This window comes from Stenotrophomonas sp. YJH_SMC_79, from assembly GCF_059367995.1.
Window position 1 is genome coordinate 1 of sequence record NZ_JCAFRK010000002.1, and the last position, 115343, is coordinate 115343.

The 115343-nt window shown below is 66.8% G+C and carries 94 protein-coding genes and 1 tRNA gene (1 of these 95 running past the window's edge); 63 read left to right on the forward strand and 32 right to left on the reverse strand.

Annotation, left to right across the window (positions count from 1 at the left end; genetic code table 11):
• The 3 genes from AC5P57_RS06905 to AC5P57_RS06915 form a co-directional block, all read left to right on the forward strand.
• Positions 1 to 2996: YadA-like family protein (locus AC5P57_RS06905; RefSeq protein WP_495219517.1), on the forward strand; the 2996-nt coding region annotated here is incomplete at its 5' end.
• 69 nt (positions 2997 to 3065) lie between these two features.
• Positions 3066 to 3815, forward strand: coding sequence for a hypothetical protein (locus tag AC5P57_RS06910; RefSeq protein WP_099552980.1), 750 nt, complete (start codon positions 3066 to 3068; stop codon positions 3813 to 3815).
• A gap of 197 nt (positions 3816 to 4012) precedes the next feature.
• Entirely contained in the window at positions 4013 to 7210 is a 3198-nt protein-coding gene (locus AC5P57_RS06915; protein WP_262235306.1) for an autotransporter outer membrane beta-barrel domain-containing protein, read from the forward strand.
• A 14-nt stretch (positions 7211 to 7224) separates the two neighbouring features.
• Here AC5P57_RS06915 and AC5P57_RS06920 read toward each other — a convergent pair whose 3' ends face one another.
• Positions 7225 to 7869: a hypothetical protein gene (locus AC5P57_RS06920; protein ID WP_262235305.1), complete on the reverse strand. Its 645-nt coding sequence runs from the start codon at positions 7867 to 7869 to the stop codon at positions 7225 to 7227.
• A gap of 307 nt (positions 7870 to 8176) precedes the next feature.
• Positions 8177 to 10600 (reverse strand): penicillin-binding protein 1A, encoded by a 2424-nt coding sequence (locus AC5P57_RS06925; protein ID WP_315974204.1) that lies wholly within the window; start codon positions 10598 to 10600, stop codon positions 8177 to 8179.
• Between the two features lie 219 nt (positions 10601 to 10819).
• Here AC5P57_RS06925 and AC5P57_RS06930 point away from each other — a divergent pair, with 219 nt between their 5' ends.
• The 13 genes from AC5P57_RS06930 to tkt all read left to right on the forward strand — a co-directional run bounded on the left by AC5P57_RS06930 (position 10820) and on the right by tkt (position 26686).
• Complete coding sequence (locus AC5P57_RS06930; RefSeq protein ID WP_099552984.1) at positions 10820 to 11878, forward strand: pilus assembly protein PilM; 1059 nt, start codon at positions 10820 to 10822, stop codon at positions 11876 to 11878.
• Complete coding sequence (locus tag AC5P57_RS06935; RefSeq protein ID WP_262235304.1) at positions 11878 to 12768, forward strand: PilN domain-containing protein; 891 nt, start codon at positions 11878 to 11880, stop codon at positions 12766 to 12768. The genes AC5P57_RS06930 and AC5P57_RS06935 overlap by 1 nt, the downstream gene beginning before the upstream one ends.
• Positions 12765 to 13421, forward strand: coding sequence for a type IV pilus inner membrane component PilO (locus AC5P57_RS06940; RefSeq protein WP_005410857.1), 657 nt, complete (start codon positions 12765 to 12767; stop codon positions 13419 to 13421). Before AC5P57_RS06935 ends, AC5P57_RS06940 begins: the two co-directional genes overlap by 4 nt.
• Positions 13422 to 13447: 26 nt before the next feature.
• Positions 13448 to 13951: a pilus assembly protein PilP gene (locus tag AC5P57_RS06945; protein ID WP_043035665.1), complete on the forward strand. Its 504-nt coding sequence runs from the start codon at positions 13448 to 13450 to the stop codon at positions 13949 to 13951.
• A gap of 21 nt (positions 13952 to 13972) precedes the next feature.
• Positions 13973 to 15940 (forward strand): type IV pilus secretin PilQ, encoded by a 1968-nt coding sequence (locus tag AC5P57_RS06950; protein WP_262235303.1) that lies wholly within the window; start codon positions 13973 to 13975, stop codon positions 15938 to 15940.
• A 198-nt stretch (positions 15941 to 16138) separates the two neighbouring features.
• Positions 16139 to 17164, forward strand: coding sequence for an AAA family ATPase (locus AC5P57_RS06955; protein WP_049432649.1), 1026 nt, complete (start codon positions 16139 to 16141; stop codon positions 17162 to 17164).
• A gap of 8 nt (positions 17165 to 17172) precedes the next feature.
• A complete protein-coding gene (locus AC5P57_RS06960) occupies positions 17173 to 18102 on the forward strand; it encodes a DUF58 domain-containing protein (RefSeq protein ID WP_262235302.1) in 930 nt (309 codons plus the stop codon).
• Positions 18099 to 18548 (forward strand): DUF4381 family protein, encoded by a 450-nt coding sequence (locus AC5P57_RS06965; protein ID WP_049432655.1) that lies wholly within the window; start codon positions 18099 to 18101, stop codon positions 18546 to 18548. Before AC5P57_RS06960 ends, AC5P57_RS06965 begins: the two co-directional genes overlap by 4 nt.
• Positions 18545 to 19549 (forward strand): vWA domain-containing protein, encoded by a 1005-nt coding sequence (locus AC5P57_RS06970; RefSeq protein ID WP_262235301.1) that lies wholly within the window; start codon positions 18545 to 18547, stop codon positions 19547 to 19549. Before AC5P57_RS06965 ends, AC5P57_RS06970 begins: the two co-directional genes overlap by 4 nt.
• Positions 19546 to 21384 carry a VWA domain-containing protein gene (locus AC5P57_RS06975; protein WP_099555160.1) on the forward strand — a complete coding sequence of 613 codons (1839 nt, stop codon included), beginning with the start codon at positions 19546 to 19548 and terminating at the stop codon, positions 21382 to 21384. The genes AC5P57_RS06970 and AC5P57_RS06975 overlap by 4 nt, the downstream gene beginning before the upstream one ends.
• The gene (locus AC5P57_RS06980; protein WP_495219518.1) at positions 21381 to 23096 is read left to right on the forward strand and encodes a BatD family protein; all 1716 of its coding nucleotides are present in this window, start codon (positions 21381 to 21383) and stop codon (positions 23094 to 23096) included. The genes AC5P57_RS06975 and AC5P57_RS06980 overlap by 4 nt, the downstream gene beginning before the upstream one ends.
• A gap of 57 nt (positions 23097 to 23153) precedes the next feature.
• Entirely contained in the window at positions 23154 to 24473 is a 1320-nt protein-coding gene (locus AC5P57_RS06985) for a dicarboxylate/amino acid:cation symporter (RefSeq protein ID WP_099555164.1), read from the forward strand.
• Positions 24474 to 24688: 215 nt separating this feature from the next.
• Entirely contained in the window at positions 24689 to 26686 is a 1998-nt protein-coding gene (tkt, locus tag AC5P57_RS06990) for a transketolase (RefSeq protein ID WP_099555166.1), read from the forward strand.
• A gap of 126 nt (positions 26687 to 26812) precedes the next feature.
• Here the strand turns inward: tkt and AC5P57_RS06995 are convergent, their stop codons facing one another.
• On the reverse strand, positions 26813 to 28765 hold the full coding sequence (locus tag AC5P57_RS06995; RefSeq protein ID WP_262235300.1) for an acetyl-CoA hydrolase/transferase C-terminal domain-containing protein: 1953 nt from the start codon (positions 28763 to 28765) through the stop codon (positions 26813 to 26815).
• A 33-nt stretch (positions 28766 to 28798) separates the two neighbouring features.
• A complete protein-coding gene (locus AC5P57_RS07000) occupies positions 28799 to 29263 on the reverse strand; it encodes a flavin reductase family protein (protein ID WP_495219519.1) in 465 nt (154 codons plus the stop codon).
• A 118-nt stretch (positions 29264 to 29381) separates the two neighbouring features.
• On the opposite strand from AC5P57_RS07000, the gene AC5P57_RS07005 reads away from it, so the two are divergent.
• From AC5P57_RS07005 to AC5P57_RS07025, 5 genes are all read left to right on the forward strand, one after another.
• Positions 29382 to 29747, forward strand: coding sequence for a BlaI/MecI/CopY family transcriptional regulator (locus tag AC5P57_RS07005; protein ID WP_010484077.1), 366 nt, complete (start codon positions 29382 to 29384; stop codon positions 29745 to 29747).
• A complete protein-coding gene (locus AC5P57_RS07010; RefSeq protein ID WP_262235298.1) occupies positions 29740 to 30981 on the forward strand; it encodes a M56 family metallopeptidase in 1242 nt (413 codons plus the stop codon). Before AC5P57_RS07005 ends, AC5P57_RS07010 begins: the two co-directional genes overlap by 8 nt.
• Positions 30978 to 31541 carry a hypothetical protein gene (locus AC5P57_RS07015; RefSeq protein WP_099555173.1) on the forward strand — a complete coding sequence of 188 codons (564 nt, stop codon included), beginning with the start codon at positions 30978 to 30980 and terminating at the stop codon, positions 31539 to 31541. The genes AC5P57_RS07010 and AC5P57_RS07015 overlap by 4 nt, the downstream gene beginning before the upstream one ends.
• Positions 31542 to 31621: 80 nt before the next feature.
• Positions 31622 to 32500, forward strand: coding sequence for a hypothetical protein (locus AC5P57_RS07020; RefSeq protein ID WP_262235297.1), 879 nt, complete (start codon positions 31622 to 31624; stop codon positions 32498 to 32500).
• Between the two features lie 43 nt (positions 32501 to 32543).
• The gene (locus AC5P57_RS07025) at positions 32544 to 32948 is read left to right on the forward strand and encodes a hypothetical protein (protein ID WP_262235296.1); all 405 of its coding nucleotides are present in this window, start codon (positions 32544 to 32546) and stop codon (positions 32946 to 32948) included.
• A gap of 22 nt (positions 32949 to 32970) precedes the next feature.
• Here AC5P57_RS07025 and AC5P57_RS07030 read toward each other — a convergent pair whose 3' ends face one another.
• The 3 genes from AC5P57_RS07030 to AC5P57_RS07040 form a co-directional block, all read right to left on the reverse strand.
• Positions 32971 to 33771: an MBL fold metallo-hydrolase gene (locus AC5P57_RS07030; protein ID WP_262235295.1), complete on the reverse strand. Its 801-nt coding sequence runs from the start codon at positions 33769 to 33771 to the stop codon at positions 32971 to 32973.
• An 11-nt stretch (positions 33772 to 33782) separates the two neighbouring features.
• Positions 33783 to 34589, reverse strand: a complete 807-nt coding sequence (locus tag AC5P57_RS07035; RefSeq protein ID WP_262235294.1) for a S1/P1 nuclease — start codon at positions 34587 to 34589, stop codon at positions 33783 to 33785.
• 550 nt (positions 34590 to 35139) lie between these two features.
• Positions 35140 to 35769, reverse strand: coding sequence for an OmpW/AlkL family protein (locus AC5P57_RS07040; protein WP_099555183.1), 630 nt, complete (start codon positions 35767 to 35769; stop codon positions 35140 to 35142).
• A 192-nt stretch (positions 35770 to 35961) separates the two neighbouring features.
• Here AC5P57_RS07040 and gap point away from each other — a divergent pair, with 192 nt between their 5' ends.
• The 8 genes from gap to AC5P57_RS07080 all read left to right on the forward strand — a co-directional run bounded on the left by gap (position 35962) and on the right by AC5P57_RS07080 (position 47775).
• Positions 35962 to 36966, forward strand: a complete 1005-nt coding sequence (gene gap / locus AC5P57_RS07045) for a type I glyceraldehyde-3-phosphate dehydrogenase (RefSeq protein ID WP_099555186.1) — start codon at positions 35962 to 35964, stop codon at positions 36964 to 36966.
• Between the two features lie 125 nt (positions 36967 to 37091).
• Positions 37092 to 39761 carry a DUF2339 domain-containing protein gene (locus AC5P57_RS07050; RefSeq protein WP_262235293.1) on the forward strand — a complete coding sequence of 890 codons (2670 nt, stop codon included), beginning with the start codon at positions 37092 to 37094 and terminating at the stop codon, positions 39759 to 39761.
• Positions 39758 to 41134, forward strand: coding sequence for a DUF3999 domain-containing protein (locus AC5P57_RS07055; RefSeq protein ID WP_262235292.1), 1377 nt, complete (start codon positions 39758 to 39760; stop codon positions 41132 to 41134). The genes AC5P57_RS07050 and AC5P57_RS07055 overlap by 4 nt, the downstream gene beginning before the upstream one ends.
• A 626-nt stretch (positions 41135 to 41760) precedes the next feature.
• Positions 41761 to 42936, forward strand: coding sequence for a phosphoglycerate kinase (locus tag AC5P57_RS07060; protein ID WP_099555135.1), 1176 nt, complete (start codon positions 41761 to 41763; stop codon positions 42934 to 42936).
• Positions 42933 to 43586, forward strand: a complete 654-nt coding sequence (locus AC5P57_RS07065; protein WP_262235291.1) for an HAD hydrolase-like protein — start codon at positions 42933 to 42935, stop codon at positions 43584 to 43586. The genes AC5P57_RS07060 and AC5P57_RS07065 overlap by 4 nt, the downstream gene beginning before the upstream one ends.
• Positions 43587 to 43801: 215 nt before the next feature.
• Positions 43802 to 45268, forward strand: coding sequence for a pyruvate kinase (gene pyk, locus AC5P57_RS07070; protein WP_049427416.1), 1467 nt, complete (start codon positions 43802 to 43804; stop codon positions 45266 to 45268).
• Between the two features lie 227 nt (positions 45269 to 45495).
• Positions 45496 to 46500 (forward strand): class I fructose-bisphosphate aldolase, encoded by a 1005-nt coding sequence (locus AC5P57_RS07075; RefSeq protein WP_005410832.1) that lies wholly within the window; start codon positions 45496 to 45498, stop codon positions 46498 to 46500.
• Between the two features lie 129 nt (positions 46501 to 46629).
• Positions 46630 to 47775, forward strand: a complete 1146-nt coding sequence (locus AC5P57_RS07080; RefSeq protein ID WP_099555129.1) for an iron-sulfur cluster assembly protein — start codon at positions 46630 to 46632, stop codon at positions 47773 to 47775.
• A gap of 92 nt (positions 47776 to 47867) precedes the next feature.
• On the opposite strand, the gene AC5P57_RS07085 is transcribed toward AC5P57_RS07080, so the two are convergent.
• Positions 47868 to 48467 carry an O-acetyl-ADP-ribose deacetylase gene (locus AC5P57_RS07085; RefSeq protein ID WP_262235290.1) on the reverse strand — a complete coding sequence of 200 codons (600 nt, stop codon included), beginning with the start codon at positions 48465 to 48467 and terminating at the stop codon, positions 47868 to 47870.
• Positions 48468 to 48678: 211 nt separating this feature from the next.
• Entirely contained in the window at positions 48679 to 49638 is a 960-nt protein-coding gene (gene cysK, locus AC5P57_RS07090) for a cysteine synthase A (protein WP_049427425.1), read from the reverse strand.
• Between the two features lie 207 nt (positions 49639 to 49845).
• On the opposite strand from cysK, the gene AC5P57_RS07095 reads away from it, so the two are divergent.
• The 8 genes from AC5P57_RS07095 to AC5P57_RS07130 all read left to right on the forward strand — a co-directional run bounded on the left by AC5P57_RS07095 (position 49846) and on the right by AC5P57_RS07130 (position 61630).
• Positions 49846 to 50829 (forward strand): LysR family transcriptional regulator, encoded by a 984-nt coding sequence (locus tag AC5P57_RS07095; RefSeq protein ID WP_010481448.1) that lies wholly within the window; start codon positions 49846 to 49848, stop codon positions 50827 to 50829.
• 592 nt (positions 50830 to 51421) lie between these two features.
• Positions 51422 to 51853 (forward strand): DUF2946 domain-containing protein, encoded by a 432-nt coding sequence (locus AC5P57_RS07100; RefSeq protein ID WP_262234625.1) that lies wholly within the window; start codon positions 51422 to 51424, stop codon positions 51851 to 51853.
• A 71-nt stretch (positions 51854 to 51924) separates the two neighbouring features.
• Positions 51925 to 53988 carry a TonB-dependent copper receptor gene (locus AC5P57_RS07105; RefSeq protein ID WP_262234626.1) on the forward strand — a complete coding sequence of 688 codons (2064 nt, stop codon included), beginning with the start codon at positions 51925 to 51927 and terminating at the stop codon, positions 53986 to 53988.
• Positions 53989 to 54300: 312 nt separating this feature from the next.
• Entirely contained in the window at positions 54301 to 55407 is a 1107-nt protein-coding gene (locus tag AC5P57_RS07110) for an efflux RND transporter periplasmic adaptor subunit (protein WP_099553775.1), read from the forward strand.
• A complete protein-coding gene (locus tag AC5P57_RS07115) occupies positions 55404 to 58529 on the forward strand; it encodes an efflux RND transporter permease subunit (RefSeq protein ID WP_164139196.1) in 3126 nt (1041 codons plus the stop codon). Before AC5P57_RS07110 ends, AC5P57_RS07115 begins: the two co-directional genes overlap by 4 nt.
• Entirely contained in the window at positions 58522 to 59103 is a 582-nt protein-coding gene (locus tag AC5P57_RS07120; protein WP_262234627.1) for a GNAT family N-acetyltransferase, read from the forward strand. The genes AC5P57_RS07115 and AC5P57_RS07120 overlap by 8 nt, the downstream gene beginning before the upstream one ends.
• Before the next feature lie 180 nt (positions 59104 to 59283).
• Positions 59284 to 60804 carry an alanine/glycine:cation symporter family protein gene (locus AC5P57_RS07125; protein WP_262234628.1) on the forward strand — a complete coding sequence of 507 codons (1521 nt, stop codon included), beginning with the start codon at positions 59284 to 59286 and terminating at the stop codon, positions 60802 to 60804.
• Positions 60797 to 61630 carry a TrmH family RNA methyltransferase gene (locus AC5P57_RS07130; protein ID WP_262234629.1) on the forward strand — a complete coding sequence of 278 codons (834 nt, stop codon included), beginning with the start codon at positions 60797 to 60799 and terminating at the stop codon, positions 61628 to 61630. Before AC5P57_RS07125 ends, AC5P57_RS07130 begins: the two co-directional genes overlap by 8 nt.
• 164 nt (positions 61631 to 61794) lie before the next feature.
• On the opposite strand, the gene AC5P57_RS07135 is transcribed toward AC5P57_RS07130, so the two are convergent.
• The 4 genes from AC5P57_RS07135 to AC5P57_RS07150 all read right to left on the reverse strand — a co-directional run bounded on the left by AC5P57_RS07135 (position 61795) and on the right by AC5P57_RS07150 (position 64993).
• Positions 61795 to 63216, reverse strand: coding sequence for a M28 family peptidase (locus AC5P57_RS07135; protein WP_111687607.1), 1422 nt, complete (start codon positions 63214 to 63216; stop codon positions 61795 to 61797).
• Positions 63217 to 63459: 243 nt separating this feature from the next.
• The gene (gene mscL / locus AC5P57_RS07140) at positions 63460 to 63864 is read right to left on the reverse strand and encodes a large-conductance mechanosensitive channel protein MscL (RefSeq protein WP_014038282.1); all 405 of its coding nucleotides are present in this window, start codon (positions 63862 to 63864) and stop codon (positions 63460 to 63462) included.
• A 55-nt stretch (positions 63865 to 63919) separates the two neighbouring features.
• Positions 63920 to 64636, reverse strand: coding sequence for a fumarylacetoacetate hydrolase family protein (locus AC5P57_RS07145; protein WP_099553762.1), 717 nt, complete (start codon positions 64634 to 64636; stop codon positions 63920 to 63922).
• A 75-nt stretch (positions 64637 to 64711) separates the two neighbouring features.
• Positions 64712 to 64993, reverse strand: coding sequence for a hypothetical protein (locus AC5P57_RS07150; RefSeq protein ID WP_005410817.1), 282 nt, complete (start codon positions 64991 to 64993; stop codon positions 64712 to 64714).
• Positions 64994 to 65171: 178 nt separating this feature from the next.
• Here AC5P57_RS07150 and AC5P57_RS07155 point away from each other — a divergent pair, with 178 nt between their 5' ends.
• Positions 65172 to 65507 carry a Rieske (2Fe-2S) protein gene (locus AC5P57_RS07155; RefSeq protein ID WP_099553760.1) on the forward strand — a complete coding sequence of 112 codons (336 nt, stop codon included), beginning with the start codon at positions 65172 to 65174 and terminating at the stop codon, positions 65505 to 65507.
• A 334-nt stretch (positions 65508 to 65841) separates the two neighbouring features.
• Here AC5P57_RS07155 and AC5P57_RS07160 read toward each other — a convergent pair whose 3' ends face one another.
• The 4 genes from AC5P57_RS07160 to thiS all read right to left on the reverse strand — a co-directional run bounded on the left by AC5P57_RS07160 (position 65842) and on the right by thiS (position 69562).
• Positions 65842 to 67689, reverse strand: a complete 1848-nt coding sequence (locus AC5P57_RS07160) for an SLC13 family permease (protein ID WP_088026937.1) — start codon at positions 67687 to 67689, stop codon at positions 65842 to 65844.
• Between the two features lie 27 nt (positions 67690 to 67716).
• Positions 67717 to 68451: a tRNA (guanosine(46)-N7)-methyltransferase TrmB gene (gene trmB, locus AC5P57_RS07165; RefSeq protein WP_008268324.1), complete on the reverse strand. Its 735-nt coding sequence runs from the start codon at positions 68449 to 68451 to the stop codon at positions 67717 to 67719.
• Positions 68451 to 69245 (reverse strand): thiazole synthase, encoded by a 795-nt coding sequence (locus AC5P57_RS07170; protein ID WP_005410813.1) that lies wholly within the window; start codon positions 69243 to 69245, stop codon positions 68451 to 68453. The genes trmB and AC5P57_RS07170 overlap by 1 nt, the downstream gene beginning before the upstream one ends.
• A gap of 116 nt (positions 69246 to 69361) precedes the next feature.
• Entirely contained in the window at positions 69362 to 69562 is a 201-nt protein-coding gene (gene thiS, locus AC5P57_RS07175; RefSeq protein WP_262235181.1) for a sulfur carrier protein ThiS, read from the reverse strand.
• A gap of 207 nt (positions 69563 to 69769) precedes the next feature.
• Here thiS and AC5P57_RS07180 point away from each other — a divergent pair, with 207 nt between their 5' ends.
• The 4 genes from AC5P57_RS07180 (at position 69770) to AC5P57_RS07195 (ending at position 73738) form a co-directional block, all read left to right on the forward strand.
• Positions 69770 to 71605: an autotransporter outer membrane beta-barrel domain-containing protein gene (locus AC5P57_RS07180; protein ID WP_099553755.1), complete on the forward strand. Its 1836-nt coding sequence runs from the start codon at positions 69770 to 69772 to the stop codon at positions 71603 to 71605.
• A 114-nt stretch (positions 71606 to 71719) separates the two neighbouring features.
• Positions 71720 to 71793 (forward strand) — tRNA-Gly (locus tag AC5P57_RS07185).
• 311 nt (positions 71794 to 72104) lie between these two features.
• Complete coding sequence (locus AC5P57_RS07190; protein WP_099553753.1) at positions 72105 to 72509, forward strand: DUF805 domain-containing protein; 405 nt, start codon at positions 72105 to 72107, stop codon at positions 72507 to 72509.
• A gap of 32 nt (positions 72510 to 72541) precedes the next feature.
• On the forward strand, positions 72542 to 73738 hold the full coding sequence (locus AC5P57_RS07195; protein ID WP_262234630.1) for a hypothetical protein: 1197 nt from the start codon (positions 72542 to 72544) through the stop codon (positions 73736 to 73738).
• Here the strand turns inward: AC5P57_RS07195 and AC5P57_RS07200 are convergent, their stop codons facing one another.
• Positions 73739 to 74176, reverse strand: a complete 438-nt coding sequence (locus tag AC5P57_RS07200; RefSeq protein WP_262234631.1) for an acyl-CoA thioesterase — start codon at positions 74174 to 74176, stop codon at positions 73739 to 73741. It abuts the gene before it with no gap.
• Between the two features lie 79 nt (positions 74177 to 74255).
• Positions 74256 to 74621 (reverse strand): hypothetical protein, encoded by a 366-nt coding sequence (locus AC5P57_RS07205; protein WP_239506832.1) that lies wholly within the window; start codon positions 74619 to 74621, stop codon positions 74256 to 74258.
• A gap of 165 nt (positions 74622 to 74786) precedes the next feature.
• On the opposite strand from AC5P57_RS07205, the gene rimK reads away from it, so the two are divergent.
• From rimK to AC5P57_RS07230, 5 genes are all read left to right on the forward strand, one after another.
• On the forward strand, positions 74787 to 75665 hold the full coding sequence (gene rimK, locus AC5P57_RS07210; RefSeq protein WP_049404361.1) for a 30S ribosomal protein S6--L-glutamate ligase: 879 nt from the start codon (positions 74787 to 74789) through the stop codon (positions 75663 to 75665).
• A 246-nt stretch (positions 75666 to 75911) separates the two neighbouring features.
• A complete protein-coding gene (locus tag AC5P57_RS07215) occupies positions 75912 to 76388 on the forward strand; it encodes a hypothetical protein (protein ID WP_142806628.1) in 477 nt (158 codons plus the stop codon).
• A gap of 89 nt (positions 76389 to 76477) precedes the next feature.
• Complete coding sequence (locus AC5P57_RS07220) at positions 76478 to 76948, forward strand: hypothetical protein (RefSeq protein ID WP_099553743.1); 471 nt, start codon at positions 76478 to 76480, stop codon at positions 76946 to 76948.
• A gap of 8 nt (positions 76949 to 76956) precedes the next feature.
• A complete protein-coding gene (locus tag AC5P57_RS07225; RefSeq protein ID WP_005410804.1) occupies positions 76957 to 77634 on the forward strand; it encodes a response regulator transcription factor in 678 nt (225 codons plus the stop codon).
• Complete coding sequence (locus tag AC5P57_RS07230) at positions 77597 to 78964, forward strand: sensor histidine kinase (RefSeq protein ID WP_099553741.1); 1368 nt, start codon at positions 77597 to 77599, stop codon at positions 78962 to 78964. Before AC5P57_RS07225 ends, AC5P57_RS07230 begins: the two co-directional genes overlap by 38 nt.
• Positions 78965 to 79057: 93 nt before the next feature.
• Here the strand turns inward: AC5P57_RS07230 and coaE are convergent, their stop codons facing one another.
• From coaE to AC5P57_RS07245, 3 genes are read right to left on the reverse strand one after another with little or no spacing between them, the layout of a single operon-like run.
• On the reverse strand, positions 79058 to 79669 hold the full coding sequence (coaE, locus tag AC5P57_RS07235; protein ID WP_099553739.1) for a dephospho-CoA kinase: 612 nt from the start codon (positions 79667 to 79669) through the stop codon (positions 79058 to 79060).
• 11 nt (positions 79670 to 79680) lie between these two features.
• Positions 79681 to 80544, reverse strand: a complete 864-nt coding sequence (locus AC5P57_RS07240) for a prepilin peptidase (RefSeq protein ID WP_005410800.1) — start codon at positions 80542 to 80544, stop codon at positions 79681 to 79683.
• A 7-nt stretch (positions 80545 to 80551) separates the two neighbouring features.
• Positions 80552 to 81811 (reverse strand): type II secretion system F family protein, encoded by a 1260-nt coding sequence (locus tag AC5P57_RS07245; RefSeq protein ID WP_099553737.1) that lies wholly within the window; start codon positions 81809 to 81811, stop codon positions 80552 to 80554.
• Positions 81812 to 82163: 352 nt separating this feature from the next.
• On the opposite strand from AC5P57_RS07245, the gene AC5P57_RS07250 reads away from it, so the two are divergent.
• The 3 genes from AC5P57_RS07250 to pilB all read left to right on the forward strand — a co-directional run bounded on the left by AC5P57_RS07250 (position 82164) and on the right by pilB (position 85105).
• Entirely contained in the window at positions 82164 to 82592 is a 429-nt protein-coding gene (locus tag AC5P57_RS07250) for a pilin (protein ID WP_262234632.1), read from the forward strand.
• A 149-nt stretch (positions 82593 to 82741) separates the two neighbouring features.
• A complete protein-coding gene (locus tag AC5P57_RS07255) occupies positions 82742 to 83149 on the forward strand; it encodes a pilin (protein ID WP_262234633.1) in 408 nt (135 codons plus the stop codon).
• Between the two features lie 222 nt (positions 83150 to 83371).
• Entirely contained in the window at positions 83372 to 85105 is a 1734-nt protein-coding gene (gene pilB, locus AC5P57_RS07260) for a type IV-A pilus assembly ATPase PilB (RefSeq protein WP_495219520.1), read from the forward strand.
• A 226-nt stretch (positions 85106 to 85331) separates the two neighbouring features.
• On the opposite strand, the gene AC5P57_RS07265 is transcribed toward pilB, so the two are convergent.
• A complete protein-coding gene (locus tag AC5P57_RS07265; protein WP_262234634.1) occupies positions 85332 to 86705 on the reverse strand; it encodes a sigma-54-dependent transcriptional regulator in 1374 nt (457 codons plus the stop codon).
• Between the two features lie 60 nt (positions 86706 to 86765).
• On the reverse strand, positions 86766 to 88379 hold the full coding sequence (locus AC5P57_RS07270) for a sensor histidine kinase (protein ID WP_099553729.1): 1614 nt from the start codon (positions 88377 to 88379) through the stop codon (positions 86766 to 86768).
• Positions 88380 to 88736: 357 nt separating this feature from the next.
• Here AC5P57_RS07270 and sucC point away from each other — a divergent pair, with 357 nt between their 5' ends.
• The 3 genes from sucC to AC5P57_RS07285 all read left to right on the forward strand — a co-directional run bounded on the left by sucC (position 88737) and on the right by AC5P57_RS07285 (position 92618).
• Positions 88737 to 89906 carry an ADP-forming succinate--CoA ligase subunit beta gene (gene sucC / locus AC5P57_RS07275; protein ID WP_004154430.1) on the forward strand — a complete coding sequence of 390 codons (1170 nt, stop codon included), beginning with the start codon at positions 88737 to 88739 and terminating at the stop codon, positions 89904 to 89906.
• A gap of 21 nt (positions 89907 to 89927) precedes the next feature.
• Entirely contained in the window at positions 89928 to 90803 is an 876-nt protein-coding gene (gene sucD, locus AC5P57_RS07280) for a succinate--CoA ligase subunit alpha (protein ID WP_005410793.1), read from the forward strand.
• Positions 90804 to 90983: 180 nt separating this feature from the next.
• Entirely contained in the window at positions 90984 to 92618 is a 1635-nt protein-coding gene (locus tag AC5P57_RS07285; RefSeq protein ID WP_262234635.1) for an NAD+ synthase, read from the forward strand.
• 73 nt (positions 92619 to 92691) lie between these two features.
• On the opposite strand, the gene AC5P57_RS07290 is transcribed toward AC5P57_RS07285, so the two are convergent.
• Positions 92692 to 93882, reverse strand: a complete 1191-nt coding sequence (locus AC5P57_RS07290; protein WP_495219521.1) for a lipase family protein — start codon at positions 93880 to 93882, stop codon at positions 92692 to 92694.
• A gap of 194 nt (positions 93883 to 94076) precedes the next feature.
• Complete coding sequence (locus tag AC5P57_RS07295) at positions 94077 to 94964, reverse strand: outer membrane protein assembly factor BamD (protein WP_024956778.1); 888 nt, start codon at positions 94962 to 94964, stop codon at positions 94077 to 94079.
• Between the two features lie 113 nt (positions 94965 to 95077).
• Here AC5P57_RS07295 and rluD point away from each other — a divergent pair, with 113 nt between their 5' ends.
• The 4 genes from rluD to AC5P57_RS07315 are packed head-to-tail and all read left to right on the forward strand — an operon-like array spanning position 95078 to position 97776.
• Positions 95078 to 96067, forward strand: coding sequence for a 23S rRNA pseudouridine(1911/1915/1917) synthase RluD (gene rluD, locus AC5P57_RS07300; RefSeq protein ID WP_019660164.1), 990 nt, complete (start codon positions 95078 to 95080; stop codon positions 96065 to 96067).
• Entirely contained in the window at positions 96067 to 96837 is a 771-nt protein-coding gene (pgeF, locus tag AC5P57_RS07305; RefSeq protein WP_262234637.1) for a peptidoglycan editing factor PgeF, read from the forward strand. The genes rluD and pgeF overlap by 1 nt, the downstream gene beginning before the upstream one ends.
• A 20-nt stretch (positions 96838 to 96857) precedes the next feature.
• Entirely contained in the window at positions 96858 to 97364 is a 507-nt protein-coding gene (locus tag AC5P57_RS07310; RefSeq protein WP_099553720.1) for a DUF4166 domain-containing protein, read from the forward strand.
• Entirely contained in the window at positions 97339 to 97776 is a 438-nt protein-coding gene (locus AC5P57_RS07315) for a thiol-disulfide oxidoreductase DCC family protein (protein ID WP_262234638.1), read from the forward strand. Before AC5P57_RS07310 ends, AC5P57_RS07315 begins: the two co-directional genes overlap by 26 nt.
• Positions 97777 to 97847: 71 nt before the next feature.
• Here the strand turns inward: AC5P57_RS07315 and otsA are convergent, their stop codons facing one another.
• From otsA to AC5P57_RS07335, 4 genes are all read right to left on the reverse strand, one after another.
• Positions 97848 to 99212 carry an alpha,alpha-trehalose-phosphate synthase (UDP-forming) gene (gene otsA, locus AC5P57_RS07320; protein ID WP_099553716.1) on the reverse strand — a complete coding sequence of 455 codons (1365 nt, stop codon included), beginning with the start codon at positions 99210 to 99212 and terminating at the stop codon, positions 97848 to 97850.
• Complete coding sequence (locus AC5P57_RS07325; RefSeq protein WP_099553805.1) at positions 99209 to 100990, reverse strand: glycoside hydrolase family 15 protein; 1782 nt, start codon at positions 100988 to 100990, stop codon at positions 99209 to 99211. Before AC5P57_RS07325 ends, otsA begins: the two co-directional genes overlap by 4 nt.
• Positions 100991 to 101029: 39 nt before the next feature.
• Complete coding sequence (gene otsB, locus AC5P57_RS07330) at positions 101030 to 101788, reverse strand: trehalose-phosphatase (protein WP_099553714.1); 759 nt, start codon at positions 101786 to 101788, stop codon at positions 101030 to 101032.
• A 175-nt stretch (positions 101789 to 101963) separates the two neighbouring features.
• Entirely contained in the window at positions 101964 to 104399 is a 2436-nt protein-coding gene (locus AC5P57_RS07335; RefSeq protein ID WP_262234639.1) for a TonB-dependent receptor plug domain-containing protein, read from the reverse strand.
• A gap of 214 nt (positions 104400 to 104613) precedes the next feature.
• Between AC5P57_RS07335 and AC5P57_RS07340 the strand changes: the two genes are divergently transcribed.
• The 4 genes from AC5P57_RS07340 (at position 104614) to AC5P57_RS07355 (ending at position 110131) form a co-directional block, all read left to right on the forward strand.
• A complete protein-coding gene (locus tag AC5P57_RS07340) occupies positions 104614 to 105096 on the forward strand; it encodes a DUF3574 domain-containing protein (RefSeq protein WP_005410781.1) in 483 nt (160 codons plus the stop codon).
• A 36-nt stretch (positions 105097 to 105132) separates the two neighbouring features.
• Complete coding sequence (locus AC5P57_RS07345; RefSeq protein WP_262234640.1) at positions 105133 to 105990, forward strand: SH3 domain-containing protein; 858 nt, start codon at positions 105133 to 105135, stop codon at positions 105988 to 105990.
• A gap of 129 nt (positions 105991 to 106119) precedes the next feature.
• Positions 106120 to 107838, forward strand: a complete 1719-nt coding sequence (locus AC5P57_RS07350; RefSeq protein ID WP_262234641.1) for a thiamine pyrophosphate-dependent enzyme — start codon at positions 106120 to 106122, stop codon at positions 107836 to 107838.
• 688 nt (positions 107839 to 108526) lie between these two features.
• Entirely contained in the window at positions 108527 to 110131 is a 1605-nt protein-coding gene (locus AC5P57_RS07355) for a SulP family inorganic anion transporter (RefSeq protein ID WP_262234642.1), read from the forward strand.
• Between the two features lie 79 nt (positions 110132 to 110210).
• Here the strand turns inward: AC5P57_RS07355 and AC5P57_RS07360 are convergent, their stop codons facing one another.
• Positions 110211 to 110921: a glutathione S-transferase gene (locus tag AC5P57_RS07360; RefSeq protein ID WP_262234643.1), complete on the reverse strand. Its 711-nt coding sequence runs from the start codon at positions 110919 to 110921 to the stop codon at positions 110211 to 110213.
• A 170-nt stretch (positions 110922 to 111091) separates the two neighbouring features.
• Between AC5P57_RS07360 and AC5P57_RS07365 the strand changes: the two genes are divergently transcribed.
• Together AC5P57_RS07365 and clpB are read left to right on the forward strand one after the other, a co-directional pair.
• The gene (locus AC5P57_RS07365) at positions 111092 to 111913 is read left to right on the forward strand and encodes a DUF3014 domain-containing protein (RefSeq protein ID WP_262234645.1); all 822 of its coding nucleotides are present in this window, start codon (positions 111092 to 111094) and stop codon (positions 111911 to 111913) included.
• A 181-nt stretch (positions 111914 to 112094) separates the two neighbouring features.
• A complete protein-coding gene (clpB, locus tag AC5P57_RS07370) occupies positions 112095 to 114680 on the forward strand; it encodes an ATP-dependent chaperone ClpB (RefSeq protein WP_262234646.1) in 2586 nt (861 codons plus the stop codon).
• A 71-nt stretch (positions 114681 to 114751) separates the two neighbouring features.
• On the opposite strand, the gene AC5P57_RS07375 is transcribed toward clpB, so the two are convergent.
• A protein-coding gene (locus tag AC5P57_RS07375; RefSeq protein WP_262234647.1) for a MipA/OmpV family protein crosses the window boundary here: on the reverse strand, positions 114752 to 115343 show its 3' portion. 209 nt of this gene lie beyond the right edge of the window; only the last 592 of its 801 coding nucleotides appear in the window; its start codon lies beyond the right edge, outside the window — the gene reads right to left on this strand; it ends in the stop codon at positions 114752 to 114754.

Genomic DNA, 115343 nt, shown 5'->3' on the forward strand with positions numbered 1-115343 from the left:
CCGTGCTGGACGTACGTAACAAGGCCAATGCCAACCGTAAGATCAGCGGGATTGCCGATGCGACCCTGAGCGGCACCAGCACCGAAGCCGTGACCGGCCGCCAGCTCACCGCTACCAACAGCAACGTCACCACCGCGCAGAACACCGCCAACACGGCGCAGACCACCGCCGGTGCCGCCAGGACTGCCGCTGACAACGCGCTGGCACAGGCCACCACGCTGGGTGGGCTGGTGGGGCAGGTATCGGCTACCGGCAATGTGCGGCTGGGTGCCGAGAACAGCGGCACCGTGCTGGATGTCGCCAACAAGGCCGGTGCCAGGCGCCGTATCAGTAATGTCGCCGATGGCGTCCTCAGCGCCACCAGCTCCGATGCCGTGAGCGGCCAGCAGCTGTTTGCCGCCAACGAGACAGCGAAGGCGCAGGGTCTGGCGCTCTCGTCGCATGCCACGCAGCTCACTGCACATGCCGGCCGCATCGATGACAACCGTGATGGCCTGGATCGCCTTCGCGAAGAGTTTGAAGCCTTCAATCCGGACCTGGACAGCGTGGTGAAGTTCAGCGACGACCGCAGCCTGGTCGAGATGGGCGGTGCGCGGGTTACGGGGATTGCTGATGGGGATATCAGTTCTGCGGCTAGTACGGATGCAGTGAATGGTGGCCAGTTGTTTACCACCAATCAGCGGGTTTCGAAGATTGAGGAGCAAAGTATGCTCCTCAGTATCGATTCATCATCTGCCAGCCTGCCCGCAGAGTCAGGGTGGCTTGGCGTCGCTGTTGGTTCCGGCTCATCTGCAATGGGAGCGGGCTCGACCGCAATCGGAAGCTTCGCACTCGCAGAGGCCGAGAATTCAGTTGCAGTCGGGCGAGGATCTGCGGTTCTCATTGGAGCTACAGGCGGATTTGCGCTTGGTAGTGGAACCGAAGTGGCGGCCGAAAACGGCGTGTCGCTTGGTTCAGGCAGTCGCGTAATGGCTGGGGCGGCCCGAGCGGTTGCGATCGGCTCCGGCTCGGTGGCGCGTGAGGAAGCTTCGGTGTCCTTCGGAAACGACACTCTGAAACGTCGGCTGGTAAATGTCGGTCGAGGAGCTGAAGTCCATGATGCGACCACCATTGCACAGCTCAACGAATCCCTGGCTACTCTTGGCGGTGGTGCGGGCATGGACGCGAACGGCAACGTGATCGCTCCGACCTACACCATGCAGGGCAGTACCCAGCGCACGGTAGCGGATGCACTGAACGTACTGGATGGCACCACTACCAAGACCGGTACCCGAGTGGGCGTGATCGAGAACCAGCTTCGTTCGATGTTCGACGAGACGACATCTGCGCGTACGGGCGGCGTTGGTCAGCTGTCCCTTGCTGGCGCACAGGGTATGGTCCTGACCAACCTGGCTGATGGTCGATTGGCTCCGGGCAGCCGCGATGCCGTTACGGGCAACCAGCTGCATGCGGCCAAGCAGGAGATCGCCCGCAACAAGAGCGAGATCGATCAGATGAAGGAGCAGCAGGATGAGCCGCTAGGTTCCGCTCGCCAAGGCCCGATCGACTTTGCTGGCGCTCGCGTTACCGGATTAGCAGAGGGTGATATCAGTTCCGTTGCTAGTACGGATGCTGTCACTGGTGGGCAGCTGTTTGCCACGAATTCAGAGGTCGCTTCTCTGAAGGAACAGGCAAAGTACTTAGCTGTTGGAGTTGGTGGCGCGCAGGCTGCGGCGAAGGCGGGATTGGTAGCTGTTGCTCTTGGGGACTATGCAGAAGCATCTCTGGAATCTGAAGGTGCTGTGGCTGTAGGCAGCTTTTCTCAAGCGCACGCTCGAAACTCTGTCGCTCTCGGACGCGCGGCCTATATAGCTGCATCGGCGGATGCCGGTTTCGCGCTCGGAACCCAGGCCGAGGTCTTGGCTGAAGGTGGGATGGCACTGGGGGCCGCGTCGTCTGTTGCGCGCGGGGCGGCCAACTCTGTAGCTGTTGGCAATCAATCTGTCGCAAAGGAAGTAGGGACGGTGTCATTCGGCAACGACAACCTGAAGCGCCGCCTAGTGAACGTCGGGCGAGGCATTTCTGCGAACGACGCCACCACCGTAGCCCAGCTCAACGAAACCCTGCGCAGCATCGGCGGCGGCGCCCGCATCGACGCCAACGGCAACATCGTCGGCCCCAGCTTCAGCCTGCAGGGCCGCAGCCACGCCACCCTCGGCGATGCCCTGCAGTCGCTCGACGGCGCCGTCACGTCCACCGGTTCGCGCATGGATCGCGTGGAAGGCCAGTTGCGCTCGGTGTTCCAGGACACGCCCACCAGCCGCACCGACGGCATCGGTCAGCTGACGCTGGCCGGTGCACAGGGCATGGTCATTTCCAACGTGGCCAACGGCCTGATCGCGGCGGGCAGCCGTGATGCGGTCAATGGTGGCCAGCTGCATGCCATGCAGCAGCAGCTCAACGGCCGCGTGGACGGGCTGGAGAGCCGCCTGGATGGGCAGCCGCAGGGGCGTTCGCAGCGCCTGGCATCAGCCGAAGCGCCGGTGACCCTGCCGCCTGCCACAGAGGAATCGCCGGTGGCCGAAGCCGGTGGTGCACCGAAGGTTGCCTCCAACGAGGGTGGCGGCCAGCCGGCGGGTTCCCCGAAGAAGAAGGACGAGCCGGCACCGAAGGCGCAGGTTGATACCGCCGAGCTGGAGAAGATGCTGGCGCGTGCCAACGAGTACACCGATGGCGCCATCAGCAGCGTCGAACGCCGCCTGGACAAGATGGACAAGCGCTTCAACCGGATGGCGGCGATGGGCAGCGCGCAGAGCGCAATGGCGATGAACACCGCGGGCCTGAACACCTACAACCGCCTGGGCGCGGGCGTGGGCTACAGCGAGGGTGAATCGGCCATGGCGGTCGGCTACCAGCGTGTGCTCAATGACAAGGGCTCGGCCACCTTCAGCCTCAACGGCGCGTTCACCAACAGTGGCGAACGCACCGTCGGCGTCGGTGTGGGTATCGGCTGGTAAGCAGTGCAGCCCCGGCGTGGTGCGCGTAAAGATCCCCGCCGCGCCGGGGCCCTTGCCGAGGAGATGGCAATGTACCGATGGGCAAGTCGATTCATCAGCTACCGCACGTTCTATCTGTGGCGTGCGCGGTATTACTACTACACCCGGCGCGTGGATGTCTTGCTGTTGTCCAACGTGCTGTGCTTTGCGGTTGTGGTGTTCGTGCTCTGGTACTACTGGAAGTTCAGTACGGTGCCACCCCCGCGGCTGCATCCGCAGGCGGCAGCCTTGCGGGTGGAAGGCATCACCAATGAGGCGATCCTCCGCATCGCGATGGTGCGCCGCGCCGGCAGCCCGCCGGGCCAGGACTTCACCACCGGGGAGGACATCCGCGCCAGTACACTGCGCACGATGCGGGTGCGGCAGGTACTGGATGGCGAGGTGGCATGGCGGTTGAAGGCCACGCTGCTGGCGGACATCGCCGATTACATCGAGGCGACCAATGGCTGTGCGCCGTATCAATGCGCGCGGGTGCAGGCGCACATCAGCCTGCTGCGCGAGGCCGCAGCGGAAAACAGGGGCATCAACCGCGCGCTGCAGCCCATCCTGGATGGCCCACCTGATCGGGTACCCAGTCTCGAAGGCGTCGAACGCCAGCGGGTGAAGAGCGGCTGGTCGGATGCGTTCAGCGACATCTACCACCAGGCATGGTTGTTGAACGATCTTCGGACCATGCACGCGCGGATGATGGCGGAGTATCCCAGGCGTGCGCCTGCCCCCTGGTTGCCGGAGTGGCTGTTGGGCGCCGGGCCCACAACCGGCAGCGGAATGCCGCTGTAGGGCATTGGCCATCAGGAGGGTGGGCGGCGGGTCCGCCTGCACGTGATGAGGGAAGGGCGAATCTGCAACTTGTTGCATGGTATTGGCCCCGGCCTGTACGGACACTGCGCACCCTCCTTTTTTCAACCGGGCTCCCCGCCATGCATGTCCCTGCCCGCCATTCAGCTTCACGGCCTCTTCCCCGCAATCTGTTGGCCATGGCGATCTTCGCCTCTGTGCTGCCTGCTCCCGCCTTTGCCAGCACGCCGCTGCCGCAGTTGATTGCCGATGGCAGCGCGCACGACGCTGCAGGCAGCTACGAGACGAATGAGGCAGGGGCGGCGGGTCATGCGCTGTTCGCACTCAACGGCGGTCGCATCGACGCGGCCGCGCCAGTGTCGGTCATTACCCGCGGGCAGGGCGCCGCAGCCCTGCGCGCTGAATCCGATGGCCTGATCCGGCTGCACGGCGGAGCAGTCAGCACGCAGCACGGGCGCGTGTCCGACGCCATTTCGGTGGCGTCGGGCGGGCGGGTGGAGCTGCTGCGCGCCGCCGATGGAACCGGTGTGCGGGTGTCCACTCTCGGCCTTGGCAGTGCCGCTGCCCGGGTCGATGGCGGATCGCTGCTGATGCAGGGTGCGCACCTCAGCACCACGGGCAATTCGGCCATGGCGGTGATCGCTGCCGGCGGTGCACGGGTGCAGGTGGACGACAGTGAGCTCACCGTGGCCGGCGCCGGTTCCGAGGCCCTGCGTATCGGGCAGGGCGCCATTGCGGACGTGACCCGATCAGTGCTGCGCGCCAACGGTTGGGGCAGTGCGGCGGCCGCCGTGGCCAGCGGCGGCAGCCTGCGTCTGCAGGGCAGTTCGCTCGTGGCCGGACCCTCTGCAAAGGGCTTGCTGGTGGAACGCGGTGGCGCAGCAGTGTTGGTTGACACTCACCTGGATGCGGAAGGGGACCCGACCGCCGCCATGCCGATGGCCGAAGTCGATGGCGGCACGCTGCACTGGCGCGGGGGGGAACTGATCGCGTCTTCGGAACGCAGCAGCGGCATCGCGCTGCGGGGCGACAGCGTTGCCCAACTCGAGAACCTGCGTATCGTGACCGGTTTCCACGCGGTTTCCGCGACGGACGGCGACGAGGTCAGCCTGGATGGGGTGGACATCTACACCCATGGCGGCATTGCTGCAGCGGTTCACCTGGGCGCGGCCAGCTTCACGATGCACGGTGGCACTATTGGCACCTCGGCCCGCAGCGCCGTGGCGCTGGACAACCGTGCAGGTGATGCTCGCCTGTTCGATGTGCGATTGACTACGCTTGGGCAGTCCTCGCACGGCCTGTACGCATCGATGGATGCAGGCCGTGGCCAGCCGTCCATCCAGGCCGATGGTGTCACCATCCAGACCCGTGGCGCAGGTGGCATCGGTGCGGTGGCGCGGCTGGGTGGCCAGGTGGCGCTGTCCGGTGGCTCCATCGTCACGTCCGGCGAAAAGGGCTATGGCGTGCTGACCGGCGGTGCCGGCCGCATGTCCCTGTCTGGCACCGATGTGACTACGACCGGCCGTGGTGCCTGGGCGGCGGTGATCAATGCCAACGGCGTGCTGGACATTGACGGTGGGTCGTTGCTGGCCGAGCGCCATGGTGCACTGTGGGTGCGCAGCGCCCGCCAGTTCACCGCGCGCAACGGTGCACGACTGGCCGGCGGCAATGGTGTGCTGGCGCAGGTCGATGCCGCATTCGCTGCACCGTTCACCTTCGATTTCAGCGGCGATGTGGACGCGGTGGGTGACATCGTGATCACCCCGGAAGACCTTGCTGCGGGCATTCCGGTCGCCGTGGATCTACGGTTGAACCTTGCCGATCGATCACGGTGGCAGGGAAGCAGTACCGTGCTTGGGCAGGCGAGGTTGTCCGGGCAGAGCCAGTGGACGCTGACCGGTGATTCGCGGGTCGGATCGCTGTCGCTTGATCGCAGTATGGTGCAGCTTTCCCAGGGCTATGCCGGTCGCTTCCACCGCCTTGTCGTGGGCGGTGACCTGGATACGCATGGCAGTCTGCTGGTGTTCAATGCGGCGCTGGGCGGTGACGCGTCCGCGACCGACTTCCTGCACGTGCTGGGCAGCACCCGCGGCGATGCGGCGGTCCAGGTCAACAATGTCGGCGGGCTGGGCGCGCAGACGCAGAACGGTATCCAGCTGATCCAGGTGGAAGGCAGCTCGGACGCGCACTATTCGCTGTCCGGGCGTGCCGTTGCGGGCCGCTACGAGTATTTCCTGCACAAAGGCGGCATTGCCGACCCTGCCGACGGTGGCTGGTACCTGCGTTCGGCGCTGGCCACCGTGCCCGACCCCTGCGAGAGCGATCCGCAGGGTACAGGCTGCTCGGTGAAGCCGCCGCCGGAACTCTGCAGTGAAGGCCTGGGTGGGCCGTCGTGCGAAGACGGCCCGGGTGTGACGCCTGATCCCTGCGAGGTGATTGAAGGCGATGGGTGCGCTGGGTTGCAGCCACGCATCCTGCGCCCGGAGGCGGGTACCTATCTGGCCAACCGCTTCGCCATGGACCGGCTGTTGCAGCACGGCGCACAGGACCGAGGCGTTCGTACAGGCGACGGTGTGCAGGGCTGGATCCGCACGCAGGCCGCGCAGGTGCGGCTGCCTGGCGTGGACAACCAGTTGTCCCTGCGGTCGCAGCATTCCGTGCTGCAGCTGGGCGCCGACGTGGGTGTATTCGATGCAGCGCGCACCCGTGTGGGCGTGATGCTGACTGCTGCACGTGCCAGAACCCAGGCGCGGTCGGTGTTGACCGATTACCAGGCGCAGGGCGACGTGCAGGGCGCCGCCGTGGGTATCTACGCGAACTGGGCATCCGAGGCGGCCTATGTGGATGCGTGGACACAGCGCGGTCGGTTCCGCAACCGTGTCGATGGCGATGCACTGGCGCGTGAGCGCTATCGCAGCCATCTGTGGCAGTCCTCGCTGGAAGCGGGCTACCGCTTCGGTGTGGGCCGCGTGGGTTCCACCGCAGTAAGCCTGCAGCCCGAACTGCAGTTGGTCCACAGCCGTTCGCAGATGGGCACGCATGTGGAGCACACCGGTACCGAAGTGCGCCTGCTGCAGTCCAACCGGCTGTCTGGTCGATTGGGGCTGCGCCTGCAGGCCGAATCGCGCATGGAGTCGGGTGCAACCGTCAACCCGTACCTGGCGGCCAACTGGTACCGCCAGGGCACCGCACCGCAGGTTGCGTTCGATGGCGAAGCGATGGGCGCAGGCGTTGCGCGCGATCGCTATGAAGTCAGCGCCGGCGCGCGCATTGCCTTCCGCTCCGGACTGAACGCCTGGGGCGGCTTCGGCCTGATGCGGGGCGACCAGGGCTACAGGGAAGCCAATGCACAGCTTCGCGTCGCCTATGACTGGTAATCGTGCACCAGGGGTCAGCCGCCGATGTAGGCGGTGATCTCGGCCTCGGCCAGCAGTTGCCGCAACTGGCTGATCGAGGCGCGCCGCATCGGCTTTTCATCCACCGGCGACAGCGGCGCCTGTCGCAACGCGTCGTAGGGCAGCACAGCCAGGTCGAAGGTCAGTTCCTCGGCACTGAATACCCAGACCGGTACGTCCAGGATGCGCTCGCGGTCCATCCGCAGGCGTCGCGTGCGCGACTCGGCCGGAATGCGGTGGTCTTCCAGGAAGCGGTGTACGGCTTCCGGGTCGTCGCTGTGCAGGTGCAGCTGCACGGGGCTGTTGGCATCGGCGGTGCCCTCCAGCACCGGGCCGGCCAGGCGCGGGGAGAAGCCGTGCAGGAACTCCAGCGCACGCATTGCGGCCTCGCGGCGGCGCTGCAGTTCGTTGTCGTGCTGGGGCCCGGAGAACAGCCGCTGGTACTCGCGCAGGGCGTCTTCGATCTCGGTATTGCGGGGCAGGGAGGCATCGTCGTGGATGCCGAGCCGGCTGGCGGCCTTCAACTTGGCCTGGTGGTAGTCGCGGATGCCGCCTTCGGCCATCAGGCGGGCGGCTTCGTGGGCGAGGCGGTGGCGCCGCTCGCGGGTCTGGCTGGCAGCATGCTGACGGGCGCGATGCATGCGATGACTCCCTGTTGCGACCTGGCTACAGACTAGCGCACGGATGTGACATCTGCGTGGGTATTTCGGATGTTGCTGCTCTGGTAGGTGCCGACCTTGGTCGGCACAGGGCGCCAACCAAGGTTGGCCGCTACCACGGCAAAAGGGTGCCGTTGATCCTGTAGAGCCGAGCCCATGCTCGGCTGCTCTACCGAGGGCGCCCGGAGCCGAGCATGGCTCGGCTCTACAAAGGCGGCGCCAACCAAGGTTGGCCGCTACCAGAGCCGCTTCGGTGCCAACCCACGGTTGGCACCCACCTGATCCTTCCTCAGAAGATATCGAACGCGGCGGCGTCGGCCTGCGGCGTATTGAGGTTCAGGTCGTAGTCGGTCAGGCGGTCCATGTCTTCCACCTTCACCCACTCGGTCGCGCCGTTGAGGGTGGCTTGGACCATGCCGCTGGGCGGGTCGTTCTGCGCGATCGGGGTGTCCTTCAGCGCGGTACGCATGTAGTCGATCCAGATCGGCAGGGCGGCCTTGCCACCGTATTCGCGGTAACCCAGCGAGCGGAAGTCGTCGCGGCCCACCCACACGGTGGTCACGTACGGGCCGCCGAAGCCGGAGAACCAGGCGTCGCGGTGATCGTTGGTGGAGCCGGTCTTGCCGCCCACGTCCTCGCGGCCGAGCACCTTGGCCTGGGCACCGGTACCGCGCTGGACCACGTCGCGCATCATCGACACCAGCTGGTAGGCGGTGCGGGCGTCGATCGCGCGCGGGGCGGTGCGGGCATCCGGGTTGACCGGCGTGGCCGGGGTCTCGGTCCTGGCTTCGGCCTTGGCCGCAGCAGCCGGGTCCACCTTTGGGGCCGGGGCGCCGAAGTTGAAGCCGTCCACCACCTGGTTCACCGGCTGGTCGCTGCTGCCGGCGCAGTCGCGGCAGGCCAGTGCCGGGTTTTCCTTGAACACCAGGTTGCCGTCGCGGTCATTGACCTGGTCGATCAGCCAGGTGTCCACGCGCGAGCCGCCATTGGCGAACACGGCGTAGCCACGGGCCACCGACAGCGGGGTCAGCGAGGCGGTACCCAGCGACATCGACAGGTTCGGCGGCAGTTCCGATTCGGCGAAGCCAAACTCGCTGATGTACTTGCGCGCATAGTCCACGCCCATGCCATCAAGCAGGCGCACCGAGACCAGATTGCGCGACTGCACCAGCGCTTCGCGCAGGCGCATCGGGCCGCGGAAGCCACCGCCGTCGTTCTGCGGGGCCCAGGTCTTGCCGCGGCGGTCGCGGAACACGACCGGGGCGTCGAGCACGATCGAGGCCGGGTTGTAGCCCTTGTCGAAGGCGGCCGCGTAGACGAACGGCTTGAAGCTCGAACCCGGCTGGCGGCGGGCCTGGGTGGCGCGGTTGAACTTGTTGCCGGAGAAGCTGAAGCCACCGACCAGCGCCTTCAGCGCGCCGTTGTGGGCATCCAGCGAGACCAGCGCGGACTGGCCGCGCGGAATCTGGTCCAGCAGCCATTCGCCTTCCTTGGCACCGGCGCGCACGCGCACGATGTCGCCGCGCTGTACCAGCTTGCCCGGGGTCTTGTTGGTCCACTTGGCGGCACCGGCCGGCAGCACGATCTCGCTGCGGTTGGCCAGCACCACGGTGGCGCTGCCATCGGCGCCGGTGCTGGCGACGATCGCCGGCAGCAGGCCGGCCTGGCCGTACATGCCGCGCAGGTGCTCGGCCAGGGCGGCGGCGTCTTCGCCGGCACCCACCTGCACCTGCTTCTCCACGCCGTGCCAGCCGTGGCGGTGGTCGTACAGCAGCAGGCCGTCGCGCACCGACTGGTTGGCGGCGGTCTGCAGGGTGGAGTCGATCGTGGTGGTGACGTGGTAACCCTTGTTGACCACATCCCCGCCGAAGCGGGCGATCATTTCCTGGCGCACCAGCTCGGCCACGTACGGGGCATCGACCTGCACCGGCGGCTCATGCGCGGTGGCATGCATCGGCACGGCCTTGGCCGCATCGGCCTCGGCCTGGCTGACGAACTTCAGGTCGGCCATGCGCTGCAGCACATAGTTGTCGCGGCGCTGGCGGGCACGTTCCGGGTTGGAGATCGGATTGCCCGAGGACGGGAACTTGGGGATGCCGGCCAGCGAGGCCATCTCGTCCAGGTCCAGCTCGTTCAGCTTCTTGCCGTAGTAGAACTCGGCCGCTGCGGCCACGCCGTAGGCGCGGTTGCCGAAGAAACTCTTGTTCAGGTACAGCTCGAAGATCTCGTCCTTGCTCAGCTCGGACTCGATCTTGCGGGCCAGCAGGATCTCGGCCAGCTTGCGGGTGTAGCTGTACTCGGAGCTGAGGAAGAACTGCCGGGCCACCTGCTGGGTGATGGTGGAGCCACCCGGCACGCGCTTGTCGCTGGTGGTGGCCAGCAGCCACACCGCGCGGCCGATGCCCATGTAGTCCACGCCGCCATGCTCGTAGAAGCGGGCATCCTCGGTGGCCAGGAACGCCTGCTTCAGGCGCTCGGGCACGTCCTTCATGGTGATCGGGGTGCGCCGGGTCTCGCCGAACACCGCCATCAGCTTGCCGTCGGCAGCATAGACGTACATCGGCTCCTGCATTTCCACGTCGCGCAGGGTCTGCACGTCGGGAAGCTTGGAGGACACAGCGTAGTACAGACCGCCCACGGCGGCCGCGCCGATCAGCGCCAGGACCAGGACAATCAGGAAGATCCAGCGCAGCCAGCGGCGGAGTCGAGTCATCGGGTTCAGATTCCGATTGCGAATTTCGTGGTCGCAGAGTATAGATTACGCAAGGTGGCGGCTGGGGTCGGCACCGGGGAGCGCAAGGGGAACAGTCAGGGGCTGCATCGTGAATCCGTGAGGAACTTCACAGCAGGGCCGTTGCCATTTGCTAAGAATACGTTATTAATGCTCGGGCGCAGGTCTTGCGTCCAAGTGCCCGTCGGCAGGGGAGAAACCGTGGGGCTCATCCCAAAAAGTCAGTCGCCGCTTGTAGGCGTCGACATCAGTTCGACTGCGGTAAAGCTTTTGCAGCTGTCCCGCAGCGGCAATCGTTTCCGTGTGGAACATTACGCTGTGGAACCTCTTCCGCCGAATGCGGTGGTAGAGAAGAACATCGTGGAAGTGGAGGCCGTGGGTGAGGCCATCCGCCGTGCGATGAACCGTTCAGGCAGCAAGGCCAAGCTGGCCGCTGCCGCCGTCGCCGGGTCCGCGGTGATCACCAAGGTGATCCCGATGCCGGCCGAGCTCGACGAGAACGACATGGAAGCCCAGATCGAGCTGGAAGCGGTCAATTACATTCCGTACCCGATCGAGGAAGTGAACCTGGACTTCGAGGTGATCGGGGCGATCCCGAACAACCCGGAGATGGTCCAGGTGCTGCTGGCCGCGTCGCGTTCGGAGAACGTGGAACTGCGCCAGTCCGCGCTGGAACTGGGTGGGCTGCAGGCCAAGGTGATGGACGTGGAGGCCTTCGCGGTCGAGAACGCCTACGCCCTGGTCGCCAGTGAACTGCCGGTGTCCAGCGATGGCGTGGTCGCGCTGGTCGACATCGGCGCCACCATGACCACCCTCAATGTCCTGCGCGGTGGCCGCAGCCTGTACAGCCGCGAACAGGTGTTCGGTGGCAAGCAGCTGACCGACGAGATCATGCGCCGCTACGGCCTGAGCTACGAGGAAGCCGGCCTGGCCAAGCGCCAGGGTGGCTTGCCGGAAAGCTACGAGATGGAAGTGCTGGAGCCGTTCAAGGAAGCCACGGTCCAGCAGATCAGCCGCCTGCTGCAGTTCTTCTATGCGGGCAGTGAGTTCAATCGCGTCGACCACATCGTGCTGGCCGGCGGTTGCGCCGTACTGGGTGGCCTGCCGGAGATGGTCGAAGAACAGCTGGGCGTGCCGACCGTGGTGGCCAACCCGCTGGCACAGATGACCCTGGGCCCGAAGGTGAACGCGCATGCGCTGGCCCAGGATGCCCCCGCGCTGATGATCGCCACCGGTCTGGCGCTGAGGAGCTTCGACTGATGGCACGCATCAATCTATTGCCCTGGCGCGCCGAGCGGCGCAAGCAACGCCAGCGCGAGTTCTACGCAATGCTGGGCATGGCCGCCATCGGTGGCCTGCTGCTGTCGCTGATGATCTGGTTCTACTACGACCGCCAGGTGAGCGGCCAGATGGACCGCAACGCCTATCTGGAAGCCGAGATCGAGAAGGTCAAGGAACAGAACAAGGAGATCGATCGCCTCGATGCGCAGAAGGACCGCCTGCTGGCCCGCAAGAAGGTGATCGAGGAACTGCAGGCCAAGCGCTCGCAGATGGTCCACCTGTTCGATGCGTTGGTGCGCACGATTCCTGACGGCGTGGTGCTGACCGCCCTGCAGCAGGAAGGGGACATGCTCACCCTTGAGGGACGCACCCAGTCCAATGCACGTGTGTCGGCTTACATGCGCAACCTGGAAACCTCCGGCTGGATGACTAACCCGGAACTGTCGATCATCCAGGCCAGTGCCGGGGACAAGAGTGCAGCCGGCCCGGTCTCGGACATCAAGGCGCTGCCGTACATGTTCAAGGTCACGGTGAAGCTGCCTGCACAGAGTGAAGAGACCGGCACCCCCGGTTTGAACGCCGATGGCAGCGTGGCGGCCGCGCCGGCTGCGACGCCCGCCGTGGCGCCGCTTGCCGCCGGCCCCGATGCGGCGGCCCCGGCCGCTGCTCCAGCACCGGCCACGGCCCCGGCCCAACCGGCAGCAGCGCCCGCCAGCGCTCCGGCCACCGCACCGGCGCCTGCACCGGCGCCTGCACCGGCCAAGCCGAACCAGCCCGCCGCACCGGCACCGGCCGCCAGGCCTGAGGGCAGCCGCCTGGCGCAGCCGCCGCAGGCCTCTTACGCCCCGCTGCAGGGGGATCGCGCATGAGCCAGAAAATCGATCTGAAGAACCTGGATTTCAACGACATCGGCAACTGGCCGCAGAAGGCCAAGATCGTCTTCTGTTCGTTGCTGGCCCTGGTCATCATGTTCGTTGCGTGGATGCTGCTGATCAGCGGCAAGCGCGATGAACTGGCCAGCCTGGAGTCGAAGGAAAGCGATCTGCGCACCGAGTTCTCCAAGCAGCAGGAACGCGCGGTGAACCTGGGGCCGCTGAAGCAGCAGCTGGCGCAGATGGAGCAGGTCCTGCAGCAGATGCTGCGGCAGCTGCCCAGCAAGACCGAAATGCCGGACCTGATCATCGACATCTCGCAGACCGCGCTGTCCAGCGGCCTGACCAGCCAGCTGTTCGAACCGGAACAGGAGCAGGTCAAGGAGTTCTACGCCGAGAAGCCGATCAAGCTGAAGATGGTGGGCAGCTACCACCAGTTCGGTGCGTTCGTCAGTGGCGTGGCCTCGCTGCCGCGCGTGGTGATCCTGACCATGCACGACATCAACCTGAAGCCGGCGGACAAGGCTGGCGGTGGTTCGCGTGCCGGTGCGCTGGAGTTGTCCGGCACTGTCAAGACTTACCGGTATCTTGACGAGACCGAGGTGCAGGAACAGCAGAAGGCTGAAGCCGGCAAGGAGGGCAGCAAGTGATCCGTTCCTTCTTTGCACGTTGCGGGATGGTCGCTGCCGTGTTGCTGCTGGCTGCCTGCGGCCGTGGCGTGACCAGCACGCCGGGCGACGCGCCGAATCTCGAGAAGTGGGTGGAAGGCGAACGTGCCCGGCCGGCGCAGCCGCTGGAACCGTTGCCTGTGATGCAGCAGTTCGAGACCTTCGAGTACTCCGCGCAGGGCCTGCGTGATCCGTTCACCGATGCCTGGACCAATCCGCAGGGGAATGGCGGACTGCGGCCGGATCCGAACCGGCGCAAGGAGCCCCTGGAGGGCTTCCCGCTGGACGCACTGGACATGGTCGGTACCATCGGCACCGGCGGCGGCACCGTCGCGCTGGTGATGGGGCCGGACAAGGTGACCTACCGGGTGCGCCCGGGCGGTTACCTGGGGCAGAGCGACGGGCGGGTCACTGCGGTCTTCGAAGACCGTGTGGAGCTGATCGAACTGGTGCCGGATGGCGCGGGTGGCTGGCTGGAACGGCCGGCAACGCTCTCGCTTGAAGATCAATGATCGTTTACTGGGGATAGCACGATGACCTTTCACCAAGCCAAGGGGCTGCGTCCCATCCGGCGCTCTACCTTGAACCGTGTCAGCGCGTTGGGAGTCGCGCTGATGCTGGCCTGCGCTCCGGCGCTGGCCGCCGCACCGGCGGAGAAGCCGGTGGGCACCACCGTCGCACCGGCCGCGGCACCTGCCGGCCTGTCGGTGGCCAAGATCGATTTCAAGCGTGGCGATGATGGCGCGGGCCGTCTGATCGTGCAGTTTGACGGCCAGGGCGCGATCCCGGACCTGCGCACGCAGGGCAACAGCGTGGTGGTCGACGTCGGCAATGCCCGCCTGCCGGCCAACCTGCAGAAGCCGTTGAACGTCGTCGACTTCGCCACTCCGGTGCAGCGCATTGACGCCAAACCATCCGGCGCCGGCACCCAGCTGGTGCTGAGCACCGGTGGTGCGGTGGAGTCGCTGGCCTACCAGAGCGGCAACGAATACGTGGTCGAGATCAGCGCGCGGCAGGCTCCGGCCGCCGTCGGTGCGGTGACCGCTGGCAGCGTCACCCAGGCGGCAAAGGCCGTCGGCCAGCGCGGCTTCACCGGCAAGCCGGTGACCTTCAACTTCCAGGACGTGCCGGTGCGCACCGTGCTGCAGTTGATCGCCGAAGAGTCCAACCTCAACGTGGTGGCCTCCGACTCGGTGCAGGGCAATGTGACGCTGCGCCTGGTCAACGTGCCGTGGGACCAGGCACTGGACATCGTGCTGCGTGCCAAGGGCCTGGACAAGCGCCGCGACGGCAGCGTGATCTGGGTAGGCCCGCAGGCCGAACTGGCCAAGTTCGAGCAGGAGAAGGAAGACGCGCGCATCGCCATCGAGAACCGCGAAGACCTGGTGACCGATTACGTCCAGATCAACTACCACAGCGCCACCCAGATCTTCAAAGCCCTGACCGAAGCCAAGGGCATCGGCGGTGGTGGCGGTGGTGGCGCAGGTGGCGGTGGCGGTGGGTCGTCGCAGGAGGAAAGTGGCTTCCTGTCCGGCCGTGGCCGCATCGTCGCCGACGAGCGCACCAACACGCTGATGATCAGCGACATTCCGAAGAAGATCGCACGCATGCGTGAGCTGATCAGCGTGATCGACCGCCCGGTCGACCAGGTGCTGATCGAGAGCCGTATCGTCATCGCGACCGATACGTTCGCACGTGAGCTGGGTGCGCGGTTCGGCATCAGTGGCAGCCGCGACAACGCCTACTTCAGTGGCAATCTGGAGGCCAATCGCGATACCCGCAAGTCGCAGGTCGAAGCCGATGCGGCCAACGCCAAGGCCTACCGCGACTGGCTGGCCGGTGGCAGTACGGGCCCGGCGCCGGTGCCGGTCGGCTCGGCAATCACCCGCGGCCTGAACTGGGCGATGCCGGCGGCGTCCACCAACCCGGCGGGCTCGCTGGCGCTGTCGATCCTCAATGCCGGCTACCTGCTGGATGTCGAGTTGTCGGCCATGCAGGAGGAGTCGCGTGGTGAAGTGATCTCCAACCCGCGCGTGGTCACCACCAACCAGCGCGAGGCCCTGATCAAGCAGGGTAAGGAAATCGGCTACGTGACCATCAGTGCCGGTGCAGGTGGTGTCGCTACGCCGAACGTGCAGTTCAAGGAAGTGGTGCTGGAGCTGAAGGTCACCCCGACCATCACCAACGACAACCGCGTGTTCCTCAACATGCAGGTGAAGAAGGATGAAGTGGATCGGCTGATCCAGCTGGAAGGCTATGGCACCGTGCCGTCGATCAACCGTCGCGAAGTGAACACCGCGGTGCTGGTCGAGGACGGGCAGACCGTGGTCATCGGTGGTGTGTACGAGTTCACCGACCGCAACAGCATCAGCAAGGTTCCGTTCCTGGGCGATGTACCGTTCCTGGGCAACCTGTTCAAGAAGCGTGGCCGCAGCAAGGACAAGGCCGAGCTGCTGGTGTTCGTCACCCCGAAGGTGCTGCGCGTGGCCAAGCAGAACTGAGCCAGCACACCCGGGACTTGAAGAAGGGCCGCCATGTGCGGCCCTTCCTCGTTCATGCCGGCCGCCATCCGCGAATGATCCGGTAGATCCGCGCCATGCGTGGATGAGATGCCCGTTCAGCCGTTCTTGATGCCAATCGCAAGGCACCCTGCGATGATGTCGGGAACCCGTGCCGTCCCGCGCCGGTCAAAGGCCCCCATGAACCTGCCACCGCCGATGCCCGAAACCGTCTCGCCGCCGCCCGCGCCGGCCACCTCCCGCCTGCATGGCGCCTTCAACCAGCTGCGCGACGCGCTGTCGGCCGAAATCGTCGGCCAGGCGGCCTTGGTCGAACGCCTGTTGATCGCATTGCTGGCCGACGGGCACCTGCTGGTGGAGGGCGCCCCGGGCCTGGCCAAGACCACGGCCATCCGCGCGCTGGCCTCGCGCCTGGAGGCGGATTTCGCCCGCGTGCAGTTCACCCCCGACCTGCTGCCGGCCGACCTGACCGGTACCGAAATCTGGCGCCCGCAGGAAGGCCGCTTCGAATTCGTACCCGGCCCGATCTTCCATCCGATCCTGCTGGCCGATGAAATCAACCGTGCGCCAGCCAAGGTGCAGTCGGCGCTGCTGGAAGCGATGGGCGAGCGCCAGGTCACCGTTGGCCGCCACACCTACGCTTTGCCGCCGCTGTTCCTGGTGATGGCCACGCAGAACCCGATCGAGCAGGAAGGTACCTTCCCGCTGCCGGAAGCGCAGCTGGACCGTTTCCTGATGCACGTACGCATCGGCTACCCGGACCAGGCGGCCGAATCGGAGATCCTGCGGCTCGCCCGCGAGCGTGCCCGTGGCGCACTGGGCGAGGCGGCACCGGCACCGGAGAAGCTGCCGATGCAGGATGTGTTCGACGCCCGCCGCGAAGTGCTGGACCTGCATATGGCACCGGCATTGGAGCGCTATCTGGTCGAACTTGTGCTGGCCTCGCGTGATCCGTCGCGCTATGACGCCGGCCTCGGGCGCCGCATCGCCTGGGGCGCAAGCCCGCGTGGCTCCATTGCGTTGGAACGCTGCGCACGTGCACGCGCCTGGTTGGCCGGTCGCGACTTCGTTACCCCTGACGATGTGCGTGCGGTCGCCGCCGACGTGCTGCGCCATCGCGTGCTGCCCAGCTACGAAGCCACCGCCGAAGGCTGGGATGGCGAGCGCCTGGTGCAGGAGCTGCTGGCCCGGGTGCCGGCACCCTGAGCCTGCGCATGACCGATCCATCCCTGGAAGCCGCATCCACCGTCAGTGATGGCGACGGACTGCGCCCGCACCTGTCCGAACTGGTGGCCCTGCGCCGGTTGGCACAGCGGCCGCCGCCGCCGCGCCGTGGCCGCGCCGGCAATGCCGGGCAGGCGCCGTCGCCGCTGCGTGGCCGTGGCATGGAGTACGCCGAGTCACGCGAGTACGTGGCCGGTGATGATGCCCGGCATATCGACTGGCGGGTGACCGCGCGGACCGGGCGTGCCCATACCAAGCTTTTCCAGGCCGAACGCGAGCGGGTCAGCCTGATCGTGGCCGATACTTCGCCAGCGCTGTACTTCGGCACCCGCGTGCGATTCAAGTCGGTGCAGGCGGCCCGCGCGGGCGCCGTCGCCGCGTGGTCGGCGCAGCGTCGCGGTGATCGCGTGGGTGCCCTGCGTGGCAGCGATCGCGAAGCGCCGATTGCACCTGCGGGTGGCCCGCGTGGCGTACTGCGCGTGCTCGACGCACTCACCCGCTGGTACGCGCAGCCGCCCGCCGACGATCTCGGCCTGGAACGCGCGCTGGACCATGCCGCCCGCGTGCTGCGCCCCGGGGCGCGCATGCTGGTGCTGGCCGATCCGCAGCAGGCCGCCCGGATTCCCGTCGTGCGCTGGAGCGCGCTGGCCCAGCACCATGACCTCAGCCTGGTGTTGCTGGTCGATCCCCTCGAGCTGCAACCGCCCTCGGCTGCCCTGCAGTTCCAGGCCGCGCAGCAGCGCATTGGCCTTGATCTGCGTCGCAGCGAAGTGCAGGCGCACTGGCAGGCGCACTTCGTCGAACCGCTGCAGGAGCTGCGCCGCCAGCTTGGCGCACGCCGCGTTGACGTGCAGGTGTTGTCCACCGATGCGCCCAGCGACGCCTGGTTGGCACCGTCGATGACCGAGGTGCCGGCATGAGCGCCAACCTGCCGCTGCGCGATGTGCAGCTGCCGCCGGCACCATCGTGGTGGCCGCCGGCCCCCGGCTACCTGATGATCGGCGGCGCAGTGCTGCTGGTGATCCTGGCGCTGGCCCTGCTGTGGTGGAAACGCCGCCGCCGTCGCCAACGCTGGTTGCAGGCGTTCGACCAGGAGCTGGCCACCACCACCGATGCCACCGCGGAACTGGCGGTGATCGCCGGCCTGCTGCGTCGCGCTGCGCGTCAGGCACAGCCGGGCAGTGAATCCCTGCGCGACGATGCCTGGTGGCAGCGCGTGGATCCGAAGGGCACGCTGCCCGACGCGCGCCGCAGCCTGTTGGCCGAAGGTGCCTATCGTCCCCGCGTGGACGCCAGCGAAGTGGCGGCCGTGCGCAGCTGGGCCCGCGAGCGCTACCTGGCCATGCTGCTGGAGCGGCGCCGATGAGCCTGCTGGCAAGTTACTGGCCGTGGCCGGACCTGCAGCTGGCGTGGCCGCTGGCCCTGCTGGCGCTGCCGTTGCCGTTGCTGATGCGCTGGTGGAAGCGCCGCGCCGACCCGGGTGCGGCACTGCGCGTGCCGTACGCGGCGAGTGAACTGGAAGCGCTGTCCGGTGGTGGCCGTGTCGATGTGTCGTGGCTGCGCACGCTGCTGCTGTGGCTGGGCTGGTGCGCACTGTGCATTGCGCTCGCGCGCCCGCAGCAGCTGGGTGAGGCCATCACGCCGCCGCAGCAGGGGCGGCAGATGATGCTGGCGATGGATGTATCCGGCAGCATGGGCGAGGGCGACATGGTACTGGGTGGGCAGGCAGTGGATCGCCTCACCGCGGCCAAGGCCGTGCTGGCCGATTTCCTGGATCGTCGCGCCGGTGATCGCATCGGCCTGCTGATCTTTGGCGACCGCGCCTATACGCTCACGCCGCTCACTGCGGACCTGGCCAGCGTGCGCGACCAGCTGCGCGACAGCGTGGTCGGCCTGGCCGGTCGCGAGACGGCCATCGGTGATGCCATCGGCCTGGCGGTGAAGCGCCTGCGCAGCCAGCCCGAAGGGCAGCGTGTACTGATCCTGCTCACCGACGGCGTCAGCAATGCCGGCGTGCTCGAACCGCTGCGTGCGGCCGAAGTCGCGCAGGCCGAAGGGGTGCGCATCCACACCGTCGCGTTTGGTGGCGATGGCAGCATGCGCTTCCTCGGCATTCCGATTTCCGCTGACCAGGACCCGGTCGACGAGGCCACGTTGAAGAAGATTGCCAGCCTGACTGGTGGCCAGTTCTTCCGCGCACGCGATACCGCGCAGCTGGCTGGCATCTACGCCGAACTGGACCGGCTGGAGCCGATCGCCGCGAAGGGACCGAACCTGCGCCCGCGCGAGGAACGCTATGCATGGCCGCTGGGCCTGGCGTTGCTGCTGGGCGCATTGGCCTGGGTGTGGCCGGAGCGTCGTCGATGATCGCGTTCGCTTCCCATCTTCCGGACTGGAGCGCGCTGCACTTCCTGCGCCCCGAATGGTTGTGGGCATTGCTGGCGCTGCCGGTGATTCTCGCCGTGGCGCTGTACCGGCAGCGGCGCAGCGATGCATGGCGGCAGGCGGTGGATGCACATCTGTTGCCGCATCTGCTGGCGGCTGGTACGCGCCGTCGCATGCGTCTGCCATTGGCGGTGCTGCTGGGCTGGACGCTCGCATCACTGGCAATGGCCGGACCGAGCTGGCGGCAGCAGGCACAACCGATGTTCCAGCCCAGCGCACCGCTGCTGGTCGTGCTGGATCTGTCCAGCCGCATCACTGCCACCGACCTGCCGCCGTCGCGCCTGCTGCAGGCACGGGCCAAGGTCGGCGAGCTCCTGCGCGCACGCAAGGGCGGGCAGGTCGGTCTGGTGGTGTACGCAGAAGATGCCTACACCGTGGCGCCGCTGACCGATGACGGCAGCAACGTCGCGCTGTATCTGGATGCCTTGTCGCCGGATGTGATGCCGCGTGATGGCCAGCGTGCCGACCGTGGCATCGACTGGGCCACGCGGCTGATGCGGCAGATCGCTGCACCGCAGGGACAGATCCTGCTGGTCACCGATCAAGCTGATGGTGAAGCTGCGTTGGCGGCCGCGCAGGCACGTGGTCTCGGCCTGCAGGTGTCGGTGCTGGGGCTCGGCACATCGGCGGGTGCGGCGTACCGTGACGGCAGTGGGCAGATCCGCAAGGCCGCACTGGATGAGGGCAGCCTGCGTGCCGTTGCCACGGCAGGTGGCGGTCGCTATGCGCGCATTGCCGCCGATGACAGTGACCTGCGTGCGCTGGGCGTGCTCGATGCACGCGAGGGTGCGGCCGCGCAACGGCCGGGTGAAGGCAAGCAATGGCGTGACGAGGGCTTCTGGCTGTTGCCGCCGCTGATGCTGCTGGCGCTGCTTGCCTTCCGCCGCCGCGCAGTGCTGGCAACGGTGCTGGCGGTGGGCCTGTTGCCGTGGATGAGTGATGTGCAGGCGCAGGCACCTGCCGCGCCCGCTTCGCCGCCGCCGCAGGGCACCCTGTGGAAGCGGGGCGACCAGCTGCAGCACCAGCGCCTGGACGACGGCGTGCAGGCCTATCGCAAGGGCGACTTCGCCACTGCGCGCAAGCAGTTCGAGGGCATCGACAGTGATGCCGGTTGGTACAACCTGGCCAACACGCTGGCGCGCCAGGGCAGCTACGATGAGGCCATCGCCGCCTACGACCGCGCGTTGGCGTTGCATCCCGGCATGCCCGATGCGGTGGCCAACCGCGCGGTGGTCGATTCCGCGCGCAAGCGCAGGCAGTCGGGGGGGCAGGGGCAGGACCAGCAGAAGCCGCGGCAGAACGGGCAGCAGAAGCAGCAGAACAATTCACAGGGCCAGCAGAACCCGCAGGGCCAGCAACCGCAGCAGGGCCAGAAGGATCCGGGGCAGGGCCAACCGCAGCAGGGCCAGCAGGGCCAGCCCAGGGCGGGTGACGACAACGCGCAGTCGACGCCTCGGTCCGGCGAGCGCGGCCGCGATGGACAGCAGGCGCCACCACAGGTGGAGGATGCCAAGGCGCAGGCCCAGGCTGATGAGCAGCAGCGCCAGCGCATGCAGCAGGCAATGCAGCAGGCACGCCAGGGCAAGGGCGAACAGGATGGCAAACCGGTGCCAGGTAGCGACGGCACCACTCCGCGCCAACGCGAGGAGCAACAGGCGGTGGAGGCGTGGATGCGGCGCGTGCCGGATGATCCGGGTGCATTGCTGCGGGCCAAGTTCCAGCTGGAAAACGAACGCAGGAAGAGGGAAGGGCGATGATGCGGGCGATCAACATGCACGGGCACTGGCCCCGACAGGTACTGGCGGAGCTGCTGCTGTGGCTGCCGCTGCTGGCCTGGGCGCAGCCGCGCGCGTGGCTGGACCGCGACCGCATCGCGATGGGTGACACGGTCACGCTCAATGTCGAGAGCGACCAGGGCGCCCCTGACTTCACACCGTTGCGCACCGACTTCGACCTCAGCGGGCAGACCAGCAGCCGCCAGGTGGAGTGGAGCAACGGCAGCATGCAGCAGCGCAATCTGTATGGCGTGGCACTCACGCCACGGCGTAGCGGTGCACTGGTGGTGCCGGGCCTGCAGGTGGGCAGCGTCCGTACCGCGCCGCTGACCCTGCAGGTGGATGCCGCCGCCGTGGCCGGCCCCGACAGCAATGCAATGGCCTTCATCGAAACCGTTGTCGATGACGAGACGCCGTACGTGCAGCAGAGCGTAGGCGTGGTGGTGCGGCTGTATTTCGCCTCGCAGCTGGCGTCCGGCGAGCTGGTGCTGGATACACCTGCCGGTGCGTCGCTGCAGCGTGTAGGCGATGACCGAACCGATGTTCGCCAGGTCAACGGCCGCCGTTACAACGTGGTCGAGCGCCGCTTCCTGCTGATCCCGGAGCGCAGCGGCACCCTGCGCCTCGCAGGTGCGCGCTTCAACGGGCGCAGCGCCGGTGGCTTCTTCGATGATTTCTTCGGTGGTGGGGATGGCCGCATGAATGCCACCGGTGCCGATCGCACGCTGCAGGTGCAGGCACAACCGGCACAGGCGCCGCAGCCATGGCTTCCGCTGCAGAGCCTTCTGCTGCGCTACACCAGTGCGCCGACCAGCGCCCGTACCGGTGAGGCCGCCAATGTGGTGGTCGAGGCGATTGCCGAAGGGGCAACCCGCGCACAGTTCACCGACCTGCCGGTGCCGGACCTGGGCACCCATGCGCAGGTATTCGCCGAACCTGCGCAGTACGAAGAATCGTTCAATGGCAGCACGCCGCGGCTGAAGATCACCCGCCGCTATTCGATCGTGCCGCGCCAGCCGGGTTCGCTGGTGGTGCCGGGGCCGCGCCTTCCGTGGTGGGACGTGCGCAATGGCAAGGCAGAGGAAGCGAAGCTGCCGGACCTGACGCTGACGGTTGCGGCGGGCAATGGCGCTGGCAACGGCTCGCCGGCACCGCTGCCGCCAATCGACACCGACGCCGCGCTGCCCGGCAGCGATGGAAAGGACAGCCGCATCGCCGCGACCGATCCGCGCGCCGGTGGCCTGGCCGAACGTCCGTGGCCGTGGATGGGCGCGGCCATCGGCCTGGCGCTGCTGTGGCTGTTGACCCTGTTGTGGGGCTGGCAGCGTGGCCGTCGCCCGCGCGTGGCGGCGCCTGAGGTGGGCAGGGGTGCTGTGCCGACCGTGGCGAGCGGACGTGCCGGTTTGGCCGAACTGCGCCGCACGCTGGATGGCGAAGGGTTCGAGCAGGTGGAGGCGCAGCTGTGCGCGATGGCCGGCGTCGAACGCATCGAGCAGGTCATTGCACGGTTGGATGACCCGGCCCAGCGCCAGGTGCTTCAGGATCTGCAGCAGGCCCGATGGGGCGGCCAGGGTGATCTGGCGCCGCTGCGCACGCGCCTGCGCGAGGTCTTCCGTGACGGACCGCACTGGTCGGCGGCGGCGATCACCGCTGACACTGGCCTGGCGCCGCTGTATCCGCCGCGGCGAACCTGAACCGGCGCCGCTTGCGCGCTTTGTTAGAGTGCATTCATTTTTCGAGGAAACCCGCGTATGACAGCAGCTGCTGCCGACAAGAAGAAGTTGCCCCTGCATTGGAAGATGGGCATCGGCTTTGCGATCGGCCTGGTCCTGGGACTGATCGTGCACGCCCTGGGTGGCAGCGTCGATGGTCTGCAGGCCGGTGCCAAGTGGGTAATGGACTACGTCACCACCCCGGCGTCGGGCCTGTTCCTCAATCTGATCTTCATGCTGATCGTGCCGCTGATCTTCTCGGCGCTGATCATGGGCGTGTCGGAAATGGGCGACATCCGCGCCCTCGGCCGCATCGGCTGGAAGACCTTGGCATATACCGTGCTGCTGTCCGGCATTGCCGTGGGCATCGGCCTGGTGCTGGTCAACCTGCTCAAGCCGGGCGCCGGCGTGGATCCGCAGGTCGCCGCGATGATGCTGTCGGAGAACGCCGAGCGCAGCAAGGAAATCGTTGCTGGCATCCACGGCACGCCGAAGGGCATGGACATGCTGCTGTCGATCGTGCCGAGCAACGTGCTGCAGGCCGCGTCTGACAATGGCGCGATCCTGTCGCTGATGTTCTTCGCGCTGATGTTCGGCATCGGCATGGTGCTGACCGACAACGAGAAGGTGGCCCCGCTGCGCCGCGCCATCGAGGGCGTGTTCGAAATCTCGATGACCCTGATCAACCTGGTCATCCGCCTGGCCCCGTATGCGGTGGCCTGCTTCATGTTCAACCTGGCGGCACTGTTCGGCTTCGAGCTGATCATCCGCCTGGGTGCCTACGTAGGCGTGGTGGTGCTGGCACTGGGCCTGCACATGGTCGTGACCTACGGTACCGCCGTGTGGCTGTCCGGCCGTTCGCCGCTGTCGTTCTTCCGCGATACCCAGGAAGCGACGGTGATGGCGTTCTCCACCGCCTCCAGCAACGCCACCCTGCCGACCGCGCTGCGCGTGGCCGACCAGATGGGCCTGCCGCAGCGGGTGTCGCGCTTCGTGCTGACCGTGGGCGCCACCGCCAACCAGAACGGCACCGCGCTGTTCGAGGGCGTGACGGTGATCTTCCTGGCCCAGTTCTTCGGCGTGGACCTGAGCATCGGCCAGCAGATCATGGTGATGGCGGTCTGCATCCTCGGTGGCATCGGTACCGCCGGCGTGCCGTCGGGCTCGCTGCCGGTGGTGGCGATGATCTGTGCGATGGTCGGCGTGAACCCGCTGGGCATCGGCCTGATCCTGGGCGTGAACCACTTCCTGGACATGTGCCGTACCGCGCTGAACGTGACCGGCGACCTGGCCCTGACCACCCTGGTGGCCAAGGGCGAGTCCCACGACGGCCCGGCGCTGACCCCGCACCAGGACTGAGTCCAACGCCACCGCTGGCGACCTGATCGGGGTCGGATTCCTTTCCGCAAGGAAAGGGCTCCGGCCCCGCTTCACATGCGGAATCCGGGGGAGATGACGACGTTGCCGGCCAGCGGCCGGCACGACCGGGCAAGGTGAACCGACCCCCCGCCCGGCGACTATGGGACAATAGGCCGCCCGCACGTCCGCGGCCGCCTCCCGATTCCGACAGAACCATGACGCAGCCTACCCGTCGCCAGTTGGCCAACGCCATCCGCTTCCTTGCCGCCGATGCGGTTGAAACCGCAAAGTCCGGCCACCCCGGCATGCCCATGGGCATGGCCGACATTGCCGAAGTCCTCTGGAACGACTATCTCCGCCATAACCCGAGCAATCCGCACTGGTTCAACCGCGACCGTTTCGTGCTGTCCAACGGCCACGGTTCGATGCTGCAGTACGCGCTGCTGCACCTGAGCGGTTACGACCTGCCGATCGAGCAGCTGAAGCTGTTCCGCCAGCTGGGCAGCCACACCGCTGGCCACCCGGAACGCCACGAGACTCCGGGCGTGGAAACCACCACCGGCCCGCTGGGCCAGGGTTTCGCCAATGCCGTGGGCTTCGCCCTGGCCGAGAAGCTGCTGGCACAGCGCTTCAACCGCCCGGAACTGGAAGTGGTCGATCACCGCACCTGGGTGTTCATGGGTGATGGCTGCCTGATGGAAGGCGTCTCGCATGAAGCGGCGTCGCTGGCCGGCACCTGGGGCCTGCACAAGCTGGTCTGCTTCTGGGACAACAACCACATCTCCATCGACGGCAACGTCGAGGGCTGGTTCACCGACAACACCCCGGAGCGTTTCGAGGCCTATGGCTGGAACGTGGTCCGTGACGTCGATGGCCACGACCCGGAAAGCATCAAGGCCGGCATCGAGGCCGCGCTGTCGCAGAGCGACAAGCCGACCCTGATCTGCTGTCGCACCACCATTGGTTTTGGTTCGCCGAACAAGGCGGGCAAGGAATCCAGCCACGGTGCCCCGCTGGGCAAGGACGAACTGGAAGCCACCCGCAAGCAGCTGGGCTGGGAATACGGCCCGTTCGAGATCCCGCAGGCGATCTACGACGGCTGGCGCGCCAATGGCGCCGGCACGCTGCGCCAGGCCGAGTGGGAACAGCTGTTCGACAAGTACGCCAGCCAGTACCCGGGCGAAGCCGCCGAACTGACCCGTCGCTCGCACGGCGAACTGCCGGCCGACTTCGTTGCCAAGGCCGATGCCTACATCGCCCAGGTGGCCGCTGAAGGCCCGACGATTGCCTCGCGCAAGGCCTCGCAGCTGGCCATCGAAGCCTACGCCCCGCTGCTGCCGGAAATCGTCGGTGGCTCGGCCGACCTGGCGCACTCCAACCTGACCCTGTGGAAGGGCAGCAAGTCGGTCGCCAGCGACGACGCCAACGCCAACTATGTGTATTACGGCGTGCGCGAGTTCGGCATGACCGCGATCGCCAATGGCCTGGCCCTGCACGGTGGCTTCATTCCGTTCGATGCCACCTTCCTGGTGTTCAGCGATTACGCCCGCAACGGCGTGCGCATGAGCGCGCTGATCCCGGCCCACGCCATCCACGTCTATACCCACGACTCGATCGGCCTGGGCGAAGACGGTCCGACCCACCAGCCGGTGGAGCACCTGGCCTCGCTGCGCTACATCCCGAACAACGACGTGTGGCGCCCGTGCGACGCCGTTGAATCGGCAGTGAGCTGGAAGGCCGCGATCACCCGCCAGGACGGCCCGAGCTGCCTGGTGTTCAGCCGCCAGAACCTGCCGCACCAGCCGCGCGACGCCGAGCAGATCGCCCAGATCGAGCGTGGCGGTTACGTGCTGGCCGATGCTGCCGGTACCCCGGACGTGATCCTGATCGCCACCGGTTCGGAAGTCTCGCTGGCTACCGAAGCCAAGGCCCAGCTGGATGCGGCCGGCCTCAAGACCCGCGTGGTCTCGATGCCGTCCACCGACGTCTTCCTGCGCCAGGATGCGGCCTACCGTGAGTCGGTGCTGCCGAACGCTGTGCGCAAGCGCGTGGCCGTGGAAGCCGGCGTCACCGGTTTCTGGCGCCAGTTCGTCGGCCTGGACGGTGCAGTGATCGGTATCGACACCTTCGGCGCCTCGGCCCCGGCCGACCAGCTGTACAAGCACTTCGGCATCACCACCGCGCACGTGGTGGAAGCTGCCAAGGCACTGTAAGCAGCATCGCAGCGTGATGAAGGAAAGGCCGGCACACGCCGGCCTTTTCTTTGCCGCAAGAAAAAGGGGACGGAGGGGATTAAGTCGTTTGTGCACAAACGACTTAATCCCCTCCGTCCCCTTTTCTCAGGCGGTGCGGGCCAGCGCCAGGCGCAGCAGTCGTGCGTCCAGGCGCTCGGCGAAATCCTTCGGCGCCTGCAGGCCCATGCGCTGCAGGTACACCGCATCGCCGTCGCCGGCCGGCTGGCGCAGCGCGGCCCAGACCGTGCGCAGCTTGTCGCTACGGGTCTGCGTGTTGGCCTTCAGCCAACCCAGCGCCTTCACCAGCACCTGTTCGATCTCGTTGAAGTCGCTGCCCAGCGGATAGTCGGGCAGGCTGCCATCGGCACGGAACGGTGCCAGTGCGGCGGCCAATGCCTGCGGGGTGTTCCGCTGCAGGCGCTGCGGGTCGGGCTGGGACGCCGCCAGCAGCTTGCGCGAGGCCTGTGCCTGCTGCAGCAGGCCGCCCTGGAACGGAGCCTCGGTGATTGCGGTCATCGCATGCACGCAGTCCTCGTCGGTCAGCCCACGCAGATCGGCGATGCCGTACTCGTTGAGGTAGATGTCGCGGAGGTGGCGCGGGATGGTGGTGTGGCCATAGTTCCAGCGTACGTTGGATTCGCGCTGGCCCTTGTCGTCGCGGGCGGCGCGGAACATCAACACGCTGCGCGCTTCCGGCAGGGCATGTGCCATCGCCACGAAGTTGTACTGGCCGCCCACACCGGACACCACGCGTCCGTCGTCCAGCGCATCCGAGACTGCCGCGCCCAGCGCGGTGGCCATCATGCAGGAGTTGAAGAAGCGCGCGTGCCGGCGCTGCAGGCGTTCCAGCGTCTCGTTGCCGCCGTACAGCTGGTTGATCTCGCTGATGCGGCGCATGCCGATCGCACGGCATTCGTCTTCCGGCAGCGTGCGCAGCCATTCGTAGAATTCCGGCGAACCCAGGTAGAACGCGCCGTGCAGGTACTCGCCTTCGGCAGCCAGCGTGGCGTGGTCGATGGACAGCGTGCTGCCGTTCTCGATGCGCTGCATCAGCGCCAGGTCGTCATGCACCTTGCGCTTGATCACTCCGGTCTGCACCAGCCGGCGGAAGCCTTCGTTGAGCATCTCGCTGCAGCCGTACAGGCCCACCTCGAACGGATCCACGCCACCGATTTCCTGCACCAGCGGATGGCTGGCCAGCTGCGGATCCAGCGCATGCAGCACGCGGCGGTAGCGTGCGTTGTCGGTGTGGCGCAGCACCAGCGCATGGCTGAGTGCATCGGCCAGCGTACCGATGCCGATCTGCAGGGTGCCGCCGTCGCGCACCAGCGTGCTGGCATACAGGCCGATGGCGTAGTCGGCATCGCCGACCGGCTGCCGCGGCAGCCCGAACAGCGCCGGATACGGCGGCGGCGGGGTGATCACCAGATCGAAGAACGACACATCGACCGTGGCCGAGCCCCCCATGTAAGGCAGCTGCGGATCGATCTCGGCGATCAGCAACGGGCGCGGCAGGCCGCGAGCGGTCATCGCATCCAGCGTGTCCTGGGTGATGTCGTTGTTGCACGACAGCGACAGCCGGCGATCATTCGGCCGCATCGCCACCTTCTGCACGATCACCTGCGGCGCGCGCTGCGCGACCGCATCGGCGGCGTGGGTGTAGTTCAGGCTGGTATAGCTGGATTGCGCCTGCCGCGAACCGAGCAGGGCGCCGGACTGCATGTAGAACTCTTCCACCTGCACATGTGCAGGCAGCGCGTCGCGCGCGATCGCATCGGCATAGGCCAGGCGCGGGAAATCATCGCCGAAGTGGCGCTGCGCGAACGGCGCCATGAAGCGCGCTTCCAGGCCGTTGCCGCGCGCCTTCGGCGGGTTCAGCGACAGCGCGGTATACAGCTGCAGCGGTCGCGACGGATCGTGCTCGACGCGTGCATAGAGGGCATTGAGCAGCCGATGCGGCTTGCCCAGTGCCAGCGGTGCCCCGATCCGCAGCGGCCCGTCCACGCGCGCAAACAACCAGTCGACGGCGGCGTCCAGGTCGGTGAGGTGTTCGGTCATGCGCGGCGGTCCTGCGTGTGGGGAGTGCTGGCATTACAGCATGTCGGGCTTGAACCGCCGTCGACGCGAGACTTCGGCGCCGGACACCATGAACTGTCCATCGCCCCGGTTATGCACCGTGCGCGGCAGCTTCGGTCGTGGCGCCACGTGTGCGCGCACGATTTCCCAGATGAACAGGCTGTTCGACGCCACCTGGCTGTCGTCGTACAAGCGGCATTCGAAGCACGAATGGCATTTGTCCACGACCGTATCGAGCAGCGCCACGCCGGGTACGTTGATCACGCACTCGCCACTGCCGACGGCCAGTGCATGGCTGTGGTTCTCGTTCCACAGGTAGGTGGCGACCAGTGAAGGCGAAAAGCCCATCACCATGTGCCAGCCCATCGTCATCAGGTTGCGCTGGCCACGCCAGGCGGTGCTGACCAGCACGATCGGCCCGGGTTCGAGGAAGCGGCGGGCCTGCTCGATCGGGAAATCCTTCTTGGGCAGCGCTTTCATCCGGGGCCTGGGGCGGGAGGAATCGATGCTGGCGCAGCCGGGATGAACCTGGAGTCGAGGGGCTTGACAGACAATTCGATTACGCGCGTAATCGGGTTGTCGATTACGGATGTAAACCATGACCCCGATCAGCGAAGCCGAAGCCGTTGTGATGGAGGTGCTGTGGCAGCAGGCACCACGTAGTGCCGATGACGTGGTGGCCGCGCTGGCCCATCGCGACTGGGCCGAGCCGACCATCAAGACCCTGCTCAACCGTCTGCTGACCAAGGGTGCGATTGCCGCCGAGCGCGATGGACGGCGCTACCTGTATCGGCCGCTGCTGCAGCGGCAGGCCTGGGTGGAGGCGCAGAGCCAGGACTTCATCGGCCGCGTCTTCGAGGGCCGCGTCGCGCCACTGGTGGCGCACTTCAGCGAGCGTGGGCAGCTGAGCGCGCAGGACATTGCCGAACTGAAGAAGCTGATCCAGGAGCTGGACCATGACTGAGCTGCTCGACGGACTCTGGCGGGCCAGCCTGTGGCTGGCGGTAGGCGTGCTGCTGCTGGCGGCGCTGCGACCGCTGCTGGTGAGCCTGGGCGGCGCCGGGCTGGCCTATCGCAGCTGGTGGCTGCTGCCGTTGCTGCTGGTGACCTTGCTGCTGCCATTGCCACAGGCTGCACTGTTGCAGCACGTGCCGACAGTGCCGCTGAAAGTGGTGCCGGGGGCGGTGGATGGACTGACCGGGCAGTCGCTGTCGTGGGCCCTGCTGTTGCTGTTGGCCTGGGCGCTGGGCACGGGCATCTGCCTGCTGCGCGACCTGCGTGCGCAGCGCCGTTTCGAACGCAGCATGGGCTCACTGCGTGCGCGTGCCGATGGCAGCTGGCAGGCCAGCGGCGATCCCGGGCTGCCGGCGCTGGTCGGCCTGTGGCGGCCGCGCATCATTGTCGGCCCGGCATTCGATCAGCAGTTCACCGCACAGGAGCAGAACCTGATCCTGCAGCACGAGCGCAGTCATCGCCGCCATGGCGATCACTGGGCCAACGGCGCGTTGCTGCTGGTCCGCGCGGTGTTCTGGTTCCACCCGCTGTTGCCGTGGGCCGCACGCCGCTTCCTGCGCGACCAGGAGCTGGCCTGCGATGCCCGCACCATCGGCCCGCAGCCTGCGCTGCGCGGCCTCTACGCCAGCACGCTGCTGAAGGCGCAGCTGGTTCACCCGGTTGCGCCAGCGGTCTGCCATTGGCGCAGCCAACCCGTGTTGAAGGAGCGTATCGCCATGTTGAAGCAGTCCAAGCGGAAGGCATTGCCGTGGGTGTCCGGGCAGGTGCTGGTGGTCGGGTTGTGCGTGGGCATGGGCGCAGTGGCGTGGGCCAGCCAGGGCGGTGCGGCCGGTGGCACCCGGATCGGTGTCGAGCCGTTCGAACATGCGCAGGAAGACGCGGCCAAGGCGGGGCTGGACCGTCCCATCCAGGTGGACAAGATGCCGCCACCGTCCTATCCGAAGTCCGCCTTCGAGCAGCGCCAGGTAGGCGTGGTCAATCTGCGTATCGAAGTGGACGCACAGGGCCATCCGACCGATGTGCAGGTGCTCAGTGCGACCAATCCAGGGGTGTTCGACGCCGTCTCGATTGCTGCGGCGCGCAGCTGGACCTATCGGCCGGCGATGAAGAACGGCAAGCCGGTGGCCGGTGCTGTACGCATTCCGATCACCTACGCCATGGATGACACCGAGGACGCGAAGTGAAATCCGCGCCGCTGCTGATGATGGCGGCGCTGCTGGTGGGGTGTGCAACCCAGGGTCGCCTGACCACCGTCGATACCCGCAGCGAGAATGTCGGTCACCAGCGCCTGCGGTCCGATGCGGGAGGAGGCGCCGGGCAGATCCAGCCCTACACGCTGGCCGCCAGTGAAGGCTACCGCATGCCGCAGCTGCATACGGCACCGGACCCGGTCGTGGGCGAGCGCGATCCACGCACCTCGCTGCCGCCGACCACGGTCTGCCTGCAGGTGGTGGTGGATGCGCAGGGCAGCGTTGAGCGCAGCATGCCGCTGACCGACCGCAGCGAATGCAGTGCGGGTGGGGCGCCGGAGAATGCGCCCTTGCTGCAGGCCGCGCAGGAGGCGGTTGCGATGTGGAAGTACTCGTCCGCCGCTGTCTGCCACTTCGCACCGGGCCAGGTACCGGCTGATCGCGGCGACTGCCGCAGTGCCGAACGGGTCGAACCGGTGGCCGTCACCCTGCAGTACGCCTTCACCTTCGAGGTCGTGAAGGGCCAGCATGTGGTGCGCACGCAGGGGCGCTAGCGCCGGGCGATGCCCGGCCAGGCAGGCGCCGTCGCCCGCACAGGCGTACAGTGCGGGCGACACGGCAACGGACGCTGGGGATGAAGATCTGGACAACCATGCTGGCCGGGCTTTCCTGCGTATCGGCCGGTTGCACACCGCATGGGCGGGACAACCACGACCTGGACGCGTATCGAAATGGTCCACCGGCCTGCTCGGCCAGCGGCTACCTGGCAGCGCTGGCCGAGCCTGCTCGCTTGGCGTATCTGCGGGGGGCGCTGCAGGTCCGCCCGCGATCACCCTGCATCGCCGAACTGCTCGCCGCCCAGCCGCCGGCCTTCCTGAAGGTTGCACGGCAGGCGATCCTCGATGGGGGAGAGCGCAGTGATCTTCCGCTTCTGGTCGGCGCGGTGGCAATGAAGGTCGATCGCGGCGAAATCACCGCTGCACAGGTGGATGCGCTGCAGTTGCAGGTGGCCTGTACCGATTCCCCGGGAGCGCCGGTGCAATGCGTGGAACAGCTGCGGCACCTGCGGCAGGCCTTGCAGGAACTGGAAGACCCTTCCTCGCGTGTATTGACGCAGAAGTCGAAGGTATACCTGTCAGGCGCATCTGCCACCAGACGGGTGGAAGCCACGCTTGCCATGCGCACGGCCGACGCACCGGCCGCAAGCGGTGTTGTGTGCGGCGGGACCACCTCGCCATGCCGTGAGGTCACGCATCTGGAACTGCGCGTGGATGGCCGGCCGGTTCCCGTGGCGTACTCGGTGTACCGCGATCTCTTCGATCTGCACCGCGGAACCCTGAAGGCAGATGCTGGCGGCGGTGTGTTGGACCTGCAGGGCGGCGACGCGTCGGAGAGCTACAACGCGCGTATCCGCTTCGATGCGCAGCGCGTGCTGTCACGGCAGGTGTACGCGGGCACGGCGCAGGATGACCTGCTGCAGGAAACCGTCTATTACGAGGTGATCTACGAATGATCAGAGCGTTCGTTACCATCATCCTGGCGTACCTCGGGCGCACATGACGCCTTGCCTGGCCATGGAGCGAGACCAGGGCGCCGATATGGTGGTTATCGCAACCCGGTTCATCGCCATCCACGGCGCGCGTGCTGACACAGCGCGCAATGCAGACGAACCCTTCATCGAAGACCGTGTGATCCCTGCCGTACACGCGATGGTGGAACGCGATGGTGGTCGACTGACGCGGGCGCAGCTGCAGGCACTGATCGATTGCATGATCGTGGCCGATGGCATGGACAGTGAAGAAGTCAGCGAGATGGCTGCGACGCTTTACCGCAAGCAGGGGCCTGCAGTGTGCACCTTGCTGAAGAACACGCTGGGAACCCGGCGCAGCGTCGTCATTGCGCGCATTCGCAGTGGCATTGCACCCACTGCAGCACGGAACAGCCCTGCAGTGTGCGGGTGATGTCCGGCTCCGGGGCGAAGGCTCACGCCCCGCCCTGGATGTTGGCCTTCACTGCGGGCTGCATCAGCGCCGGTTCGGCCAGCGTGGCATCGCGGGCCTGGCGCACGCTGACGAACTCCGCCTCGGCCACGCCGTCACGTACGTGGATGTTGTGCGCGCGCTGTTCGCCGATGGTGGTTTCGTTGGCGAAATCACGACCGCCCGGACCGTAGTCGTGGCAGACGAACACGCGCGTCGCATCGGGCAGGGCCAGCAGGCGCTGGATCGAGCGATACAGTTGCGCGGCATCACCACCCGGGAAGTCGCAGCGGGCGGTGCCGCCGTCGGGCATGAACAGCGAGTCGCCGGTGAACAGCGCATCGCCGATCAGGTAGGCGACGCTGTCGCTGGTATGGCCGGGTACGGCGATCACCCGGCCATCCAGTCCACCAAGGGCGAAGGTTTCGCCATCGCTGAACAGGTGGTCGAAGATTTCATCCGCAGCAGGAAGCTGCAGGCCATAGCGCGGTGCAAACGTTGCCTGTACTGCTCGGATGCCTTCGCCGATGGCCAGCGTGGCCAGCGGGAAGCGCTGCTTGAGCCGACGCCCGGCCGACACATGGTCGGCATGGGCGTGGGTTTCCAGCAGCCAGCGCAGCTGCAGGCCCTGTTGCTCGATAGCCTGCAACGCGGCATGCAGCGGTGCGTCGCTGCTGGCGTCGGTATCCGGGTCGTAGTCCAGCACCGGGTCGATCAGCGCTGCCTCGCCGCTGGCCGGGTCGCTGACCAGGTAGCTGAAGGTGTTGCTGTCACGGTGGAAGAACGACTGCACCTGGACTGACATTGGAACGCTCCTCAGCGCGTGCCGAGCACGCGGTTCAGCAACTGCGCCAGGTTTTCACCGGCCAGTCGCAGCTGCGCTTCGGCCAGCGGCCGATAGCGCTCGGTGTATTCATCACCGATCTTACGCGAGGCCGGATAAACGCCAGCCTGCATGGAAATGCGGCAGCTGGCCTCGGCCCACGTCTGCGGGTTGGACTGGCGCGCCAGCTTCGGCGCGCGCTGGCTCTGCAGCAGTGGCAGATAGCCGGCGTCGTCCAGTTTGCGGGTATTGAGCATGCCGCTGTCCCACAGCGAGTGCAGGTTGGTACCACGGTTGCCGAACTGCAGCTGGAAATCGTTGCCGCCCTTGTCGTGGGCATAGCCGGCATGCATCGGCTGGTGGATGTCGCCCACCAGGTGCACGACGAACTTCAGCGCCTGCAGGCGCTCGCCGTCGGTCAGGCTGCGGTCGCCGAGGATGGCGCTCTGTGCCTTCAGGGCCTCGACGATGCAGTTGCCGTTCCTGCAGTGCTTCGGTGCTTCGTAATGGCAGTTGTCTTCGGCGATGTTGACGTAGTGCCAGCCGGCCGAACGACGGCCGAGGCCCGGGTCCTTGGCACGCAGCTGGTCGGCCCACGGCGCGATGCTGGCCAGGGTGGCGTCCGGTTCTGTGGTCAGCAGGCGGTCCACTTCGGCACGGGCAGTGGGGTTGAGGCGGGCGTCGGCGACTTCGGCAACAAGGCGGTGGCCTTGCGCGCCCCAGGCGTGGGCGGGGACGGAGACGGACAGCAGGGCCGGCGCCAGGGCGGCGGCGAGGAACAGGGAGTGCAGGGCTTTCATGCACACATTCTAGCGGGGTAGTTGGATTGAAGAGCGGCGCGTTCCTGTTCCGAAGTGGGAGCGCAGTGGGAGGGGCGGCGGGACACGCCGTGAATCCGTCCCTGGAGGCTCGATGGCGCCATCCATGGCGCCAACGGTCCCGCCGCCCCTCCCACTGCGTTCCCCTCCAAACATGGCCGCGGAGGCGAATGCAAACGTCAAAGGCAAGATCAAAAACAAATGCAGGATCAAAATCTGCATCCTGCAATTACAGGCAAGCATTGCGCCTCGGATGCACGGATTCTGCTCTTGCCTTTGCTTGAGCTGGCGCGCGCGCGCGGATGGGAACGGTGGAAACGGTGGGCTGATCGGGACCGTTCGCCGCATGGATGCGGCGATCGAGCCTACAGGGACGTATTTACGGCGTGTCCCGATCAGCCCACCCTCTCCGCCCAACTCCAGAAGCTTCGCGCACAGACAAAAAAGCCCCGGCAATCACCGGGGCAACATGCTGCGAGGGTGTTGCGTGTAGCGGGGGAGCGGGGGCGAAGCCCCCGCGCTCAACACACGCTTAGAACTTGAAGACGTACGAAGCGCCGTAGACCAGCGGATCGATGTTGACCGTGCCGATCTTCTCGCCGTTCAACTTCACCTTGCTGTCGATGTCGATCCAGCGCATGTCCACGCGCAGGGCGCCCTTCTCGCCGATCGCGAAGTCGATGCCCGCATGCGCGGCCAGGCCCCACGAGTCCTGCAGCTTCAGCTTGCTGCCGGCCAGCGCACCGGTGGTGTCTTCGCTGAAGAAGGTCGTGTAGTTCACGCCGGCGCCGACGAACGGCGAGACCTTGCCCTTGCTGTTGAAGTGGTACTGCAGGGTCACCACCGGCGGCAGCTGCTTGGTGCTGCCCACGCGGCCCAGGCCGTTGATGTTGATGTCGTGCTTGAACGGCAGCGCGGCCAGCACTTCAATGCCCAGGTTGTCGGCGATGAAGTACTCGCCGGTGATGGTCGGCTTGACGTCATTGTCGACGTCGACCTTCAGGGTGTGGCCCGCCAGCCAGCCGTTGTTCGACTTCGGCGCCACCTGGTGGATGCCGGCCGAGACGGTCCAGTCGCCCTTGGACTGGGCCATGGCCGGGGCGGCGGCGAGGGACAGGGCGGCGGCCAGGCCGGCCACGATCAGGGGGGAGGTCTTGCGCATGGGGGTGATCTCATTGCTGGGTGGATGGCGACAGTCTCGACCTCACGCCGCGCTAACGCTTTGATCCGGATCAAATCCTGTCCGCCGGCCCTCTGGCTGGGGGGCTGGCCCACGGTGGCCAGCCCCGGTTTGCTAGACTTGTGGGCCCTATCCATCCCGCCGCACCCGTCGCGGCCGCAGGAGCTTGAGAACATGGCAATCAAGGTTGGTATCAACGGTTTCGGTCGCATCGGGCGTAACGTCCTGCGCTCGGCGGTGCTGAACTTCGGCGACGACATCGAAATCGTGGCCATCAACGATCTGCTGGAGCCGGACTACCTGGCGTACATGCTCAAGTACGACTCCGTGCACGGTCGCTTCAAGGCCGACGTGGCGGTGCAGGGCAACGACCTGCTGGTCAACGGCAAGAAGATCCGCCTGACCCAGGAACGCGACCCGGCCAACCTGAAGTGGGACGAAGTCGGTGTCGACGTGGTGCTGGAAGCCACCGGCCTGTTCCTGACCAAGGAAACCGCGCAGAAGCACATCGATGCCGGCGCCAAGAAGGTCATCATGTCGGCCCCGTCGAAGGACGACACGCCGATGTTCGTGTACGGCGTGAACGACAAGACCTACGCCGGCCAGGCGATCATCTCCAACGCCTCGTGCACCACCAACTGCCTGGCTCCGCTGGCCAAGGTCATCAATGACAAGTGGGGCATCAAGCGCGGCCTGATGACCACCGTGCATGCGGCCACCGCCACCCAGAAGACCGTCGATGGCCCGTCCAACAAGGACTGGCGCGGTGGCCGCGGCATCCTGGAAAACATCATTCCGTCGTCCACCGGTGCGGCCAAGGCCGTCGGCGTGGTCATTCCGGAACTGAACAAGAAGCTGACCGGCATGAGCTTCCGCGTCCCGACCTCGGACGTGTCGGTGGTCGACCTGACCGTCGAGCTTGAAAAGGAAGCCACCTACGCCGAGATCTGCGCCGAAGTGAAGGCACAGAGCGAAGGCCCGCTGAAGGGCATCCTGGGCTACACCGAAGACAAGGTGGTGGCCACCGATTTCCGCGGCGAGACCTGCACTTCGGTGTTCGATGCCGACGCCGGCATCGCCCTGGACGGCACCTTCGTCAAGCTGGTGACCTGGTACGACAACGAGTGGGGCTACTCGAACAAGTGCCTGGAAATGGCCAAGGTCATCGCCGCCAAGTAAGGCTGGCGAAGATCGCACACGGACCCCGGCCTGGCCGGGGTTCGTCGTTTATGGGGCCAGCCCTGTCGTAGCATGGGGCGGTCGACCGCTGCCGCTGGGGCGCGGGATTGCAATGGAAGCATGCAATGGAAGCATTGATAGCCCTGGTGGTACTGGTCCTGCTGGCCATCCCGCTGCTGCTGGTGGTGGCGCTGGTGATGATCGCCGGCCTGCGCCGTCGTGTGGCCGCGCTGGAAAGCACGCTGGCGGCCGCATCTGTCTCCCGGCCGGCCACTGTGGCCACCGCCACCGAAGCGGCGTCTGCTCGGCCGGTGGTGACACCTTCGGCCAGCGCCGATCCTCCGTTCCTGCGGCCGGTCGCGGCGGCGACACCACAACCGCCGCAGCCGTCAGTGCCTGAAGCCGCGCCTGCCGAGACGCCTGCGCCCCGTCCGGTCACGCCGCCGCCGGTACCGTTGGCGCCACCGCTGCCGGCCGAACCGGCGCCGCCAAACGTGATCGAACGCGGCATCGGTGCGGTCAAGCGCTGGTTCACCGAGGGCAACGTGCCGGTCAAGATCGGCATGCTGGTGCTGCTGGCCGGTGTTGCCGCGCTGCTGAAGTACGTCAGTGACCAGGGCTGGCTGGTGCTGCCGATCGAACTGCGCCTGGCCGGGGTCACCGTGGGCGCGCTGGGGCTGCTGGCCTTCGGCTGGCACCAGCGCGAACGCAGGCGCATGTTCGCGCTTGCGTTGCAGGGCGGTGCCATCGGCGTGCTGCTGCTGACCATCTTCGCCGCCTTCAAGCGATTCGAACTGGTCACCCCGGGCTTTGCCTTCGTCAGCTCGATCGCGCTGGTGGCAGGCCTGTGCGTGCTGGCGGTGGTACAGAACTCGCGCACCCTGGCGGTGCTGGGCATCCTGGCCGGCTTCATGGCGCCGTTGTGGCTGTCCACCGGCAGCGGCAACCACGTGGGGTTGTTCAGCTACTACGCGGTCCTCAACGCCGGCATCTTCGCCATCGCCTGGTTCCGCCCGTGGCGCGCGCTGAATCTGCTGGGTTTCGCCTTCACCTTCGGCATCGGTACGTTCTGGGGCGTGCTGCAGTACGCCCCGGATAAATTCAGCAGTACCGAACCGTTCCTGCTGCTGTTCTTTGCCTTCTACCTGCTGATCCCGCTGCTGTACGCACGCCGGCAGCCGGCCGGCCGCCGCGACCTGGTCGATGGCAGCCTGGTGTTCGGTACGCCGCTGGTCGCGTTCTCGCTGCAGGCCGGCATGCTGCACGAGCAGCCGATGACCCTGGCCCTGTGTGCGCTGGGCCTGGCCGCGATCTACGCGGTGCTGGCGTGGGCGTTGATCCGGCGTGCGTCGTACACCGTGCTGGCGCAGTCGCACGCGGTGCTGGCGGTGGGCTTTGCCACGCTGGCAGTGCCGCTGGCGCTGTCGGCACGCGCCACGGGTGCCGTGTTCGCGCTGGAAGGCGCTGGCCTGGCCTGGTTGGGCCTGCGCCAGAAGCGCTGGCTGCCGCAGGTGTCTGGCGCGTTGCTGCAGATGGGCGCCGCGTTCGCCTTCGTGGCCGGCGCCGATCATTGGCTTGAAGATGCCCGCTTCCTGCTCAACCCGACCGCCATCGGCGCGCTGCTGCTGGCGCTGGCAGGTTTCGCCTCCGCCTGGAGCTACCAGCGCCGGCCGCGCCATGAGGTCGCACTGGTCTACTACCTGTGGGGCCTGCTGTGGTGGCTGGGCGGCCTGGTGCACGAGATCACCCGCTTCTTCCCGTACCGCATCGAAGTGGATGCGCTGCTGGTGCTGGCTGCGGTCACCGCATGGCTGGCGGCCGAAACGCAGCGCCACCAGCCAGCACGCGCACTGGGCGTGACCTCGCTGGCGATGCTGGCGCTGGGCTTCCCGCTGGCGCTGATGCAGAGCGACGCGCACCACCAGCCGTTCGCCGGCTACGGCGCGCTGGCCTGGGCGGTATTCGCCGTGCTCGGTGTGCGCACACTGCTGTGCCTGCGCCAGGGCGGTGACAGCGTGGCGCGCATCGCGCAGTTCCTGTGGTGGCTGCTGTGGCCCTCGCTGCTTTCGCTGCTGGCCCTGTGGGGCGGTGGCGAGGCAGGTCTGGCGCAGGGGTGGACGACGCTGCTGGTCACGCTGCCGTGGCTGCTGATGGCGGCGCTGTCGCTGTGGCGCTGGAATACGCTGCGCTGGCCGCTGGGTGAAGCGTTCGACCGCGTGCGCATGCCGCTGCAGTGCGTGCTGTTCGGCCTGCTGTCGATCGGCTGGCTGCTGGGCCAGCTGTTGCCGGGCGATGCTTCCCCGCTGCTGTGGCTGCCGGTGCTGAACCCGGCCGAGATCGGACAGTGGCTGAGCCTGTTGCTGCTCGCGCGCTGGCTGTACAGCGATCAGGCGCCGAAGGCCCTGCTGGGTATCCGCATGCCGCTGCTGTCACTGGCAACGTTCGTTGCGCTGACCAGCGTGGTGCTGCATGGCGTGCACCAGTGGGGCGGCCTGTCGTGGAACGCATCGATGATGCGCTTCAGCCTGGCGCAGACCAGCCTGACCGTGCTGTGGAGCGTGCTCGGCGTGATCGCCTGGGTATGGGGTTCGCGCCGCGGCCAGCGTGTGTTGTGGATGGTCGGTGCCGTGCTGATGGGCGTGGTGCTGGCCAAGCTGGTCATTGTTGATCGCCAGCACCTTGGCAACCTGCTGGGCATCGCATCGTTCATCGCCTACGGCCTGCTGTGCACGGTCGTGGGTTATCTGGCACCGGCACCGCCCAGCGCGGCGCCGACCGTGGAGGAAAAACAATGAAGACGTGGAGCAGGGCGCTGCTGCCGGCGATGTTCGGCCTGCTGGCCGCCGTCGCGGCACAAGCCGCCGATTACCGTACGCAGTACGCCGAACAGTGGCCGCTGACGTTGTCCAGCGCGCAGTCCGGTGCCTATCGCGTCGTGCTGGAGCCGGCGATCTACCGTCGCGCCGGTACCGCTGACCTGAGCGATCTGCAGGTGTTCAATGCCGCAGGCCAATCGCTGCCGTCCGCCTTGCTGGCGCCGGACCAGCCGCTGGCACAGCCGCCGGTGCAGCGTGAGCTGCCGTGGTTCGCGTTGCCGCCGCTGGCCGAAGCACAGCGCAACGACCTGCAGTTGCTGACCGAGCGCGATACCGATGGCCGCGTGCGTCGCGTGGAAGCGCGCGTGAGTGGCGGTGCCGTGGCCAACGGGCAGGGCGGTTGGCTGATCGACGCCAGTGTGCTCGGCCAGCAGCCGCTGGCGGCGCTGGTGCTGGATTGGGCCGACAGTGGCCAGCCGTTGCAGGCACAGGTGCAGCTGGACGTCAGCGACGACCTGCAGCACTGGCGTGCGATTGGCCGCGATATCCCGCTGGTGGATCTGCAGCGCGCTGGCAAGCGCCTGCTGCAGCGCCGCCTGCAGGTGGACGGCGAGGCCCGCTACCTGCGCGTGCTGGCGCAGGGCGATGCGCGTCTGCCAACGCTGCGCAGCGTACTGGCCGAGTTGCCGCCGGCGCCGGCGACGCTGCCGTGGGAGTGGCTGTCGCTGGAGCCGACCTCGAAGGGCAAGGGCGAATACACCTTCGAGATGGATGGCCGTTTCCCGGTGGCCCGCGCGGATGTGGCCAGCACCGACAACAGCCTGGTGCAGTGGACGTTGTTCAGCCGCGACGACGAAAGTGCGGAGTGGCAGCGCCGCAGTGCGCCGTGGATTGCTTACCAGCTGCAGCAGGGCGCACAGGGCCCGCGGCAGCAGTCGGCTGCGCAGACACTGGGCGGCGTGCATCGCGACCGCTACTGGAAGTTGGTCGCGAACCCTGCCGAAACCGCGACTGCGCCGTCCCTGCGCCTGGGCTACCAGCCGGAAGTACTGGTGTTCCTGAGCCAGGGCGCGGCGCCCTATGCACTGGCGGTGGGCAGCAGCACTGCACGCAGGATGGAGGCGCCGATCGGTGTGCTGATCGAGGAGCTGCGCCAGCGCAATGACCCGTCATGGCAACCCACGCTGGCGCGCCTGGAAGGCAGCCCGGAGCCGCTGGCGGGAGACGTGGCACTGCAGCCGCAGCGCGACTGGAAGGCGTGGTTGCTGTGGGCACTGCTGGGGCTGGGGGTGCTGGTGGTGGGTGGCCTGGCGGTCAGCCTGCTTCGGCAGAAGCCTGCGCCTTCGGCGTAGTTTCCGGCGAACGGCGGAGCCCCTCGTGGGTGGGGTTGGTCGTGTAAAGCAACAGCCGCGCTTGGCCGGGCGGGGTGGGTTAGCGGGGGACGCCGCAAGTACGTCCTTGTAGGCTTGGCAGCCGCATCCATGCGGCTGACACCCCCGCGAACCCACCCCACCCGGCCTCTGACGGTTTCCGTGTGCGTCCACCCACGGAAGAGAAAGAAGAAGAGCAAGAGCGGAAGCGGGTCGCTTCGCTCGACGGCCCTCGGGGTCAGATCCGTTTTCCGCAGGAAAACGGATCTGACCCCTTCTTTCTTCATCCGACACCACACACTGCTTGAGCCTTTGCCATCCGCTCTACCTCATGAACCTGTCGAGGCCGGGGCGGTGTGGGCTGGCAGGGGTGTGAGCCGCATGGATGCGGCGACCAAGCCTCCAGGGACGGATTCACGGCGTCCCCTGCCAGCCCACACCACCCCGGCCCATCCACAGCACCACGAAGCGTCAGCGCTTTGGCTTTGGCCGTTGCCGTTGCCCTGCGCCTCTGCCTGCCGGAGGCATCGGCCCCCCCACCACCCGCAGCCGATACAATGGCCGTCTGCCGTAGCCCGGCATCCCGTCCCTGAGCCAAAGAGTTGCCCATGTCCATCGTCCGCATGACCGACCTCGACCTCTCCGGCAAGCGCGTGCTGATCCGCCAGGATCTGAACGTGCCGATCGAGAATGGCCGCATCACTTCCGAACAGCGCATCACCGCTTCGCTGCCGACGCTCAAGCGCGCGCTGGAGCAGGGCGCGGCGGTGATGGTCACCTCGCACCTGGGTCGCCCGAAGGAAGGCGTGTGGACCGAAGCCGACTCACTCGCACCGGTGGCGGCGCGCCTGTCCGAGCTGCTCGGCCGCGAGGTTCCGCTGGTGCGCGACTGGATCGACGGCGTCGACGTGCAGCCGGGCCAGCTGGTGCTGCTGGAAAACTGCCGCATGAACGTCGGCGAGGGCAAGGACGATGAGGCCCTGTCGAAGAAGTACGCCGCGCTGTGCGACGTGTTCGTGATGGATGCGTTTGGTACCGCGCACCGCGCCCAGGCCTCCACCCACGGCGTCATCCGCTTCGCCCCGGTGGCTGCCGGTGGCCCGCTGCTGATGGCCGAGCTGGATGCACTGGCACAGGCGCTGGACGCACCGGCCAAGCCGTTGCTGGCCATTGTTGCCGGCAGCAAGGTCAGCACCAAGCTGGAACTGCTGGCCAACCTGGTCGTCAAGGTCGATCAGCTGATCGTCGGTGGCGGCATCGCCAACACCTTCATCGCTGCCGCTGGCTACAACGTCGGCAAGTCGCTGTGCGAGCCGGATCTGCTGGACACCGCCAGGAAGATCGTGGCCGATGCCAAGGCGCGTGGCGCCGACATTCCACTGCCGGTGGACGTGGTCACCGCCAAGCAGTTCCTGCCCGACGCCGTCGCCGAAGTGAAGGCGGTCGATGCCGTTGCCGAAGACGATCTGATCCTGGATATCGGCCCGCAGACCGCCGCGCAGTACGCGCAGCTGATCGAGAAGGCCGGCACCGTGGTCTGGAACGGCCCGGTCGGTGTGTTCGAGTTCGAAGCCTTCAGCAAGGGCACCGAAGCACTGGCCCGCGCGATTGCCAGCTCGCCGGCCTTCTCCATCGCGGGCGGCGGCGACACTCTGGCGGCGGTCGACAAGTTCGATATCGCCAAGGACGTCAGCTACATCTCCACCGGTGGCGGCGCGTTCCTGGAGTTCCTGGAAGGCAAGACCCTGCCTGCAGTGGCGGCGCTCGACGCGCGCGGCGCATGAGTGCCGGCCACGGCAAGGATGTCCTGTTCTTCGACCTGGACGGCACGCTGATCGATTCGCAGGTGGGCATCACCGCCTGCATCGCCTACGCGCTGCAGAAGATGGACCATCCGGTGCCGGCGCAGGAAACGCTGCTGGGCTGGATCGGTCCGTCGCTGCGCACCACCTTCGCGCCGCTGTTCGGTGAACCGGCGCGGGTGGAGCAGGCGGTGGGCTATTACCGCGAGCGCTTCGACGCCGAAGGTTGGCGCGAGCACACGGTGTACCCGCAGATTGAAGACACGCTGCGTACGCTGCATGGTCGTGGCCACCGCCTGGCGGTGGTCACTGCCAAGAACGAGCCGCACGCGCGCCGCATCCTCGCCCACGTGCCTTTTGGTGGATTGTTCGAGGAGATCGTCGGTTCGACCCTGGACGGTTCGCGCAGCCACAAGCCGGAACTGGTCGGGGAGGCGCTGCGCCGCCTGCAGGTGCAGCCCGTGCAGTGCTGGATGATCGGCGACCGCCGCATGGACATCGAGGGCGCTCGCCACCATGGTCTGCGAAGCGTGGGCGTGCTGTGGGGCTTTGGTGGTGAAGCGGAACTCACTGAAGCCGGTGCGGGCCAGCTGGCACGCGAGCCGGCACAGCTGACGACGCTGTTGGCCTGACACACCTTTGACCGGTGGCGCCGGGCCATGCCCGGCGGCTTTGCCCAACGCCCGCCGGGCATGGCCCGGCGCTACCGGGGGCCCTGCGCCAGCGTATGTCCGGACCATGTCCGTTCCATGACCCGCGGAGTCAGGCAGCACAAGGCTGTAACCGTATACATGCGGCGTGAAGGATGTGCTAATTTCCGTTCTTTATCGGGAGAGGCCCATTCACCATGTTCGAGCGTCAGCGTCGCACCAAGATCCTTGCCACCCTCGGCCCGGCCACTGATCCGCCGGGCGTGCTGGAGGATCTGTTCCGCGCCGGCGTCAACGTGGTGCGCCTCAACTTCAGCCACGGTGACCCCTCCGGCCAGGCCAAGCGTGCTGCCGAAGTGCGTGCCGCCGCCGCCCGCGTGGGTGTGGAAGTGGGCATCCTGGCCGACCTGCCAGGCCCGAAGATCCGCATCGAGCGCTTCGCCGAAGGCAAGGTGCAACTGAAGGCGGGCAACCGCTTCGACCTGATCGCCAGCACCAACGCCGGCCCGGGTGATGCCACCCAGGTCGGTGTCAGTTACCTCGGCCTGCCGCAGGACGTCGGCCCGGGTGATGTGCTGCTGCTCGACGATGGCCTGATGCAGCTGCAGGTGGTCGAGGTGCAGGGCGAACGCATCATCAACACCGTGCTCAACGACGGCGTACTGTCCGACCGCAAGGGCCTGAACAAGCAGGGCGGCGGCCTGTCGCTGGGCGCGCTGACCGAGCGTGACAAGGAGCTGATCGGCATCGTCGCCAAGATCGGCGTCGACTTCATCGCCGTGTCGTTCTGCCGCAACGCGCAGGACATGAACGACGCGCGTGATATCGCCCGCTCGCATGGCTGTGACGCTGCGCTGGTGTCGAAGATCGAGCGCACCGAGGCCATCGAGAACCTGGAAGAAATCGTCGAGGCCAGCGACGTGGTGATGGTGGCCCGTGGCGACCTCGGCGTGGAAATCGGCGATGCCGAACTGCCGGGCCTGCAGAAGAAGATCATCAAGGCCTCGCTGGCGCAGAACAAGGTGGTGATCACCGCCACGCAGATGCTGCAGTCGATGGTGGAAAGCCCGATCCCGACCCGTGCTGAAGTGCTGGACGTGGCCAACTCGGTCATCGATGGCACCGATGCGGTGATGCTGTCGGCCGAGACCGCTGCCGGTGCCTGGCCGGTCAAGGCCGTCGAAGCGATGGCGCGCATCTGCCTGGGGGCCGAGCGCCAGTTCCAGACCGAGACCGACTTCAACGCTTCGCCGCGCAACCTGGAACGTGCCGACCAGGCCATTGCCATGGCCACCATGTTCCTGTCCCAGCACGTGGGCGTGCGCGCGATCGTGGCGATGACCGAATCCGGTGGCACTGCGCGTTACCTGTCGCGTTTCCGTGCCAAGGCGCCGGTGTTCGCGGTCACCCGCCATGACGGCGCACGCCGGCAGATGGCGCTGATGCGCGATGTCTATCCGATCAATTTCGACAGCCGCGGCCTGACCCCGCGCGAAGCCGCGCGTGGCAGCATCCGCCTGCTGGTCGAAGCCGAATTGCTGCAGGCCGGCGACCGCGTCGTGTTCACCAGCGGCGAGCATATGGAAACCCTGGGCGCGACCAACACCCTGCGCCTGCTGGAAGTGGGCGACGACGGCCGCGCCATCGGCCTGGGCGATCTGTAAGCCTTGACGGTATCGGGTCGGCGCTGCCGATCCGGGGTCAGAGCCCCTGCAGGGATCTGACCCTCACGCCGGCCCAGAGGCAGATCCCCGCAGGGGCTCTGACCCCCAACGGCAGGACATTCTTTGTCCTGTGCAGACTTGGAATCGTTTCCATCCTGACCTCGACACCGGGGCAACGGGCAGCGGGGCTATACTTACGTTTTTCCCGCACCCGCCACAGGAAATACATGAGCATCGAACAGCTGGCCGAAACCGCCCAGGCCATGGTCGCCCCGGGCAAGGGCATCATCGCGATCGACGAATCCACCGCTACCATCGCCAAGCGTTTCGCCGGCGTCGGTATCGAGAACACCGAGGAGAACCGTCGTGCCTACCGCGAGCTGCTGCTGACCACGCCGAAGCTCAACGAGCACATTTCCGGCGCCATCCTGTACGACGAAACCATCCGCCAGTCGACCAGGGACGGCGTGCCGTTCGCCAAGTACATGGCCGACCACGGCATGATTCCGGGCATCAAGGTGGACAAGGGTGCGCACCCGCTGGCCGGCTGCCCGGGCGAACTGGTCACCGAAGGCCTGGACGGCCTGCGCGAGCGCCTGCAGGAGTACTACAAGCTGGGTGCGCGCTTCGCCAAGTGGCGTGCGGTCATCAACATCGGCGAGAGCATTCCGTCGGGCACCTGCATCGAGTCCAACGCTCACGCGCTGGCCCGTTATGCCGCCCTGTGCCAGGAATGCGGCCTGGTGCCGATGGTCGAGCCGGAAGTGATCATGGACGGCGACCACGACATCGAGACCTGCTACGAAGTCACCGAAGCCACCCTGCGTTCGCTGTTCGACGCGCTGTACCAGCAGAACGTGCTGCTGGAAGGCACCATCCTGAAGGCGTCGATGGTCATCTCCGGCAAGAACTGCGATGAGCAGGCCGACGTCGAGGAAGTGGCCGAGTCGACCGTGATGTGCCTGAAGAGCACCGTGCCGGCGATCCTGCCGGGCGTGGTGTTCCTGTCCGGTGGCCAGAGCGACGAACAGTCGACCGAGCACCTGAACGCGATGAACCAGCTGGGCAACCTGCCGTGGCCGCTGAGCTTCTCCTACGGCCGCGCCATGCAGCAGGCCGCGCTGAAGCTGTGGGCCAAGGACATGAAGGGCAACTACGCCGCTGCCCAGAAGACCGTGTACGAGCGCGCCAAGGACAACGGCCTGGCCGCGCTGGGCAAGTGGAACGGTTGATCCGTCCCATCGCTGGATGAACAGGGCAACGCCGGCATCACGCCGGCGTTTGCTTTTGCGGGTATCGTTTCCGGCCCCGCGCGCCCGGCCGGCACGCGGGAACTACATGGAAGGCCAAGGAGAAACAACATGCGTTTGGCAGCACTCACACTGACCGTAGCCGCGGTCCTGGTCGCCGGCGGTTGCAACCGCATCGGCAGCAGTGGTGACGCAGGCAAGGCCGCGTCGCTCGATTTCGACAAGCCGGTGTCCGGCGAGATCACCTCGCGCAGCGGCATCAACTTCAACGACGGCAGCCATCACCAGCTCTACCAGATCAAGCTGGAAGACAGGGAGCTGGTCGGCCTGAAGCTGACCGGTGCCCTCAGCGGCTCGATCGCCGTGTTCAACAACGGCAGCCTGGTGTCCACCAGCAACACCGGTTACGAACGCGAAGGCGACGTCTCGCTGGCGTTCCGTGCCAATGGCGGCGGCACCTACCAGGTGGCGGTCAATGCCGATGGCCCGACCGCCTTTGGTCCGTATCGCCTGCGCGCCGAGAAGCTGAAACCCTACGACGGCAAGCCGTTGGCGGGCAGTGGCGAAATCGTGGACATGCTGGCCAGTGACTCGCAGGACTACACCCTGCAGGTGGACAAGGCCGGCCTGTACGAAATCCGCCTGGTGTCGGATGTCTTCGATCCGGTGCTGAAGCTGTCGGGCCAGGGCGTTGAAGCCGAGAACGACGATGGCAACGACAGCACCAACTCGCGGCTGACCCTGTCGCTGAAGCCGGGCAAGTACACCCTGACCGCGCGCGGCCTCGGCAGCGGCGTCAATGGCATGTTCACCCTGTCGGCCAACCGCATCGAACTGCCGGGGAATCTGGTCGAGCGCGATGGTACCGCCCTGCCGAAGTCGGGCAGCGTGTACACCATGCTGGACAACGACGGCCGTCGCCGCTTCCTGCTGACCCTGGATCGTCCCGCCGACGTGCGCCTGGATGCGATCTCCAGCCAGGTCGATACCGTGCTGCGCGTGGTCGGCGGGGATGTCGAGCTGACCAACGACGACGGTGGCAATGGCACCAATGCGCGGCTGGAAGAAACGCTGCCGGCCGGCCACTACACCGTCGACGTGTCCGGCCTGAACAATGGCGCGGGCATGGTGGAAGTGCGCGTGCAGGTTGAGGGCGCCAGTGCCGACGGTGCTGCCGCGTCGGCTGCACGCGCCGCAGCCGACGCGGCAGCCGCCGTGGCCGATGACGCTGCTGCGGTGGAAGCTGCCAGTCGTTGAGTGTGATCCACGCCATGCGTGGATGACATCGACGGTGCAACGGAAAAGGCCGGGCAATGCCCGGCCTTTTCCTTTCCATGCTGCGTCGCGTTTCAATGCGCGGCGGCAAGGCCTGCATCGCCGAGCGGCGGCAGCAGCGTGCCGCGTGGCTCGCTTTCCGTGCTGTGTCCGGCGGTGGCCAGCGCCTGCTGGTAGGCCTTGGCAGTGGCCGTGTTGAACGCGACCAGCACGATGCGCATCGGTTGCACGTGGCTGCGCTGCCATGCCAGCGTTTCCGTCACCGCGATCTGTGCAGCCTGGTACAGCGGATAGCCATACACGCCGCAACTGATGGCCGGGAACGCGATCGACTGTACGCCCAGCGACTCGGCAAGCTGCAGCGATTTCCAGTAGCAGTTGGCCAGCAGTGCCGGTTCGTCGCGCTGGCCGTCATGCCAGACCGGACCGACCGTGTGCAGTACGTGGCGTGCCGGCAGCGCATGGGCACCGGTGGCGCGCACTTCGCCGGTCGGGCAACGCACGCCCGGGCGCAGCTCCGGCAACTGCTCGCATTCGGCCAGCAATGTGGGGCCGGCTGCACGATGGATCGCGCCGTCGACACCGCCGCCACCGAGCAGTGTTTCGTTGGCCGCGTTGACGATCGCATCCACCGCCAGGGTCGTGATGTCGCCCTGCCAAACTTCGATCTTCATGCGTCCGTCTCCTGCCTGTGAGGTGATCCGCGCAGCATCTGCGCCGGCTGTTCCCACGGTAGGGGACAGGGCATCGATACTGCGTCATGACCGTCTCACGCGCTGCGATCCGACGGCCTTCACGCACGATGGCGGGCGACGCCTTCACGCAGGCTGAAGCAGAAGGGGGTCAGAGCCCTTTCCCGACGGGAAAGGGATCCGATCCTGTGCATCACGGCAGGCCGGCCAGCCACTCGTCGTCGGAGCCTTCATTCACATCGGCAAACAGCGGCGTGGAGAAGTAGCGCTCACCGGTGTCCGGAAGCATGGCCAGAATCACTGAACCCGGTTCGGCGCGTGCGGCCACGTCCAGTGCGCTGGCCACAGTAGCGCCGGCGGAGATGCCGACGAAGATGCCTTCCTCCGCCGCCAGCCGGCGCGCGGTGGCGATGGCGCGGTCATCATCAACCGACACCAGTTCATCCACCACATCGCGGTTGAGCACGTCGGGCACGAAATCCGGGGTCCAGCCCTGGATCTTGTGCGGCTTCCAGTCATCGCCCTTCAGCAGTGCGGCGCCGGCCGGCTCGGTGGCGATGATGCGGGTCTGCGGGCGCGCGACCTTCAGTACTTCGCCCACGCCGGTGAGCGTGCCACCGGTGCCCCAGCCGCTGACGAAGTAGTCCAGCCGCTTGCCGGCAAAGTCGCGCAGGATTTCGGCGGCGGTGGTATTGCGGTGATACGCCGGATTGGCCGGATTGGCGAACTGGCTGGCCAGGAACCAGCCGTGCTGCTCGGCCAGTTCGCGCGCCTTGCGCACCATGCCGCTGCCGCGTTCGGCGGCCGGGGTCAGGATCACCTTCGCGCCATACGCGCGCATCAGCTTGCGACGCTCCACCGAGAAGGTCTCGACCATGGTCGCCACGAACTTGTAACCACGTGCCGCGGCGACCATCGCCAGCGCCACGCCGGTGTTGCCCGAGGTGGCCTCCACGATCGTGTCGCCGGGCTTGAGCAGGCCGCGCGCTTCGGCGTCGAGGATGATCGCCAGTGCCAGGCGGTCTTTCACCGAGCCGCCCGGGTTGAACGACTCGACCTTGGCGTAGAGGCTGACCTGCGGCGGCGCCAGGCGCTGCAGCTTGACGATGGGGGTGTTGCCGACGGTATCGAGGATGGAGTCGTACAGGGCCATGGAAGCGCTCCGGGAACGGGGCCGCGCCGGACGCCGGCGGGCGAAAGGGGAGGGCTGGCTGTTCAGGCCAGCGGCTGCCGGCTGACCGTAGCGCCGGCATATGACGCCCGGAAATGACCAGATACCTTTCTTAAACAACCTTTGGTTATAAGCTGGTGACGGCAATTGACCCTAGAGTGGACCTCCGCCCCACGCCGCCTGCCTCCCATGACGCTGACCCAGCTGCGCTACCTGGTTGCCATCGCCGACGCCGAGCTGAACATCACGCTGGCCGCCTCGCGCGTGCACGCCACCCAGCCCGGCCTGTCCAAGCAGCTCAAGCAGCTGGAGGACGAGCTCGGCTTCCTGCTGTTCGTGCGCAAGGGCCGCAGTCTGGAGTCGGTCACCCCGGCCGGCACCGAGGTCATCGCCCGCGCCCGCGCGGTGCTGGCCGAGGCCAACAACATCCGCACCTACGCGGCCAACCAGCGCCGCGAGAGCCAGGGCCAGCTGATCCTGACCACCACCCACACCCAGGCGCGCTTCGTGCTGCCGCCGGCGGTGGCGGCGATCAAGCAGGCCTACCCGCAGGTGAGCGTGCACCTGCAGCAGGCCGGTGAAGCCGACGCACTGGACCGCCTGAACCAGGGCGATGCCGATATCGCGATCATCAGTACCGCCGGTGGCGAACCCACCGATGGCATCGCGGTGCCGCTGTTCCGCTGGCGCCGGCTGGTGGTGGTGCCCAAGGGCCATCCACTGGATCGCGCCGGTCGTGCGCCGGACCTGGCCGCGCTGGCCCGCCAACCGTTGATCAGCTATGAATCCTCGACACGGCCGAACTCGTCGCTGCAGCGCGCCTTTGCCGCAAATGGGCTGGTGCCGGACCTGGCACTGACCGCGCTCGATGCCGACCTGATCAAGACCTACGTGCGTACGGGTCTGGGCGTGGGGCTGCTGGCTGAGATGGCAGTCAGTTCCAACGACGAAGACCTGAGATCGTGGCCTGCTCCGGATCCGATCAGCGAGTGCATCGCCTGGGCGGTGCTGCCACGCGACCGCGTGCTGCGCGATTACGCGCTGGAGCTGGTGCACGTACTGGCACCGCAGATCGATCCGCGTGACCTGCGCCGGGTGCTGGATGGCAACCAGGCGGCCGCGTGGCCGGTGCCACCGACCTGGGAGTCACTGACCCAGACCATCACGGTGTGAGGGTGGGTCGGGCAGGGCTGCGCCCTGCACCCGCAGAATCAACGGCAACGTCAACGGCAAAAGCTTGCATTCCGTGGGATGGCGGGGCGGTGTCGGAGTGCGGGGACGCCGTGAACCCGTCCTTGGGGGCTTGGCAGCCGCATCCATGCGGCTGACACCCCGCACTCCGACACCGCCCCACCTCTGACAGATTCCGATGGCTGTTGGTAGGTGTCGACCTTGGTCGACACGGTAGATCCACGCCATGCGTGGATGCTTCTGGATTCCAATTCGAAATATTCGATTCCGATGGAGATTCATCCACGCATGGCGTGGATCTACTGCAGATCGCAGAGATCTGTCGAAGGCGGGGTGGGTCCGGTTGCGGGAGTGTCCGCGGCATGGATGCCGCGGCCAAGCCCCCAAGGACGGGTTTACGGCGTCTCCCGCAACCGGACCCACCCCGCCTACCCACAGGAAACCGCTTTTGCTTTTTGCTTCGGCTCTTGCCGTGGTCTCTGCGGGTGCAGGGCGCAGCCCTGCCGATAACCCCCCCCCTTCCTGCGACCGTTCGTCGCACGGGCAACCCTGGACCCGGCTCTACACTAGCGGGGTGACCCGCCTGTCCCGCCCGCAACGCCTTCTGCTCCAGCTCGCCATCCTGGCGACGCTGCTGATGGTGCTTGCGCCACTGGTCAGCCGCGCGCTGCAGGCGCACCCGATGGACCACGCTGCAATGGCGGGCATGGACCACGCCGCGATGGGCCATGACATGCACGGCATGGCCATGGCCGGGCACGATCTACACGGGGCCACGCCGGCAGCGCCTGACCGCCCGGCCGACCCCCACGCCATGCATGGCGAAGCCTGCGAATACTGCGTACTGGCCATGCGCCTGCTGCCATGGCTGGCGGTGCTGGTGCTGCTGTTGCCGCTGCTGTGGCGGCCGCGCCTGGTGTTCCCGTGGTCACAGCAGGTGCTGCCGGCACTGCGCTGGCCGGCGCACGCCGCACGTGGGCCACCGCCCCCCTCCATCGTCCGCTGATATCCCCATGAATCTGCCGCACGACGCCTGACCGGGCGCCGTGCGCGCGTGCGTACCTTGGAGCTGTTCCGATGAAAATGACTTCCCGCCCTGCGGGCGCCTGCGTGCGCCTGCCGGTTGCCCTTGGCCTGGCCGTTGCCGCGTCACTGGCCCACGCTGCGCCCGCCGACGAGGCGCGCACCCTCGACACGCTGGTGGTCACCGCCGCCGCACCGTCCTCGCCGCTGCACTGGGTGACCGATCCGCGCCTGCCGCGGCAGCCGGTGCCGGCCAGCGACGGTGCCGATTACCTGAAGACCGTCCCCGGCTTCTCCGCCATCCGCAATGGCGGCACCAACGGCGACCCGGTGCTGCGCGGCATGTTCGGTTCGCGGCTGAACATCCTCAGCAACGATGGCAACCTGATCGGTGCCTGCCCGTCACGCATGGACAATCCGTTGTCCTACATCGCGCCGGAGAGCTTCGATCGGTTGACCATCATCAAGGGCCCGCAGAGCGTGCGCTGGGGCGCAGGCGCCTCGGCCGGCACCGTGCGTTTCGAGCGCGATACGCCGCGCTTCGAGGAACCGGGCCTGCGTGCTGATGCCAGTGCGCTGGTTGGCTCGCGCAACCGCAACGACCAGGTGCTGGACCTGACCCTGGGCAACCCGACCGGCTATGTGCGCGCCAGCGGCAACCGGTCCGAAGCCGATGACTACAAGGACGGCCACGGCGATGTGGTGCCGTCGAAGTGGCGCAAGTGGAACGGTGACGTGGCCATTGGCTGGACGCCGGATGCCGACACGCTGCTGGAGATCTCCGCCGGGGCCGGTGATGCGATCGCGCGCTATGCCGGGCGTGGCATGGACGGTGCCGCGTTCGAACGCACCAGTTACGCGGCACGCTTCGAGAAGCGCAACCTGCCGGGCGCGTGGGACACGGTGCAGGCCAACGTGTACTACAACGAAGCCGACCACGTGATGGACAACTACACGCTGCGCACGCCGAATCCCAACAGCATGATGCCGATGCCGATGGCGTCGAACGTGGACCGCCGTACCCAGGGCGGCCGGGTCAGTTCCGAGTGGCGCTGGCAGGACGTGCAGCTGGTGGCGGGGGTGGATGGCGAAGACAGCCGCCATCGTGGACGCACGGGCATGGGGCGTGACACCTACAGGCAGGCCGACTGGCAGACCGATGCCAACTTCCGTCGCTATGGCGTGTTCACCGAACTGACCCTGGGCGCCGGCACCGCCCAGCGCTGGATCAGTGGCCTGCGCATCGATCGCGCCAGCGTGCGCGATGAGCGGCAGTCGATCCGCGGGATGATGGGGAACATGCCCAATCCGACCGCAGGCCAGCGTCGCAAGGAGTGGCTCGGCAGTGGTTTCCTGCGTTACGAGCAGGACCTGGCCGACGGCCTGACCTGGTATGCCGGTCTCGGCCACAGCCAGCGCATGCCCGATTACTGGGAGCTGTTCTCGCCCGATCACGGTCCGGCCGGTGCATCGAACGCCTTCGCCGGCATCCAGCCCGAGCACACCACCCAGCTCGACGTCGGCCTGCAGTACAAGGGCCCACGCGTGCAGGCCTGGGTCTCGGCCTACGCCGGGCAGATCCAGGACTACATCCTGTTCACCTATCACGGCAGCGGCATGATGGGCATGAGCCAGGCCAGCAACATCGATGCGCGCATCGCCGGTGCCGAGGCGGGGCTGGAAGTAAGCCTGGCCGAACAGTGGAAGCTGGGGGGCACGCTGGCCTACGCGTGGGGCGAGAACCGCGACCAGCAGCGTCCGCTGCCGCAGATGCCGCCGCTGGAAGCGCGCCTGAGTGCGAACTGGGAAGGCCAGCGCTGGAGTGCCGGGGCACTGCTGCGTGCGGTCACCCACCAGCACCGCGTGGCCGATGGTCAGGGCAACGTGGTGGCCCAGGACCTCGGGCCGAGTGCCGGTTTCGCCACGTTCGCGCTCAACGCCGCGTACCGTTTCAGTTCGCAGCTGCAGCTCAGCGCGGGCGTCGACAACCTGTTCGACCGCGCCTACAGCGAGCACCTGAACCTGGCCGGCAGTGCCGATTTCGGCTTTCCGGCCGACCCGGTGCGCATCAATGAGCCCGGGCGCAGCCTGTGGATGAAGGTGAACTACCGGTATTGACCAACGTGCGGAACGGTAGCGCCGGGCCATGCCCGGCGTTGCTGCCGGACAAAAAAACGGGGCCGGATCCCCGCCAGGATCCGCCCCCTGCCCAACGCCCTCCGTCGGGCAGCTTCGACTCTACGATGGCGGCACCGGCGATGGGTAGCTGGATACACCCCGACACACGCCGACACTGCCAAGGGCAGCCTTGCACGGAACGGGTTCAAGGCGCTATCACGGCTTCGGTTCCACGCCGGTAAACGCTTGGCACATACCGCTTTTGCGGGCCCTTGCCTACACTCGGCGGCCGTGGATCAATCAGGACCGTTCATGTTGGCTCGTATCGCTTCGACCCTGGCCCTTGGCCTCAGCCTGGCTGTGTTGGCCGGGTGCGCAGGCAAACAGGAGGCCGCCGCACGTCGGCAGGGCGAAGCGGTGCCGGTCACTGCGCAGGTGGTGCAGCCCACGTTGTGGAATGACACCCTGCAGGCGCTGGGCACGGCCAAGGCGCGCGAGTCGATCAGCGTCACCGCCAAGGTCAGCGAAATCGTCGAGAAGGTGCATTTCGAAAGCGGCCAGCACATTGCCGCCGGTGCACCGATCGTGACCCTGCGCGGGCAGGCCCAGGAAGCGGCGCTGGTGCAGGCGCAGGCCACCTTCCACGAAGCCGACCAGCTGTACAAGCGGCAGCGCGAACTGGCCACGCAGCGGCTGGTGTCCAGCGCCACGCTGGATACGCAGAAGTCGATCCGCGATGCCGCCGAGGCGCGGGTGACGCAGATGCAGTCGGACATCGGTGACCGTCGTGTGCGCGCGCCGTTCGCCGGCGTGCTTGGCATCCGCCAGGTCAGCCCGGGCACGCTGCTGACGCCGACCACGGTGATCGCCACGCTCGACGACATCGAGCACATGCACATCGATTTCCAGGTGCCGGAAGTGGAACTGGCCGCACTGGGCGTCGGTGACAAGGTCAGCGCCACCAGCGTGGCGTGGCCGGGCCGCAGCTTCGAAGGCGTGGTCAGCACCATCGATGCACGTATCGATCCGGCCACCCGTGCGGTGACCGTGCGTGCCGACTTCGCCAACGGCGACCACGCACTGCGCCCGGGCATGTTGCTGGACGTGCGCCTGTTCCGTCCCGAGCGCCCGGCGCTGGTGGTGCCGGAAATCGCCGTGGTGCAGGTGGGCCGCGATACCTTCGTGTACCGCATCAAGAACGACGACAGCGTCGAGCGCGTGGACGTGGTGACCGGTGCGCGCCGTGCCGGCGTGGTCGAGATCAAGCAGGGCCTGGACGCCGGCCAGCGCATCGTGGTCGATGGTACCGGCAAGCTGCGCCCGGGCCTGAAGGTCGCGGCCAAGGATGCGGCACCGGCCAGCGGTGCGAAGCCGGCTGATGCGCCGGCTCCGGTCGCGGCCGAGGGCCACGGCGGATGAAGCTGTCCGACATCTCCATCCAGCGGCCGGTGTTCGCCGTGGTGATGAGCCTGCTGCTGCTGGTGCTGGGCGTGATGTCCTTTACCCGCCTGACCCTGCGCGAACTGCCCGCCATCGATCCACCGATCGTGTCGGTGTCGGTGGACTACACCGGCGCCTCGGCGGCCGTCATCGAAAGCCGCATCACCCAGGTGCTGGAAGATGCGCTGGCCGGCATCGAAGGCATCGATACCATCAACGCGCGCAGCACCAACGGCCGTTCGCAGGTCAGCATCGAGTTCACCTCCAACCGCGATATCGAAGCGGCGGCCAACGACGTGCGCGATGCGGTCAGCCGCGTCGCCGACCGCATGCCGGAGGAAGCGCGCCCGCCGGAAATCGCCAAGGTCGAAAGCGATGCCGACCCGATCATCTGGTTCAACATGGTCTCCTCGACCATGGACACGCTGGAGCTGAGCGACTACGCCGACCGCTACGTGGTCGACCGCTTCTCCAGCCTCGACGGCGTGGCCCAGGTCCGCATCGGTGGCCGCCAGCGCTATGCGATGCGCATCTGGCTGGACCGTGACCAGCTGGCCGCGCGCGGGCTGACCACCGGCGATGTGGAAACCGCACTGCGCAACGAGAATGTGGAACTGCCGGCCGGCCGCATCGAGTCGACCGACCGCGATTTCACCCTGCGCGTGGAGCGCAACTACATCAAGCCGGAAGACTTCGCGACCATCCCGCTGGGCAAGGGCCGCGACGGCTACGTAGTGCGCATGGGCGATGTGGCGAAGATCGAGCTGGCCTCGGCCGAGCGTCGCGCGTACTACCGCAGCAACGGTGAGCCCGGCATCGGCCTGGGCATCGTCAAGACCTCCACCGCCAACTCGCTGGACGTGGCGCGCACCGCGCGTGCCGAAGCCGAACGCGTTGCGCTGTCGCTGCCCAAGGGCACGCAGATCTTCGTGGCGTTCGACAACACCACCTTCATCGAAGCTGCCGTGGACCGCGTCTACGCCACGCTGGTGGAGGCGATGATCCTGGTGCTGGCGGTGATCTGGCTGTTCCTCGGCAGCTTCCGCGCCGCACTGATTCCGGCGGTGACGGTGCCGGTCTGCCTGGTGGCTGCGTTCATCGCACTGTATGCGTTCGATTTTTCGATCAACCTGCTGACCCTGCTTGCCCTGGTGCTGTGCATCGGCCTGGTGGTGGACGACGCGATCGTGGTGGTGGAGAACGTGCAGCGCCGCATCGACCTGGGCGAGCCCCCGCTGGTGGCCTCCAAGCGTGGTACCACGCAGGTTGCCTTCGCGGTGATTGCGACCACCGCCGTGCTGGTGGCGGTGTTCCTGCCGGTCGGTTTCCTGGAAGGCAATACCGGCCGCCTGTTCCGCGAACTGGCGGTGGCGCTGGCGGCAGCGGTGGCGTTGTCCGCGTTCGTGGCGCTGACGCTGACGCCGATGATGGCCTCCAAGCTGCTCAAGCCACACACTGGGCAGGCACCGCGCGGCCTGCATGGCTTCATCAACCGCAACCTGGAACGCCTGGCCTCGGGCTATGGCCGCGTGCTCGACCACCATGTCGACCGCACCTGGATCTATCTGCTGGTGATGGTGGCCGCGCTGGCCGCCAGCTGGGGCCTGCTGAAACTGCTGCCATCGGAGCTGGCGCCGGCCGAAGACCGCGGTTCGTTCCAGATCATGATCGACGGCCCGGAAGGCGCCGGCTACGACTACACCGTGCAGCAGGTACAGCAGGTGGAAGCGCTGCTGGCCCCGCACGTCGGTCCGGACAAGCCGATTGTGCGCGCCAACCCGCGCGTACCCGGCGGGTGGGGCGCCAGCGAGGAAATGCACACTGGCCGCGTCAGCATCTTCCTGCAGCCGTGGCGCCAGCGCAGCGAGGGCACGCCGGAAGTGGCCAATGAGCTGCAGAAAGAACTGGACACCATGCGCGGCGTACGCGTTCGCACGCAGGTGGGCGGTGGCCTGGTGCGCAGCGGCGGCCAGCCGTTCCAGATCGTGCTGGGCGGCCCGGAATATGCCGAGATCGCGCAGTGGCGCGACCGCATCCTGCTGCGCATGGCCGACAATCCCGGCCTGGTCGGCCCGGATTCGGACTACAAGGAAACCCGGCCACAGATGCGGGTGAACATCGACCGCCAGCGTGCGGCCGATCTCGGCGTGCCGGTCACCGCGATCGGTTCGGCGCTGGAAACCATGATGGGCTCGCGCCGCGTCACTACATTCGTCGACAACGGCGAGGAGTACGACGTGCTGGTGCAGGCCGGTCGCGATGGCCGTGCCAGCCCGGCCGACCTGGCCGCGATCCGCGTGCGTGCCACCTCCGGCGAGCTGGTGCCGCTGTCCAACCTGGTCACGCTCAGTGAAGTGGCCGAGGCGGGCACGCTGAACCGCTTCAACCGCCTGCGCTCGATCACCATCACCGCCGGCCTGGCGCCGGGCTATCCGCTGGGCGAGGCCATCGCCTGGGCGCAGAACGTGGCCCGCGAAGAGCTGCCGCAGTACGCGCAGGTGAACTGGAAGGGCGAATCGCGCGAATACCAGAGTGCCGGTGGCGCAGTGCTGCTGACCTTCGCCATGGCCCTGCTGGTGGTGTACCTGGTGCTGGCCGCGCAGTTTGAAAGCTTCATCCACCCGCTCACCATCATGCTGACAGTGCCGCTGGGCGTGCTCGGCGCGCTGGTCGGCTTGTGGGTGAGCGGGGGCACGGTGAATCTTTTCAGCCAGATCGGCATCGTCATGCTGGTGGGCCTGGCGGCAAAGAACGGCATCCTCATCGTCGAATTCGCCAACCAGCTGCGCGATGACGGGCGCACGGTACGCGAGGCGATCATCGAATCGGCGATGGTGCGCCTGCGCCCGATCCTGATGACCTCGATCGCCACCGTGGTCGGCGCGATCCCGTTGGTGGTGGCCGGTGGCCCCGGCTCGGCCAGCCGTGGCACCATCGGCATCGTGATCATCTTCGGCGTGACTCTTTCGACCTTCCTGTCGCTGTTCGTGGTGCCGGCGTTCTACGCGCGGCTGGCCCCGTACACGCGTTCGCCGGAAGCGGTGAAGCGCGAGCTGGAGAAGCAGGAAGCGGAATCGCCCTCGGTGGGTGGTCATGCCTGACCGGCCCGCCGACGGGGTCGGATCCCTTTCCCAAAGGGAAAGGGCGCTGCCCCCACTTCGAGGCGACGGCTTCCAGCTGCGCCCCTGGCGCCCGGATGATCTGGAATCCCTGTTGCGCCACGCCAACGACCCCGACGTGTCGCGCGGCCTGCGCGACCGCTTCCCGTACCCGTACACGCGCGCCGACGGCGAGGCCTTCCTCGCCGGTCGCGTGCTCACGCCGGGTACCCTGAATCTGGCCATCGAGATCGATGGCCAGGCCTGCGGCAGCGTCGGCGCCCAGCAGGGCAGTGCCGAGCGCGGTCATATGGCTGAACTCGGCTACTGGCTGGGCCAGGCCTACTGGGGCCAGGGCCTGATGACCCGCGTGGTCGGCCTGTTCGCGCCGTGGGTGATGGATGAGCTGCGCCTGTTCAGGCTGCAGGCCGGGGTAGTCGACTTCAACCTCGGCTCGGCGCGGGTGCTGGAGAAGAACGGCTTCCAGGAAGAGGGCGTGGACCGCTGCGCGATCTACAAGCGCGGCGAACTGCACGACCTGCGCCGTTTCGCCCGGGTGCGCACCCAGCTGCCCTGAACACGCAGGCTGGCCGCTGTAGAGCCGAGCCCATGCTCGGCTGCCCTCGGGGGCCCAAGCCGAGCATGGGCTCGGCTCTACAAAACAGCGCTACCGCAGCGGCCTTCGATCAGGGAGAATCGACCGGTCCCCTCCAGCCGACGGGACGTCCTTACAACCCGCCGACTGGAGAGAGCGCGCGTGGAAGCTACCGTACATTTCATCAACAGCATCATCTGGAGCAAGGCACTGATCTTCATGTGCCTGGCCGCCGGCCTGTTCTTCAGCCTGCGCACCCGCTTCATGCAGATCCGGGGTTTCGTCGAGATGTGCCGCCTCACCGTCAAGGGTGAGAAATCCGACGCCGGCGTGTCCTCGTTCCAGGCCCTGGCCATGTCGATGGCCGGCCGCATGGGCATCGGCAACATCGCCGGCGTGGCCACCGCCATCGCCTTCGGCGGCCCGGGTGCCATCTTCTGGATGTGGGTGATGGGCTTCCTCGGCGCGTCCACCTCGTACGTGGAATGCACCCTGGCGCAGATCTACAAGACCAAGGACGCCGAGGGCCGCTACCGTGGTGGTCCGGCCTACTACATCGAAAAGGCGATGGGCCTGAAGTGGTACGCGCTGGCGTTCGCCATCGCCACGATCATCGCTGCCGGCTTCCTGATGCCGGGCGTGCAGGCCAATGCCATCGCCGACAGCATCATCAACGCCTGCCGTGGCACTGCCCTGTGCGGTCCGCTCGATGGCCAGGCCTTCGGCATGGAGTCGGTGCAGGCGCTGAAGCTGGGCATCGGCATCGTCGTGGCCCTGCTGCTGGGCGTGGTGATCTTTGGTGGCGTCAAGCGCATCGCCAACTTCGCTGAAGTGGTGGTGCCGTTCATGGCCGCCGGTTTCATCCTGATGGCCATCGTCATCATGATCATCAACTACGATCGCGTGCCGGAAATGTTCGGCATCATCTTCAAGAGCGCCTTCGGCACCCACGCCGCATTCGGCGCGATGATGGGCCTGGCGGTGGAGTGGGGCATCAAGCGCGGCATCTACGCCAATGAAGCCGGCCAGGGTTCGGGCCCGCACGCGGCGGCCGCTTCGGAAGTCTCGCACCCGGCCAAGCAGGGCTACGTGCAGGCCTTCGCCATCTACTTCGACACCATGATGGTGTGCACCGCCACCGCGTTCCTGATCCTGGCCAGCGGCACCTACAACGTGTACTCGCCGGCAGGTGCCGGCGCCCCGCCGATCTTCCAGGGCCTGGCCGGCATCCCGGAAGGCGCGGGCTACGCCCAGGCCGGCGTGGAAGCGGTGCTGCCGGGCTGGGGCTCGGCGTTCGTCTCGATCGCCATCTTCTTCTTCGCTTTCACCACCATCATGGCGTACTACTACATGGCCGAGACCAACCTCAGCTATGTGAACCACAACAAGAAGCGCCCGCTGACCGTGCTGCTGCTGCGCCTGGGCATCATCGGCATGGTGGTGTTCGGTGCGTTCCACAATGCCACCCTGGCCTGGGCGCTGGGTGACATCGGCGTGGGCCTGATGGCCTGGCTGAACATCATTGCCATCCTCATCATCCAGAAGCCGGCCATGCTGGCCCTGCGTGATTACGAACGACAGAAGAAGCTCGGCCTCGATCCGATCTTCGACCCCGATGCCCTGGGCATCAAGAACGCCGATTTCTGGCGTCAACGCAAGCTGGAGTTGTCCCGTAGTGAATGATCCCTGGAAGAATGCCCGCCGCCCGTCGTCGCGACCGCCGCGGGCCACCCCGCTGCCTCCGCGTGAGGGCGGCACCCCGCCGCCGCCGGGGCGCGGCAACGACGAACTGCGCCTGTATGGCTGGAACGCCGTGCAGGCGCTGTTCGCCAAGCGCCCGCAGGCGCTGCGCAAGCTGTACCTGGTGGACGCGCTGATTCCGCGCATGCAGCCGGTGCTGAAGTGGTGCGTGGCCAACCGCGTGGGCTATCGCGTCGTCGAGGAAGGCGACCTCAACAAGCTGGCTGCCACGACCCATCACGAAGGCCTGGTGGCCGACGTGCTGCGCGCGCCGGTCATGCCGCTGGCACAGTGGCTGGCCGATCTGGAGCAGGGCCCGGCGCTGGCGTTGTGGCTGGATGGTGTCGGCAACCCGCACAACTTCGGTGCGATCCTGCGCTCGGCCGCGCACTTCGGCGTCAAGGCGCTGCTGCTGCCGGCCGGCAGCACGCTGGCGCTGTCCGGTGCTGCCGCACGCGTGGCCGAAGGCGGTGCGGAATCGGTGCCGCTGGTGCAGCTGCCGGAGACCGCGGATGCCATGGCGCAGCTGCGTGCGGCCGGCTTCGGGCTGGCCGCGACCCTCGTTGATGGTGGCGACGACGTGTTCCGTGCGTCGCTGCCGTCGCGTCTTGTGTACGTGATGGGCGCTGAAGGCGAGGGCATGGACCGCAGCCTGGCCAGTCAGTGTGACCAGCAGCTGTCGATTCCCGGCAGCGGTGCGGTTGAAAGCCTGAATGTTGCTTCCGCCACGGCCGTGCTGCTGGCGCAGTGGGCAAGTCGCCGCGGCTGAGTGACGCCCGGTGGGTGCGAACCTTGGTTCGCACCGCTCCTGCCGCTGAGTTCGCCGGGCATGGCCCGGCACTACCGATGCAGGATCTGCGGTGGTGGGTGCGAACCTTGGTTCGCACCGCTCCTGCCGCTGCGTTCGCCGGGCATGGCCCGGCGCTTACCGCATCATTCGTTCGGCGGCGTGGTCGCCTTGGCCTCGCTGCCGAAACTGCCATCGGCTTCCGCCGCCAGGTACGCGAACACGGTGTATGCGGCCACGTTCTGCGCCAGCGCCTTCGGGTCGATCTTGTCCAGCGTGTCGTCGGCGGTGTGGTGCAGGTGGAAGTAGTCCGATCCGTCCTGCGCCAGCCACGCCCACGCACCGCCCTTGGCGGCCAGCGGGCCGACGTCCGGGCCCGGGCCCCCCTTGTCGGCCTGGTACTCGATCCCCAGCGGCTTCATCACTTCGGCAATCTGCCTGGTCGCTTCGCGCGAGCCTTCAGGGTTCGGCGAACCGGTATTGAAGGCATAGATGCGGCCGGCACCGAAGTCACTCTCGGCAGCCAGCTGGTGCAGGGCCACGTCCTTGGCATGCGCCTCGGCGTAGGCCTTGCCGCCGTACAGGCCCTGCTCCTCGTTGGCGAAGGCGATCACGCGGATGGTGCGCTTCGGCGCCTGCTTGAGCAGGCCGATCAGGTGGCCCGCAGCCATGGTGATGCCCACGCCCGCGCCGTCATCCACCGCGCCGGTGCCGAGGTCCCAGGAATCCAGGTGACCGCCGATCACCACCACTTCCTTCGGCAGGCTGCGGCCGGTGATCTCGCCGATCACGTTGTACGAGGTCGCCGTGCCATCCCAGCCGCAGTCCAGCGCCACCTTCACCGTGGTGCTGCCACGGGCCAGCAGGCGCGCCAGCTGGTCGGCATCGGGCACCGACAGCGCGGCTGACGGCACCGGGGTCAGGCCATCGTCAAAACGGGTGATGCCGGTGTGTGGCACGCGGTGCGAATCGGTACCGGCCGAGCGCATCAGGAAACCAACCGCGCCCTTGCGGATCGCCTCGGACGGGCCCTTGCTGCGGATCGCGCCGCCACGGCCATAGTCGCGGCCATCGCGGAACGGCAGCATCTGGTAATCGACGAAGGCGATCTTGCCCTTCAGCGAGCCGGCGGGCGCGGCCTGCAGGGCGGCCAGGTCGGCGAAGCGCACCACCTCGGCTTCCACCGTGCCGCCCGGGCTGCCGCCCAGCGCCGTGATCTGCAGCGGCTGCGGGTTCCTGCCGGTCACGGCAGCATGTTCACTGCGGCGCTCCCACTTCGGGAAGGTCACCGGTTCCTTCCACACCTTGTCGAAGCCCAGTGCCTTGAACTTGGCCTCAGCCCAGGCCACGGCGCGGGCGTCGGCTTCGCTGCCGGCGATGCGCGGGCCGATCTCGGTGGTGAGCGACTCGACCACCTTCCAGCCGGTGTCGTCGGCCAGTGCCTGGTCGCGCAGCTGCGCAGCGGTGGCCAGAGACGCCGGGGGCAGGGTAGTGGTGTGCGGCGCCGCAAAGGCCGGAGCGGCCAGCAGGGCGAGGGAGGATGCGATGGCAAGGACGCGGCGACGCATGGGCAACTCCGGAAGGGACCTAGCCTTGGAGCTTAACAGTCGTTCAGCCCGGCGCATGGGCGGGAGGTCATGGCTGGCGCGAACGCTGTTTTCCGCCATGACCGGCAAAGCGAAAGCCCCGCCGGAGCGGGGCTTTCGTGTGCTTCTGTAGAGCCGAGCCTATGCTCGGCTGCCTTTTGCAGATCAGCCGAGCGTGGGCTCGGCTCTACAGATGGGAGGGACGCCAGTCGGCGCCCGATCCCCTTACTTCTTCAGGCTGTCGCGGATCTCGCGCAGCAGCACCACTTCCTCGGCCGGTGCGGCCGGTGCGGCTTCCTGCTTGCGCGACAGGCGGTTGATCGCCTTGACCACGATGAAGATGGCGAAGGCCACGATCACGAACTGGATGATGGTATTGATGAAGTCGCCGTAGCCAACCACCACGGCCGGAATCTCCTTGCCATCCGGACCCAGGTGGGCCGGCGACAGGGTCCAGGCCAGGCTGGAGAAGTCCACGCGGCCGATCAGGTAGCCCAGCGGCGGCATGATGATCTTCTCGACCAGCGCGGTCACGATCTTGCCGAAGGCCGCGCCGATCACCACGCCGACGGCGAGGTCGATGACGTTGCCGCGCATCGCGAATTCCTTGAACTCGGTGAGCATTCCCATTGTTGTTTTTCTCCGGTGGGGGAAGTGGACAGCGCGCAGGGTAGCGCAGGTGGTGTCAGCCGGCGATCACGCCGTGGCGCTCGGCCACGTTCTCCAGGCGCGCGCTGAAGCGGTCGCCCGGCTTGAGTGCTGCCACGCCGGACGGGGTACCCATGAACACCAGGTCGCCGGCACGCAGCTGCCACAGCTTGGACAGCTCATGCAGGATCTCCGGCACGTTCCAGATCATCTGGTCGAGCAGCGCCTGCTGGCGCACTTCACCATTGACCTCCAGCGACAGGTTCAGCGCGGCCAGGTCGCCGACTTCCTCGGCATGCACGATCTCGCTGATCGGCGCGGAGGCATCGAAGCCCTTGGCTGCATCCCACGGGTGGCCCTTGTCCTTGGCCGCGGCCTGCAGGTCGCGGCGGGTCAGGTCCAGGCCGACGGCGTAGCCGTAGACCAGTGCTTCGGCATCGGCCACGGCCAGCTCGCCTGCGGGCGCATCACGGCCGATCGCCACCACCAGCTCCACTTCGTGGTGCAGATTGGCGGTCGCCGGCGGGTAGGGGATGGCGTCGTCATGGCCGACCACGATCGCATCGGCCGGCTTGCTGAAGAACATCGGGCGGCCACGGTCATCGGCCGCCGGCACCGCCGCGCCCATTTCGCGGGCGTGGTCGGCGAAATTGCGGCCGACGCAGTAGATGCGGTGCACGGGGAAACTGCCGCCACCGGCTACCGGTACACGCGGCAGGGCTACGGCAGGGATCACATCGGAGACATCGGACATGCGGGCATCCAGGAAGGGCGTGCCCGCAGTCTAGAACGCATGGCGCCCGCCGTCAGCGGGCGCGGAGCACGTGGATCAGCGCGAGGCCGGCAGCACCGGCTTGCGCACTACGCGGTACTCGCCTTCGACCACCGTCGGATCGACAGGACGGGCAACGCCCGGCTTGCGCGAGGCCAGCAGCTTCCACGCCAGGCCGACCAGGATCATCGCTGCACCGACGAACACGCCGATGAACACCATCGCCGCCAGGATCGCCAGGCCAAGCAGGCCCACGGCAACGCGCACCAACGGATGGCGCGGCTTGCGCGGCGCGAACAGGGTGCGGAACTGGTTGAAGGCGGATGCGCGATTGAACATGGCGGCTCGATAGGCTGGGATCAGCGAAACCAGAGTATCGGGACGTGCCACTGTCATTGAGTGAAAAACTCGTTAAATATAGCCTGTGCTTATTACGGATCAATGACTTGTGTTCATGTCGCAGCCAGTCACCTGAGCAGGCATGCGACAATTCCGGTTTACCGTCCGAGCCTTCGCCATGACTACCGCCGCTGCCCTGATCGCCCTTGAAGCCATTGCCGATGGCGCGTTTGCCGAGGTCGAAGCGGTGGTCGATGGCGATGCCGAGTCGCTGGTGCTGTACCGCGACGGCGGGCAGGTCCGTGCCTTCCTGAACATCTGCCCGCACGCCGGCCGCCGCCTGGACTGGGCCCCTGGCCAGTTCCTGAAGAGCCGCGAGGGCCACCTGGTGTGCGCCGCGCATGGCGCCTCGTTCGCGCTGGACAGCGGCGACTGCATCGCCGGTCCCTGCAAGGGCGACCGCCTGCGTGCGGTACCGGTGGACGTGCGCGACGGGCAGGTTTACCTGGCTTGAGGCAACCGGCGTGCGAACCAAGGTTCGCACCCACAGGATCAATGGGTATCCCGAGATGCATCCACGCATGGCGTGGATCCACCGTGTCGACCAAGGTCGACACCCACCAGCAGCACAGAATGCCGTTCCGGCAGATGGCAGAAATCTGTCGAAGGCGGGGTGGGTCCGGTTGCGGGGGTGTCCGCGGCATGGATGCCGCGGCCAAGCCCCCATGGACGGGTTCACGGCGTCCCCCGCAACTGGACCCACCCCGCCATCCCACGGAATGCACGCTGTTGCTGTTGCTTCGGCTTCTGCGGGTGCAGGGCGCAGCCCTGCCAACAAACCCCAACCCTCAGAACATCAGGTTGATCATCAGCACCACCACGCAGGTGTAGATCAGCGACAGCGGGCCGCCGACCCGCCACATCTCGCGCGGGGTGTAGTTGGCCGGGCCGGTGATCATCGAGATCACCGGGTTGGAGGCCGTCATCAGATTATTGGACGCCGACAGCGCCACGATCAGCGCGAACGCGGTCGGGTTGCCGCCTGCTGCCAACGCCAGGTTCACCGCAATGGGCACCATCACGATGGTTGCGCCCACGTGGCTGATCACCAGCGAGAACGCCGTGGTCAGCAGCGCCAGCGCCACCTCCAGCACCCACACCGGGATACCGGTGGGCAGCTTGTCGATGGTATGGCCGGCCACCCACGCCGCCGCGCCACTGGAATCCATCGCCCAGCCGAGAGGAATCAGCCCGGCCATCATGAACACCGTTTTCCAGTTGATCGAGGCATAGGCCTCGTCCATGCGCAGCACGCCGGTCAGCAGCATGCCGGCCACGCCGGTCATCAGCGTCAGCGCCACCGGCAGCTTGCTGGTCAGCGCGATCAGGATGGTCAACGCGAAGATCGCCATCGCGATCTTGAACTTGTGCGGTCGCTGCTCGCCGGTCGGGTAGTCAGTCACCACCACGAAGTCGCGGCTCTTGGCCGCCTGTGCCAGGTCGGTCCAGATGCTGTGGAAGACCAGCATGTCGCCGGCACGCAGCTGCACGTCGCGCACGTCCTCGCGGATCACCTGCTTGTCGCGGTTGATCGCCAGCAGGCTGATGCCGCGCTCCTTGCGCAGGCGCAGGTCGGCCGCGCTCTTGCCGATCACGTTCGAGGTCGGCGGCACCACCGCCTCGGAAATACCGGCACGGCTCGGGTTGAACAGGTCACCCAGGTGCTTCAGGCGCGAAGACATGCGCAGGAACTGGTTCTGCGCGAAGTCGTTGATCTGCTCGCGCGGGCCCATTGCACCGAGCACGCTGCCGACCCAGATGCGCATCTCCGCAGGCGGTGCCAGGCGGGTGTCATTGCCGGTCTTCAGCGCCAGCAGCAGCGGGGCATCGTGCAGGTTCTCCGCTTCGCCCAGCGTCATGCCCACCAGCGGGCTTTCGGCACTGACCACCAGCTCGAACACATCGCCTTCGATGCCGTAGGTCTTGGCGAAGTAGCTCTCGGTGCGTGCCGGCGTGACGCCGTCGTTGACCAGGCTTTCTTCTTCAACCAGCTTGCGGTCGCCGTAGTAGCGGAAGTACAGCAGCGAGGCGATCAGCAGGGCCACACCGATCGGCAGCGGCGCGAACATGCGCAGCGGCTCGATGGTGGCCAGGCCCGAGGGCAGGTTGTTGTTGGCCGAAGCCAGCAGGTCGTTCAGCAGGATCAGCGGCGAGTTGCCGACCATGGTCAGCGCGCCGCCCATCACGATCGCTGCCGAGATCGGCAGCAGCAGGCGCTGCAGGGTCAGGCCCGTGCGCGCTGCCAATCGCGAGGCGACCGGCAGGTACAGCGCCATCACCGACGGGTTCTGCATGAAAGAGGAGTTCAGGCCGGCAATGGCCGTGGTCATCATCAGCAGCCGCTGCTCTACGCCGTGGCCGCGCCGCAGCAGCCAGGCCGCCAGCCGGTTCAACGCCCCGGTGCGGTCCAGGCCCGCACCGAGGATGGTGGTGGCGATGATGCTCATCACCGCGTTACCGGAGAAACCGCCGAAGATCTCCTCCGGCGCGATCAGGCCGGTGACGCCGAGCACCACCAGCACCACCAGCGCGACCACGTCGGCGCGGATGCGCTCGAACAGGAACATCGCCATCGTGAAGCCGACCAGCCCGAGCACGAGCTTCATGTCGTTGGTCAGCGTCAGCGCGGTATCCATGTGGGGCGCGGCGTCCTCAGGCGATGATCAGGTGCGGTCGTACAGCAGGTCCCAGACGCCGTGGCCGAGCTTCTGGCCGCGGGTCTCGAAGTGGGTCTGCGGGCGCCAGTCCGGGCGCGGCACGCTGCCCCGCGGGCCGGCACGGTTGACCAGGCCGGCGGTGGCATCGAGCACGTCCCACATCTGTTCGGCGTAGTCTTCCCAGTCGGTCGCGCAGTGCAGGCGGCCACCCGGGCGCAGCTTGCGCACCAGCAGGTCGGCGAACGCCGGCTGCAGCAGGCGGCGCTTGTTGTGGCGCTTCTTGTGCCACGGGTCCGGGAAGTAGATGCGCACTTCATCCAGCGCGCCATCGGCGATCTCGTTCTGCAGCACTTCCACCGCATCGTGGTGGTACAGGCGCACGTGGTCGGCGTTGTCGTCGGCCAGCGCGTTCAGCAGGCGGCCCACGCCCGGGGCGTGCACCTCGATGCCGATGTAGTCGCGCGACGGATCGTGCTGGGCGGCGAAGCGCAGCGCGGCGCCGTTGCCGAAGCCGATTTCCAGCACCTTGTGCGCCGGGCGGCCGAAAGTGGCGTCCAGGTCACGCGGCTGGCCGTTGTAGTCGATGCCGAAGCGCGGCCAGCGTTCGTCGAACGCGCGCTGCTGGGCGGGAGTGAAACGGCCCTGGCGCAACACGAAGCTGCGCACCTCGCGGCGGCCCTCGCTGACGGTGAAGGGCTTGGGCGGGGCCTTGGAACCGGCGCTGTCAAATGGATTGGTCATCAGCCGATCAGCCCATCCACCGGAGAAGAGGCGCTGGCGTAGCGCTTGCGCGGGATGCGTCCGGCCAGGAAGGCTTCGCGGCCGGCCTCGACCGCCTTGCGCATGGCGCTGGCCATCAGCACCGGGTGGCGCGCACCGGCAATGGCGGTGTTCATCAGCACGCCGTCGCAGCCCAGCTCCATCGCAATCGCCGCATCCGACGCGGTGCCCACGCCGGCGTCGACGATGATCGGCACCTTGGCGTCTTCGATGATCTGCAGCAGGTTGTACTTGTTCTGGATGCCCAGGCCCGAGCCGATCGGCGCGGCCAGCGGCATCACCGCGGCGCAGCCGATCTCTTCCAGGCGCTTGGCCAGGATCGGGTCGTCGGAGGTGTAGACCATCACCTCGAAACCGTCCTTGACCAGCTGCTCGGCGGCCTTGAGGGTCTGCACCACGTCCGGGTACAGCGACTTCTGGTCGCCCAGCACTTCCAGCTTGGTCAGGTTGTGGCCGTCCAGCAGCTCACGGGCCAGGCGGCAGGTGCGCACGGCATCTTCGGCGGTGTAGCAGCCGGCGGTGTTGGGCAGGATGGTGTAGCGCTCCGGCGGCAGCACGTCGAGCAGGTTCGGCTCGCCCGGGTTCTGCCCGATGTTGGTGCGGCGGATCGCCACGGTGACGATCTGGGCGCCTGCAGCCTCGGTGGCCAGGCGGGTTTCTTCCAGATCCTTGAACTTGCCGGTGCCGGTCAGCAGCCGCGAGCCATAGGTCTTGCCGGCGATCACCAGCGAATCGGGGGAGACATGAACGTTCATGGCGCGATTATCGCCTATCCGCCTGAAGATGGGATCACGCAGAGGGTGGGGAAGAGTGGGGTCAGATCCCTTTGCCATCGGCAAAGGGATCTGACCCCCTGGGTACACGGACAGCTTCAGCCCCCGCCCAGCGCGTGCACGATCTCGACCACATCACCCTCGGCCAGTACATGTTCGCCGTGGCGGCTGCGGCTGACGATCTCGCCGTTGACCTCCACTGCCACCCGGCGCTGCAGCAACTGCTCGGCCTCGAGCAGGTCTTGGAGGGTCGCCGAAGCGGGCAGGGTGCGGGGTTCGCCATTGAGCTGGATGTTCATCGCCGCATTGTCGCCGATGGCCTGCGCGGATCGGAATCCCTGCAAATTTCATTGATCGCCAGCCCCGGCACAGCATGGTCCAGCGCCCTCAGGCGACAATCCATGCGGCGGCGCAGCGTGAGCAAAACGCAGCGCAGTGAAACCATTCACCGTGCGCCGGCGTACGTCCGCCGGGTCCTCAACGATATCCCCACAGGAGTTTTTTACATGCTGCTCAGCAAACGCCCGATCCGCTCCCTGATGGCGGCCGCGATCGCGCTGGCCGCGCTTCCGGCCATGGCAGGCGAATCCCCGTATTCCAAGGCCGTGTTCTTCGGTGACAGCCTCACCGATGCCGGCTACTTCCGCCCGTTGCTCGATCCGGGCGTGCAGCCGGTCACCGGCCAGTTCACCACCAACCCGGGCTGGGTGTGGTCGCAGCAGGTCGCCAATTACTACGGCCTCAACGGCGGTGCCAACGGCAACGGCCAGAAGGGTGACAACTATGCTGTCGGTGGCGCCCGCGTATCGGTCGACGAAGCGGGTGGCCTGGGTGCCATTCCGTCGCTGAAGTCGCAGGCTGCTCGTTACCTTGCCGCAAATGGCGGCAAGGCTGACGCAAACGCCCTGTATACCGTCTGGGGCGGTGCCAACGACCTGTTCGCCGCCGCGGGTAATCCGGCGCAGGCGCAGGCCATCATCGGCGCGGCCGTCACCGACCAGATCGCTCTGGTCGGCGCGCTGAAGCAGGCTGGTGCACAGTACGTGCTGGTGCCGAACCTGCCGAACGTCGGCCTGACCCCGGCCTTCCGCGGCCCGAACGCGGCCACCGCCACCGCGCTTTCGGCCGGCTACAACAAGGCCCTGTACGGTGGCCTGAAGCAGGCCGGCATCGAGTTCATCCCGCTCGATACCTTCACCGTGCTGGGCGAAGTGGCAGCCAACCCGGCGATGTACGGCTTCACCAACGTCACCAGCACCGCCTGCAGGATCGATCCGAACAACTCCACTGCAAGCATCATCGGCTGCAATCCGACCAGCTATGTCAGCCCGGATGCGGCCAACACCTATCTGTTCGCCGATGGCGTGCACCCGACCACGGCGGGCCACCAGCTGCTGGGCCAGTACGCGGTCTCGGTGCTGGAGGCCCCGCGCCTGCAGCAGGTGCTGAGCCACTCGGCGCAGACCATCGGTCGTTCGCGTGCCGATCAGGTCAGCATGCACCTGGGTGGTCGTCCGGCCGACGGCCTGTCCTGGTGGGGTGGCGTGCGCGGTGACCTGCAGCGCTACGACCACGCGGATCTGTACGACGGCCTGGCGCCGGCCGGCCTGTTCGGCATTGACTGGGCGCGCGACGGCATGGTGTTCGGCGGCTTCGCCGGCTTCGGCCGCCTCAACGCCGATTTCGGCAACAGCCGTGGCGACTTCACCCAGAAGGACACCACCGCCGGTCTGTTCGCCGGCTGGTACGGCGATCGCATCTGGGTGAATGGCCAGGTCAGCTACACCTGGCTGTCGTATGACGTGAACCGCAAGGTCCAGCTTGGCCCGGCCACCCGCGAGCACGGTGGTTCGCCGGACGGCAGCAACCTGACCGCCGCCCTGAACGCCGGTTACGAGTTTGGCACCGAAGGCGGCTTCCGCCACGGCCCGATCGCTTCGGTGATCTGGCAGAAGGTGAAGATCGATGGCTACACCGAAAGCGCTGCGGCCGGCACCCTGGCCACCGCGCTGGGTTACGACCGCCAGAACGTTGATTCGACCGTTGGCCGCATCGGCTGGCAGGCCCGCTTCGATGGCGGCACCCTCAAGCCGTACGCGCAGCTGACCTACGACCATGAGTTCGAAGACACCAAGCAGGCCAGCGCATGGCTGCAGACCCTGCCGGAACTGGGCAGCTACCGTGTGCCGGGCCTGAAGTTCGACAAGGACTACGCGACCGTCGTGCTGGGTGCCCGCACCGAACTGTTCGGGCTGCAGAGCAACTTCGGCCTGAGCGCTTCAGCCGGGCAGAAGCGTGCCCAGGACGCGACGCTGTTCGCCAACTTCAGCGGCACCTTCTAAGCAGCAACCGCCGGGCCGGAGCCCTTTCCGCAAGGAAAGGGCTCCAGCGCCGCGCGGATGCGGCGGTCACCATTGCGCTGCACCGGCCCCACCGCATAGACTTTCACCTCCAATGCGGGCGTAGCTCAATGGTAGAGCTGTAGCTTCCCAAGCTACTGACGTGGGTTCGATTCCCATCGCCCGCTCCATGTTTCCAGCGGTCTGCGCCAGGCAGACGCTCCGCGATATCCGAACCCCGCTTTTCCGCGCATGGATCCCGGTCGAGATGGTCGGTGAATGCCAGGGCTGGACGTTCGCTTCGCAAACACCCCTTGGCCGGATCGGCCGTGTCCTAACGCGCGCTGGCGCGGGGCCTGCATGACAGGAATTCCCCTGCTGCAGCCGCAGCTGCTGTGGCCTCCTCGGCTTGGTCGGGTCGCAGGGTTCAGTTGATGCTTGGCTTCGGAATGCTAAAAGATCGTTAGCTGTTGACGCCCATCATCCATTGCCCGGAGCGTGAATGATCGCTGCACTTGTGCCCATCAGGCGATGCTTTGATTTTTCCGGACGATCCGACCGGAGGGAGTTCTGGTCGTATTCGCTGCTTGCCGGGTTCGTGATGGCGGTGAGCTACAGCGTGATGGATCGCGGTTACTGGCTGGTCGGCTACCTGTCGTTCGATTGGGAAACGTCCGAGATCCTGTGGAAGCTGGGATGGGTCATGACCGTCTGCGCTGTCATCGTCTTCCTGCCTCCGATGCTGGCCCTGACCGTGCGGAGATTGCACGATATCGACGAGTCAGGCTGGTACACCGTGATCGCGTTCATTCCGTTGGGGGTGTTCGTCCTCTTTCCGGTCATGCTGCTTCCCGGGAGCGAGGAAGAGAATCGATTCGGTGCAGTTCCGGGGATGCAGGATGATTGAACCGGCATCGGCCGCAATCGATCAGAGCGGCCATGCAGACGTGGACGGTTCGCAGCTGCGCCCCTCTCATCCGCATGCCGGTTGATCGAAGCGCCGTCCGGCGCTACACCCAGTGGGTGCCGTTCCTGGCCTTGATCGCCGTCTGCGTGGCCTGGTGGTCACCTTTGGGCGTGATTGTCGGCCTTGCCGTGTGCCTTGCGCTGGGGGGCGCGCTGCAGCGAATCGATCTGGTCGGCGATGCCGTGGGCGGTTCACGCCTGCGCTCGCGATCGATGACGCCCTTTGCCGACCGGCCGCCCGCACATGATGTGCTGTTGGATTGGGGCGAGCTGGGCATGGGCGGGCCGGCGTACAGCACGCAGATGCTGCGCGATGGGGCCATCGTCGAAGGCGTATCCACCGGCGGCAGCCGTGATGCCAGCGGTGAATGGCAGGACCTTCCGGGAGGCGCGCTGCGCCTGGCCAGCGGATACGTTGATCGATGCGAAGCGGTGCTCGTCTACGACGAGCGCCGCAAGGCGGTGCACGTGCTTGCGGCTGCTCCCAGCCTGTTCCGGCAGCAGCTGAGCGAGCGCCGGCAGTCCGAGGGGGACGCCGGGGCGGAGTCGTGGCTGCGCAGCCAGTCCGGCGGCGTGACCCAGCTGCATCCCTGCCGCGGCCTATGGCTGGAGCACGGACATCCGGCGCTGGCCGCCGGAGTGCCGCAGGAGCTGAGGTACCTCCTGCCTGATGCCCGGGTCCTGCGCGCGGTCCCACTGCTTCCCGATGATCTGCGCGTGACCGCGCATCCGGCCCTGTTCGCGTGCATCTGCCCGTACTCCCTTTACCTTGACGAGGCCTGCAGTGGTCGCCACGTCTGTGATCTGGAGACGGTGATCGCGAGTCCGTCGGGACGCTGCGTGGTGGTGGCCGGCAGTGTGCTTGATGAAAACCTGCGACCCATCGAGGGCGTGTGGCTTGCCTGCTGGCAGGGGCGCTGGCAGGCCTTTGCCCGTCATGCCATGGGAGGCTTCGGCAAGGCCCGGAGCGTGGCCTGGATCAATGTGATCGACGTTGACGATGACGGCACACTCCAGTGCGAAGCCTACGAGGAGCGCTGGGAGTTCGATGCCGTGCATCGGTACCCCACGCCCCACACAGCCTTGGAGTTGCCCGTGGAATGGCGTGAAACCGGGTTGGCGCTGCGCGCCCGTGATGGGCGTTTCAGGCTGCGCCTTCCCTCGCGCTGATCAGGCCTCGACGGTGCGCGCGCTCGTTTCCCGCAGCGACAGCGCATATTCCTCGGTGAACAGCCCCGACAACGCCTGGCGCTGCTCCGCATCGATCTCGCGCGAGGCGTTGGTCGTGTAGTCGAAATGCACCATCACGCAGTGCCCGCTGGCCACCAGGGCCTCGAACTGGAACGCCTGCTGCACGATCGACAGCGACGAGCGGCCGATGCTCTCGATCCGGGTCTCGATGCGCACTTCGTGCCCCGCCTGTATCTGCCGCAGGAAGTCGATCTCGTAGCGGCGCAGGATCAGCGCCAGATCGCGCATGCTGGCCTCGCGGCTGAAATGCCGGAAGATCTCCTGGCGACCTTCCTCGAACCAGACGGGCAGGGCGGTGTTGGTGACGTGGCCGAGTACATCCACTTCGGAGAAGCGCGGAAGGATCGTCAGTGGCATGGAGTCTCCGGGGCATGGCGGGTGGAGTCTCCGGCGACGGCGCTGCCATCGCCGGAGACGGTACGGCGGCCAGCGGCTGTCAGTCAGAGTAGAAGCCGTTGCCGAGGGTGCCGGGCAGGCCGGGTTCCGGCCATGGCATCAGCGATGTGCAGGCGTCATACAGCGTGCAGAAATCCTGCCGCAGTTGCGCAGGCACCCAGCTGCCGTAGGAAACGTCGGTCGAGTCGCCCTGGCACGCGTAAGAGACATCGATCCAGCGGGTATTGGCATGAGAGGCAACGCCCTGGTGCTGGGTCCTGCCGGTGCAGTAGCGCAGGCCCTGGCCGATCAGGGTGTTGTTGGCATCGAAGTAGAGCCGGGAGACTGCATGGGTCGGCGCAGCCTGCACATCTGCGGCGCCTCCCACCAGGCCAAACAGCAACAACAGCGGAATTCCCATTCGCATCTGTGGTTCTCCTTGGTTTGCATGGGCCGGCAGTGTCCTGTCCTGTAGCCGGCAGGGCATCTTCGCACAGCCCTGCCAGGCACGCAGAATCGCCTGCCCGCGCGGCATCATCCACCCGCCACACGCCCGCGCTATGCTGCGCGCCTGCCGCCCGATCCTGCCGCGATGAAGCTCGCCATCCTGTCCCGCAACAGTTCCCTGTATTCCACCCGCCGGCTGGTCGAGGCGGCACGCGCGCGCGGCCATACTGTGCGCATCCTCGACCCGCTGCGCTGCTACATGCGCATTGCCGCCGATGGCTTTTCGATGCACTACAAGGGCCGGCCGATGACCGGCGTGGACATGGTCATCCCGCGCATCGGTGCCTCGATCACCCGCTACGGCACCGCCGTGCTGCGGCAGTTCGAGCTGATGGGCGCGCGCACGCCCAATCCCTCCGACGCGATCCTGCGTTCGCGCGACAAGCTGCGCGCGCACCAGCTGCTGGCGGCCAAGGGCATCGACATGCCGGTCACCGTGTTCGGCGACAACCCCGACGACACCGTCGACCTGCTGTCCATGCTCGGTCCGCCCCCGCACGTGGTGAAGCTCAACGAAGGCACCCAGGGCCGCGGCGTGATCCTCACCGAGAAGGCCAGCGCCTCGCGCGGCATTGTCGAGGCCCTGCGCGGGTTGTACGCCAACTTCCTGATGCAGGAGTTCATCGGCGAAGCCAAGGGAGCCGATCTGCGCTGCTTCGTGGTCGGTGATCAGGTGGTGGCCTCGATGCAGCGACAGGCGCCGGAAGGGGACTTCCGCTCCAACCTGCATGCCGGTGGCACCGCCGTGGCCGCCAAGGCCAGCCGCGCCGAGCAGCAGGTCGCTGTGCGTTCGGCCAGGGCGCTGGGCCTTTCGGTGTGCGGGGTGGACCTGATCCGCTCCGCACGTGGCCCGCTGGTGCTGGAGGTCAACTCCACGCCGGGGCTGGAAGGGATCGAGGCCGCCTGCGGGGTGGACGTGGCCACGCGCATCATCGAACACGTCGAGAAGCTTAAAAAGCCCTGAGTATTCAATGATTTGAAATTCTCATGGACGGATGAGGCGGGCTTTAACAAGCCTTTAATCGGCCCGCGCGTAGGCTTCAGCGAACCGCAGCTCTGCCTCTCAGCAGGATCGGTATCGGGATACAACTTCAGACCCAGGCGGGGGCACCGCCTGGGTATTTTTTATGCCTGCCCGGTGTCCCTTGTGGAGGCAGCGTGACGGCCGTAGAGTGGCCCCCATCGTTCCTGGATGGATCGGAGGCTGGCGATGTACCGCATCACGATGATCGCGTTGTTGCTGGGCCTGGCCGGATCTGCTGCGGCCAAGCCGGAGACATCCGTTGTGCAGATGGACCGGCAGTCGCCGGTGGCCGAGCAGGTGCGCCAGGTCGAAAAGGCCCTGGATGATGGCGATTACAGCGAGATTTCCGCTGATGACCGCAGCGAGGTACGCCAGGCACTGGCCCGGATCACCGCGCGGATGGGCGCCCACCAGAGCCTGCAGGAACTGCCACCGCAGGTGCAGGGGGAGGTCTTCAACGACCAGGAGCGCATCAATACCCTGCTCACCCGCGCCCACGAGGACAGCCGGCAGATCTGCCAGCACACGCGCAGCACCGGCAGCAACATGCCCAAAAGCCGCTGCCTGACGGTGGCCGAGCGCCGCCGGATCGAGGAAAAGGGCAAGGCGCTGTTGAACGACCAGCGCACCTTCAACAACTTCAACCCTGCCAGCTCGCGGTAGAGCTTCCGCGGCCCCGACCATTGGCACTTGCTGGCGTGAAGGTGGTGCGAATAGAGTCGGGATTCGCCACAGACAAGGATTTGTTTGCCATGAAACAGGCTTTGATGTCGGCCGTCCTGTTGTCAGGACTCGCCCTGGTCAGTACCGCATCGGCATCCCGGGGCAAGGAGGTGTTCGTGCCCGGTCAGCCGCTGCAGCAGCAGATCGCGCGTATCGAGGTGGAGCTCAAGGACGGCGAAACCTATTCGGAACTCAAGCAGGACGAGCGCACCCGCGTCAACGACGCCCTGGCACGCATGCGGGCAGCGGTGGAGCAGTACCCGGCGCGCGATTCCATGCCTGAACCGGTGCAAACCCAGGTCTTCAACGATCAGCAGGTCGTGAACACGGTTTTGACACAGGCGCGTGAAGATAGTCGTCTAATATGCCAACGTGAAAAGCCCATCGGTTCCAATCGGACCACGACGCAGTGCATGACCGTCGCCGAGCGTGCTCGGCAGAAGGAACGGGCACAGCAGGACATGAGGCAGGTCATGCGCGCCGGCAGTACAGTCAATTAGAGGTGACAGTGAGAATCCTGGTAATCGAAGACAACAGCGACATTGCGGCCAACCTGGGCGACTATCTGGAGGACCGGGGGCATACGGTGGACTTCGCGGCTGACGGGGTCACCGGCCTGCATCTGGCCGTGGTGCACGAGTTCGACGCGATCGTGCTGGATCTCAACCTGCCAGGCATGGACGGCATCGAAGTCTGCCGCAAGCTGCGCAATGAAGCGCGCAAGCAGACCCCGGTGCTGATGCTGACGGCCCGCGATTCGCTGGACAACAAGCTGGCCGGCTTCGATTCCGGTGCCGATGACTACCTGATCAAGCCGTTCGCGCTGCAGGAAGTGGAAGTGCGTCTGAACGCCCTGTCGCGCCGCGGCAAGGGCGTGCAGACCCGCGTGCTGGAAACAGGGGATCTGGAGTACAACCTGGACACGCTGGAAGTGCGCCGCCAGGGCAAGCTGCTGCAGCTCAACCCGACCGCACTGAAGATCCTGCAGGCGCTGATGGAAGCGGCGCCGGCGGTGGTGACCCGCCAGGAACTGGAAACCCGCGTGTGGGGCGAGGAACTGCCCGACTCGGATTCGCTGCGCGTGCATATCCATGGCCTGCGTGCGGTGGTCGACAAGCCGTTTGAAGTGCCGCTGATCCAGACCCGCCATGGCATCGGATACCGCATCGCCACCCCGGAAGCCTGATTCCGTGGCAGCCAAGGGGGAGCGCCGGCGCACGCCATACAGGCGGCGCCTGCGCAGCCGCATCATCGTCTCGTTCGTGTTGTTGGGCTTCTGCCTGACAACACTGTTCGCGTTCGCCACCAACTGGGCCCGCCTGCGCGTGGAAAACCAGCTGGTGGAAGAGCTGATGAACCGCAACATCGACGAGTACGCGCGGCGCTACTACGAACACCCGGGCCACAACCCGGACGCGCCGGTGCTGCAGATCCGTGCGTATGCCTATTCCAAGGACAAGTTCGACCGGGTGCGCGAAGAACGCGCGCAGTGGGCGGGCTTCTCCGATGGCATCCACAGCGTCAGCGGCGACGAACACGGCGAACCCTATTCCTACAAGCTGGCCGTGCGGAAGACGCCCGACGCCTGGTTCTTCCTCGCCTATGACATGACCGACAGCGTGCGCGGTGGCAAGCAGCTCAACCGCGCGCTGGTGTTGTCGGTGCTGGTGTTCAGCGTGCTGTCGCTGGTGCTGGGCTGGTGGTCGGCATCGAAGGTGATGAAGCCGGTGTCGGACCTGGCCGCGCGGCTGCGTGCGTACCGTGGCGGTACCAGTGATCCCGAGCCCTTGGCGCCGCGCTTTCCCGATGACGAGGTGGGGCAGCTGGCACAGGCGCTGGACGACTATTCCTCGCGGCTGACCGAAGTGGTGCAGCGCGACCGAGAGTTCAATGCAGACGTCAGCCATGAACTGCGCACGCCGCTGGCGGTGATCCGCGGTGCCACCGAGCTGCTGCTGACCCGGCCCGGCCTGGACGAGAAGGTGCTGCAGCGCCTGCAGCGCATCCAGCGTGCCGAGCAGCAGTGCAGCGACCTGATCGGTGCGCTGCTGCTGCTGTCGCGCAACGAGCGAGGGCAGGGCACCAGCAACGTGGCCCGCGTGGCCGAGCAGCTGCTGGATGCGCACCGCGCGCAGCTGGGCGGCAAGCCGCTGGAGCTGCTGCTGGAAGGCGAGCGCAACCTGGTGATCGATGCGCCCGAGGCGGCGCTGTCGGTGGCGTTGGGCAACCTGATCGGCAACGCGGTGAAGTACTCGCAGGATGGCGAAGTGCGCGTCTTCGTGGGCACCAATTCGGTGTCGGTAACCGACAGCGGCCCGGGCCTGAGCGAGGAAGATGCGGCCAAGCTGTTCCAGCGCGGCTACCGCGGCACCCATGCCGGCCATTCGCAGGGTGGCGGCATCGGCCTGTCGATCGTCAGCCGTCTGTGCGACCTGTACGGCTGGCAGGTGAGCGTGCGCCCCGGTGGCGAGCGCGGCGTGATCGCCACCCTGACGTTTTCGCCGAAACCCCTGTAAGCGAAGCCGAGCCGAGCATGGGCCCGGCTACGTAGATCCACGCCATGCGTGGATGCGTTTCGGTGGCGCCGGCCGCGAGCCGGCAACCAGGCCTCAACCCCGGGCCAACCCCAGATACCGCGCATGCAGCTGTTCCACCTGCACCTGCAGGTCCTCCGGCTGCCCATCATTGACCACCACGTCATCGGCCAGTGCCAGCCGCTGCGCACGACTGGCCTGCGCAGCAATCATCTGGTCGGCCAGCGCGGCGTCGATGCCATCGCGCTGCATCAGCCGGGCGTGCTGCACGGCTTCCGGCGCATCCACCAGCAGTACCCGGTCCAGCCAGGGGTATGCCTTTCGGCCACCGACCTCGGTCAGCAGCGGAATGGCGGCAATCGCATAAGGGCTTTCAGCCTGCTCGCACTGCTGTTGCATCAGCAGACGGATGGCCGGGTGGGTGATGGCTTCCAGCGCCGTCCGCTCGGCCGGGTCGGCAAAGACGTGGGCGCGCAGGCGACCCCGGTCCAGGCTGCCATCGGCCAGCAGCATGCCGGCGCCGAAGCGCTCGGCGATGCGGGCCAGGGCCGGGCTGCCGGCGGCGACCACGGCCCGGGCGGCCAGGTCGGCGTCGGCCACCACGATGCCCAGCGCCTCGAAGCGCCGGGTCACCTCACTCTTGCCGGCGGCGATGCCGCCGGTCAGGCCAACCACGTAGCGGCTCATGGGGACTCCCCTCAGCGCAGCCCGCTCATCACCATGTACTGCTCCACCAGCGGCGCACCCCACATGAAGTACAGCCAGCCGGCAATGGCCAGGTAGGGGCCGAACGGAATCGGCGTGGCGCGGTCACGGCCCCGGCTGTACAGCCAGATCGAGCCGATGATGGCGCCCAGCACCGAGGACAGCAGGATGATCGGCAGGATGCCCTTCAGGCCACACCAGGCGCCCAGTGCCGCCAGCAGCTTGAAATCGCCGTGGCCCATGCCTTCCTTGCCGGTCAGCTGCTTGAACAGCCACCAGACCGTCCACAGCGACAGGTAGCCCACCGCTGCGCCCACCAGGGCGGGCTTGGCCGGCATGTAGAGGTTGTCGATGCTGCCTATCAGCCCCAGCCACATCAGTGGCAGGGTGAGCTGGTCGGGCAGCAGCTGGGTGCGCAGGTCGATGCCGGACAGCGCGATCAGGAAGCAGGTCAGCACGATGGCGCCGAAACCCTGCCAGCCGAAGCCGAACTGCCAGACGCAGGCCACCACCAGCAGCGAGGTCAGCGCCTCCACCAGCGGGTACTGCAGCGAGATCGGCGCCTTGCAGTGGCGGCACTTGCCGCCCTGGATGATCCAGCTGAACAGCGGGATGTTCTCGTACCAGCTCAGCTTGTGCTTGCAGTGCGGGCAGTGCGACGGCTCGACCACGATCCCCGGTGGGGGCGGCTCATAGAAGTCCGGTTCCTCCAGGACTTCGCGCGCATCGCGCTTCCACTGCCATTCCAGCCGCTTGGGCAGGCGCAGGATGACGACGTTCAGGAAACTGCCCAGCAGCAGTCCGAAGGCGGCCGCGGCGGGGTAGCCGAGGCCAGGATGCTGGTCGAGAAAAGCCATGTATGTGTTATCCGACGACGGCGCCGAGTTTGAAGATGGGAAGGTACATGGCAATCACCATGCCGCCCACAATGGTACCAATGAACACCATGATCATCGGTTCCAGCAGGCTGCTCAGGGCATCCACCGAATTGTTGACCTCCTGCTCATAGTACTCGGCCACCTTGAACAGCATGGCATCCAGCGCGCCGGCCTCTTCGCCGATGCCGGTCATCTGGATGACCATGTGCGGGAACAGGTTGGTCTGCTTCATCGACATGTTCACCGGGTAACCCACCGAGACGTCGTCGCGCATGCGCAGCACCGCTTCTTCGTACACGGTATTGCCGGTGGCACCGGCCACGATGCCCAGCGCCTCCACCAGCGGCACGCCGGCCTTGAAGGTCACCGCGGTGGTGCGCGAGAAGCGGGCGATGGCGCTGTTGTGCATGATCTGCCCGATCACCGGCACCTTCAGCACGAACCGGTCCATCGCGTGCTGCATCTTCGGCGAGCGCTTGTAGGACATAACCAGGCCGACCGCCGTACCGATCGCGACCAGCAGCATCAGCCACCACCACGACACCATGAATCTCGAGAGGTTCACCACCATCTGGGTGAAGGCGGGCAGCTCGGCACCGAAGCTCTTGAACACGTCCTCGAACTGCGGCACCACGAACACCAGCATGATGCCGCTGACCAGCATGGCCACCACCACCACCATGATCGGGTAGAACAGCGCCTTCTTGATCTTGCCCTTCAGCGCTTCGATGTTTTCCTTGTAGGTGGCCACCGTGTCCAGCACGGTTTCCAGCACGCCGGCGCCTTCACCGGCCCGTACCAGGTTGCGGTACAGCTCGTCGAACTGCACCGGGTGCTTGCTGATGGCCTCATGCATCGAAGAGCCGCCTTCGATGTCGGTGCGGATGGTGTCCACCAGCTTCTTCATCCGCGGGTTCTTGTGCCCGCTGGCGATGATGTCCAGCGACGACACGATCGGCACGCCGGATTTCATCATCGTGGCCATCTGCCGGCTGAAGAAGGCGATGTCCTTGGGCTTGATCGGGCTGCCGGCGGCGCCGAACAGCGGCTTCGACTTGGGCTTGACCTGGCCCGGGTTGATGCCCTGGCGGCGCAGCTCGGCGCGCAGCAGGTTGGCGTTCTTGGCCAGCTGCTCGCCTTTCATCTTCACGCCCCGCTTGTCGGTCCCCTCCCAGACAAACGGCTGCAGTTCCATGGTGGCGCGCGCCACCGGCTCTTTCTTGATCGCACTGCGACTGACAGACATGTTGGCTCCCCAAGACCCGCCATCCCCAGGCGGGTAACTAGCCATTGATGGTAGCGGGTTCAAGGCCGGATGGGCAGTTGGCAGGCGGCCCAGCGTGCGATTTCGTGCCGGGTGCCGACCAAAGGTGACGCACTGCGTCACATTGCCGCGTCCATCGCAGATTCGGATGCAGGGGGTTCCCATCCGCGAAATTGCTGCCATCATGGGCGCGGGGAAATCCAGGGGGAGGCGTGCCGGGGTTGGCACGCAACCTGCGTTGATCCACCCGCAGGGCGCGGGGCCCGCTCAACCGGCGCTGGCCGGTCCGATCCCGTGCACTGAACTCAACCACCACTATCTTGGGGATGTACCAATGAAGAACCAGAAGGGCTTCACCCTTATCGAACTGATGATCGTCGTCGCGATCATCGCCATCCTGGCCGCCATCGCGCTGCCGGCCTACCAGGACTACACCTCGAAGTCGAAGGTCACCGCTGCGCTGGCCGACCTGGCTGCGCACAAGACCCAGTTCGAGATGGAAGTCAGCAATGGCAAGACCCCGTCTCTGGTCACTGCTGGTTTCCAGGCTGCCAATACCGGCAACTGCTCGGCCATTGAAGTCGATGACACCGGCATGACCTGCACCATCCGTGATCCGGGCCGTATCGGCGACGCTTCCAAGCTGCAGCTGGCCTATGCTGAGCCGACCGTTGACGACAAGGGCACCATCACCAAGGCTGGCGGCTTCTCCTGCAAGGTTACCGACGTCAAGCCGAAGTTCGTGCCGGCTGGTTGCAGCTGATCGTACTGACTGGTGAATGACGAGGGCTTGAGTTCCTCGTGATTTCGCAGAACTACACAAGGCCCGCTTCAGCGGGCCTTGTGCTGACCGGGACATGAAAGTCGGTCAGCACGCAGCAATGGGGATTGCTGGATCAAACAGGGGGAGTCATGAACACACAGAAGGGCTTCACGCTCATCGAACTGATGATCGTGGTGGCCATCATCGCCATCCTGGCAGCAATCGGGATAGTCGTATTTCAGCCATACATGGTCCGAGCGCAGCTCACTGCTGCACTGGCAGACATCAGTCCGGGCAAGATGCTGTTTGAAACGGTCATCTATGAGGGCCGTTCGGCCAGTCTGATCACCCCCGAGTTCATCGGCGGCGCCCAGAACGCCCACTGCTCCAACGTGGAAGCCGAACTCAGCGAATCCGGCGTCGGCCACATCAGCTGCACCCTGAAGGGCCACAGCGCGCTGGAAGGCAAGGACCTGATCCTGCGCCGCTCGGCCGAGGGCATCTGGAGCTGCGATGGCAGCGCGTTCGAAGCGCGCTATCGCCCGACCGGCTGCTGATCACACTTCAGCGCGTCAATGGGATGCTGGCCGCCCCTTGACGGGGCTATCATCCCCGGGGGAGTCAGGATCGTGCCTGCCGGGCCGGGAGTGCCGGGCAAGGCAGTGTTGCTCATGGATTGGCGATGCCGGTGGCCGTTGGGTCGCGGCGGGTTCTGCTGCCCCGTGCGGTGTCCGTGCAAGGCGTACGGCATGGCATGACCCCATGAGCCAAGGATTCATATGAACGCTGTCACCACCGCCAATCTTGTCGGCATCACCGGCCTGGCCCGTCGCCTGGTGCAGGACGGGGCCCTGGACGAGGCCACCGCCCGCGACGCCATGGCCAAGGCCGCGGCCGCCCGCCAGCCACTGCCTACGTGGTTCGCGCAGAACAAGCTGGTCAATGCCTCGCAGCTGGCCGCCGCCAACGCGGTCGAGTTCGGCATGCCGCTGTTCGACGTGTCCACCTTCGACGCCGGCCAGAACGCGATGAGCCTGGTCAGCGAGGAGCTGCTGCGCAAGCACAACGTGCTGCCGCTGTTCAAGCGCGGTGGCAAGCTGTTCGTCGGCACCAGCAACCCGACCCACTCGCTGGACGAGATCAAGTTCCACACCAACCTGGTGGTCGAGCCGATCCTGGTCGACGAGGACCAGATCCGCCGTACGCTGGAACATTGGCACGCCAGCCATGACACCCTCGGCGACGCCCTGGGCGGCGATGACGATGGCATGGGCAACCTGGACGTGGCGGCCGGCGACGAGGATCTCGGCGCCACCGGCAGCGATTCCGGCATCGATGCCAAGGGTGACGACACCCCGGTGGTGAAGTTCGTCAACAAGGTGCTGGTCGACGCGATCCGCAAGGGCGCCTCGGACATCCACTTCGAGCCCTACGAAGACGATTACCGCGTGCGCCTGCGCATCGATGGCCTGCTGAAGATGGTCGCGCGCGCACCGGTGAAGTTGAACCAGCGCATCGCCGCCCGCCTGAAGGTGATGGCACAGCTGGACATCGCCGAGAAGCGCGTGCCGCAGGACGGCCGCATCAAGCTCAACCTGTCCAAGACCAAGCAGATCGACTTCCGCGTCAGCACGCTGCCGACCCTGTTCGGCGAGAAGGTGGTGCTGCGTATCCTCGATGGCAGCGCGGCCAAGCTGGGCATCGACAAGCTGGGCTACGAGCCGGACCAGCAGAAGCTGTTCCTGGATGCCATCCACAAGCCCTACGGCATGGTGCTGGTGACCGGCCCGACCGGATCGGGCAAGACCGTGTCGCTGTATACCGCGCTGGGCATCCTCAACGACGAGACGCGCAACATCTCCACCGCCGAAGACCCGGTGGAAATCCGCCTGCCCGGCGTCAACCAGGTACAGCAGAACAACAAGCGCGGCATGACCTTCGCCGCGGCGCTGCGCTCGTTCCTGCGACAGGACCCGGACATCATCATGGTCGGCGAAATCCGCGACCTGGAAACGGCGGAGATCGCGATCAAGGCCGCGCAGACCGGCCACATGGTGCTGTCCACGCTGCATACCAACGACGCCCCGCAGACGATCGCGCGCCTGATGAACATGGGCATTGCGCCTTACAACATCACCAGCTCGGTGACGCTGGTGATCGCCCAGCGCCTGGCACGCCGCCTGTGCGGCAACTGCAAGCGTCCGTCCAGCCTGCCCGAACATGCGCTGCTGGCCGAAGGCTTCACCCAGGCGCAGCTGGATGCGGGCATCGAGTTGTACGAGGCCGTGGGCTGCGATGAATGCACCGAGGGCTACAAGGGCCGGACCGGCGTCTACCAGGTCATGCCGATGACCGATGAGATCGCCACCATCGTGCTGGCCGGTGGCAATGCGCTGCAGATTGCCGAGGCGGCGCAGCAGATCGGGGTGAATGACCTGCGCCAGTCGGCATTGAAGAAGGCCGCGGCGGGCATCACCAGCCTGGCCGAGATCAACCGCGTCACCAAGGATTGAGGTAGATCCACGCCATGCATGGATGCCGCGATGCATGAGGTTGCCGTCCAGCGGCCGGCACTTCCACGTTGGTGGGTAGATCCACGCCATGCGTGGATGGCGCGATGCATGAGGTTGCCGGCCAGCGGCCGGCACTACCACGGTGGTGGGTAGATCCACGCCATGCGTGGATGGCGCGGCGGCGCAACGCCAACCAGGGTTGGCGCCTACCAGGGCAGTTCGGCCCTTACTCCATCCCCAGCTTCTTCAGCTTGTAGCGCAGCGCACGGAAGGTGATGCCCAGCTGCGCGGCGGTACGGGTCTTGTTCCAGCGGTTCTCTTCCAGCGCACGCTGGATGGCGCTGCGCTCGAGCTGCTCGATGTAGGAGGGCAGGGCAGCGCTGCCCGGCTGCAGGTCGGCCACCGCTTCGGCGGGCGCGGCACTGCCGGGTGCACGCGGCGCGTGCTGCGGCAGGCGCAGGTCATCGGCGCCGATGCAGTCTTCCTCGGCCAGGGCCAGCGCACGCTCCAGGATGTTTTCCAGCTCGCGCACATTGCCCGGGAACGCATACTGCGCCAGTGCGTCCAGCGCCGACGGCGCCAGCAGCGGGGTGGCGCGGCCGTGGCTGCGGGCCAATCGGGCCAGCACGGCCGCGGCCAGTTCGGGCAGGTCCTGGCGGCGCTCGCGCAGCGGCGGCACCTTCAGTTCGATCACGTTGATGCGGTAGTACAGGTCGTGGCGGAAGCGCCCGTCCTCGACCAGCTCGGCCAGATCCTTGTGGGTGGCCGAGAGAATGCGGACATCCACCGGCTCCTCGTTGGCCGCGCCCACCGCGCGCACCGACTTTTCCTGGATCGCGCGCAGCAGCTTCACCTGCATCTGCAGTGGCAGTTCAGCCACTTCGTCCAGGAACAGGGTGCCGCCATGCGCAGCCTGGAACAGGCCGGGCTTGTCGGCGTGCGCGCCGCTGAAACTGCCCTTGCGATGGCCGAAGAATTCGCTCTCCATCAGCTCGCCGGGAATGGCGCCGCAGTTGACCGGCACGAACGGGCCGGCCGCGCGCGCGCCCTGGGCATGGATGGTGCGTGCGACCAGCTCCTTGCCGACGCCCGACTCGCCGAGGATGTAGACCGGCGCCTGGCTGCGCGCGACCTTGCCGATGGTGGTGCGCAGCACATCCATGGCCTGTGAGTGGCCAAGCAGGCGCCCGCCCTGTTCGGCGTTGGGGCCCGGTGCCGGGCGCTCGGCGTTGTTGAGTTCCAGCGCGTGCTTGACCAGTCCGCGCAGCACCGAGATGTCCACCGGCTTGCTGACGAAATCGAACGCGCCGGCCTTCAGCGCCTCCACGGCGAGATCCATGCTGCCGAATGCGGTGATCATCGCGACCGGCGTGCGCGGGTAGTGCTGGGCGATCTCGCTGACCAGCTCGATACCGTTGCCATCCGGCAGGCGCATGTCGGTGATGCACAGGTCGTACGGATTGCTGGCCAGCAGCTCACGTGCCTCGGCCAGGTTGGCGGCGGTACTGATGCGCAGCCCCATGCGGCCGAGGGTCAGCACCAGCAGTTCGCGGATGTCGCGTTCGTCGTCGACGACGAGGGCGCTGCGGGTTTCATTCATGGGCGTGAAAGATAAACGAGGGGGCTGGAAGCGACAAATGTTTGACGCACAGAATGGGAATCAGCTGGGCAGCAGCGTATGTGGACCGGGCAGCACCAGGCGGAAGCAGGAGCCACCGGCGGGTACCGCGATGTAGTCCAGGCGGGCCTGGTTGGCCCTGCACAGCTCGCGCGCGATGTACAGGCCCAGTCCGGTGCCATGCTCGGACGTGGTGAAGAAGGGCCGGAACAGCTGCGCCGCCACGCTCTCGGGGATACCCGGGCCGCGGTCCATCACATCGATCACCGCGCTGCGTTCGTGCTGGGCCACGCGCAACCGCACCCGTGCCGGTTGCTGGCCGATGCGGCCGTACTTCAGCGCGTTGTGCACCAGCACGGTCAGCACCTGGTAGAGATGCTTGGTGTCGACCTGGGCCATCACCGAAGTGTCGCTGATGATCGGTTCGATGCTGTCGGTCTCCAGGGTCTGGCCCTGCTTGTACTCCAGCACGAAGCGGCGCACGAAGGCGACCAGGTCCACGTTCTCGGGCGTGGCACGCTCGCGCCGGGCCAGGCCCAGCACGCTTTCGACGATCCCGTTGGTGCGCTGGCACTGCTGGCGGATGATCTGCAGCAGGCGGCGGTCGCTCTCGTTGAAGCCGGTACCTTCCTCGAGCAGCTGCACCGCATAGTTGATCGCCGCCAGCGGGTTGCGGATCTCGTGGGCGAGGCTGGCCGAGAAGCGGCCCATGGCAGAAAGGGTGAGCGATTCGGCGCGGCGCGAGACCACGCTGGAATCGTCCAGGAACACCAGGGCCAGCTCGCTGCCGGCCAGCAGGCGGGCGAAGCGCGGCTGCACTTCCGGCTGGTCGGGGTTGAGCTGCAGCGGCAGTTCGTCCTGTGCCCAGCCGTTGCGCCAGCGCTGCAGCCGGCGCGCCAGTTCCGGTGCGGCGCTGGCCAGGTCCAGGCGTCCACTTTCGCCGTTGCCGTCGTTGTCGCCCAGCAGCATCGAGGCGGCTTCGTTGGCCAGGGTGATGCGGTTGTCGGCATCCACCACCAGCACGCCGGTGCGCATGCGGCGGATGATCAGTTCGTTGATCTGGAACAGGTTGGCCACTTCGTCGCCACGCTGGTTGGCCAGTTGCTGGTTGCGGCGGGCGCGGTTGCCTACCTGGTAGCTGATGAAGGCCAGTGCCAGGTAGCTGGTGGCGAACATCGCCAGTTCGGCCAGGGTGCGGGTAGGGTCGCCGCCTTCCAGCAGCTTCCAGGTGTACTCGACGCCGGTGGCCAGGCTGGCGGCCAGCGCCAGGCCCAGCCCCAGGCTGAGCGGCAGCAGGGTGGCGGCGGCGGCGATGTTGAACAGCAGCGACATCGAGATGCCGGCACTGGCGCCGGGCAGGGCGTGCGACAGCAGGGTGGCGGCCACGATATCCACCAGCACGCCGCTGACTACGATCGGACGCAGCCAGCGTTCGTTGCGGCCGAGTGCCAGGGCCAGCAGCGACAGGGCCAGGTAGATGACTGCAACGACGTCGGCCAGCCGCGGGTGATGGGCTTCGCCGACCATGGCCGACAAGGGGCTGTAGAGCAGGGCGGCAATGACCGTAGCGATCAGCACCCGGTACAGCGCGAAGAAATACAGTTCACGCCGCGGAATCGATTCGATGCGGTCGATCAATGAAGCACTGGGTGACACGCCGGAACTCCCCTTCTGGCTGCCTGGGTCTGGATTCTGCGGCGGGCCTGGCCGGCACCCCCTGAAGCCGGGCCGGCACGTCGCGTTTGCGAAGGGCAGTATAGGGCCCCCGGCCGGGTGCCGCCGAAGTGACCCGGATCGCGCATTTGGCCCGGTGCGGACACCGGTGGCCAGCCCCGGCCCGGGCGCAACTGCCTGAATGGCGGTGGAAATCTGCCCACGCCTGGCGTTTTGTACAGACTTCTTTGCGCCCCGGCGCTGGCTCGGCCACAATAGTGGGCCCGCCGCGGTCCATGCCGGCGCCCCGCCGGGGCCCTGAGGAATTGCGTGCGGTCGTTCCTATTCCCACGGTGACGCATGAATTTCCACGAATACCAGTCAAAACAACTGCTTGCCGAGTACGGCATCCCGGTCCCGGCCGGCAAGGTCGCTGCGACCCCGGACGAAGCGGTTGCCGCTGCCAACTCCCTGGGCCAGGGCCCCTGGATGGTCAAGGCGCAGATCCACGCTGGCGGCCGCGGCAAGGCTGGCGGCGTCAAGTTCTGCAAGACCACCGACGACGTGAAGGCCGCTGCGGCCAAGATGCTCGGCACCAAGATGGCCACCTACCAGACCGCAGGCGTTGAACTGCCGGTCAACCTGGTGCTGGTGACCACCGCCGGCGAGATCGTCAAGGAACTGTACCTGTCGGTGCTGGTCGACCGTGGCACCAAGACCATCACCTACATCGCCTCTTCGGAAGGCGGCGTGGAGATCGAGCAGGTCGCTGCTGAAACCCCGGAGCTGATCCACTCGCTGAACGTCGACTTCGTCGAAGGCGTGCAGGGTTACCACGGCCGTGATTTCGGCTTCAAGCTGGGCCTGACCGCCAAGCAGGCCGGCCAGTTCGCCAGCATCATGGTGAACCTGTACCGCCTGTTCAACGAAAAGGACCTGGCGCTGGTTGAAATCAACCCGCTGGCCATCCTGGACGACGGCAACCTGTACGCGCTGGACGGCAAGTTCGACAGCGACGACAACGCCGCGTTCCGCCAGAAGGCCCTGGTCGCCATGCGCGACAAGACCCAGGAAGATCCGACCGAAGTGATCGCTTCGGAGCTGGACATCAACTACGTCACCATGGACGGCAACATCGGCTGCATGGTGAACGGCGCCGGCCTGGCCATGGCCACCATGGACGTCATCAAGCTCAACGGCGGCGAGCCGGCGAACTTCCTGGACGTGGGCGGCGGTGCGAACAAGCAGCGCGTCATCGAAGCCTTCAAGCTGATCCTGTCCTCGGACAAGGTCGAAGGCATCTTCGTCAACATCTTCGGCGGCATCGTCCGCTGCGACATGATTGCCGAAGGCATCATCGCCGCCGTGAAGGAAGTGGGCGTCAAGGTTCCGGTCGTGGTGCGCCTGGAAGGCACCAACGTGGAAGAAGGCAAGCAGCTGCTGCGTGACAGCGGCATGGCCATCATCCCGGCTGACAACATCAACGATGGCGCCAAGAAGATCGTTGAAGCTGTCAAGAACGCCGCCTGATACCGACACCAAGGAATTCCAATGTCTGTTTTGATCAACAAGAACACCAAGGTGATCGTGCAGGGCTTCACCGGCCAGCAGGGCACCTTCCACGCCACTCAGATGATCGAGTACGGCACCCAGGTTGTCGGCGGCGTGACCCCGGGCAAGGGTGGCACCACCCATATCGACCTGCCGGTCTTCAACACCGTTGCCGACGCCGTGCAGAGCACCGGCGCCAACGCTTCGGTCATCTACGTGCCGCCGCCGTACGCGGCTGACGCGATCCTGGAAGCCGCTGCTGCCGGCATCAAGGTCATCGTCTGCATCACCGAAGGCATCCCGGTGCTGGACATGCTGCGCGTCAAGAACGTGCTGACCCGCTCGCATCCGGACACCGTGCTGATCGGGCCGAACTGCCCGGGCGTCATCACCCCGGGTGAGTGCAAGATCGGCATCATGCCGGGCCACATCCACCAGCCGGGCAAGATCGGCATCGTGTCGCGTTCGGGCACCCTGACCTATGAAGCGGTCAAGCAGACCACCGAAGTCGGCCTGGGCCAGTCCACCTGCATCGGCATCGGTGGTGACCCGATCAACGGCCTGAACTTCGTCGACTGCCTGAAGCTGTTCAACGAAGACCCGCAGACCGAAGGCATCATCATGGTTGGCGAAATCGGCGGTGACGCGGAAGAAGCCGGCGCCGAGTACATCAAGAACCACGTGAAGAAGCCGGTCGTCGGCTTCATCGCCGGTGCGTCGGCTCCGGCCGGCAAGCGTATGGGCCACGCCGGTGCGATCGCCTCGGGCGGCAAGGGCACTGCAGAAGGCAAGTTCGCTGCAATGGAAGCCGCTGGCGTTGTGACCGTGCGTTCGCCGGGCGACCTGGGCGCTGCCATCGCCAAGCTGGTGAAATAAGATCGACTGCCTCTGGCAGACGATGCTGTAGAGCCGGCCGCTGGCCGGCTGCTTGAAACAGAATGGCCGCCTCCGGGCGGCCTTTCTGCGTGTGGGATGGGGTCAGATCCCTTTTGCTTCGCAAAAGGGATCTGACCCGGGCGTTACAATGGGCGCATTGCAACCACAGGCTGGACCCCCATGGCTTCGATCCGCATCGCGATGGCGCAGTTCGACTTCCCGGTCGGCGATGTCGCCGGCAACACCGAGCGCATCATCGAGATGATCGGCCAGGCGCGCGATGAGTACGGCGCCGAGCTGGTGATGTTCCCCGAGCTGGCGGTGAGCGGCTATCCGCCGGAAGACCTGCTGCTGCGCCCGGGCTTCCTGTACGAGTGCGAGCAGGCAATGACGCGCATCGCCGCAGCCTGCCGCGGCATCACCGCGGTGGTCGGCTGGCCGCAGGCGGCCGGCGCGGTGGTCTACAACGCCGCCAGCGTGCTGCGCGATGGCCTGGTGGAGCAGACCTACCGCAAGCGCGAGCTGCCCAACTACGCGGTGTTCGACGAGCGTCGCTACTTCGATGTCGATCCGGATGGCGGCAGCTGCGTGTTCGAGGTCAATGGCGTGCCGGTTGGCCTGCTGATCTGCGAGGACCTGTGGTTCGCCGAGCCGCTGGCCGACACGGTGCGCGCCGGCGCGCAGCTGGTGGTGGTGCCGAATGCGTCGCCGTACGAGCGGGGCAAGCATGCCCAGCGCGATGCGGTGCTGGCTGCACGCACCCGTGAGAGTGGGGCGGCGATCGCCTACCTCAACGTGGTCGGTGGCCAGGATGCGCTGGTGTTCGATGGCGCCTCGGTGGTGGCCGATGGTGACGGTACCGTGCACCCGGCTGCTGCCGCCTTCGTCGACCAGTGGCTGGTGGTGGAGTACGACGGTGAAACCCGCCGCTTCATGCCGCACGTGTGGATGGACGATGGCGACGAGAGCATGGACGCGCTGGCATGGCGCGCTGTCACCCGTGGCATCCAGGACTACTGCCGCAAGAACGGCTTCAGGAAGGTGTGGCTGGGCCTCTCCGGTGGCATCGATTCGGCGCTGGTACTGGCCATGGCGGTGGACGCGATGGGCGCCGAGAACGTCACCGCGGTGCGCCTGCCGTCGCGCTACACCGCAGGCCTGTCCAACGACCTGGCCGCCGAGCAATGCCAGGCACTGGGCGTGAAGCTGGAGGCGGTCTCGATCGAGCCGGCGTTCAAGGGCCTGATGGAATCGCTGGCACCGATATTCGAGGGCACCACCCCGGACGTGACCGAGGAGAACCTGCAGTCGCGCAGCCGTGGCGTGATCCTGATGGCACTGGCCAACAAGTTCGGCGGCCTGTTGCTGACCACCGGCAACAAGAGCGAGTACGCGGTGGGCTACGCCACCATCTACGGCGACATGTGTGGTGGCTATGCGCCGTTGAAGGACCTGTACAAGACCGAGGTGTTCGGGCTGTCCAAGTGGCGCAACACCGTGGGCGGGGCGCCGGTGATCCCGCCGGCGGTGATCAGCCGCCCGCCGTCGGCCGAACTGCGCGAGAACCAGCTGGACCAGGACTCGCTGCCGGCCTACGACGTGCTTGACGGCATCCTGTACCGCTACATCGACCAGGAGCAGTCGCGCACGGAGATCGTTGCCGCCGGTTACGACGCGGCCGTGGTTGACCGCGTGCTGCGCCTGGTGCGCATCAGCGAATGGAAGCGGCACCAGGCCGCGCCCGGCCCGAAGGTGTCGCGCCGGGCATTCGGCCGCGAACGTCGCTACCCGATCAGCAACGGCTACAAGGGCTGAGGCAGCGGTTGGCGGGTAGTGCCGGCCGCTGGCCGGCAACCCGACGTAGCGTGCATCCCCGCATGGCGTGGTTCTACGGGACGTCGCCCATCAGCTGTTCGAGTGTGGCGGTTTCGGTGGCTTCGTCGAACTGGCTGTCCCCCAGCCGGGCTCGCACAAACGCCAGGCCATCCGCCGCCGCCGCATCCAGCGTGCCACGGTGGTCAACCGGGTACTGGCGGAACGCTACCGGTTCGCCGCGCAGTGCGAGGCCGGCGGCGTACAGCAGGGTGGTCAGATAGGGCACATCCTGGTCGCGGGTGCCGTGGGCCAGCATCAGCGGTTGGGTGAACCCCTGGCGTGGCACGCCAAGGTAGTCGTGCAACAGCGCCCAGATGCCCGGTACCGAGGTCAACGGCGCGCTGAACATCTCGCCGGTGACCGCACCCTCCAGCTGCGCCGCCAGGTCGGTCGGGCAGTGCTGTCGGGCCAGGGCGATGCGCGCACGCCCCTGTGCGCTCAGCACGCGGTCGATCTGCGGTGCCACCTGCAGCAATCCATCAACCAGATAGGCATGGTAGGCATTGACCGCGCCCGGGTTGGCGGTGCGGCTGTCGGGGCGCATCACCAGTGCGGTCATCTCCACGGCCGTGGGCGTGCCTGCAGTGAAGCTGCCCTTGTACTGCAGGCCGGGGCCGGAATAGGTGGCAGCCTGGTGGCCGGCGCTGAGCGCCGCGGCACCACCCTGCGAGTAGCCTACCGAGACCCAGCGAGGTGAAAGACGACCGCCCAGGAACTGGTGGCTGGCCTTGACCATGTCGATGCTGTTGCGTGCGGCGGTGCGCACATGAAGGTAGGCGTGGCTGCCTGGGCTGCCCAGGCCCTGGTAGTCGGCCGCGGCGACGGCATAGCCCTGGGCGAGGAAGGTGTCCAGGAAGCGCCCATCGCGTTCGGCGTGGGTCGGGCCAGAATGGGAAGGGGCGCAGTGATCGGCGATGCCCTGGGTGCCATGCGCCCAGGAAACGACCGGCCAGCCGCCCGTCGGTGCCGTGCCTGCAGGCAGGTACAGCAGGCCGGTGCCCTGCGCCAGTCGGCCGTGATGATCGGGAGTGCGGTAGCTGAGCAGATACGCCTGGGAGGCCTTTGACGGCACCCAGGCGGCACGATAGGGCGCTGCGGTGATCAGCTCCCCCGGCTCTGCGGCCTGGGCGGCGGTGGACAGGCCCAGCAGGGCACTGGCGAAGGCGGCCAGCAACGGGCGGGCGCGGGAAACGGATGGGGACATGTGGACTCCAACAGGCGGAAATGGCCGTGCGCCGGAGTGTGGAGGGCGTTGCCCGTGCGGTCTGGGAACGGCATCGCAACGGCAGGGAATTCGTAGTATTCCTAGCGCCAGTGCGCGGCTGCCTTGGGCGCGCGAACCATCCACGCATGGCGTGGATCTGCCAACAAGGAAAGGGCCCCTTTCGGGGCCCTCTCTTATTTCTTTTCCAGTCGCGCGTTGCGCTGGCCGGTGCTGGCGGACTTTTCACCAGCGAACGGGTTCAGCTTGCGGATCATCCACGGGTACTTCGGCCACTTGCCTTCCAGCCACGGGTGGTCCGGCTGGTTCAGCTGCAGGACGCGGCGGGCGTCGTCGGCCAGGGTCTTGTTGCCCAAGTGGGTGTAGGAATCGGCCAGGACGGCGACGGCGTCGTACTGGAACGCGCTCTGCGGATAGGTTTCCAGCAGGTAGTTGGCGCGGCCGGCGGCCGAGACCCAGGCGCCGCGGCGCATGTAGTACAGGGCGTTGTCCAGCTCATGCTGGGCGAACACGTCACGCAGCTCCAGCATGCGCTGGCGCGCATCTGCGGCGTAGCGGCTGTTCGGGTAGCGGTCGACCACGATGTTGAAGTCCGAATACGCCTGGTGCGGCGTGGACAGGTCGCGGCGGCTGGCGTCCAACGACCATACGCGGCGCAGGAAAACCGTACTGCGGTTGGAGTTGGCCAGGCCGCGCAGGTAGTACAGGTACGCGATGTTGCGGTGGGTCGGGTAGGTACGGATGAAGCGGTCGATGCTGGACACCGCATCGTCGTGCTTGCCGGCCTTGTACTGCGCGTAGGCGGTTTCGATCATCGCCTGTTCGGTATACGGGCCGTACGGATACTGGGCCACGAGGCGGCGGAAGCTGGTTTCAGCCCCGCTCCAGTTGCCACCCTGCATCAGCTTGTGGCTCTTCTCGTACAACTGTTCGACCGGCGTCCCTTCATCGGGGCGATCGCCCTTCTTGGCGCCACGGTGGCAGCCGGTGGCGGCGATGACCAGCACCAGCAGCAGGGCGGTGAGGCGGACGGGCGCGGAGAGCATGGAGGAGCGTCGGATCATGAGGTCGAGGCGGGACGCGGCTGGAATACGAAGGGTCGATGATAGCCTAGTGTCCTGTCCAGCGACTGAAACCGGCCGCCGGGACCCCAAAATTTCAAAGAATGCCCCCTGCCATGTCTGAACAACCCTCTGAATCGGCCCGCCAGGCCATCGTCCCCGACACCGCTGCCGGCCGCCGTTTCGACGCCGTGGTGGCCGAACTGTTCCCCGAATACTCGCGGTCGCGCCTGACCGAGTGGATCAAGGCCGGTGAGGTCCTGCTGGACGGCGCCCAGGTGCGCCCGCGCGATCCGCTGCGCGGCGGCGAGGTGGTGACCCTCAACGTGGTGCTGGAAACCCAGACCGATGCCCAGCCGGAGGACATCCCGCTGGACGTGCTGTTCGAGGACGAGCACCTGCTGGTGATCAACAAGCCGGTCGGCCTGGTGGTGCACCCGGGCGCGGGCAACCACAGCGGCACCCTGGTCAATGCCCTGCTGTTCCGCGATCCGTCGGTGGCGGTGCTGCCGCGCGCGGGCATCGTGCACCGCCTGGACAAGGACACCAGCGGCGTGATGGTGGTGGCCAAGACCCTGGAAGCGCAGACCGCGCTGGTCGAGCAGCTGGCCGCGCGCGACGTGCACCGCCAGTACCTGGCCATCGTGATGGGCGCGCTGGTGGCCGGCGGTACCGCCGATGCCCCGATCGACCGCCATCCGCGCGACCGCCTGAAGATGGCGGTGCGCGAGGACGGCAAGGAGGCGATCACCCATTACCGACTGCGCGAGCGCTTCCGTGCGCACACCGCGCTGGAGTGCCGCCTGGAAACCGGGCGTACCCACCAGATCCGCGTGCACATGGCGCATGTGCGCCATCCGATCATCGGTGACCCGCTGTACGGCGGTGCGCTGAAGCTTCCCAAGGGTGCCAGCGATGAGCTGGTGGCCGCGCTGCGTGGCTTCAAGCGCCAGGCCCTGCATGCCGAGACCCTGGAGTTCACGCACCCGATCACCGGTGAGCCGGTGCGCAACACCGCGCCGGTGCCGGAGGACATGCTGCACCTGATGAAGGTGCTGCGCGAAGACAGCGAAGCCTTCGCTGCGCGCGAGCGGGACCGCTGGTAATGGACGCCGCGCTGCCGCTGCTGTGGGCCGATTGGCCGGCGCCTGCCGGCGTCCATGCGCTGATTACGCGCCGGCATGGCGCGGGCATCTCGCCGGCGCCGTTCGCGCAGTTCAACCTGGGCAACCGGCACGCGGCCGATGGTGATGCCCCGGCCAACGTCGAGCACAACCGCCAGCTGCTGCAGCAGGGGCTGGCGTTGCCCTCGGCACCGCACTGGCTGCGCCAGGTACACAGCAGCACCGTGCTGCGCTTCAACGCGCCGCCGGTGCCGGGTGCCGCCGAGCCGGTGGCCGACGCCGCGGTGACCTCGGTGCCCGGCGTGGTGCTGGCGATCCTGACCGCCGACTGCCTGCCGGTGGTGTTCGCCGCCGCCGATGGCAGCGAAGTGGGCGCGGCGCATGCCGGCTGGCGTGGCCTGGCCGACGGCATGCTGGAGGCCACCGTGGCCGCCATGCAGACGCCGCCCGGGCAGTTGCGCGCATGGCTGGGGCCGGCTGCCGGGCCGGCCGATTACGAGATCGGTGAAGAGGTCTACCACGCCTTCGTCGGACACGATCCGGCTGCCGGGGTGGCCTTCGTGGCGACCCGCGCCGGGCACTGGAAGGTGGATCTGTTCGCGCTGGCGCGGCAGCGCCTGCAGGCCGCGGGCATGGACCCGGCGCAGGTATACGGCGGCACGGTCTCGACCATGGCCGATCCGGACCTGTACTCGCACCGGCGCGATCGTCGCACCGGGCGCATGGCGACGCTGGCCTGGATCGCACCCTGAGGACGCCCCTGTTCGCACGGGTGCTGGGGCCGGCCTTCGCCACCCTGGCCGCCCCGGTGCAGGCGCTGCATGCCGCGCCGTTGCCCTGCCGTTATGCAGGGCAGGCGCGGATTGTGCGGGGACGGCATTGGCTGGTGCCGCTGCTGGCCGCAGTGGCACGGTTGCCGAAGAGCGGCGACGCGCTGCCGACCGAGGTAGCGTTCAGCGCGCACGGGCAGGGCGAACAATGGGCGCGACGCTTCGGACGCTGGCCGATGGCGTCGCGGTTGTGGGAGCACGAAGGGCATCTGCACGAGCAGCTGGGTGCGGTGCGTTTCGCGTTCGACCTGCAGGCCCGCGACGGCGGCATCGACTGGTCGGTGCGGCGGGTCTGGGCGTTCGGGTTGCTGCCGTTGCCGACGCGCTGGTTTGGCGGTGTGCGTTGCCGCGAAGCCTGGCAGGGACAGCGTTACACTTTCCTGGTCGATGTGACCTTGCCCTGGGCCGGAGCCCTGATCCGCTATGAAGGCTGGCTCGAACCGCAGTGAGGTTGCCACCGAGACCGGCCGCGCAGTGATCGTGTTCGATGGCGTGTGCGCGCTGTGCAATCGATGGGTGCGCTTCCTGCTGCGTTTCGACCGCAAGGGGCGCTACCGCTTCGCCGCGATGCAGGGCACACAGGGCGGCGCGCTGCTGCGCGCGCACGGGCTGGATCCGCAGGACCCGGCGTCGTTCCTGCTGCTGGACGCACAGGGCGCGTGGACCGATACCGATGCGATCCTGCGCGTACTGGCGGGGCTTGGCGGTGCCTGGCGCCTGAGCGGCGTGCTGCGCGTGCTGCCGCGCAGCTGGCGGGACGCGGCGTATCGCGTGCTGGCGCGTAACCGCTACCGCTGGTTCGGGCGGCATGATGCCTGTTACCTGCCCGCACCGGAGCAGGCCGCGCGATTCCTGGATTGAAGAAAAAAGGGGACGGAGGGGATTAAGTCGCTTGTGCACAAACGACTTAATCCCCTCCGTCCCCTTTTTCCTCAGCCTTCCAAAGCGGCCAGATAGCTGCGTCGCCAGTGGTTGATGTCGTAGGTGCGCAGGTGCTCCATCATCGCGTGCCAGCGTTCCTTGCGCCTGCGCAGCGACATCGTCGCGGCCGTGGCGATGGCATCGGCCACGCCGTCCAGATCGTGCGGGTTCACCAGCAGCGCCTGCTTCAGTTCGTCGGCGGCGCCGGCCAGCAGCGACAACACCAAGACGCCGGGATCTTCCGGGTCCTGCGAGGCCACGTATTCCTTGGCCACCAGGTTCATGCCATCACGCAGCGGGGTCACCAGTCCCACTGCCGCCGCCCGGTAGAAGCCGGTGAGGGTGGCGTGGGTGAAGTTCTGGTTGACGTAGCGCAGCGGTGTCCAGTCCGGCTCGGCGTGGCCACCGTTGATGTGGCCGGCGATCTGTTCCAGTTGGCTGCGCAGTTGCCGGTACTCGGTCACATCACCGCGCGAGACCGGGGCGATCTGCAGGTAGGTCAGCGAACCCCGCTGGTCGGGATGGCGCTCCAGATAGCGCTCGAAGCCAAGGAAGCGTTCGGGCAGGCCCTTGGAATAGTCCAGGCGGTCCACGCCGATCGCCAGCTGGCGGTCCCGCAGGCTGTTGCGCAGGTTCTTTACGGCGGCCTTGGTGGCGGCGGTGCCGGCCTGGCGTGCGATCAGCTCGGTGTCGATGCCGATCGGGAAGGCCGCCGCGCGGAAGCGGCGTCCACCTGGCGCTTCCAGTTCACCATTGTCGAGCACGCGGCCACCGCCAAACAGGCGCAGGTAGGTCTGGAAGCGATCGGCGTCGCGCTGGGTCTGGAAACCGACCAGGTCATAGGCATACAGCGCGGAGAACAGCCGCAGGTGGTCGGGCATCGCCTGCAGCAGGTCGGCCGATGGCATCGGGATGTGCAGGAAGAAGCCGATGCGGCAGCCGATGCCCCGTTCGCGCAGCAGCGCACCGAGCGGAATCAGATGGTAGTCGTGGATCCAGACGATGTCGTCCTCGCGCAGCAGCGGCGCGAGCTTGTCGGCGAACAGCGCGTTGACCTTGTGGTAGGTCTCGCGGGTGCCGCGGTCGTAGTCGACCAGGTCCAGGCGGAAGTGCAGCAGCGGCCACAGAGTGCGGTTGGCGAAGCCGTTGTAGTAACCATCGACTTCGCGCTTGCTCAGGTCGAGGGTGACGAATTCGATGTCGCCGTCCTTCTGTGTGTGCAGCGTGCCGCTGCCGTCGCGCACGCTCTTGCCGCTCCAGCCGAACCACATGCCGCCACGTTCCTTCAACGCGGCCAGCAGGCCCACCGCCAGGCCACCGGCGCGGTTCTCGCCCGGCACGGCCACGCGGTTTGAAACCACGACCAGACGACTCACGATGCCTCCTGCCAGGACCGCGACAGGCGCATCGCGGCGGTGATCAGGCCGACGTGCGAATAGGTCTGCGGGAAATTGCCCCAGGCCTCGCCGCTGTCGAAGGCCAGATCCTCCGACAGCAGGCCCAGGTGGTTGCGCTGCTTCAGCAGCAGCTCGAACATCCCGCGTGCTTCGTCCATGCGCCCGATCGCTGCCAGCGCGTCGATGTACCAGAAGGTGCAGATGGTGAAGCTGGTTTCCGGTTCGCCGAAGTCATCCGGTGCAACGTAGCGGTACAGCGAATTGCCATGCTTGAGGTCGCGGCCGATGGCATCCACGGTGGCGACAAAGCGCGCGTCCAGCGCGTCGATGAAGCCGATGTCGGCCAGCAGCAGCAACGAGGCATCCAGCCGATGGCCGCCGAAGGTGTCGGTGAAGTGGCCCAGCTCTTCGCTCCAGGATTCGGCCATGATGCGCGCGTGGATGGTGTCGGCGCGTTCGCGCCAGTAATGTGCGCGGTCGTCGCGCTTCAGGCGCACGGCAATCTTGCACAGGCGGTCGCAGGCGGCCCAGCACATCGCGCTGGTGTAGGTGTGCACTTCGGTGCGGCCGCGGAATTCCCACAGGCCGGCATCGGGTACGTCGTGCAGGGCGAACGCCTGTTCGCCCAAGGGTTCCAGACGGGCGAAGGTGTGTGCGTCGCCCGGGTCCTGCAGGCGCCGGTCGAAGAACAGCTGCGTGGACGCCAGCACCACGCTGCCGTAGACATCGTGCTGGCGCTGCACCCAGGCCAGGTTGCCGCGCCGTACCGGGCCCATGCCGCGATAGCCGGACAGGCTGGGTACTTCGTCTTCGTCCAGCTTGGCTTCGAAGCCGATGCCATACAGCGGCTGCAACGTGCCGTCGGTAGTGGCCAGGTTGAAAATGTAGCCGAGGAACTGCTCCATCGTGCGTGTTGCGCCGAGGCGGTTCAGCGCACGCACCACGAACGCCGCATCACGCAGCCAACAGTAACGATAGTCCCAGTTGCGCACGCTGCCGGGGGCTTCCGGAATGGAGGTGGTCATTGCCGCGATGATCGCGCCGCTGTCCTCGTACTGGCACAACTTCAGGGTGATCGCACTGCGGATCACCGCGTCCTGCCATTCCAGCGGAATGGACAGGTAGCGCACCCACTCACGCCAGTAATCTCGGGTGCGCTGGAAGGCTTCCTGCACGTAGCCGCTGATGGAGCGGTTGAGCGATTCGTCCACGCCAAGGATCAGGTGGATGGGATGGTTGAGCACGAACGGCAGACCATCGCGCACGAAGCGCACCGGTACGTCGGTGGTCAGCCGCAGCACGTGCTCGGGCAGGATCCAGCGCACGTGGTTGCTGCCCCAGGTGGATTCCGGCACGCGCGCGCCCCAGTCGGCCAGCGGTCGCGCACGCACGGTGATGCGTGGGCTGCCGGCCAGTGGGCGGACCTGGCGGATCAGGCTGACCGGGCGGTAGAAGCGATCGTTCTGGCGCCAGCGGGGGGCGAAATCGAGGATTTCCAGTGCGCCGCCATGCGTGTCACGCAGCACGGTGCGCAGGATCGCGGTGTTGGTGAGGTACTCCTGCTCGCTGTCGGCAAAGTCCTCCAGCTCGATGGCGAAGTCGCCGCCGGTCTGCTGGTTGGGGCCGAGCAGGGCGCAGAAGGTGGGGTCGCCGTCGAAGGTGGGCAGGCAGCTCCAGACAACGCGGGCATGTTTGTCGACCAGGGCGCCGAAGCTGCCGTTGCCGACCACGCCCAGATCAAGATCGGGTTGGGTCATCACGCGGTACATCTCGGTTGCGGCCGTGGGGGGGCCGGGTCAATAGGCATTCTCACGCAGCCAGGCGTGCACGCTGCGTATGTCGGGCAGTGCGAACACCGCCGCGCTGGGTTCCCGCTCGCCCACCAGTACGCTCCAGCCATGCTGGCCGTTGGCAGCATCGAAGCCGAATTCATCGGTGAGGTCATCGCCGATGAATACCGGCAGGCGGCCGCGGAAGGGCAGGTACTGCATCATCCTCCGCACCGCGCGGCCCTTGTCGGTGCCTACGGGGACGAACTCGACGACATGGTCGCCGGGTTGCAGGCGATAGCTGGTACGCCCGCGCACGTGCCGGTCGGCGAACGCGCGGACATCGCTGGCGGCGTGCGGGGCACCGCGCCAATGCAGGGCCAGACCGACGCCCTTGTCCTCCACCAGCACGCCCGGATGGCCATGGGCGAAGCGCATTGCCTGCTGGTGCAGCGCGTGCAGCCATTCGGCGGTGTCGTCGCCGTGCTCGTCGCGCAGTACGCGACCATCCTGGCCACGCAGTTCGTGGCCGTGAAGGCCGGCGGCAGGCAGTTGCAGGGGGGCGAACAGCTTGTCCAGCTGCTCAAGCGGGCGACCACTGACCAGTGCCACGGCACCTTCCAGGCGGTCGCTGATGCGGCCGATGGCTTCACGCACATCCGGCAGCAGCTGCACGGCATCCGGGCGTGCAGCAAATTCGATCAGGGTGCCATCGACATCGAGGAACAACGCACAGGCGTCGTCCAGCAAGGGCGGTGGCGGACGCAGGGGGAGCGGTTCAGCCATGACGCCCAGCTTGCCAGCGTGGGCGTGTACGTGGGGTCGAGGGCAGGCTACGAATCAGGGCAGTGCCGGCCGCTGGCCGGCAACTTCATGGTCCATGGATGCACCCTGAGGTTGCCGGCCAGCGGTCGGCACTACCGTGTCGTGCGGACCAACGGTCCGTACCTACCCGGAGCGATCAGAACGTATAGCGGACGCGACCGTAGTAGTACGCGCCGTTGCTGCCGATCGGCGACAGCACGTCATACGGCAGGTTGCCGAAGTAGTGGATATCGCTGTTGGATCGATCCGGGTAGTTGTCGGTCAGGTTCTGGCCGCCGATGGCCACGCTCCACTGCGGGGTGATGCGGTACTCCACTTCCGCATCCAGCTGCCACTCGGCCTGGTAGGTCTGGCGTGGAATGTAGCCGTCACCGAAGTTGAACACGCGGGTGGCACTGCCGTAGCGGTTCACGCGGGTGCTAAGCGACCAGTGATCGTTGCTCCATGCGGCCGAGAAGCTGCCACGCGTGCGCGGCGTGGCATCGGTGAGCGTGTTGGTCTCTTCGATGCCGAACAGCACGTAGTCCGGGTTCAGTGCGCGCAGCTGCGCCGGTGTGGCCAGCACGTTCTTCAGCGTGGTCTTGGTGTAGGCGTAGGTGCCGGTCAGCAGCAGCTGGCCATCGCCAAGCGACTGGCGCCAGTTGCTCACCAGTTCGGCGCCGCGGGTGCGGGTGTCGGCGGCGTTGACGAAGAAGCTGGCGCTCTGCAGGCCGCTGACGCCGTAGTTGGCGGCCACGTAGTCGGTCAGCGCATCACCGGTGATGCTCTCGGACAGCGCGATGCGATCGTCGATGTCGATCTGGAAGAAGTCCAGCGACAGGTCGAAATGCTCGCCGATGCGGCTGGTGAAGCCCAGCGAGGTGTTGAGCGACTTCTCCGGCTTCAGGTCACGGGCGCCGAGCCCACGCGCGATCGGATTGTTGACCGAGAGCAGGCGGCCCTGCACCAGCTGGCCGCCGGCGTTGTAGCCGGTGGAGGTGGATTCGTAGCCGATCTGTGCCAGCGACGGCGCACGGAAATTGTTGGAGATGGCGCCGCGCAACGCGAACGCCGGGGTGAATTCGTAGCGCAGGCCGAGCTTGCCGGTCAGTTCACCGCCGAAATCGTCGTTGTGCTCGTAGCGCGCGGCCAGATCGGTGGAGAACTTTTCGCCGAACTGGCTGGACAGGCTGGCATAGGCGCTGGCCACATCGCGTGACAGGGTGGCTGCATCCTGTGGGGTCAGGCCGCCACCGGCCTGCGAACCGGTCGGGCGGTCGGTGAACGGGCCGGCGGCGTAGCTGGCCGGGTCACCGGGACGGGTCTGGTAGCGCTCGTGGCGCGCTTCCACGCCCAGGCCCAGAGTGTGGCTGATGCTCTCGCTCTGGGTGAACACGCGGCTCAGGTCGAGGTTGCCCACGGTCTGTGCATACTCGTAATCGGCGGTCTTGAAACGGGTCGGGCTGGTCGGGCCCAGCGACGCGTTGAGCGAATCACGCAGGCGGTAGGTGAAGTCGTTCTGGCCGTAATCCAGGCTGCCGTCGTAGCTCCATTCGCCCCACTGGCCGCGCACGCCGGCCACGGCCTGCACGTCGCGGTTCTCGCCTTCGGAGATCGGCCGGTAACCGTTCGGATAGACCTGCTTCCAGTTGGCGTCGCCGTCGGGGTAGCGGAAGTAGTTCGCACCCTCGGTGTCACGCTGGTTGAAGGTACCTAACGCGTAGAACGTCGAGGTCTGGCCGACCGGGATCTCGGTGTTCAGCCACAGGTTGATGTCCTTGCTCTTCCCATCGCCCAGCACGTAGTTGCGCTTGCCCTGCAGTGCCAGGTTGCCTGGGGTCTGGTCCCACGGCGGAATCTGGTCGAAGCCGGCGCGGTTGGTGCCGTTGCGGTGCTTGTATTCCAGGCCGACGCGCAGGAAGCCGCCGTCCTCGCCCAGCGAGGTGCCGACCTTGGCGCTGATGTTGCCGGTCTGGCCGTCGGTGAGGGTGCGGCCGATCGGCTTGAGGTCGGTGTGGTTGGCGCCGTAGCTGGCCTCGATCTCGCCACCGTCGCCGCCGTTGTCGAGGATCACGTTGATCACGCCGGCCACGGCGTCCGATCCGTACAGCGCGCCGGCGCCGTCGCGCAGCACTTCGATGCGCTTGATCGCGCTGACCGGGATCGAATTGAAATCGACCGGCGTGGTGCCCTTGCCGATCTTGCTGTCGGTGTTGACCAGCGCGGTGTGGTGGCGGCGCTTGCCATTGACCAGCACCAGCACCTGGTCCGGTGACAGGCCACGCAGCTGTGCCGCGCGCACATGGTCGGCACCGCCGGAGTTGGACTGGCGCGGGAAGTTGAACGACGGCAGCAACGCCTGCAGCGCGCTGCCCAGTTCACCGTTGACCACGCCAGCCTTGCGGATGTCCTCGGCGGTGAGCACATCCACCGGCGAGGTGGATTCAAGCACGGTGCGGTCGGCGGCACGGGTGCCGGTGACGATCACGGTGTCCAGGTTGGTGGCGTCCTGGGCCAGGGCCGGGACGGCGGCGGAGGAAAGCGCGAGGGCGATGGCGAGGCCGAGCGGCGACGCGGGCAGGCGGGCGGACATGGGGGCTCCAGCAACAACGACGACGGGGAAGGGGGAGATAGTTTCACTTACATCCATCCGGATGAAGCGATATATTATATTCGCGTGATGGCCGGTGCAGATGCAAGCCCCTGCCGGTCCGGCATGAGCTGATGCCCTGCTGGCATCAGTACGCCGGGCCGGTGGCGCTGTACGCTGCCGGCTCGCCCTGTCCCCCTTCCCCGGAGCTGTACCGATGAAACACCTTGGCCTCGTCTTTGCCGTGCTGCTGGCCACCAGCGGCTGTGCCAGCCTGTCCTCGCAGGCGCCCAGCGCCTATGCCACGGCCACTACTGCCGAACTGAAGGGCGATGCCGCACGCCCGTCCGCCGGCCACGGCTGGGTGCGCAGCGAGCTGTATTTCGGCGTGGGCGAAGAGCAGGGCGCCGGTAACCGTCCGCAGGCCGACACCATCAGCGAGGCGCAGTGGCGCACCTTCCTGGACAAGGAGGTGACCCCGCGCTTCCCGGATGGCCTGACCGTGTTCGATGCCTATGGCCAGTGGCTGTTCCGAGGCGATGCCTCGCCCAACCGCCTGCGCACCAAGGTGCTGGTGGTGCTGCATGAGGACACCCCGCAGCGTCGCGCCGATATCGAAGCGATCCGCCTGGCGTGGAAGCAGCAGACCAAGCATCAATCGGTACTGTGGTCGCGGCAGCCGGTGGAGGTATCGTTCTGAGTTGAAGGCGCCGCCGCGGTGCCGCAGGGAGCGATGATGAAACACAGGGAATGCGTGCTGGGCCTGGTGCTGGCGGGATTGCTGGCACCGTCGGCGCAGGCAAGTGGCGACGACGGCGAAACACTGCGGTTCCAGGTGGCCGCTCACGTGCAGGCGCACGCCGATCCCCAGCAGGACGGAAGCATGGCGGTGCAGCTGTCGCCGTCGGGCAAGCGCCAGGTGCTGGCGGGCGCTGCGGATACCGACGGCAATTCGCGGTGGGGTCTGGAGGACGTCGATTTCGATGGCTATCCGGAACTGGTCGCGCGCGCCTCGGTGGGCATGGTCAATGAAGCGGTGACGGTATACCGCTTCGATCCGGCCAGCGCGGAGTTCCGCGCGCTGCAGGCCGAAACCCACGGCAAGGACAGCTGCGGTGACCTGATGGGGTTGAGCGTGGACGTTGCCACCCGCACCCTCACCAGCAGTTGCCGCAGCGGCCCGATGTGGTACGCCGACCAGTACCGGTTCGCAGGCGCAAAGCTCTACCTTTACCGCAGCGAGAATGTGCTGATGCTGGGCGATACGGTGAACGCCGCGCTGCAGTGGGAACAGGCCGATGAACAGGGCCCGCTGGCGGTCTGGCGCACCTACGATCCTGCCGGTCGTGTGCTGGAGAGCGCGATTGCCGATGGCCTGGGCGCACCGCCGGATGGGCCGTTGCGGGGGCAGCAGGCCACCGTGGTGCCAGCACGCCTGTTCCTGTTCGACCGACCCGGCGCGACCAGCACCAAGCGCTATCTGGTGCTGGGCGACCGCGTGGAAATGCTGGATGAACAGGACGGCTGGGTGAAACTGCGCTACCGCAACCCGAAGCGCGGCGACGTGCTGGGGTGGATCAACGTCAACGATTGAAAAAAGGGGACGGAGGGAATCAAGTCGTATATGCCACAAACGACTTGATTCCCTCCGTCCCTTTTTTTTGCGGGGGCGTCACTTGCCAAGGTCTAGCCTCGGATGTTCCCCCGTTCGAGGATGTATCCGATGAGCAAGCGCGTGGCCGAAATCGTGGTGGACGCCCTGCAGCAGGCCGGTGTCCGCCGTTGCTACGGCATCGTGGGCGATACGCTCAACCATGTGACTGATGCGATGCATGGCAGTGACATCGCCTGGGTGCACGTGCGCCATGAAGAAGTGGCGGCGTTTGCCGCCGGTGCCGATTCCCTGGTCAGTGGCGAACTGACCGCCTGCGCCGGCTCCTGCGGCCCCGGCAGCCTGCATTTCATCAACGGCGTGTTCGAGAGCAACCGCAATCGTGCGCCGATGGTGCTGATCGCCAGCCAGGTGGTGACCAGCGAGCTGGGCATGGAATTCCCGCAGGAAGTGGATTTCAAGGCGGTGTACGCCAGTTGCTCGGTGTTCTGCGAGCAGGTGCACAGCGCCGAGCAGGCGCGACGCGTGGTGACCCTGGCCTGCCAGGCGGCGATCAGCCGCCGTGGCGTGGCGGTGGTGATCCTGCCGGCCGACATCAGCCAGGCCGAGGTGAAGCACGATGTGCCGTTCTCGGTGCACTATACCCAGCCGGTGCTGCGCCCGTCGGATGCCGAGTTGCAGCGTATCGCTGAACTGCTGGGGCAGGGCAAGCGCATCGGCATCTACGCCGGCGCCGGCTGCCAGGGCGCGCACGCGCAGCTGCTGGAACTGGCCCGGCGTCTGCAGGCGCCGGTCGCGCACACCTCGCGCGCCAAGGATTTCGTCGAGCCGGACAACCCGTACAACATGGGCATGACCGGCATCTTCGGCATCGAGTCCGGCTTCCACACGCTGATGGAATGCGACACGCTGTTGCTGCTCGGCGCCGACTTCGCCTGGGGCCAGTTCTACCCGGACAAGGCGACGATCATCCAGGTCGACCGCGATGGCAGCCACCTCGGCCGCCGCCACCCGGTGAACCTCGGCGTGGTCGGTGACATCGCACCGACGCTGGATGCGCTGCTGCCGATGCTGCCGCCACGCGAGGACAGCAGTTTCCTGGACGAGTGCATCGAACGTCGCGACAAGGCGCTGAAGAAGCGCGAGCAGGAAGAGCAGCCCGGTGAGGGCGAGCTGATCCATCCGCAGCACCTGACCGCATTGCTGTCGAAGTATGCGACCGACGATGCACTGTTCACCGCCGACGGCGGCTCGCCGATGGTGTGGGTGCTGCGGCATATCCGCGTCAACGGCCGCCGCCGCACGCTGACCAGCCTGCTGCACGGCACGATGGCCAACGCGATGCCGCAGGCACTGGGCCTGCAAAAAGCGTTCCCGGGCCGGCAGGTGATCTCGCTGTCCGGCGATGGTGGCCTGGCGATGCTGCTGGGCGACCTGCTGACCGCGGTACAGGAGAACCTGCCGATCAAGGTGGTGGTGTTCAACAACGGCTCTCTGAACTTCGTCGAGCTGGAGCAGAAGGTGGAAGGCTTGTTGGACAACTACACCGACCTGAAGAACCCGGATTTTGGCCGCCTTGCCGAAGTGATCGGCTTCCACGGCCGCACCGTGACCCGCAGCGAGGATCTGGAGGAAGCGGTACAGGATTTCCTGGCGCAGCGCGGCCCGGCGTTGCTGGACGTGCATACCAGCCGCGCCGAGCTGGTGATGCCGCCGCAGATCGAAGCCAAGCAGGTGGCCGGTACGGCGCTGTATGCGGCCAAGGCGGTGCTGAACGGCCGCTTCGACGACGTGAAGCATCTGCTGGTGGACAACTTCCTGAAGAAGTGAGGGGTGTGGTCGATGCAGGGCTGCGCCCTGCACCCGCCGAAACCACGGCAACCGCCGAAGCAAGGTCAAGAGCAGGTTTGCCGTGGGTAGGCGGGGTGGGTCCGGTTGCGGGGGACGCCGTAAATACGTCCCTGTAGGCTCGGTCGCGCCATCCATGGCGCTCACGCCCCCGCATCCGGACCCACCCCGCCTTCGACAGTTTCCTGCAATCTGCCGGAACGGCATATTGCACTGGTGGGTGTCGACCTTGGTCGACACGGTGGATCCACGCCATGCGTGGATGAACGAAAGAATGATCGGAATGATCTTCTGTAGAGCCGAGCCATGCTCGGCTAAGAGGCTTCGCGTACAGCGGCCGAGCGTGGGCTCGGCGCTACAACGAGAGCCTGCCTTTGCTTTTGATCTTTTGATTCTCTTCCGTGGCTGGCACGCGCAGGAAATTGTCAGGGGCCGGTCGGGTAGGTGGCGCGGGGGTGTCCGCGGCATGGATGCCGCGGCCAAGCCCCCAGGGATGGGTTCACGGCGTCCCCTGCGACGCCCACCCGCCCGGGCCAGCCCAGGAATTTGCGATTTGCGCCCAGCCACGAGGGGCCCCGCCGTTGGCTGGAACCCATCATTCCACCGCGGAATTGGCGCCCGGGCCCCGCTGGGCCTACCATCGGCGGTCCCCACCCCCACCACCCCTTCCATGTCCGCTCCCGCTTCCGCCGCACCGCGTCGCTGGTTCGTCGCCGGTGACTTCAACGGCTTCTTCGGCCTGGTCGTCGACAACCTCTCCATCCTCGGCTTCATCGCCATGGCCCTGGTCGGCATCTTCCAGTTCCCGGCCGATGTAGTGTTCGGCCGCATGTTCCCCGGCACCGCCTTCGGCGTGCTGGTCGGCAACCTGCTGTACACCCTGATGGCGCGCCGGCTGGCCGCGCGTACCGGCCGCGACGATGTCACCGCCATGCCGCTTGGCCTGGATGCACCGACCAGCATCGGCATGGCGCTGCTGGTGCTCGGCCCGGCCTTCATCGCCTTCAAGCAGCAGGGCATGGACCCACACGCTGCGGGCATCGCCACCTGGCAGCTGGGCATGGCCGCGCTGGTCATCATGGGCGTGCTCAAGTTCGTGCTGTCGTTCTTCGGCGAAGCGGTCACCCGCGCGCTGCCGCGTGCGGCGCTGCTGGGCTCCATTGCCGGCATCGCGCTGGTGCTGATGGGCCTGTTGCCGTTGCTGGAAACGCTGCGTTCGCCGCTGGTCGGCTTCACCACGCTGGGCCTGCTGCTGTACGTGCTGATCGCCAAGGGCAAGCTGCCGGTGCGAGGCCCGGGCGTGCTGCTGGCGTTCGTGTTCGGTACCGTGCTGTATTACGGCCTCGGCCTGGCCGGGTTGGGCGCGCCGGGCTTCCACGTGCCGGAGTGGGTGCCGCCGCAGGTGGTGCTGCCGCTGCCGACACTGGGCTTCCTTGATGGCCTGCCCACGGCGATGACCTACCTGCCGCTGCTGCTTCCGTTCGGCCTGCTGATGGTTGTCGGTGGCATCAACGTCTCTGAAAGCGCACGTGCGGCCGGTGATGACTACCGTACCCGTGACATCCTGCTGGTGGAAGCGGTGGCGACGCTGGTGGCCGGTGTCTGTGGCGGTGTTGCGCAGACCACGCCGTACATCGGCCAGCCCGCGTACAAGCACATGGGCGCACGCAGCGGCTATACGCTGCTGACCGGCCTGTTCGTTGGCATCGGCGGCATGCTCGGCATCATCTCCGGGCTGGTGCAGTGGCTGCCGCTGGCGGTACTGGCGCCGATCATCGTGTACGTGGCCATCGACATCACCACCCAGGCCTTCCAGGCCACGCCGCGGCACCATACCGGCGCGATGGTGTTCGGTTTCCTGCCGTCGGTGGCCTATCTGCTGGCGATCAAGGCGCCGGGCTGGATCGCGCCGGACCAGCTGCCGCAGCTGCTGACCAAGCTCGACGGGCATGGCCTGCCGGAGCTGGCGGTGATCTTCACCCTCGGCAATGGCTTCATCATCACCTCGATGCTGTGGATCTCGGCGGTGGCGGCAATGGTCGATGGGCGCCTGCGCCGCGCCTGCGGTTTCCTGCTGGTGGCGGCGGTGCTGACCCTGTTCGGCCTGATCCACTCGGTGGACCCGCGCGGCGGCATCTACCTGCCGTGGGACCTGGAAGGGCTGGCGCGCACTATCAGCTGGCAGTTCGCGGGGGCCTACGTGGCATTGGCGTTGCTGCTGGGGTTGCTTTCGCTGCAGAAGCAGCCGGTGCAGCCGCTGGGTGAAAACAGCTGACCCCACGGTGGTGCCGGCCGCTGGCCGGCAACGCGGTGGGCTGTAGACGTATCGTGTGGTTGCCGGTCAGCGGCCGGCACTACCGCTCTCCATCCAGTTCCGGGTAGTGGCGGAAGATGCCATGGGGGTTGAACGGCAACCGCCGTTCCGAGGCCAGGTAGGCGGTGATGTTCGGCCGCTTCGCCACCCGCTCCTGCAGCGCGCGCAGCAGGGGCAGGGTCGGTGCCAGTGCCTGCATGCGGCGCGGGAACATGTAGTCCAGCCCGCTCAGCAGCTGGAACAGCGACAGATCCACATACGAATGCTCGCGCAGTGCATGGCGGCCACCGTTGGCGGCCAGCACCTGCTCGAAGTAGCCGAGGAACTTGGGCAGGCGCTCGCTGCGCAGTGACGCGGCTCGTGCCTTGGCTTCGGTCTTCTGCTCTTCGTAGTACTTCGATGCGGCAATCGGATGATGGGTGTCATGCACCTCGGCCACCAGGTCGGCGATGGTCAGCTGCAGTTGCAGCGCCTGCATCCGCCGCGACGCCGCCTGCGGCACCAGGTCCAGCGTCGGGCCGAGGAAATCCAGGATCGCCGCCACCTGCGCGATGACCTGGCGGCCGGCCTTCAGGAACGGCGGCGCGAAGGGCTGCGCACCTTCACTGCTGCCATCCAGGAACGGCTGCATCACCGCATCGCCGTGCACCCGTGCCATGTCAATGTAGTCGGCGCCGGCATCTTCCAGCGCCAGCCGCACGAACTCGCCACGGCCCTGGATGCCGGTCCAGTAGTACAGCGCGTACTGCATGGCAGTGCCTCCACAGGACAATACCCACAGCGTCGCGCGGAGCATGCAAAGCAGGCGTGAGCGCGGCCTTGCTGCAGGGCTCAACCCGAACGGCAGCGGAACAGGCGGGGAACCGGCTGCAATCGGTGGGGTCACACCTTCTCCATGCGTGTGAAACGAGGTGCTGCATCATGCAGAGTGGAAAGGCGGTATGGCCCTGGGTGTTGGGAGTGGTAGTCATCGGTGGTGCGGGCGGTTGGCTGTTCCGCGATCAGCTGAAGAGCCTGGCAGACGGTGTTTCGGTGCCGGTGCAATCAAGCCCTGCCAGTACCAGCGCACCGCCACAACCGCAGGCGGCCGCAGAACCCGCGCCAGCACCGCCGCCGATCAGGCATCCGCTGGATACCGAGGCCGCCGCCGATCCCGCGCTGCCGAAACTGGCCGACAGCGATAGCGCGGCCTGGGGTGCATTGAGCCAGCTGTTCCAGGGCGAGGGCCCGCTGACCCTGCTGCTGCGAGATCACCTGATCCAGCGCCTGGTCACCCAGGTCGACAACCTGGACAAGCCCAGCGTGCCACCCACCGCACTGGCCGCGAGGCCGCTGCCGGGCAGCCTGCAGGTCGAGCCCGGCGAGGGTGGCGAACGCATCGCCGCCAGCAACGCCGCGCGCTATGCGCCCTATGTGCAGGCCTTCACCGCGCTGGACCCGGCGACGACGGCCACTGCCTACAAGCGCTTCTATCCGCTGATCCAGCAGGCCTATGTGGACCTGGGCCGACCCGACGGATATTTCAATGATCGCCTGGTCGCGGTGATCGATCACCTGCTGGAGACCCCGGAACTGGCCCAGGCGCCGCTGGTGGAACGCGATGAGCGCGGCCGCTACCGCTTCGTCGATTCGACCCTGCAATCGCGGTCCATCGGCCAGAAGGTCCTGCTACGGATGGACGCAGCCCAGGCGCGGGCGGTCAAGCAGCAGCTGCGCGCTTTCCGTACCGCGATCAGCCGCTGAACCCGCCCACCGCGCATGACTGATCCGGATCAACGCGCCGACCACACCCGCTCCGGCATGCTGGCCGCAGGCTGACTGGCCTCGGGGTGCAGTCGCAGTCACCCTTGAAACGGGGTGGGGCAACCGCATCTTTCCAGCATCGCCGGCGCGGGCCGGCCCTGATGACCGATGAGGATTCGCAATGCGGATGGACAAGCTCACCTCGCGTTTCCAGCAGGCGCTGGCAGACGCACAGTCGCTGGCCGTGGGCCGCGACAACAGCATCATCGAACCGGTTCACCTGTTCAGCGCGCTGCTGGACCAGCAGGGCGGCAGCACGCGTCCGCTGCTGGCCCAGGCCGGCGTGAACGTGCCGGTACTGCGCGAACGCCTGACCGAAGCGCTGGATGCGCTGCCCAAGGTGTCCGGTCAGGCCGGCAACGTCTCGATGGGCAATGACCTGGGGCGCCTGCTGAACCAGACCGACAAGCTGGCCCAGCAGAACGGCGATGCCTTCATTGCCAGCGAGTGGTTCGTGCTCGCGGCGCTGGAGGACAGCGGCACGCTGGGCATGGCGCTGCGCGCCGCCGGTGCCGACAAGACCCGCCTGCAGGCTGCGATCGACAAGCTGCGTGGCGGCGAGAACGTACAGTCGGAGAATGCCGAGGAACAGCGGCAGGCGCTGGAGAAATACACCATCGACCTGACCGCGCGTGCCGAGAGCGGCAAGCTCGATCCGGTGATCGGCCGTGACGAGGAAATCCGCCGCACCATCCAGGTGCTGCAGCGCCGGACCAAGAACAACCCGGTGCTGATCGGCGAACCCGGCGTGGGCAAGACCGCGATCGTGGAAGGGTTGGCCCAGCGCATCATCAACGACGAAGTGCCCGAGGGCCTGCGTGGCAAGCGCGTGCTGTCGCTGGACATGGGCGCGCTGATTGCCGGCGCCAAGTTCCGCGGTGAATTCGAGGAGCGCCTGAAGGGCGTGCTCAACGACCTGGCCAAGAGCGAAGGGCAGATCATCCTGTTCATCGACGAGCTGCACACCATGGTCGGTGCAGGCAAGGCCGACGGCGCGATGGATGCCGGCAACATGCTCAAGCCGGCGCTGGCACGTGGCGAGCTGCATTGCGTGGGCGCCACCACGCTGGATGAGTACCGCAAGTACATCGAAAAGGATGCTGCGCTGGAGCGCCGCTTCCAGAAGGTGTTCGTGGGCGAACCGTCGGTGGAGGACACCATCGCGATCCTGCGCGGGCTGAAGGAGAAGTACGCCGTGCACCACGGCGTGGAGATCACCGACCCGGCCATCGTGGCGGCGGCCACGCTGTCCAATCGCTACATCACCGACCGCCAGCTGCCGGACAAGGCCATCGATCTGATGGACGAGGCGGCCTCGCGCCTGCGCATGGAGATCGACTCCAAGCCGGAGGAACTGGATCGCCTGGAGCGTCGGGTGATCCAGCTGAAGATCCAGCGCGAGATGCTGAAGAAGGAAAAGGACGAAGCCTCGCGGCAGCGTCTGGCCGACCTGGAGAACGACATCGATGCGCTGGAGCGCGAGTTCTCCGACCTCAATGAGATCTGGAAGTCGGAGAAGGCCGCGCTGCAGGGCGCGACGAAGATCAAGGAGCAGGTCGAGCAGGCCAAGCTGGAACTGGAAGCCGCGCAGCGCCGCCAGGATTTCGCGCGCATGAGCGAGATCCAGTACGGCCTGTTGCCGCAGCTGGAAAAGCAGCTGACCGCCGCGCAGGAAGCCGAGCACAAGGACTTCAAGCTGGTGCAGGACCGGGTCACCGACGAGGAGATCGCCGAGGTCGTCTCGCGCTGGACTGGCATTCCGGTCAACAAGATGCTCGAAGGCGAGCGCGACAAGCTGCTGCGCATGGAAGAGGTGCTGCACAACCGCGTGGTCGGCCAGGAAGAAGCGATCAAGGTTGTCTCCGATGCGGTGCGCCGCTCGCGTGCGGGCCTGTCTGATCCGAACCGTCCGGCCGGCTCGTTCCTGTTCCTCGGCCCGACCGGCGTGGGCAAGACCGAGCTGTGCAAGTCGCTGGCCGAATTCCTGTTCGACAGTGCCGACGCGATGATCCGCATCGACATGAGCGAGTTCATGGAGAAGCACAGCGTCGCCCGCCTGATCGGTGCGCCCCCGGGCTACGTTGGCTACGAGGAAGGTGGCTACCTGACCGAGGCGGTGCGTCGTCGCCCGTATTCGCTGATCCTGCTCGACGAGGTAGAGAAGGCGCATCCGGATGTGTTCAACATTCTGCTGCAGGTGCTGGACGATGGCCGCCTGACCGATGGCCAGGGCCGTACCGTGGACTTCCGCAACACCGTCATCGTGATGACCTCGAACCTGGGCTCGCACCAGATCCAGGACATGAGCGCCGACGACAGCCCGGAGGCCTACACGCAGATGAAGGCGGCGGTGATGGGCGTGGTGCAGGCGCACTTCCGCCCGGAGTTCATCAACCGCCTGGACGACATCGTGGTGTTCCATCCGCTGGACAAGCAGCAGATCAAGCAGATCGCGCGCATCCAGATGCGCGGCCTGGAAAAGCGCCTGGCCGAACGTGGCTTGAAGCTGCTGGTGTCCGATGCAGCGTTCGACCTGCTTGGCAATGTCGGTTTCGATCCGGTGTATGGCGCGCGTCCGTTGAAGCGTGCGATCCAGGCACAGCTGGAAAATCCGCTGGCGCAGAAGATCCTGTCCGGCGCCTTCGTCAACGGCGACACCATCGAAGTCGGCAACGACGGCGGCCATCTGGTATTCGCCAAGGCGTGATTCACACGGGGCGCTGCCTGACCGCAGCGCCCCGTTTCCTCCGTCAGCGCCGGGCCATGCCCGGCGACTTCTCAGAAGCGGTGCGTGTACCCGCTCATCAACCCGAACTGGTTGGGTTTCTGCACGATCGGGCTGTCGGCCGCATCGCCGAGCAGGCGCGTGCCTTCGGCCGAGATGTACCAGTTGCCATTGCGGCCCACGCGGTGGCTCCACTTCAGGCCGAGACCGGCGCTGACCAGGCCAGCCTTCGGCTTGTGCTGGGCAAAGCCGGTGCGCGCCGCCTGTTCCGGGCTGACGCCGTACCAGGTCTGCATGTAACCGCGGTTGCCGTAGTCGGTGGAAACACTGCCGCTGACTACGCCACCGGCCAGGTCGAACAGCGGCATGCTCAGGTTCAGGTGGATCTGCTGGGTGGACAGGCCGTTCTCGGCCTTGTCCTCGTCCTTGCGGGTGAACTGCCAGGAACCGCTCAGCACGGCCTCGCCCAGCGTATAACCAGCGGAGAGGCCGACCAGGGGACGGGTACGGATATCACCCATGCCGCGCAGGAAGTCCGAGCCACCGAGGGCCGAGTCCTTGTCCCGGCGGCTGCCGCTGGCACCGATGTAGGCGCGCACGTGCGTATGTTGGCCGATGCCCGTGCCCCAGCCGATGCCACTGGTG

What these genes read in the sequence shown, in the direction of transcription:
- AC5P57_RS06910 (WP_099552980.1), top strand. Translation starts at nt 3,066, where the DNA reads ATGTACCGATGGGCAAGTCGATTCATCAGCTACCGCACGTTCTATCTG.
- AC5P57_RS06915 (WP_262235306.1), top strand. Translation starts at nt 4,013, where the DNA reads ATGGCGATCTTCGCCTCTGTGCTGCCTGCTCCCGCCTTTGCCAGCACG.
- AC5P57_RS06920 (WP_262235305.1), bottom strand. Translation starts at nt 7,869, where the DNA reads ATGCATCGCGCCCGTCAGCATGCTGCCAGCCAGACCCGCGAGCGGCGC.
- AC5P57_RS06925 (WP_315974204.1), bottom strand. Translation starts at nt 10,600, where the DNA reads ATGACTCGACTCCGCCGCTGGCTGCGCTGGATCTTCCTGATTGTCCTG.
- AC5P57_RS06935 (WP_262235304.1), top strand. Translation starts at nt 11,878, where the DNA reads ATGGCACGCATCAATCTATTGCCCTGGCGCGCCGAGCGGCGCAAGCAA.
- AC5P57_RS06940 (WP_005410857.1), top strand. Translation starts at nt 12,765, where the DNA reads ATGAGCCAGAAAATCGATCTGAAGAACCTGGATTTCAACGACATCGGC.
- AC5P57_RS06945 (WP_043035665.1), top strand. Translation starts at nt 13,448, where the DNA reads ATGGTCGCTGCCGTGTTGCTGCTGGCTGCCTGCGGCCGTGGCGTGACC.
- AC5P57_RS06950 (WP_262235303.1), top strand. Translation starts at nt 13,973, where the DNA reads ATGACCTTTCACCAAGCCAAGGGGCTGCGTCCCATCCGGCGCTCTACC.
- AC5P57_RS06955 (WP_049432649.1), top strand. Translation starts at nt 16,139, where the DNA reads ATGAACCTGCCACCGCCGATGCCCGAAACCGTCTCGCCGCCGCCCGCG.
- AC5P57_RS06960 (WP_262235302.1), top strand. Translation starts at nt 17,173, where the DNA reads ATGACCGATCCATCCCTGGAAGCCGCATCCACCGTCAGTGATGGCGAC.
- AC5P57_RS06965 (WP_049432655.1), top strand. Translation starts at nt 18,099, where the DNA reads ATGAGCGCCAACCTGCCGCTGCGCGATGTGCAGCTGCCGCCGGCACCA.
- AC5P57_RS06970 (WP_262235301.1), top strand. Translation starts at nt 18,545, where the DNA reads ATGAGCCTGCTGGCAAGTTACTGGCCGTGGCCGGACCTGCAGCTGGCG.
- AC5P57_RS06975 (WP_099555160.1), top strand. Translation starts at nt 19,546, where the DNA reads ATGATCGCGTTCGCTTCCCATCTTCCGGACTGGAGCGCGCTGCACTTC.
- AC5P57_RS06980 (WP_495219518.1), top strand. Translation starts at nt 21,381, where the DNA reads ATGATGCGGGCGATCAACATGCACGGGCACTGGCCCCGACAGGTACTG.
- AC5P57_RS06985 (WP_099555164.1), top strand. Translation starts at nt 23,154, where the DNA reads ATGACAGCAGCTGCTGCCGACAAGAAGAAGTTGCCCCTGCATTGGAAG.
- tkt (WP_099555166.1), top strand. Translation starts at nt 24,689, where the DNA reads ATGACGCAGCCTACCCGTCGCCAGTTGGCCAACGCCATCCGCTTCCTT.
- AC5P57_RS06995 (WP_262235300.1), bottom strand. Translation starts at nt 28,765, where the DNA reads ATGACCGAACACCTCACCGACCTGGACGCCGCCGTCGACTGGTTGTTT.
- AC5P57_RS07000 (WP_495219519.1), bottom strand. Translation starts at nt 29,263, where the DNA reads ATGAAAGCGCTGCCCAAGAAGGATTTCCCGATCGAGCAGGCCCGCCGC.
- AC5P57_RS07005 (WP_010484077.1), top strand. Translation starts at nt 29,382, where the DNA reads ATGACCCCGATCAGCGAAGCCGAAGCCGTTGTGATGGAGGTGCTGTGG.
- AC5P57_RS07010 (WP_262235298.1), top strand. Translation starts at nt 29,740, where the DNA reads ATGACTGAGCTGCTCGACGGACTCTGGCGGGCCAGCCTGTGGCTGGCG.
- AC5P57_RS07020 (WP_262235297.1), top strand. Translation starts at nt 31,622, where the DNA reads ATGAAGATCTGGACAACCATGCTGGCCGGGCTTTCCTGCGTATCGGCC.
- AC5P57_RS07025 (WP_262235296.1), top strand. Translation starts at nt 32,544, where the DNA reads ATGACGCCTTGCCTGGCCATGGAGCGAGACCAGGGCGCCGATATGGTG.
- AC5P57_RS07030 (WP_262235295.1), bottom strand. Translation starts at nt 33,771, where the DNA reads ATGTCAGTCCAGGTGCAGTCGTTCTTCCACCGTGACAGCAACACCTTC.
- AC5P57_RS07035 (WP_262235294.1), bottom strand. Translation starts at nt 34,589, where the DNA reads ATGAAAGCCCTGCACTCCCTGTTCCTCGCCGCCGCCCTGGCGCCGGCC.
- AC5P57_RS07040 (WP_099555183.1), bottom strand. Translation starts at nt 35,769, where the DNA reads ATGCGCAAGACCTCCCCCCTGATCGTGGCCGGCCTGGCCGCCGCCCTG.
- gap (WP_099555186.1), top strand. Translation starts at nt 35,962, where the DNA reads ATGGCAATCAAGGTTGGTATCAACGGTTTCGGTCGCATCGGGCGTAAC.
- AC5P57_RS07050 (WP_262235293.1), top strand. Translation starts at nt 37,092, where the DNA reads ATGGAAGCATTGATAGCCCTGGTGGTACTGGTCCTGCTGGCCATCCCG.
- AC5P57_RS07055 (WP_262235292.1), top strand. Translation starts at nt 39,758, where the DNA reads ATGAAGACGTGGAGCAGGGCGCTGCTGCCGGCGATGTTCGGCCTGCTG.
- AC5P57_RS07060 (WP_099555135.1), top strand. Translation starts at nt 41,761, where the DNA reads ATGTCCATCGTCCGCATGACCGACCTCGACCTCTCCGGCAAGCGCGTG.
- AC5P57_RS07065 (WP_262235291.1), top strand. Translation starts at nt 42,933, where the DNA reads ATGAGTGCCGGCCACGGCAAGGATGTCCTGTTCTTCGACCTGGACGGC.
- pyk (WP_049427416.1), top strand. Translation starts at nt 43,802, where the DNA reads ATGTTCGAGCGTCAGCGTCGCACCAAGATCCTTGCCACCCTCGGCCCG.
- AC5P57_RS07075 (WP_005410832.1), top strand. Translation starts at nt 45,496, where the DNA reads ATGAGCATCGAACAGCTGGCCGAAACCGCCCAGGCCATGGTCGCCCCG.
- AC5P57_RS07080 (WP_099555129.1), top strand. Translation starts at nt 46,630, where the DNA reads ATGCGTTTGGCAGCACTCACACTGACCGTAGCCGCGGTCCTGGTCGCC.
- AC5P57_RS07085 (WP_262235290.1), bottom strand. Translation starts at nt 48,467, where the DNA reads ATGAAGATCGAAGTTTGGCAGGGCGACATCACGACCCTGGCGGTGGAT.
- cysK (WP_049427425.1), bottom strand. Translation starts at nt 49,638, where the DNA reads ATGGCCCTGTACGACTCCATCCTCGATACCGTCGGCAACACCCCCATC.
- AC5P57_RS07095 (WP_010481448.1), top strand. Translation starts at nt 49,846, where the DNA reads ATGACGCTGACCCAGCTGCGCTACCTGGTTGCCATCGCCGACGCCGAG.
- AC5P57_RS07105 (WP_262234626.1), top strand. Translation starts at nt 51,925, where the DNA reads ATGAAAATGACTTCCCGCCCTGCGGGCGCCTGCGTGCGCCTGCCGGTT.
- AC5P57_RS07110 (WP_099553775.1), top strand. Translation starts at nt 54,301, where the DNA reads ATGTTGGCTCGTATCGCTTCGACCCTGGCCCTTGGCCTCAGCCTGGCT.
- AC5P57_RS07115 (WP_164139196.1), top strand. Translation starts at nt 55,404, where the DNA reads ATGAAGCTGTCCGACATCTCCATCCAGCGGCCGGTGTTCGCCGTGGTG.
- AC5P57_RS07120 (WP_262234627.1), top strand. Translation starts at nt 58,522, where the DNA reads ATGCCTGACCGGCCCGCCGACGGGGTCGGATCCCTTTCCCAAAGGGAA.
- AC5P57_RS07135 (WP_111687607.1), bottom strand. Translation starts at nt 63,216, where the DNA reads ATGCGTCGCCGCGTCCTTGCCATCGCATCCTCCCTCGCCCTGCTGGCC.
- mscL (WP_014038282.1), bottom strand. Translation starts at nt 63,864, where the DNA reads ATGGGAATGCTCACCGAGTTCAAGGAATTCGCGATGCGCGGCAACGTC.
- AC5P57_RS07145 (WP_099553762.1), bottom strand. Translation starts at nt 64,636, where the DNA reads ATGTCCGATGTCTCCGATGTGATCCCTGCCGTAGCCCTGCCGCGTGTA.
- AC5P57_RS07150 (WP_005410817.1), bottom strand. Translation starts at nt 64,993, where the DNA reads ATGTTCAATCGCGCATCCGCCTTCAACCAGTTCCGCACCCTGTTCGCG.
- AC5P57_RS07155 (WP_099553760.1), top strand. Translation starts at nt 65,172, where the DNA reads ATGACTACCGCCGCTGCCCTGATCGCCCTTGAAGCCATTGCCGATGGC.
- AC5P57_RS07160 (WP_088026937.1), bottom strand. Translation starts at nt 67,689, where the DNA reads ATGGATACCGCGCTGACGCTGACCAACGACATGAAGCTCGTGCTCGGG.
- trmB (WP_008268324.1), bottom strand. Translation starts at nt 68,451, where the DNA reads ATGACCAATCCATTTGACAGCGCCGGTTCCAAGGCCCCGCCCAAGCCC.
- AC5P57_RS07170 (WP_005410813.1), bottom strand. Translation starts at nt 69,245, where the DNA reads ATGAACGTTCATGTCTCCCCCGATTCGCTGGTGATCGCCGGCAAGACC.
- thiS (WP_262235181.1), bottom strand. Translation starts at nt 69,562, where the DNA reads ATGAACATCCAGCTCAATGGCGAACCCCGCACCCTGCCCGCTTCGGCG.
- AC5P57_RS07180 (WP_099553755.1), top strand. Translation starts at nt 69,770, where the DNA reads ATGCTGCTCAGCAAACGCCCGATCCGCTCCCTGATGGCGGCCGCGATC.
- AC5P57_RS07190 (WP_099553753.1), top strand. Translation starts at nt 72,105, where the DNA reads ATGATCGCTGCACTTGTGCCCATCAGGCGATGCTTTGATTTTTCCGGA.
- AC5P57_RS07195 (WP_262234630.1), top strand. Translation starts at nt 72,542, where the DNA reads ATGCAGACGTGGACGGTTCGCAGCTGCGCCCCTCTCATCCGCATGCCG.
- AC5P57_RS07200 (WP_262234631.1), bottom strand. Translation starts at nt 74,176, where the DNA reads ATGCCACTGACGATCCTTCCGCGCTTCTCCGAAGTGGATGTACTCGGC.
- AC5P57_RS07205 (WP_239506832.1), bottom strand. Translation starts at nt 74,621, where the DNA reads ATGCGAATGGGAATTCCGCTGTTGTTGCTGTTTGGCCTGGTGGGAGGC.
- rimK (WP_049404361.1), top strand. Translation starts at nt 74,787, where the DNA reads ATGAAGCTCGCCATCCTGTCCCGCAACAGTTCCCTGTATTCCACCCGC.
- AC5P57_RS07215 (WP_142806628.1), top strand. Translation starts at nt 75,912, where the DNA reads ATGTACCGCATCACGATGATCGCGTTGTTGCTGGGCCTGGCCGGATCT.
- AC5P57_RS07220 (WP_099553743.1), top strand. Translation starts at nt 76,478, where the DNA reads ATGAAACAGGCTTTGATGTCGGCCGTCCTGTTGTCAGGACTCGCCCTG.
- AC5P57_RS07230 (WP_099553741.1), top strand. Translation starts at nt 77,597, where the DNA reads ATGGCATCGGATACCGCATCGCCACCCCGGAAGCCTGATTCCGTGGCA.
- coaE (WP_099553739.1), bottom strand. Translation starts at nt 79,669, where the DNA reads ATGAGCCGCTACGTGGTTGGCCTGACCGGCGGCATCGCCGCCGGCAAG.
- AC5P57_RS07240 (WP_005410800.1), bottom strand. Translation starts at nt 80,544, where the DNA reads ATGGCTTTTCTCGACCAGCATCCTGGCCTCGGCTACCCCGCCGCGGCC.
- AC5P57_RS07245 (WP_099553737.1), bottom strand. Translation starts at nt 81,811, where the DNA reads ATGTCTGTCAGTCGCAGTGCGATCAAGAAAGAGCCGGTGGCGCGCGCC.
- AC5P57_RS07250 (WP_262234632.1), top strand. Translation starts at nt 82,164, where the DNA reads ATGAAGAACCAGAAGGGCTTCACCCTTATCGAACTGATGATCGTCGTC.
- AC5P57_RS07255 (WP_262234633.1), top strand. Translation starts at nt 82,742, where the DNA reads ATGAACACACAGAAGGGCTTCACGCTCATCGAACTGATGATCGTGGTG.
- pilB (WP_495219520.1), top strand. Translation starts at nt 83,372, where the DNA reads ATGAACGCTGTCACCACCGCCAATCTTGTCGGCATCACCGGCCTGGCC.
- AC5P57_RS07265 (WP_262234634.1), bottom strand. Translation starts at nt 86,705, where the DNA reads ATGAATGAAACCCGCAGCGCCCTCGTCGTCGACGACGAACGCGACATC.
- sucC (WP_004154430.1), top strand. Translation starts at nt 88,737, where the DNA reads ATGAATTTCCACGAATACCAGTCAAAACAACTGCTTGCCGAGTACGGC.
- sucD (WP_005410793.1), top strand. Translation starts at nt 89,928, where the DNA reads ATGTCTGTTTTGATCAACAAGAACACCAAGGTGATCGTGCAGGGCTTC.
- AC5P57_RS07285 (WP_262234635.1), top strand. Translation starts at nt 90,984, where the DNA reads ATGGCTTCGATCCGCATCGCGATGGCGCAGTTCGACTTCCCGGTCGGC.
- AC5P57_RS07290 (WP_495219521.1), bottom strand. Translation starts at nt 93,882, where the DNA reads ATGTCCCCATCCGTTTCCCGCGCCCGCCCGTTGCTGGCCGCCTTCGCC.
- AC5P57_RS07295 (WP_024956778.1), bottom strand. Translation starts at nt 94,964, where the DNA reads ATGATCCGACGCTCCTCCATGCTCTCCGCGCCCGTCCGCCTCACCGCC.
- rluD (WP_019660164.1), top strand. Translation starts at nt 95,078, where the DNA reads ATGTCTGAACAACCCTCTGAATCGGCCCGCCAGGCCATCGTCCCCGAC.
- pgeF (WP_262234637.1), top strand. Translation starts at nt 96,067, where the DNA reads ATGGACGCCGCGCTGCCGCTGCTGTGGGCCGATTGGCCGGCGCCTGCC.
- AC5P57_RS07315 (WP_262234638.1), top strand. Translation starts at nt 97,339, where the DNA reads ATGAAGGCTGGCTCGAACCGCAGTGAGGTTGCCACCGAGACCGGCCGC.
- AC5P57_RS07325 (WP_099553805.1), bottom strand. Translation starts at nt 100,990, where the DNA reads ATGACCCAACCCGATCTTGATCTGGGCGTGGTCGGCAACGGCAGCTTC.
- otsB (WP_099553714.1), bottom strand. Translation starts at nt 101,788, where the DNA reads ATGGCTGAACCGCTCCCCCTGCGTCCGCCACCGCCCTTGCTGGACGAC.
- AC5P57_RS07335 (WP_262234639.1), bottom strand. Translation starts at nt 104,399, where the DNA reads ATGTCCGCCCGCCTGCCCGCGTCGCCGCTCGGCCTCGCCATCGCCCTC.
- AC5P57_RS07340 (WP_005410781.1), top strand. Translation starts at nt 104,614, where the DNA reads ATGAAACACCTTGGCCTCGTCTTTGCCGTGCTGCTGGCCACCAGCGGC.
- AC5P57_RS07345 (WP_262234640.1), top strand. Translation starts at nt 105,133, where the DNA reads ATGAAACACAGGGAATGCGTGCTGGGCCTGGTGCTGGCGGGATTGCTG.
- AC5P57_RS07350 (WP_262234641.1), top strand. Translation starts at nt 106,120, where the DNA reads ATGAGCAAGCGCGTGGCCGAAATCGTGGTGGACGCCCTGCAGCAGGCC.
- AC5P57_RS07355 (WP_262234642.1), top strand. Translation starts at nt 108,527, where the DNA reads ATGTCCGCTCCCGCTTCCGCCGCACCGCGTCGCTGGTTCGTCGCCGGT.
- AC5P57_RS07360 (WP_262234643.1), bottom strand. Translation starts at nt 110,921, where the DNA reads ATGCAGTACGCGCTGTACTACTGGACCGGCATCCAGGGCCGTGGCGAG.
- AC5P57_RS07365 (WP_262234645.1), top strand. Translation starts at nt 111,092, where the DNA reads ATGCAGAGTGGAAAGGCGGTATGGCCCTGGGTGTTGGGAGTGGTAGTC.
- clpB (WP_262234646.1), top strand. Translation starts at nt 112,095, where the DNA reads ATGCGGATGGACAAGCTCACCTCGCGTTTCCAGCAGGCGCTGGCAGAC.